Origin of the sequence: Streptomyces sp. NPDC005302, assembly GCF_040607345.1 — a bacterium.
GTDB lineage: Bacteria > Actinomycetota > Actinomycetes > Streptomycetales > Streptomycetaceae > Streptomyces.
Genome location: NZ_JBEXGN010000029.1, coordinates 1 through 82,351, shown reverse-complemented (window position 1 = coordinate 82,351; position 82,351 = coordinate 1). Strand labels below are relative to the sequence as shown.

Below are 82,351 nucleotides of genomic sequence, written 5' to 3'. Positions count from 1 at the left end.
CGTTACGACAAGACCGCCACCATCTACCTCGCCGGACTCCACCTCGCCGCCATCTTCATCTGGTCCGCAAGGTGATCCAAAGGAAACGACCTAGCCGGCACCCGGCCGGCTTCACGTCGGCGCGAGGGTTCCGGCGGAGCGGCCAACACGGAGGCCGCCTTCTCCTGAACCCGGCGCGCCGGACCGGCCGTCCACGGACGGGGCCCGGCCAGGGCGTGCGCCCTCCGACCTGCCACCCGCCGGGCACGCGTCCGCCAACTGCCCGTCTCCCAAAGGCACTTCCCCGGCTCTCGGCGCCGCTGTGGCCATCGCGTCCGTCAGTTCCAGCAGCCAGGGCCGCACGACGCCGAGGACGATCTCCAGGCCCGCGCCGTCCGGTCCGAGCATCGCGTCGGCCGGAACGAGCACCGGATCGGCGCACACGGTCGAGGTCCCGCTGCCGCCGGGGCCCCCGCCGCAGGGGCTCGCCGGGACGAACAGGTCGGGGGCGTGCGCCGGAACGACCCACAGGGTCCCGCCGTCCCAGCCCGCGAGCCGCCGGGAAGACCCCGACGGAGCCTGCGGCCGCGTCGGTCGAGATACCTCCAGGGCCTCGGACAACCAGAGATAGCTGTCCGCCTCCCCCGCGGCGACCACGCCCCGCCGGCGGCCCCGCAGGGTGACGACATCACCGGATCGAACCGCGGCCGGGCCGTCCTCCCCCGGCAGCAGGGGCCACCGACCCACCCCCTCCCCGGCAGGACCACGCTCACCGGGGCCACTGTCCCCGAGGGCGAGCGTGGCGAGATGCCGTCCGGCGGCGATCTCACCCCGCAGCCAGACGCTCCCGTACACGCTCAGGGCGGCGACCGCGGCGAAGTGCGAGGTGAGGACGGCGGCGGTCGCCGGGCAGACCGAGGCCGTCCGTGCCACCACCTCGGCGGCCTCCGCACGTCCCCGACCGCCACCGCCGTCGGGCGCCGCGGCGGTGAGGCCGAGCAGCCCCGCGCGCCCGAGGGCCGTCACGGCTGTACGCGGGAACCGGCCCTGCCCACCGGTCACTTCGGCGGCAGGTGCGACGACGTCGGCGAGGACCGCGGAGAGAGAACTGCGGTACGACACGGGGTGACCCCCTTCTGGAAACCGGACCGGCCTCCCACGGGAACGCCAGGGGCACCCATCCGCAGGAATTGCATACAGTATGCCGCTCATCATCGGAGTGCACCAGAGGACGAGACGCGGGATTCCGGCCGCGGCGGGTCCGGCCTCCCCCGACGCGTACGTCAGGGGAGGCGCGGCGAGGCGGCCCGCCCGCCGCCGGAGAGCCGTCGGGCGACGGCGGTTCAGGACGCCCGCACGGAAGCGCCGGGGGACCTCAGGACGGAACACCGGGGGACGGGACACCGCGGACGCCGGGACCGGCTGTCGGGTGGGAGCCCCGGGCGCCGTCCGCGGGGACGGTGCCACCGGGACGGCGCGTGAAGGGGTCCGGCTCAGACCCCGGGGTCGATCTCCCGCAGCAGCCCTGTGGTGACGTCGAAGACGAAGCCGCGTACGTCATCGGTGTGCGGCAGGAACGGTGAGGTCCGTACACGCTGCATCGACTGCCGTACGTCCTGGTCCGCGTCGCGGAACGCCTCCACCGCCCAGGCCGGCCGCTGCCCGACCTCCATCTCCAGCTCGTGCCGGAACTCCTCGGTCAGGGTCTGGAGACCGCATCCGGTGTGGTGGATCAGTATCACGCTGCGCGTACCGAGGGCGCGTTGGCTGATCGTCAGGGACCGGATGGTGTCGTCGGTGACGACCCCTCCGGCGTTGCGCACGGTGTGACAGTCGCCCAGTTGGAGACCGAGCGCGGCGTGCAGATCGATCCGGGCGTCCATGCAGGCCACGACGGCGACCCGCAGGACGGGCCGGGCATCCATGCCCGGGTCGGCGAACCCGGCGGCATAGGTGCGGTTGGCCGCCACGAGACGGTCGATGACCGAGCCGTCACCGGGGGGACCGTCGATGGACGAGTCGAGTCGGGGTGCTGAAGTCATGCTGGGCTACCTCACTCCGGTCAGGGTTCGAAAGGAGTACCGCGTCGATGAGCATGCCCACGCGACGACGCCACAGGCACGCGTCACCGGGCCGAAGGGACCGGCCGGCGCGTGGACCGGCCGGGGGTCTCCGCCCGGTGGACCTGGGACTCCGGCGCCCTCGGCCCGCACTCACCGGCCGCGCGGCTCGCGAGCAGGCTTCCGGGGCGGAGGGACATCGCGCGAACACACGTACAGGATGGTGCATACGGTATCCAGGAACCAGCATTCTTGAACCGTCGGCCGTTTCTGTCCAGACGGCCGGAGCCGCCCGAACGCTTCCCCTCGGCGTACGCGCGCCGGCGGCACACCGCAGCGACGGACGACGGTCCGCCCCCGCGGGGCGGGCGGTCCCGTCGGCGGCCTGGCGCCCACCTCCAAGCGGCGTCCTGCGCACCTCCCTTCGGCGTCGCGCGCACCGCCCGGCGCCGACACCGTTCACCGGCCGGCGTCGTCCCGTCGCTGCTCCGTCCGGGCGGGCGCGATGATCGTGGCCACCTCTCCCCCGGGAACGCGGGCGTCGGACGCACCCGGACCGAGCACCTGACAGCGCGCCAGGCCATGACGGGCCCACAAGGAGGCCGTCCACGCGCACAGCAGCGCGTCGATGAGGTCCTCGCGGTGCTTGTACGCTCCGGCCGCCTCGGGCGTTGGCTCCTCGACCAGACGGCGCGCGACCGGGTGCGACGCGAGCCGCAGCGGAGGGTCGGCCGTCGCGAGGCCCGTCAGACGGGCGATCAACTCGTCGCAGGCCGCCGCCCGGACCGCGCGCCACCGCGCCGTCGGCACGCTCGCGGGCCGCCGCTTGTACGTGGGCCGCTGCACCGGATAGCCCAGCTCGGGCGCGCCCACCAGCGTCGTGTACGGGTAGCACTCGGACAGCGCGCCCCCGTCGGCCGGCGGTCCGCCCCGGCCGTCGTCGTACCTCCAGCCCGCCGATCGCAGCCGGTCGAGGAGCAGCACACCGGCCAGCCGCGGGGACGCCAGGTTCGTGCTGTTCGCGCTCACCTTCCAGCGTCCGTAGCGTCGGCCGACCTCCCGTTCACAGGGCCGCTGCCCGGAGGGGTTGTCCACCACGAGCGGGGCGTCGACGAAGACGAGGGACGACGAGCCGTCCCCCGCCACCGAGGCGATCCGGTCCGCCGTCTCGTCGACCCCCCGGGTCCAGCCGCAGTCGATGATCTCGCCCCGCGCGTCGATGACGGCGACACCCGTCTCGTTCGGCCGGGCGCGGGCCCCGCCGTGGGCCCAGGCGAGGTCGATGCCGATGAACCGTTCAAGCGCCATGGGTCGGTTGTACCCGCACGGCGGGCCGCGAACAGGGATGCGGGCCCGCCCCGATCACCGGCCGATCACCCCCACGGCATTACTGTCACTTTCTTGCGTAGATCTGATTCGGTTTTGCGGTCACGGTTGTACAGTACCCGTGTGACAACGAGACTCTCCGAGGTGGCCGCGTTCGCCGGCGTCAGTGAAGTGACCGTCCGCCGGGTGGCGAGCGGAAGTCCGGTCGTGGCGCCCGCCACCCGGGACAAGGTGCTCAGGGCCTTCGACGTGCTCGGCCTGGAGCGCCCCGCGGCCGGCCGGAGCGAACGCGCGCCGCTGGTCGGCCTGGTGGTGCCCGAGCTGCAGAACCCCGTCTTCCCGGCGTTCACGGAGGCGCTCGCCGGACGCCTCAACAAACAGGGACTGATAGCCGTCCTTTGCACCCGCACCGCCGACGGGTCCTCCGAAGCCCACTACATCCAGCGCCTGTTGGGGCAGAACATCGGCGGCATCGTCTTCGTCGGGTCCAGTTACGCCGACGCCGGACCCGAGCAGAGCAGGGCGTTGCGGGACCGCAGGATCCCCCTGGTGCTCATCAACGCGGCCGACGAGAACCGCGGTCCGGCACAGGTCTCCGCGGACGACGCGCAGGCAGCCGAACAGGCGTTGACGCACCTCACGGCCCTGGGGCACGAGCGGATCGGTCTGGTCGCGGGACCGATCGGGCACGTCCCCTCGGCCAGGAAACTCGCCGGGTACGCGGCCTTCTGGCGCGCCCGCGGAGTGCCGCCCGAGGAGTGGCACGGCTGGGTGGCGCACACGATGTTCTCGATGGAGGGCGGCGCCACGGCGGTACCCCAACTCACCGCCCAGGGCGTCACCGCGGTGGTGTGCGCGAGCGACGCCCTGGCGCTCGGCGTGATCCGCGGAGCGCGTCGCCAGGGCCTTGCGGTGCCCGACGACTTCTCCGTCGTGGGGTTCGACGACTCGCTGTTCATGGTCGCGACCGACCCACCTCTGACGACCGCCCGGCAGCCGGTGCAGGCGATGGCCGACGCGGCGATCACCGCCCTCGTCACCCAGCTCAACGGGCAGCCGCCACCGGCCGAACCCCTGCTCTTCGGCACGGAGTTGATCGTGCGCGGATCGACCGCCGCCCGCCCCCGCTGACGACATCGCGTCACACGACTTCGTCAGCGCGATCAATTTTTTGCGTACTTTCATTGACGATTTGCGTGACAGCTTTTACGGTCTGCGTCATCGCTGCTGCCCGGGAACCGGCGTCCCCGGGCTCACTTCAGGAAGGCGCTGATCGTATGGCCGACTCTCTTTCCCGCCGTGGCTTCGTCGGTGCGGGTATCGCCTCGACGCTCGCTCTCGGACTCTCCGCCTGCGGCGGCTCCTCGTCGTCCGAGGGGAAGGGCGGCAAGGTGACGATCTCCGTGAACGGCATGCCGCCGAAGACGCAGCCCGTCGACCGCAAGTGGTACGAACAGGACGTCAGGGACTTCGAGAAGAGCCACCCGGACATCAGGATCGACGCCCGCGAGGGCTACATGGACCCCAAGACCTTCTCGGCGAAGCTCGCGGGCGGCCAGCTGGAGGACGTGTACTACGTCTACTTCACCGACCCCTCCGGCCTCATCCAGCGCCGTCAGGGCGCGGACATCACCCCGTACCTCAAGGGAGTTCCCTACGTCGAGGACATCGCCCCCGCGTTCAAGAAGGTCTTCACCGGGCCCGACGGCAAGATCTACGGCCTCCCGAACGGGCAGTACTCCCTCGGACTGATCTACAACCGCGACCTGTTCAAGAAGGCCGGACTCGACCCCGACAAGCCGCCGACCACCTGGGACGAGGTCCGCGAGGCCGCCCGGCGGATCACCGCACTCGGCGACGGCATCGTGGGCTACGCCGACTACAGCAAGAACAACCAGGGCGGCTGGCACCTCACGTCATGGGTGTACTCACTCGGCGGCGACATCGCCACCCGCCAAGGGGGCCGCTGGAAGGCCGCGTTCGACAGTGACGCGGGGCGGCAGGCGCTGACCCATCTGCACGACATGCGCTGGACCGACCGCAGCATGGGCACCCGGCAGCTGCTCCAGATCGAGGACGTCCAGAAGATGATGGGCTCCGGGAAGCTCGGCATCTACATGGCGGGACCCGACAACATCCCGACCATCGTCAAGCAGTTCGAGCGCGAGTACGCCGAGTTCGGCGTCGCCGCCATGCCCGGCACGGCGACCCTGGGCGGCGGCAACGGCTTCATGTTCAACCCGAAGGCCTCGCCCGAGAAGATCAGGGCCGGCGTCCAGTGGATCCAGTGGAAGTACCTCAACCCCGACCGCGCCGAACACGACGACAAGCGCTCCAAGGGCGGTGACGTGCCCATCGGCCTTCCGCTCGACCGGCTCTACACGGCCACGACGCAGGCCAAGGTGGACGCGGTCCACGCACGGTACGCCACCGTCCCGCAGGAGAACTACAAGCCGTTCATGGAGCGCAACAGCGCTCTGGCGCAGAAGGTCGAACCGCCGAACGCCCAGCAGATCTACACCGTCCTCGACAGCGTCATGCAGGCCGTCCTCACCCGGGAGAACGCGGACATCGGCCACCTTCTGGCCGACGCCGCGAAGAAGGTCGACTCGATACTCGCCACGGTCAAATGACATGACCGTGCAGCCCCTCACCCCGACCCCGAACTCCGCACGACAGCAGCCCACTCCGACGGCGCCACCCACCGCCCACAAGACCGCGGGTCCGCCCGCGCCGGGCGGGGCGAGCCCGACCAGGCGGCGCCGACGCGTCCGCGAGAACCTCGTCGCCTACGCGTTCCTGACCGCGGGTGTGCTCTGCTTCGCGCTGTTCTCCTGGTACCCGATCGTCCGCGGCTGGCTGCTCGGCTTCCAGCAGGTCACGTTCGCGCAGCCCGCCGAGTGGGTGGGCTGGGACAACTTCCGGCGGCTCTTCGAGGACCCCCTGTTCGTCACCGCGTGGCGCAACACCGGGTACTTCACCCTGCTCGCGCTGGTCTTCGGCTTCGCGGCCCCCTTCCTCACCGCGGTCGTGCTGAACGAACTCCGCCACGGGCGGGCGTACTTGAGAATGACCGTCTATCTGCCGGTGATGCTCCCGCCGATCGTGACGATGCTGCTGTGGCGCTGGTTCTACGATCCCGGCCCCGGCCTCTTCAACAACGTGCTCGAGTTCGTGCACCTGCCGGCGCAGCAGTGGCTGGAGTCGGAGCACCTCGCCATGGTCTCGCTGGTCCTCGTCTCGACCTGGGCCAACATGGGCACCACCACGCTGATCTACCTGGCGGCACTCGGCGGCATCCCCGGCGAACTGTACGAGGCGGCGGAGATCGACGGCGCGTCGATCCGGCAGCGCCTGTGGCACGTGACCCTGCCGCAGATGCGGTTCATCCTGATGATCACGCTGCTGCTCCAGGTCATCGGGACGATGCAGGTCTTCATCGAGCCGTACGTCCTGACCGGCGGCGGCCCCGACGACGCGACGGTCACCGTGCTGCTCCTGCTGTACCGCTACGCCTTCATCTACAACGACTTCGGCATGGCCAGCGCCATGAGCACCGTGCTCTTCGTGGTGCTCGGCACCTTCGCGGCCGTCTATCTCCGGCTGACCCGGACCAAGGGCTGAGAGGAACCGACATGGCCGGCACCGCCGAACGCACGCTGATCGCGCCCACCGAGATGTCCCGCCGCACCGGCAGGATCCTCTACCGCACCGTCCTCACGCTCACCCTGACCGGTTTCACCCTCGCCTTCGTCTTCCCGCTCTACTGGATGGCGACCGGCGCGCTGAAGTCCTCGGCGGAACTCGCCGACCCGAACCCGACGCTGCTGCCCCACACCTGGCACCCCGAGGCCTACGCCGACGCCTGGACCAACGTGGGCCTCGGCACCTACTTCCTCAACACCCTGCTGCTCGCGCTGGGCGCCTGGCTGTTCCAGCTCGTCATCGACGTGTCCGCCGCCTACGCCCTGTCCAAACTGCGCCCGGCCCTCGGCAACATCGTCCTCGGGATGATGCTGGCGACCCTGATGCTGCCGGTGTCGGCGCTGCTCGTACCGACGTATCTGACCGTGACCGACGTGCCGCTCGTGCACGTCAACCTCATCAACACGCCCTTCGCCCTCTGGCTCCCCGGGGCGGCCAACGCCTTCAACATCTTCATCCTGAAGCGGTTCTTCGACCAGATCCCGGGCGAGCTCCTCGACTCGGCGCGCATCGACGGCGCGGGACCGGTCCGCGTCCTCGTCTCGATCGTGCTGCCGCTGTCCCGTCCGGTACTGGCCGTCGTCTCCATCTTCGCGGTGGTGGGCGTCTGGAAGGACTTCCTCTGGCCGATGCTCGTGCTGCCCGAGCCCTCGAAGCAGCCGATCACCGTCGCCCTGGGCCGCCTCGCGGAGTTCATGCCCGCCAACCAGCTCCTCGCCGGGATGGTCATGGCCTCCGTCCCCCTGCTGGTGCTCTTCCTCGTCTTCCAGCGCCACATCATCACGGGCCTGACCGCGGGCAGCCTCAAGGGCTGACACCCGCACCCCGCGCCCACCGGCACGTCTCTCCCCCCGATCCCCTCGGCCCGCCTCCCGGCCGAGCGCTGCCCGCGACCGGGCAGCCCCGTTCCCGTCCGAACCGAACCCCCACGGGCGAGCCGCCCCGACGGAAGGACAGATCGCCATGTCACGATCACCGGGAATCCGCACCAGAGCACTCGTTCCCCCCTTGCTCCTCGCCCTGCTGGCCGCACTGCTCTGCGCGGTCGCCGCACCCAGGGCCCACGCCGCCTCCAGCACCCTGGAAGCCGAGTCCGCGGTCCTCTCCGGCGGGGCCGTCGCCGAGACCGAACACCCCGGCCACACCGGCACCGGCTACGTCGGGGGCTACACCGACACCCACAAGGGCACCGCGTCCACGTCGTTCAGCGTCTCCTCGGCGGTGGCGGGCAGCGGATCCCTCAAGATCCGGTACGCCAACGGCACCACCGCCGGCATGACGCTCAGCCTGTACGTCAACGGCGGCAAGGTCCGGCAGATCAGCCTCCCCGCGACCGCGAACTGGGACACCTGGTCCACCACCGACGAGGCCCTGACCTACCAGAAGGGCGCCAACACCGTCGCGTTGACGTTCACGTCCTCCGACAGCGGGAACATCAACCTCGACAACGTCACACCCACCACGCCCACCGCCCCCACGGGGAGCGTGACGCACGAGGCGGAGAACGCGTTCGCCTCCGGCGGCCCCGCCAAGGCCTCCTCCGTGACAGGCCACACCGGCAGCGGCTACCTCACCGGGTTCGGCACCACCGGCGCCCGCGCGGCCTTCGCCGTCAACTCCGCCGACGCGAAGACCGCCCCCGTCGACGTGCGCTACCGCACGCCCGACGCCACCGCCGCGACGATCACCCTGATCACCAACGGCCTCACCGTCCGCCGGCTCTCACTGCCCGCCACCTCCGGCGCCTGGCAGAGCCTGACGACCGACGCACCCCTGCGCGCCGGCCTCAACAACCTCACCCTGCGCAAGGAATCGGGCGACAACGGCAACCTCCAGCTGGACGGCCTGAACATCACCGCGGCCACCGCGAACGCCACCCGCGGAGCCACCGTCCCGTACACCACCTACGAGGCGGAAAGCGGCAGCACCAACGGCTCCGTCACGGGACCCGACCGCACCTACCTCACGATCGCGTCGGAGGCCTCGGGCCGCAAGGCGGTCGTGCTCGACCAGACCGGCGAATACGTCCAGTTCACCCTCACGAAGCCGGCCAACGCCCTCACCCTGCGGTACTCGATCCCGGACAACGCCTCGGGCACCGCGTACGAGGCTCCCTTGAGCCTGTACGCCGCCGGCAGCCACCTCCGCGACGTCACCCTGACCACCAAATACAGCTGGGTGTACGGCGGTTACCCCTACTCCAACGACCCCTCGCAGGGCTCCGGGCACCACTTCTTCGACGAGGTCCACGTCCGGCTGGCGAGCACCCTGGCCGCCGGAACCGTGCTCAAGTTCCAGAAGGACGCGACGGACACCGCCTCCTCGTACACCCTCGACCTCGCCGAGACCGAGACCGCGCCCGCCGCGTACGCCATGCCCGCCGGATTCGTCTCCGCCACCACGCTCGGCGTCACCGCCGACGACGGCTCCGACGACACCGCCGCGCTCAACTCCGCCGTCGGCACCGCCAAGAGCCAGGGCAAGGGACTCTGGCTGCCGTCCGGCACCTACGACATCTCCGGGCATGTGAACCTCACCGGCGTCGCCCTGCGCGGCGCGGGCGAGTGGTACACCGTGCTCCGCGGAAAGAACGGCAAGGGCGGCCTGTTCGGCCAGGGCGGCACCAACACCGTCCAGGACCTGAGCATCTCCGGAGACGTCACCTACCGGGACGACGCCGGCTTCGACACGGCCGTCGAGGGCGACTTCGGCAGCGGCTCCACCGTCCAGAACGTCTGGATCGAACACACCAAGGTCGGCCTGTGGATCGACGCCCCGACGACGGGCCTGTACGCGAGCGGCCTGCGCATCCGCGACACGTTCGCCGACGGCGTCAACCTCCACAAGGGCACCGCCGGCACCGAGATCTCCAACTCCAGCATCCGCAACACCGGTGACGACGCGCTCGCGATGTTCTCCGAGGCCCAGGCCGTCACCGACTGCGTCTACCGCTTCAACACCGTCCAGGTCCCCCTGCTCGCCAACGGAGCGGCGATCTACGGCGGCAGCGACAACCGCATCGAGGACAACCTGATCTCCGACACGGTCACCGCCTCCGCGGGCATCGCGATCAGCACCCGCAACTTCAACCCCGCTCCGCTGCCCTTCGGCGGAACCACGACCGTCGCCCACAACACCCTGACCAGGACGGGCGGTTACGAACCGAACTGGCAGAGCAGGTTCGGCGCGCTGTGGATATACGCCGACGCCTCCGACATCACCGCCCCGGTGAACGTCACCGACAACACCATCCTCGACTCCACCTACAGCGCGGTCCTCATCTCGTACCAGAAGACCGTCAGCAACCTCACCGTCTCCGACCTCACCGTCGACAGGACCGGCGCGTACGGCATCGAGATCAACTCCGCGGGCTCCGGCACCTTCTCCGGCGTGACCGTGACCGGCACGGCGTCCGGCGGCCTGAACCTCGCCGGCGGCTTCACCGTCAACCGCGGCTCCGGCAACTCCGGCTGGTAGCCCCCACGTACGCGGGCCCGGTCGCAACGCCCCGCAGGCCGGGCCCGCCCAGCTCCACCCGGCACACGCAGCAAGCAACGAAGAGGAGTCCACGTGACCGAGCGCGCGCCTCGTACCGCCGCCCCCTGGTGGCGACACGCCGCGATCTACCAGATCTACGTCCGCAGCTTCGCCGACGGCAACGGCGACGGCGTCGGCGATCTGGCCGGCGCCCGCGACCGGCTGCCGTACCTGCGTGAACTCGGCGTGGACGCCCTGTGGTTCACCCCCTGGTACGTCTCCCCGATGGCCGACGGCGGCTACGACGTCGCCGACTACCGGGACATCGACCCCGTCTTCGGCACCCTCGCAGAGGCAGAGGCCCTGATCACCGAGGCGCACGCGCAGGGCCTGCGCGTCATCGTCGACCTCGTGCCCAACCACTGCTCGGACCGGCACCCCTGGTTCCAGGAGGCACTCGCCGGAAGCCCGGCGTCACCGGCGCGCGACCGCTTCTGGTTCCTGCCCGGAAGCGGCGAGCGGGGCGAACTCCCGCCGAACGACTGGCAGTCGTACTTCGGCGGCCCCGCCTGGACCCGCGTCGTCGAGGACGACGGCACACCCGGCGACTGGTACCTGCACATGTTCGCGCCGCAGCAGCCCGACCTGAACTGGGAACACCCCGCGGTGCGGGCCGAGTTCGAGGACATCCTGCACTTCTGGCTGCGCCGCGGAGTCGACGGGTTCCGTATCGATGTCGCCCACGGCCTCGCCAAGAAGCCCGGCCTGCCCGACGTCGGCACCGCCCCCGACCCGGCCGATCTCCCGTACCAGGACGTCGACGACGTCCACGATGTCTACCGCTCCTGGCGCAAGATCCTCGACGGCTACGACGGGGAGCGCACCTTCGTCGGCGAGGTGTGGCTGCCCACCGCCGAGCAGTTCGCCCGCTATCTGCGCCCCGACGAGCTGCACTCGGCGTTCAACTTCGACATCCTGTGCTGTCCGTGGGACGCGGAGGCGCTGCGCCGCGTCGTCGACACGACGCTCGCCGCGCACGAACCGGTGGGCGCTCCGCCGACCTGGGTCCTCTCCAACCACGACACCATCCGGCACGTCACCCGCTACGGCCGCGAGGACACGTCCTTCGACATGTCCGACAAGCGGCTGCTGGACCCGAGCGACACGGAGCTGGGCCGCCGCCGGGCCCGCGCCGCGGCCCTGCTCACCCTGGCGCTGCCCGGCGGGGTCTACGTGTACCAGGGCGACGAACTCGGCCTGCCCGAGGTGCGGGACCTGCCCGACGAGCTTCTCCAGGACCCCACGTTCGCCCGCTCCGGCGGCACCGACCGGGGCCGTGACGGCTGCCGCATCCCACTGCCCTGGACCGCCGGCGGACCCGCGCTCGGCTTCTCCCCCGCGGGCTCGACGGGCACCCCGTGGCTCCCCCAGCCCGCGGACTGGGACGGCCTCGCTGTGGCCTCCCAACAGACGGACCCGGACTCGGTCCTGCACCTCTACCGCAGGGCCCTGACCCTGCGCCGGACCCGGCTGACCCACCTCCCCGAGACCCTGACCTGGGCCGAGGAGGGCCCCGGCGTCCTGAGCTTCACCCGCCCGGACGGCTTCCACTGCCTGACCAACCTGTCCCCCACCCCCCACCCCCTCCCCCGGGACACCGACGTGACCCTGTCCAGCGGCCCCCTGGACGAGGACACGGAGGGCCGGCTGACGGTCCCGGGCGACACGTGCGTCTGGTGGTGGGAACGGGGGCCGGGGGCCTGAGACGGGGTATCCGGGGGCGAAGCGCCCCCGGAAAACACAGATGGTGCAGACCGATTCCGGTCTGCACCATCTGTGATGATCTCTGTGTCCGAGGGGGGACTTGAACCCCCACGCCCATAAGAGGGCACTAGCACCTCAAGCTAGCGCGTCTGCCATTCCGCCACCCGGACGAGGTGTCTGCCGCCTGGCCGGGGGTGTTCCCCGCGGCGACATGGACAACAATACCAAGCTTTCGGAGTGCCCTTCACCTGCATATCCGGGCCCTCGGAGCGGGTCCGCGCGGCGGGACGGGGGTGCGCCTACAGTCTCACCATGGGTGACTGGATGACTACCAGGGGCTTGCCGGAGGGGCGGCGGCCGAGAGCGCTGTCGCCGTTGCGGGAGCATCTGAGGGACACGTTCTGGTTCGCGCCCACCGCGGCGATGGTCCTCGTCTTCGTGGTGTGGACGGTGGCCGGCGCGATCGACGCCGCGATCGTGGAGTCCCTCCAGCGGTCGCGGGACTACGACACGCTCGACAACCTGCTGCAGCTGGCCGAGGACACCAAGACCGTGGTGACGTCGGTCAGCTCGGCGATGATGACCTTCATCGGCGTGGTCTTCAGCATCTCGCTGGTCGCCGTGCAGATGGCGAGCGGGCAGTTCAGTCCGCGGGTGGTGCGGATCTTCGTACGGAGCCGGATCACCAAGGCGACCTTCGCGGTGTTCCTCGCGACGTTCCTGCTGTCGCTCCTCGTGCTCACCTCCTACGAGTCGAACGCCGAGGCACGGCTGGTGACCTCGATCCCGCTGGTGCAGTCGGTGCTGACGCTCCTGATGCTGGGGCTGAGCCTGCTGCTCTTCGTCCTGTACGTGAACCAGACGCTGCGGCTCATGCGCATCAGCCATGTCATCGACCACATCACCCGGGACGCGTTCAAGGTCGTCGGGCAGATGCCGGTGGCCCGTTCGACCGGCGAGGAGGACGCGCTCGGGCCGGAGACCGCGCGGGTCGCCCATCAGGGACGGGCCGGAGTGCTGCGGGACGTGAACATCGCCCGGCTGGTGCGGGCGGCCCGGCAGCAGGACGTCGTGCTGCGGCTGATTCCCCGGATCGGGGACTTCGTCGTACCGGGCACGCCGCTGCTCGCCGTGCACGGAGGGGCCGCGCCCTCGCGGCGGTCGCTGAGCTACACGGTGACCGTCGGGGTGGAGCGGACCTTCCACCAGGACCTGGCGTTCGGGCTGCGGCAGCTCGCCGACATCGGGCTGCGGGCGCTGTCGCCGGCGGTGAACGACCCGACCACCGCCGTCCAGGCGATCGACCGCATCGTGCAGTTCCTGTCCGCGGTCGTCCGTCGGCCGCTCGACACGGCGCTGCACCGCGACCGGCGCGGGGCGGTGCGGCTGGTGCAGCCCGTGCCCGGGTGGACGGAGCTGGTCGATCTCGCGTTCGCGGAGATCCGGGCGTGCGCGGTGGGCAGTCCGCAGGTGACGCGGCGTCTCGTCGCCGGCCTCGACGACCTGCTGCTCGTCGCTCCCGAGGAACGCCGGGAGCCCCTGATCCGGCACCGCACCCTGCTGGTGGAGGCCGTGCAGCTCACGGTCGCCGAGCCCTCGGACCGCGCTTTCGCGCTGCGGCCCGACCGGCAGGGCATCGCGTAGCGGGCCTGCCGCGATCGGGGCGGCGCCCGGCACGGGCGCCGCCCCTCGCCTCACGGCATCAGGTGATGGTCCGGGAAGTTGCCCGGGAGCCGTTCGCCGGGCGGCCCCTGGGTGACCGCGCGGACCAGCAGTTCCCCGCCGACGAACGCGCCGCGCCACGACGCGCCGAAGCCGCCGAACAGTTCGTCGCGGTCGCCGCGCGAGCGGGGCCTGCCGTGGCCGACCTTGAAGGCGCGGATCTGCGGGGCGAGTCGGTCGTACGTCGCCTCGTCGTCGGTGGACAGGGTGGCGACCAGCGCCCCGTTCGAGGCGTTCATGGCGGCGAGCAGTTCGGCCTCGGTGTCGACCAGGACGATGGTGTCGACCGGGCCGAAGGGTTCCGCGTGGTGCAGCGGCGAGGACGGGGGCGGGTTGAGGAGGGTGACGGGCTGGACGTACGCCGAGGTGTCCTGGCCGGGCAGGAAGCGTGCGTCGGCCGGCTTGCCGCGGTGCAGCGGTACGGCGCCCCGGTCGATGGCCTCGGCGACCTGGTCGTGGAGTTCCTTGGCCTTGGCCGCGTTGATGACCGGGCCGAAGTCGAGCGAGGGGAAGGGGTCGTCGGGGTGTTCGACGGCGAGGGGGTGGCCGGTCCGCAGGGTGCGGACGGCGGGGAGGTACGCGGTGAGGAAGTCGTCGAAGAGGGAGCGCTGGACGACGAAGCGCGGGTAGGCGGTGCAGCGCTGCTTGCCGTAGTCGAAGAGCTTGGGGACGACGGCGGTCAGCGCGTCCCAGTCGGTGTGGTTCCAGATGCCCCAGGTGTTGAGGCCCTCCTGTTCGAGGACGTGGCGCTTGCCGAGGTCGGCGACGGCGGTGGCGACGGCGGCGCCGGTGTCACGGCCGCCGACGAAGGAGACGCAGCCGATCTCGGGCGCGCGCACGAGCGCCTCGGACAGTTCGCCGCCGCTGCCGCTGACCAGGGTGACGGGGACTCCCTCACGGGCGGCGAGGGCGCAGGCCAGGGTGAGGCAGGCGACGCCGCCGTCGGTGGGGGTCTTGGCGATGACCGCGTTGCCGGCCAGGGCCTGCACCAGCATCGCGTGGACGAGGACGCTCATCGGGTAGTTCCAGCTGGCGATGTTGGAGACGGGTCCGTCGAGCGGGGTCCGGCCGTCGACCATGGGCTCGATGCCGTCGACGTACCAGCGCACCCCGTCGATCGCCCGGTCCACGTCGGCCTGGGCGAGCCGCCAGGGTTTGCCGATCTCCCAGACGAGGAGCAGGGCGAGGAGTTCACGGTGTTCGGTGAGGGCGTCGAGGGTCGCCGCGACGCGGGCGCGGCGTTCCGCGAGGGGCACGTGGCGCCAGGCGCGGTGCTGGTCGAGCGCCGCGCCGACGGCTTGGCGGGCGGTGGCGCCGTCGAGGCGGGGCGGGCCCGCGATGGGGGTGCCGTCGACGGGGCTGGTGGCGGGCAGGCTCCGGCCGTCCGGCTGCCAGGCGGCGTTCCAGAGGTTGAGGACGCGGTCGTCGCGGAAGGCCTCGGGGGCGGCGCTGAGGCAGCGCCGCCAGGCGTCGGTCCAGGCTGTTCCGGACTTGAGGACGAGGGAGTTGCGGGGTTCCGCGGTGGTGGGGTCGAGGGTGGTCATGGGTGTCTCCGCTCTCGGTGCACAGTCAGGGGCGGGGGGCCCGGCCTCTGCCGTGCGGCAGGTCGCCCGGGCCCGCGCGAACAGGCGTCGCGCGGGTAAGGGGAAGGTAGTGAGGCGGCGCGCATTCCGGGAGTCACCTCACGTCGACTATGAGTGAGGTCACGTCGGATTCAGGCGGGCCGCGCCGGGGTGTTCAGCCGGGCGCGGACCAGACGGGCCGTTTCGGTCGGGGTCTCGCCCACGGGTACGCCGGCCGCCTCCAGGGCCTCCTTCTTGGCCCGGGCGGTGCCCGAGGAGCCGGAGACGATGGCGCCGGCGTGGCCCATGGTCCTGCCCTCGGGGGCGGTGAATCCGGCGACGTAGCCGACGACGGGTTTGGTGACGTGGTCGCGGACGAAGGCGGCGGCCCGTTCCTCGGCGTCGCCGCCGATCTCCCCGATGAGGACGACGAGTTCGGTGTCGGGGTCGTCCTGGAAGGCGGCGAGGCAGTCGATGTGGCTGGTGCCGACGACGGGGTCTCCGCCGATGCCCACGCAGCTGGAGAAGCCGATGTCCCGCAGCTCGTGCATGAGCTGGTAGGTGAGGGTGCCGGACTTGGAGACCAGGCCGATGGGTCCGGGTCCGGCGATGTCGGCGGGGATGATGCCGGCGTTGGACTGTCCGGGGGTGATCAGGCCGGGGCAGTTGGGGCCGACGACCCGGGTGCCCCGCTCGGCGGCGTGGGCGCGGAAGGCGACGGTGTCGTGGACGGGGATGCCTTCGGTGATGACGACGACGAGGCCGGTTCCGGCGTCGGCGGCCTCCTCGACGGCGGCCCTGGCGAAGGCGGGCGGCACGAACACGACGCTGACGTCCGCCCCGGTCGCCTCGACGCCCTCGCGCACCGATCCGAAGACGGGGACGGACCGGTGCGCCGTGCCGAGGCCCGCGGGGCTCAGCGGGACGTCGAAGCGGACGGTGCGGCCGGCCTTGCGGGGGTTGACGCCGCCGACGACGTCGGTGCCGGCCGCGAGCATGCGGCGGGTGTGCCGCATGCCCTCGGCCCCGGTCATGCCCTGGACGAGGACCTTGGACTCCTTGCTGAGAAAGATGGCCATGTCCCGCTCCTTCACGTGGTGTTGGCGAGGTGGGCGGCGCGGCGGGCGGCGTCGTCCATGGTGGTGGCCCGGTGCACCAGGGGGTGGGCGCGGTCGTCGAGGACGGCGTGGCCGCGCGCGGCGTTGTTGCCGTCGAGCCGGACGACGAGCGGCTTGGTGGGCGGCACGGCGTCGAGAGCCCGCACGATGCCGTCGGCGACCGCGTCGCAGGCGGTGATACCGCCGAAGACGTTGACGAGGACGGCTTTGACGTCCGGGTCGGAGAGGACGACGGAGAGGCCGTCGGACATGACCAGGGCGGAGGCTCCGCCGCCGATGTCGAGGAAGTTGGCGGGACGAGCGCCGCAGCCCGCGATCACGTCGAGGGTCGACATGACGAGGCCCGCGCCGTTGCCGATGACGCCGACCTCGCCGTCCAGTTTCACGTAGGTGAGTCCTCTTGCGGCGGCGGACGCCTCCAGGGGGTCGTCGTGCGGAGCGTCCTGTTCGCCCCAACGCGTCTGGCGGAAACGGGCGTTGTCGTCGAGGGTGATCTTGGCGTCGAGTGCCGTGAGCCGGCCCTGGACGGTGAGGGCGAGGGGGTTCACCTCGACGAGGATGGCGTCCTCGCGGGTCAGCACCTGCCAGAGCCGTACGAGGACGTCGGCGGCCGGGGCCGGTAGTCCGGCCGCCCTGACGATGCCGGCCGCCTTCGCCGGGGTGACGCCTTCCGCCGGGTCGACGGGGACACGGGTCACCGCCTCCGGCCGGGCCGCCGCCACCTCCTCGATCTCCGTGCCGCCCTCGGCGGAGACGACCGCGAGGAACTGTCCGGAGGTCCGGTCGAGGACGTAGGCGACGTAGAACTCGCTCTCGATGTCGACGGGCTGGGCCAGCATCACGGTGCGGACGGGATGGCCCTTGACGTCCGTGCCGAGGACCTGGCGGGCCATCAGCTCCGCCTCGGCGGGGTCGGCCGCGAACCGTACGCCGCCGGCCTTGCCGCGTCCGCCGGTCCTCACCTGCGCCTTGACGACGGCCGGTCCGCCGAGCCGGCGGGCGATGGCGCGTGCCTCGCGGGGCGAGTCCGTGATCTCGGCGCGTGGCACCAAGATGCCGTGTTCCGAGAGGAGTTCCCGCGCCTGGTGCTCGTACAGGTCCATGTTTCGGCTCCCGTCCTGAAAGTGGTGCGCGACCTCTGGACATCACCCAGCGGATGCGGGATAACAATCTTCATACAGTATTCGTCGACTGTATGCAATGTGCCGGGCGGGGTCCGACCACCGGCGGCACCAGGGCGGCCCAAGGCAACGGACAAGTGAGGTGACCTGTGACGACCAAGGCTCTCGAAGGCATCCGCGTGCTCGACATGACACACGTTCAGTCCGGTCCCTCGGCGACCCAGTTGATGGCCTGGCTCGGCGCCGACGTGGTCAAGCTGGAGGCGCCGGGCGGGGACATCACCCGCACCCAGTTGCGGGACATCCCGGACGCCGACTCCCTCTACTTCACGATGCTCAACAGCAACAAGCGCAGCATCACGCTCAACACCAAGACGGAGCGCGGCAAACAGATCCTGACCGAGCTGATCCGCCGCTCGGACGTCATGGTGGAGAACTTCGGTCCCGGAGCGGTCGACCGCATGGGCTTCACCTGGGACCGGATCCGCGAGATCAACCCGCGGATCGTCTACGCCTCCATCAAGGGCTTCGGGGAGGGCCCGTACACCGCCTTCAAGGCCTACGAGGTGGTCGCGCAGGCCATGGGCGGCTCCATGGCCACCACCGGCTTCGAGGACGGGCCTCCGATGGCGACCGGCGCGCAGATCGGGGACTCCGGCACGGGCATCCACGCCGTCGCCGCCGTTCTCGCCGCGCTGCTCCAGCGCACCCGCACCGGACGGGGGCAGCGGGTCAACGTCGCCATGCAGCACGCCGTCCTCAACCTCTGCCGGGTCAAACTGCGCGACCAGCAACGCCTCGCGCACGGGCCGCTCGCCGAGTATCCGAACGAGGACTTCGGCGACGAGGTGCCCCGGTCCGGAAACGCCTCCGGCGGCGGGCAGCCCGGCTGGGCCGTGCGCTGCGCGCCCGGCGGGCCCAACGACTACGTGTACGTCATCGTCCAGCCGGCCGGCTGGCAGCCGCTGACCCGGCTGATCGCCCGGCCCGAACTCGCCGACGATCCCGAGTGGTCCACCCCGCAGGCCCGGCTGCCGAAGCTGGCCAAGATGTTCCAGCTCATCGAGGAGTGGACCAGCACGCTGTCCAAGTGGCAGGTGCTGGAACGGCTCAACGCGCAGAACATCCCGTGCGGGCCGATCCTGTCCACCCGGGAGATCATCGAGGACTCCTCCCTCGCCGCCAACGACATGGTCGTCGAGGTCGAGCACCCCGAACGCGGGTCCTACGTCACCGTCGGCAACCCGCTGAAGCTGTCCGACTCCCCCGTCGAGATCACCGCCTCCCCGCTCCTCGGCGAGCACAACGAGGAGATCTACATCGGTGAACTCGGCCTGGGCGACGAGGAACTGCGGCTGCTCAAGTCCGCCGGGGTGATCTGAGATGGCCTGTCCGTACCTGCTGTTGGGGGGCGCGTCGATGACATGAGTGTGCGCGGGGACGGCCGACGGTGCGCGTCGGCCGGCCCCGGGACCCGTGAGCGCACGAAAGGCATTTGGCAGGGGGCGCTGACCAGATCTTTCGACGCAAGGGGTGCTGGACCGACATGACAACCACCGACTATTCGACCTCCGTCCCCTATCAAGAGGTGACGGACCCGGGCGGCCGGGTGTACCGCATCGGCGAGTCCGACGTCGCCATCATGGGCCGCACACGCAAGTGGATGGTCCTCCTGCCCTGGGCGGGCATGATGGGCATCAGTTCCGCCGAGTACGCGTTCACCTCGGCGGAGGACACCCTGCACGACGCGCATCTGTGGAGCAGCGGGCACATCTTCTGGCTCATGGGTGTCTGGATCTTCTTCCAGGCGGCCGTGGCCTTCCCCGCCGGGCAGCTGCGCGAGAGCGGCCGGCTGCCGGCCCGTACGGCGATGCTGCTGGGCGCGCTGGGCACCCTGCTCGGCTATGTGTCGCTGGCGTACGCGCCCCATGTGGCGGTCGCCTACCTCGGCTTCGGCATGTGCAGCGGTATCGGAGCCGGTCTCGTCTACGCGACCAGCGTGAACATGGTCGGCAAGTGGTATCCGGAGCGCAAGGGCGGCAAGACGGGCTTCGTCAACGGCGGTTTCGCCTACGGCTCCGTGCCCTTCGTGTTCCTGTTCACCTCGTACATGGACCTGGGCAACTACCGGGGTGTGCTGGTGGGCGTCGGTCTGCTGTGCTGCGCGATCGTCGCGGTGGCCGGCTGGTTCTTCAAGGACCCGCCGAAGGGCTGGTGGCCGGCGCACGTGGACCCGCTGAAGGTGTCGGACGACCCCAAGATCCGCCGGGCGCTGGAGAAGAACCCGCCGGCCGTGAAGCAGTACACCCCGAGGGAGGCGGCGCGTACCCCCGTTCTGTGGATGATGTGGTTCTGTCTGCTGTGCACGGCCGGGATCAACATCTTCGGCATCGCCTTCCAGGTGCCGTTCGGCAAGGACATGGGCTTCGCGGGCGGGATCGTGGCCACGGCGATGTCCCTGAAGGCGATCGTCAACGGCACCGGGCGCGGCGTCATCGGCTGGATCTCCGACCGGATGGGCCGCCGGCACACGCTGATCATCGTGTGTCTGGTGCTGGGCACCGCGCAGTTCGGGGTGCTGGTCTCGGGCCAGATGGGCAGCATGCCGTTCTTCCTGTTCTGCTCGATGGTCTCCGGCTTCGGCGGCGGCGCGATCTTCCCGCTCTTCGCGGCCATGACGGCTGACTACTTCGGCGAGAACAACAACGCCTCCAACTACGGCATGGTCTACAGCTCGAAGCTGATCTCGGGCCTGGTGGGCTCCGGCATGGGCGCCGTCGTCGTGGGCGCGTGGGACTACCACGGCGCCTTCGTCCTGGCCGGGTCCGTCGGACTGGCGTCCGCCGTACTGGCCCTGTTCCTCAAGGCGCCGGGCCGACCGCAGGCCCGGAGCATCGTCCCCAATCCGCACCCGCTCGGCGAGGAGATGGCGTGATGACGGCGGAACCCATGGCGGCGAAGGACCGGCCGGACGACTCCGGCGCCTCCCGGCGTGCCTACCGGGAGGTCACCGACTCCCGGGGCCGCGTCTACCGGATCGGCGAGACCGACCGTGACATCCTCGGCCACTCACGGAAGTTCATGGTGTACCTGCCCTGGGCCGCCATGATGGCGATCAGTGTCTTCGAGTACGCGTACGGCTCGGCGGAGGACACCCTGTCCCACGCGCACGGCTGGACGCAGAGCAACACCTTCTGGATTCTGAGTGTCTGGGTGTTCTTCCAGGCGGGCATCGCGTTCCCGGCGGGCTGGATGCGGGAGAGGGGCATCCTCACGGCCCGCAGGGCGATGTACCTGGGCTCGGTGATGTGCGCGATCGGCTTCCTGGCCCTGTCGCACCTGAGCAACGTGCTGCTGGCGATCCTCGGCTTCGGGGTCATCGGCGGCGTCGGATCGGGGCTCGTGTACGCGACCTGCATCAACATGGTCGGCAAGTGGTTCCCCGAACGCCGGGGCGCGAAGACGGGGTTCGTCAACGGCGGCTTCGCGTACGGCTCCCTGCCGTTCATCTTCATCTTCAACTACGCCTTCGACACGGCGAACTACCACCGGGTCCTCGACCTCATCGGCTGCTACGTGATGATCGTCGTGTTCGCCTCCGCGTTCTTCTTCAAGGACCCGCCGAAGAACTGGTGGCCGGCGGACGTCGACCCGCTGACGCACGGCGGCAGCGCGAAGGGAGCCGCGAGCCTCGCGAAGAACCCTCCCGCGGTGAAGCAGTACACGCCCAAGGAGGCCATCAGGACCGGGATGCTCCCCCTGATGTGGGTCGCGCTGGTGATGACCGCGGGTGTGTCGATCTTCGGTATCTCCTTCCAGGTCGACTTCGCCAAGGAGGTGGGCTTCGGGCCGCTGGTGGCGGCCTCGTCGATGGGCGTGATGGCGGTCATCAACGGCGTCGGCCGGGGCGTGGTGGGCTGGCTGTCGGACGCCTGGGGCCGCAAGCAGTGCCTGGTGTTCGTCATCCTGGTCCTCGGCCTCGCGCAGTTCGGGGTGATCTGGGCCGGTGACATCCACAGCGAGGCGCTGTTCCTGTTCTTCGCCTTCCTGTCCGGGTTCGGCGGCGGCGCCTTCTATCCGATGTTCGCGGCCCTGACCCCGGACTACTTCGGCGAGAACTACAACGCCACCAACTACGGCCTGGTGTACAGCGGCAAGCTGATCAGCGGTCTGTTCGGGGGCGGTCTGGGCTCGATGGTGGTCGCGGCCTGGGGCTACAACGGCGCCTACGCGCTGGCGGGCGGCATCTCCATGGTGGCGGCCGTGATCGCCCTGCTACTGCGGCAGCCGGGGCGCAGCACGGCGGACACCTCGGCACCGCAGCCGCAGCCGGTCGGCTGAGGACGGCCGCCCGCACCGGGGCGGCCCGACAGGTGAGGGGCCCTGCCCGCCGGTCCGGCGGGCAGGGCCCCTCACATGGTGCGGTACAGAGGAAGAGGAAAGAGAAGGAATGGCAACAACTACTGTGCGCCGCCTAGTCGTTGCCCGCGAAGGCGGCGTCGAAGGACGCCGACGGCGGGTCGAAGTCGTAGGCCTTCAGACGCTTCAGCGCCTCGGGCGCGCCCTGGAGCCGGTCCATGCCCGCGTCCTCCCACTCGACCGACACCGGTCCGGTGTAGCCGATGGAGCGCAGCATGCGGAAGACGTCCTCCCAGGGGACGTCGCCGTGGCCCGCGGAGACGAAGTCCCAGCCGCGGCGCGGGTCGCCCCAGGGCAGATGGGAGCCGAGGCGGCCGTTGCGGCCGTCGAGGCGCTTGCGGGCCTCCTTGCAGTCGACGTGGTAGATCCGGTCACGGAAGTCGTACAGGAAGCCGACCGGGTCGAGGTCCTGCCACACGAAGTGGGACGGGTCGAAGTTGAGGCCGAAGGCGGGCCGGTGGTCAACGGCGGCCAGGGCCCGGTGGGTGGTCCAGTAGTCGTACGCGATCTCGCTGGGGTGGACCTCGTGGGCGAACCGGACGCCCTCGGCGTCGAAGACGTCCAGGACCGGGTTCCACCGGGTCGCGAAGTCCTCGTAGCCGCGCTCGATCATCGACTCGGGGACGGGCGGGAACATCGCGACGAGGTGCCAGATCGCCGAGCCGGTGAAGCCGATGACGGTGTCGACGCCGAGCGCGGCGGCCGCCCGGGCGGTGTCGGCGATCTCGGCCGCGGCCCGCTGCCGGACGCCCTCGGCCTCGCCGTCGCCCCAGATCCGGGCGGGCAGGATGGCGCGGTGGCGCTCGTCGATGATGGCGTCGCAGACGGCCTGCCCGACGAGGTGGTTGGAGATGGCCCGGCAGGTCAGCCCGTACTTGTCGAGCAGGGCCCGCCGGGAGTCGACGTACGCCGGGTCGGCGAGTGCCTTGTCGACCTCGAAGTGGTCCCCCCAGCAGGCGAGTTCGAGCCCGTCGTAGCCGAAGTCGCGGGCCAGCCGGCAGACCTCTTCGAGGGGCAGGTCGGCCCACTGGCCGGTGAAGAGCGTGAAGGTGCGTGGCATGACGGGCCTCCTCAGACCGCGATGGGGGTGTAGACGGAGTTCTTCTCGGCGCTCTCCTCGACCGCGGCGAGGACGCGCTGCACCTGGAGGCCGTCGGCGAAGGACGGGGTGGGCGGGCGGCCGGCGGCGATGGCGCGGACGAGGTCGCGGGCCTGGTGCACGAAGGTGTGCTCGTAGCCGAGGCCGTGGCCCGGCGGCCACCAGGCGTCGAGGTAGGGATGGTCGGGCTCGGTGACCAGGATGCGGCGGAAGCCGGCGTGCGTGGCGGGCTCGGTGTGGTCGTGGTACGAGAGTTCGTTGAGACGTTCCAGGTCGAAGGCCAACGAGCCGCGCTCGCCGTTGAGTTCGATGCGCAGGGCGTTCTTGCGTCCGGTCGCGAAGCGGGAGGCCTCGAAGGAGGCGAGGGCGCCGGAGGCGAAGCGGGCGGTGAACAGGGCGGCGTCGTCGACGGTGACGGCTCCCGAACCGGACCGCTGGATGCTGCCCGTGGCTCCCTCGTCCGGGCCGCTCCCGGACACGGAACCCGTACCGGCGCCCGCGCCGCCCGCCCCGCTGTCCGCTCCCGGCACGGCGGAGAGGCCACTGGAGGCACCCGCGGGCCACGGCCGACTGCGCACGAACGTCTCGGTGAGCGCGGACACCCCGCCCAGCGGTTCCCCCGCCAGGAACTGCGCGAGGTCGACGATGTGCGCGCCGAGATCCCCGAGCGCCCCCGAGCCGGCCACCTCCCTGCGGAGCCGCCAGGTGAGCGGGAAGTCCGGGTCGACCAGCCAGTCCTGGAGGTAGGTGACCCGTACGTGCCGCAGAGCGCCGAGGCGGCCCTCGGCGACCATGGAGCGGGCGAGCACCGTGGCGGGCAGTCTGCGGTAGTTGAAGCCGACCATGGACAGCCGGCCGTGTCCGAGGGCCGTCGCGGCCGCCGCGGCCATCGTCTCCGCCTCGGCGACCGTGTTCGCGAGGGGCTTCTCGCACAGCACGTGCTTGCCCGCGGCCAGCGCGGCGACCGCGATCTCGGCGTGGCTGTCGCCGGGGGTGCAGATGTCGACGAGGTCGACGTCGTCCCGGGCGATCAGCGCACGCCAGTCCGTCTCGGCCGCCGCCCAGCCGTGCCGGTCGGCCATCGCCCGCACCGCCGCTCCGTCCCGGCCGCAGACGGCGGCGAGGACGGGGCGCAGCGGCAGGTCGAAGACGCGGCCCGCGGTGCGCCAGCCCTGCGAGTGGGCGGCGCCCATGAACGCGTAGCCGACCATGCCGACACGCAGTGGGGGCTTCGCGGCCTCGTCACCCCGGTGCGGCTGTCCCATACGGATGTCCTCCTCGTCGTCGTGGCGCGGTGGGAAAAGGGGCCCGGACCCCCGTACCGGGCCCCTGGAACGGGGGCGGCTCACTTGAAGCCGGTGGACATGTACTGCTTGACGTTGTCCTTGTCGACGACGGCCGAGTAGAGGGTGAGCGAGGCGGGGATCTCGAACTCGGCCAGTCCCCCGATGCCCTTGCCCTGGCCGAGGGTGCGGGCGAGGTCGATCGCGGACGCGGCCATGGTCGGCGGGTACAGGACCGTCGCCTTCAGGACGCTGTCGTCGGCCTCGATGGCCTGGAAGGCGGAGAGCGCGCCCGCCCCGCCGACCATCAGGAAGCCGTCCCGTCCCGCCTGCTCGATGGCCCGCAGCGCGCCCACGCCCTGGTCGTCGTCGTGGTTCCACAGCGCGTCGAACTTCGGCTGCGCCTGGAGGAGTTGGGCCATCTTGGCCTGGCCGGTCTCGACGGTGAACTCGGCCGCCTGGCGGGCGACCTTCTTGACGTTCGGATAGTTCTTCAGCGCCGCGTCGAAGCCCTGGGTGCGCTGCTTGGTGAGCTCCAGGTTGTCGATCCCGGCCAGCTCGATGACCCGGGCGTCGCTCTTGCCCTTGAGCTTCTCCCCGATGTAGTGGCCGGCGCTGAGCCCCATGCCGTAGTTGTCGCCGCCGATCCAGCAGCGGTACGCCTGCGGCGAGTTGAAGATCCGGTCGAGGTTGATGACGGGGATGCCGGCGCGCATCGCCTTGAGGCCGACCTGGGTGAGCGCCTTGCCGTCGGCGGGCAGCACGACCAGCACGTCGACCTTCTTGTTGATCAGCGTCTCGATCTGGCCGATCTGCGCCGCGGTGTCGTTGGAGCCCTCGGTGATCTCCAGGCTGACGTCCGCGTACTTCTTGGCGCGGCTCTTGGCGTTGTCGTTGATGGCGTTGAGCCAGCCGTGGTCGGCCTGGGGTCCGGCGAAGCCGATGGTGACGTGCTTGCCGGGCTTGTCGTCGGCGGCCGGCCGGTCGTTCGCGGCCGGCTTCTCGTCCTTGGTGTCGTTGCTGGTGCAGCCGGTGAGGAGGACGCCGGCCGAGACGGCGGCGGTGCCGAAGAGCAGTCCTCTGCGGCTGGTCAGGCTCATGGGTTCTGGCATGGCGGTGGACCCTTCCCGTGTCAGGTCGTGCTTGCTGTGCGCCGCTGGACCAGGACCGCGGCGACGATGATCGCGCCCTTGGCGATCTGCTGGACGTCGCTCTGGAGGTTGTTCAGCGCGAAGATGTTGGTGATCGTCGTGAAGATGAGGACGCCCAGCACGGAGCCGGTGATGGTGCCGCGGCCGCCGCTGAGCAGGGTGCCGCCGATGATCGCGGCCGCGATGGCGTCGAGTTCGTACAGGTTGCCGTTGGTGTTCTGGCCGGAGCCGGACAGGATGATCAGCAGGAACGCGGCGATGCCGCAGCACAGTCCGGACAGCAGGTAGAGGTAGAGCCGCTGGCGTCGTACGTCGATGCCGGCGAGGCGGGCCGCCTCCGCGTTGCCTCCGACGGCGACGGTGCGGCGGCCGAAGGTGGTGCGGTTCAGGATCAGCCAGCCGATGACGGTGACGACGGCGAAGACGAGGACCAGCGGCGGGACGCCCAGTACGTACGCGTCGCGCTCACCGAGCCCGAGGACGCCGTCCACCGACACGATCTGGGTTCTGCCGTCGGTGATCTGCAGGGCGAGACCGCGGGCCGAGGCGAGCATGGCGAGCGTGGCGATGAAGGGCACCACCCCGCCGTAGGCGACGAGCAGTCCGTTGACGAGGCCGCAGCCCACGCCGACGAGCACCGCCGTGAGGAGGATGCCCGCGAAGCCGTACTCCTGGGTGGCGACCGTGGTCGCCCACACCGAGGACAGCGCGACGATCGCGCCGACCGACAGGTCGATGCCGCCGGAGGTGATGACGAAGGTCATGCCGACGGTGACGACACCGATCACCGAGGCCTGGGTGAGGACGAGTTGGAGGTTGCGGGTGTCGAGGAATTCTTCGGGCCGGGTCACCCCTCCGATGACCACGAGGACGGCGAGGACACCGAGAAGCGACAGGGTGCGGACGTCGGCGCGGGCCACGGCCGTTCGCCACGCGGGGAGTTCACCCGTCGACGGCACCTTGCCGGTGCCTTCCCGGGGCGGGGACACGTGCTGCGTCATGACGCCGGGCTCCCTTCACTGGCCACAGGGCTTCCTTCCATGACGAGGTCGAGTACGCGGTGTTCGTCCAGCTCCGCCGCCGGTGCCTCGTGGACGACGCGGCCCTCGCGGAGCACGAGGACCCGGTCGGCGAGCCCGAGCACCTCGGGCACCTCGCTGGAGACCAGCAGGACGGCGAGCCCCTCGTCGGCGAGCCGCCGGACGACGGCGTACAGCTCGGCGCGGGCGCCGACGTCGACCCCGCGGGTGGGTTCGTCGAGGAGCAGGACCCGGCAGCCGCGCAGCAGCCAGCGGGCGAGCACGGCCTTCTGCTGGTTCCCGCCGGACAGGGTGCGGACCGGCGCGGACGGGTTGTCGGGGCGCAGCGAGAGTTCCCGGGTCGCGGCCCGCGCCGCGACGCGCTCGGCGCGCCGGTCGATCCAACCGCCGTGCGCGTAGCGGGACATGGACGACACGGACACGTTGCGGGTGACGGACTCCAGCATCAGCAGGGCCTGGGCCTTGCGCTCCTCGGGGGCGAGGCCGAGCCCGGCGCGCACGGCGGCGCGCACGCTGCCGGTGCGCAGCGGTCTGCCGCCGACGGCGACCCGGCCGGTCGTGGGCCTGCGCGCCCCGTAGATCGTCTCCAGGATCTCGGAGCGTCCGGAGCCGACGAGCCCCGCGAGGCCGACGATCTCGCCGGGGCGCACGTCGAGGTCGAGCGGCGCGAACTCGCCCTCCCGGGACAGGCCCCGGACGGTGAGGACGGGGTCCGCCGCCGGCCGTCCGGTGGGCCGGACGGGGAAGGCGTACTCGACGTTCCGGCCGGTCATCAGGGCCACGACCTCGCGGGTCGGGGTGGATCTGGCGGGCAGTCCGCCCGCGACCGCGCGCCCGTCCTTCAGCACGGTGACCCGGTCGCCGATGCGGCGGATCTCCTCCAGCCGGTGCGAGATGTACACGACGGCGACGCCGCCCGCGGTCAGCCCGCCGACGATGCGGAAGAGGTTGTCGACCTCGTCGGGGTCGAGGGCGGCGGACGGCTCGTCCATGACGATCAGCCGTACGTCGTGGGAGAGCGCCCGGGCCATGGAGACGATCTGCTGCTGGGCCGCCGACAGGTCGCCGACGAGCCGCCCCGGACCGATCTCCGGATGTCCGAGCCGCTTGAGCAGCGCGCCGGTCGACGTCCTGGCGGCCTTCCCGCGCACGATGAATCCGGCGGTGGTGAGTTCGTGTCCGAGATGGACGTTCTCGGCCACCGACAGGCCCTCCACCAGGTCGAGTTCCTGGTAGATGGTGGCGATGCCGAGGCGCATCGCGGCGATCGGGGACCGGAGGGTGACGGGTTCGCCCCGCCAGGTGATGGTGCCGTCGTCGGGCTGGTGGGCGCCGGCCAGGACCTTGATGAGCGTGGACTTTCCGGCGCCGTTCTGGCCGAGCAGACAGTGGACCTCGCCTGCCTGCACGTCGAGGTCGACGCCGTCGAGGGCCCTGACGCCGGGGAACGACTTGGTGATGCCGGACATGGTGAGCAGCGGTGGTTCGGGTGCCATGACGGTTCCCCTTGGCAGGCGTGCGGGCCGGTTGCCGGGTGGTGCGCGTGCAGGGCGAGCTGTTTTCGGACACGGCGGAGCCGGGCGTCGTGCCGGTGCTCCGCGGTGGGGTGCGGGTTACGCGGGTGAGAACAGGTGGTCGCTGATCAGCCGAGCCCCGCCGATGACTCCGGCGGTCGGGCCCAGCTCCCCGAGGACGATGGGCAGGTTGCCGGTCGCGAGCGGAAGCGACTGGCGGTAGACCTGGGTGCGGATCGCGGCGAGCAGGGTGTGGCCGAGACCCGTCACCCCGCCGCCGATCACCACCAGGCCCGGATTGAAGAAGCTGACGAGTGCGGCGATGACCTGGCCGGTGCGGTTGCCGCCCTCCCGGATCAGGTCGAGCGCCGTGGCGTCGCCCGCCGCGGCGGCCGCGGCGACGTCGACGGCGGTGAGGCCGCCGTTCGCCTCCAGCCGCGCGGCGAGTTCGGCCGACCGTCCCTGGTGGGCGGCCTCCACGGCGTCGCGCGCGAGCGCGGCTCCGCTGAAGTGGGCCTCCAGGCAGCCCCGGTTGCCGCAGGCGCACGGACGTCCGCCGGGCACGGACTGGATGTGCCCGATGTCCCCCGCGCTGCCCGTGGCCCCGCGGTGCACCTCTCCGCCGACGACGATGCCGCAGCCGATGCCGGTGCCGATCTTGACGCAGAGGAAGTCGCCCACGGAGCGGGCGACGCCCGCGTGCTGCTCCCCCATCGCCATCAGGTTCACGTCGTTGTCGACCATGACCGGGCAGCCCAGTTCCTGGCTGAGTGCCTCGCGGACCGGGAAGCCGTCCCAGCCGGGCATGATCGGCGGGGCGACCGGTACGCCTTCGGGGAAGCGGACCGGTCCCGGGACGCCGATGCCTGCGCCGTCGAAGCCCTCCGCGAACCCCGAGTCCTTCAACTTCGCTGCCATGCCCAGGACTTGTTCGAAGACCGCGACCGGTCCCTCGCGGACGTCCATGGGCTGGTTGATGTGTCCCAGGATCTCCAGTTCGGCGTTGGTGACGGCCACGTCGACCGAGGTGGCCCCGATGTCGACCCCCAGGAAGCGCAGCGCCGGCGCGAGCCGGATGTTGTGGGAGCGGCGGCCGCCGCGTGAGGCGGCGAGGCCGTCCGCCACGACGAGCCCGGTCTCCAGGAGCCGGTCCACCTCGACGGCCAGCTTCGACCGGGACAGGTCGATCCGGTCGCCGAGCTGGGCACGGGAGTTGGGGCCGTCGTCACGCAACAGCCGCAGCAGCCTGGCCTGATGGGCGTTCGCGGGTCGTGCCGTCATGCGTCTCACGAGCCCCTCCCCGCCCCACCGGCCTGCGTCCGTACGTTTCCGGCCACACGCACCGGTCGCGCTTTCGAGGGGAACGTAGCAGCGGCTGCCGGAGGTGGGAAGAAGTAGCGCAGCAATCGGCACCCACTTTCTCCACTCCGTGGACAAAGACGGGCGCGCGGGCATCCTTCGGACCGCCGCCGGCGACGCCACGGACGGTGGGCGGGGCGGTCGACTTCGGTGTTCAGCGAGTTACTTGGCGCGGTCGTGGTACATCTTCCGGGTGTGCTCCGTGTGGGCCCTCATGACCGCGGTGGCGCGCTGGCCGTCGCGTCCCGCGATCGCGGCGATCAGCTCGCGGTGCTCGATCCAGGACTGCTTGCCGCGCTGCCGGGCGACCGGTGTGTAGTACCAGCGGACCCGGCGGTCGACCTGCGCGGCGAGCTCCGCGAGCACCGTGTTCCCGGCGAGTTCCATGACCTTGGCGTGCAGCCGGGCGTTCAGCGCGACCGCGGCGTCCACGTCGTCGGCGGCCACCGCCCGCTCGCCCTGTGCGCACAGGTCCTCCAGTGCGCTGATCGCGTCGCTGCCCGCGTTGGCGGCCGCGAGCCGGGCCGCCTCGGCCTCCAGGAGCGTGCGCACCGTGAGGAGCTGGTCGGCCTCCTCCTCGGTCGGCTCGTGCACGAACGCGCCCTGGGCGGGCCGCAGATCGACCCAGCCCTCCGTGCTCAGCCGCTGCAGCGCCTCCCGTACCGGCTGCCGGGACACCCCGAGATGGCCGGCGAGTTCGCTCTCGACGAGGTGCTGGCCCGGCTGGAGGGCGCGGGTCGTGATGAGTTCGAGCAGCGCCTCGTACACGCGGTCGCGCAGCGGGCCCGGCCGTTCGAGCTTGGGTACCGCTCCCTGAGGCAGTCCTGCCGACAACATCACGGTCCCTCCTGGGCAGCGCCGTCGCCGCGATAGGGAAAGTCAATTATGAATTGTCTTTCGCCTACAGTCTACGGCGCACAAAGCCACGTGGGCACGGGAGTTGGGCCTGTCACACGGGGGTGGGCCGGATCCCGGCCGAGCCCGCCGGCAGCTCGGGCGGGCGGCGGGAGCCGGATCAGGGGCAGCGGACGACCTGTCCCGCGTACGAGAGGTTGCCGCCGAAACCGAACAGCAGGACCGGGTCGCCCGAGGAGATCTCGCCGCGCTCGACGAGCTTGGAGAAGGCGAGGGGGATGCTCGCGGCCGAGGTGTTCCCGGACTCGACGACGTCCCGCGCGACGACGGCGTTGACCGCGCCGATCTTCTGGGCGAGCGGCTCGATGATGCGCAGGTTCGCCTGGTGCAGGACGACGCCGGCGAGGTCCTCGGGGGTGAGGCCGGCCCGCTCGCAGGCCTTGCGGGCGATCGGCGGGAGCTGGGTGGTCGCCCAGCGGTAGACGCTCTGGCCCTCCTGCGCGAAGCGCGCGGGGGTGCCCTCGATGCGGACCGCGTGCCCCATCTCGGGCACCGAGCCCCACAGCACCGGGCCGATGCCGGGCTCCGCACCCGGCGCGCAGGCCTCGACGACGGCGGCGCCCGCGCCGTCCCCGACCAGGACGCAGGTCGTGCGGTCGGTCCAGTCCGCCACCTCGGACATCTTGTCGGCCCCGATGACCAGCGCCCGGGTCGCGGCACCGGCGCGCACGGCGTGGTCGGCCGTGGCGAGGGCGTGCGTGAAACCGGCGCAGACGACGTTGACGTCCATGGCGGCCGGGGAGGGGATGCCGAGGCGGGCGGCGACCCGGGCGGCCATGTTCGGGGAGCGGTCGACGGCGGTGGACGTGGCGACGAGCACCAGGTCGATGTCGCCCGGCGTCAGTCCCGCGGCGGCGAGCGCCTTGGCGGCAGCGTGCGCGGCCAGCTCGTCGACCGGCTCGTCGGGCCCGGCGATGTGCCGCGTCCGGATGCCGACCCGGCTCCTGATCCACTCGTCGCTGGTGTCGACCATGCCCGCCAGGTCCTCGTTGGTGAGTACCTTGGCGGGCTGGTAATGGCCGACGGCGGCGATCCGTGAGCCGTTCATGAGTGGTCCCCCTCGTTGCCTTGGGTAGCGGGATCCACCAGTCTGATCAGTGACTCACGGGTACGACGGCAGGTGATGCCACAGGATCTGGGCGCCAGGCTTGTCGGCTTCTGTCAGACTCTCGGCCAGCCCGAACACTCACCCACTGAACAGTTGTGTCGCTTTCTGTACCAGCTCATAGACGCCATAGCACAGGGGTGCGCCCACCCAGAGCCAGGCGAAGACGATGAGCGGTCGCCGGTCAGGCGGACTCGGGCTGCTGTCGTGCGACATCGGCTGCCTCCCTCGGTGCGGGGACGTGGTGGCGGGGGTGGACGGGCCGCACGAACTCGTTGGCGACGAAGCCTACGACGAGCAGCCCGATCATGATCAGGAACGACATGCCGTAGAGGGCCGAGCCGTGTTTGCCGGCCGCCTCCTGGTGGTCCGCGATCCGGTTGACGATCAGCGGTCCGAGCACGCCCGCCGTGGACCAGGCGGTGAGCAGCCGTCCGTGGATCGCACCGACCTGGTAGGTGCCGAAGAGGTCCTTCAGGTACGCCGGAACGGTGGCGAAGCCCCCGCCGTAGAAGGAGAGGATCACCAGGGCGCCGACGATGAACAGCGGCTTGGAGGAGTCCCCGAACCAGGCGATGAGCGCGTACATGAGCGCGCCGACGCCGAGGTAGAGGCGGTAGATGTTCTTGCGGCCGATCAGGTCGGAGGTCGAGGACCAGCCGATCCGGCCCGCCATGTTGGCGGCGGACAGCAGGGCGACGAAGCCAGCCGCGGCGGAGACGGACACGGGGGTGGAGCTGTCGGCGAAGAAGTCCGTGATCATCGGGGCGGCCTTCTCCAGGATGCCGATGCCCGCGGTCACGTTCATGCAGAGCACGATCCACAGGCACCAGAACTGCGGGGTGCGCACCGCGCTGCGCGCCGAGACCTGGACGCCGTCGAGCGCGCTCGGCCCGGAGGCGACCGGCCGCTCACCGCGCGGAACGCGCACCAGCAGGACACCGAGCGTCATGAAGAGGGCGTACGTCAGTCCGTGCACGAGGAACGCGAGGGCGATGCCGGAGGAGTCGGACCCGAAGGACTTCAGCATCTGGGCGGACCAGGGCGAGGCGATCAGCGCGCCGCCGCCGAAGCCCATGATCGCGATGCCGGTGGCCATGCCCGGCCGGTCCGGGAACCACTTGATCAGGGTGGACACCGGCGAAATGTAGCCGATGCCGAGGCCGATCCCGCCGACGAATCCGTAGCCGAACACGATCAGCCAGTACTGCTCGGTGGCGGCGCCGAGCGCGGAGATCAGGAAGCCGGAGGAGAAGCAGACGAGGGCGACGGTCATCGCCCAGCGCGGGCCGTTGCGCTCGACGAGCGTGCCGCCGAACGCGGCGGACAGGCCGAGCATCACGATGCCGAGCTGGAAGGGCAGCGCGCTCTCGGTCCCGCTGAGACCGAGCGCGGACTCCAGCGGCGGCTTGAAGACGCTCCAGGCGTACGCCTGGCCGATGGAGAGGTGGACCGACAGGGCGGCCGGCGGGACGAGCCAGCGGCTCCAGCCGGGGGGTGCGACAGGGGGGCTCATGATCCGGAACGATAGGAAGCGGTTGCCCGGCTGGGAAGCCGCGTGACGCAAACCGGCGGGACGCGTGCGACGAGCGGTCCTCCTGACGCGACGAACGGTCGTGGACGCCGGCCGAGCGGGCCCGCGGACGCCGGCGGGGTCGCGCGCGTGGCTGATTCACGTACTGCGCACGGTGGTTGTCGAATCCCTTGCCGCGACTCATTCCATCCTGTAGACAATATTTCGTCGACAGAGTTCGGCAGTTCCTCGGTACCCTCGACCGAACGGAGCGCCACACAGTGAGAGTCGCAGTTCTCGGCGCCGGTGCGATCGGCGCCTACGTCGGCGCCGCGCTGCACCGGGCGGGCGCCGACGTGCATCTCGTGGCCCGTGGACCGCATCTCGCGGCCATGCGGCAGCACGGCGTCCAAGTCCTCAGCCCGCGCGGCGACTTCACCGCCCGGGCCCATGCCACCGACGACCCGGCCGAGATCGGTCCGGTCGACTACGTCTTCCTCGGCCTCAAGGCCAACTCGTACGCGGCGTGCGGGCCGCTCATCGAGCCGCTGCTGCACGACACCACGGCGGTGATCGCCGCCCAGAACGGGATCCCCTGGTGGTACTTCCACCGGCACGGCGGACCCTACGACGGTCACCGCGTGGAGAGCGTGGACCCCGGCGGCGCGGTCAGTGCGGTGCTCGCGCCGGAGCGGGCCATCGGCTGCGTCGTGTACGCCGCCACGGAACTGGAGGGGCCCGGCGTCGTCCGCCATCTCGAAGGCACCCGGTTCTCCATCGGGGAACCGGACCGGTCCGTCTCGGCACGCTGCCGGGCGTTCGGCGACGCGATGCGGGACGGCGGGCTGAAGTGCCCGGTCGAGCCGGACCTGCGCAACGATATCTGGCTCAAGCTGCTCGGCAACATCTCCTTCAACCCGATCAGCGCACTCGCCCGCGCCACGATGCGGCAGATGTGCCTGCACGGCGGGACGCGCAAGGTCATCGAGATCATGATGACCGAGACGCTGAGCGTCGCCGAGGCACTCGGCTGCGAGGTGGGGGTGTCCATCGAGCGTCGCCTCGCGGGCGCCGAGCGGGTCGGGGACCACCGCACCTCCACGCTCCAGGACCTGGAGCGCGGTAAGCCCCTTGAACTCGACGTGCTGCTCGCGGCCGTCGTGGAACTCGCCGAGATCACCGGGGTGCCGGTGCCGACCCTGCGCACCGTCCACGCCATCTCGGACCTGCTCGCGCTGCGGACGGCGGCATGAGCGCGGAGCGGGCCGCGGGGCCGGGCGGCATGCGGTCCGCTCCGTCCGTGCAGGACAATGAGGACCTGACGGTCACCCGGTCGCGCGACGGGCCGGTGACCCGCACGGCAACCGCCGCACAAGGGCCTCTTCGGCCGGCCGCACGACAGAACCGGGACTGATCAGGACATGGGACGAGTCACGGAACGACGCAAGGTGATCCGCATCCGGGACGGGGCCGTGAACACCCGCCCCGACACGCTCGTCGCCGAGGAGCCACTGGAGATCCGTCTCAACGGCAAGCCCCTCGCCATCACGATGCGCACCCCGGGCGACGACTTCGCGCTCGCGGCGGGCTTCCTGGTCAGCGAGGGGGTGCTCGGCGCGGCCGAAGAACTGCAGAACATCGTGTACTGCGCGGGCGCCACCGTGGACGGCTCCAACAGCTACAACGTCGTCGACGTACGGACCGCGCCGGGCGTCGTCATCCCCGACATCACGCTCGAACGCAACGTGTACACGACGTCCTCCTGCGGCCTGTGCGGCAAGGCGAGCCTCGACGCGGTCCGCACCACGGCCCGCTGGCCCGTCGACGACACGGCGGGCGACACCACTCCCCCGGTGCGGCTGGAGCCCGAGCTGCTCGCGCGCCTCCCCGACCGGCTGCGCGCGGCGCAGCAGGTCTTCGACCGGACCGGGGGTCTGCACGCGGCGGCGCTGTTCACCGAGGAGGGCGAGCTGGTCGACGTCCGCGAGGACGTGGGCCGGCACAACGCGGTCGACAAACTGGTCGGCCGTGCCCTGCAGAACGGCACGCTCCCGCTGTCCCGGACGGTCCTGCTGGTCTCCGGCCGGGCCTCCTTCGAGCTGGCGCAGAAAGCGGTGATGGCCGGTATCCCGGTGCTGGCGGCGGTCTCCGCCCCGTCGTCGCTCGCGGTCGACCTGGCCGCGGAGACCGGCCTGACCCTGGTCGGCTTCCTGCGCGGCTCCAACATGAACGTGTACGCGGGCGAGCACCGGATCGCTCTGCGGGCCGCGGCCGCCCAGGGCTGACCAGGCTCCCCGCTACACGGCGGCGGGGCCCCGAACGGCGGGGTGCGCCCCCTGCGCCGGAGGGGCCCCGCCTCAGCCGCGTACCCCCGCGACCTCGGCGAACGCGGCGACCAGGGGTGCGCGGCGGCCCGCCTCCCAGGCGAGGAACACCTGGTCGGGCGGGGCGTCCGTGACGGGCACGTAGGCGATGTCCGGACGGGAGTACGTCGCGGCCACGGACTCCGGTACGAGCGTGATGCCGGCGCCGCCCGCCACGCGCTCGAACTTCTCCTCGACGGTCCGGATCGGTGTGTCGTCCGGACCGGGGTCGGAGTAGCGCAGCCGCCTCTCGCCGTCCAGGTCGCAGAGGACGAGCTCCTGTTTCCCGGCGAGCCGATGAGCGGCCGGCAGCATGGCGACCATGGCCTCGCCGAACAGGGGCAGCAGGGTGAGTCCCCGCTCGTCGACGGGCCCGCGGACGAAGGCGACGTCGACGGTCCCGTCGAGGATCAGCCGCTCCTGGTCGTCCCACTCCACGCGGCGGGCGGCCACGTCGACGTCGGGATGGCCGGCGGAGAAGGCGCGCAGGGCGTGGGTGACGACGACCCCGGCCCGGAAGCCCACGACGAGCCGGCGCGGGCCGCGGGCCGCACGGTGTGCCCGCCGCCGGGCGGCTTCGGCGGCGGCGAGCAACGGGCCGGAGTCGTCGAGGAGTTGGCGTCCGGCGGCCGTCAACCGGACACCGTGGCTGTCGCGGTCGAAGAGCACCGCGTCCAAGTCCTTCTCCAGGGACCTGATCTGACGGCTCAGCACCGGCTGGGCGATGTGCAGCCGCTCCGCGGCGCGGCCGAAGTGCAGCAGTTCGGCCACGGTCACGAAGTAGCGGACCTTGCGCAGGTCGAGGTCCACGGCCGCTCCTTCCGTCCGTCCGGTGGCGATGCCTTCAGGGTATCGCCGGCGCCGGAAGAGGTCTTGGACGGCGGGGCGGTACCGCGCGCAGGCTTGCGGACACCGGGGCGGCCCCGGGGAACACGTGGAAGGGAACGGACATGGGTCTGCGAGGACAGCGGGTCGTCGTGATCGGCGGTACGGCGGGGATCGGGTTCGCGGTCGCGGAGGCGGCGGCGCGGGAGGGGGCCGAGGTGGTGGTCGCCTCGCGCCGCCGGGAGAGCGTGGACGCCGCGCTGAAGAGGCTGCCCGCGGGCGCCGAGGGGGAGGTGCTGGACGCCACCGACGAGGAGGCGGTGCGGGAGTTCTTCGGCCGGGTCGGCGCGTTCGACCATCTCGTCTACACCGCCGGTGAGTCCCTGCTGCTGGAGAGCCTCGCCGAGTCGGACCTGACGCGGGCCCGGGGTTTCCTGGACACCCGGCTGTGGGGTGCGTACACGGCCGTGAAGCACGGCGCGCCGGCGATCCGGGAGGGCGGTTCCGTGGTCCTGACGACCGGTACGGCCGGGCGCCGGCCCATGCCGGGGACGACGGTCGCGGCGAGCCTGTGCGGGGCGATGGAGTCACTCACCCGGGCTCTGGCCCTGGAACTCGCGCCGCTCCGGGTGAACGCCGTCTCGCCGGGGGTGGTGCGCACCGAGCTGTGGCGGGACCTGCCCGCGCAGGACCGCGACGGACTGTTCGCGTCCGCCGCCGGCTCGCTCCCCGTCGGCCGGGCGGGCGAACCGGAGGACATCGCCGAGGCCTACCTCTACCTGATGCGCGGCGGCTACACCACCGGCTCGGTGGTCGTGGTGGACGGGGGCGGGGTTCTGGTCTGAGGACCGGGCCGCCCGGGCGTGTGACACCGGGCCGAAAGCGGGACGCCGGCCCGCGACCCGATCCGGCCGTCGGCGTCGAAGATGCGGCCGGCCACGCACGCTTCGGCGTCCTGTTCGCGCCGCTGGACGCCGGGGTGCCGAGGCCCAGATCGCACACGCCGAGACCGGGGCGTCCCGAACGGCCCCCACATCACCCTGCGCCGACTCGCAGGGCGGTCCGGCGCGCACGCCGGGCCGCGCCGACCGGTGGGACGCCGCGTCGAGGGGGGCCTCCCGCCGGTACGCGCACCGCGACGCGCACGCCGGGCCAGGGTGACCGGTGGGACGCACCGCGTCGAGGGGGCCTCCCACCGCTACGCACACCGCGACGCGGTGCGTCTCACCCGCTCCGCCCCGGCGTCCGGGCATCACCACCGGGGCCGTACCCCCGGCACGCCACCGGCGCCCCGGGCTCACCTCGGCGGGCGCACCGGCTCCCGCCGCCCCCGCGACGCGAGGAGGAAGCACGCCCGCTCCGGCGGCACCCCGGCGACCGGTGCGACACCGCGTCGAGGGGGCCTCCCGCCGGTACGCGTACCGCGACGCACACGCCGGGCCGGGGTGACCGATGGGACGCACCGCATCGACGGGCCCTCCCACCCGTACACACACACCGCGACCTCGGAGCATCTCACCGCACCGGCCCCGGTCCGCGCGTCACCACCGGGGCCGTGCCCCGGCACGCCACCGGCTCCCGGCTCACCTCGGCGGGCGCACCGGCTCTGCCGCCCCCGCGGCACGAGGAGCAGGCACGCCGGCACCCCGGCGACCGGTGGGACACCGCGTCGAGGGGGGCCTCCCACCGGTACGCGCACCGCGACGCGCACGCCGCGCAGGGGTGACCGATGGGACGCACCGCATCGACGGGGCCTCCCACCCATACGCACGCCACGACGTCGGAGAGGCTCACCGGCACACCACCGGCGTCCGCGCGTCACCACCGGGGCCATGCCCCGGCACGCCACCGGCGCCCCGGGCTCACCTCGGCGGGCGCACCGGCTCCCGCCGCCCCCGCGACACGAGGAGGAGGCGCGCCGACTCCCCCCGGCACCCGCCTCACTTCGCCGCGTGGTGCGGCGCACCGGCCTCCCCGGTACGCCGCTCACCGGGCCGCGAAGCGCACCTCCGCCGCGGTCACGACGGTGCCGAGGCGGGGGAAGTCCAGCCGGACGGAGGCGTCGTGCTCGGGCGCGGTGAACGCGGCCATCGCGTCCTCGACGAAGACGAGGTCGTAGCCGAGGTCGCCGGCGGCGCGCGCGGTCGACTCGACCCCCAGGTTCGTGGCGATCCCGCCGAACACCACGGTGGAGACGCCGTGTTCGCGCAGCTTGTCGTCGAGACCGGTGCCCTGGAACCCGCCGATGGTCCGCTTCACGATCTCCAGGTCGCCGGCCTCGGCGAGCCCGGCGACGAGGCCGCTGCCCGGGGGCTGTTCGGGCACTCCGGACCGCTCGACCCGGACGAGCACGACAAGCGCGCCCGCCTTGCGGAAGGTGGCCGCCAACTCCTCGGCGGTGGCGAGGACTTCGGTGCCCTTGTGAGGCGCCAGGGGCAGCGCCACGATGCGCTCCATCAGATCGACGAGCACCAGGGCGGTGCACGCCGGATCGAGGGCGAGGCGGGGTTCGGCTTCGGGTGCGGTCATGACGGAACGTTAGCCCGCATCAGCCGTCCGTACCGGAAATCCGGATCAACAAGCCCGTGAACTGCTCCCGCCGGGCCGTCGGGCGTGGCACGGCAGGCCGGCGCGGCCCGCGTTCCGGCGGTCCGCGCCCTCCCGCCGTACGGCAACGAGCCGACACGCGCGGCCGTGCCGCGTCCGGCCCTCCCGGGACGGGCCGGGGCAAGGTGATCTTGTGCCCGGACGCTCCGTCCGCTCGTCGTGGGGCAGGCGAAAATCTGGCGTGAACACGACCGGTGCATGCTCCTTGTGAGGTGCGTGAGTGCCCAAGTAGCGTCTGCGGCGCGAACGTTGGACGTGGGATGTCCAGAGAATCCGGATTGCCCAGCCGTACGAAGGGCAGGTCGCACCATGCCGTCACGCCTCCGCAGCCGTCTGAGATCCGTCCTCGCCACGCGACCGGGCCCGGGCTGCGCCTCCCGCCCGCGCCACCGCTCCCGTCCGGTCGCCGCCCTCACCGCCCTCCTCGGCGCCGCCGCCCTGCTCACGCTGCCCGGCACGGCACACGCGTCACCTGCCGAGACCGCCCCGGCGGCCCCGGCCCGCACCGCCACTGCCGCCACTGCCGCCACTACCGCCACCGCGCCCGGCCCGTTCGAACAGCAGGTGCTGTTCAAGGTCTCCCAGGACCCGGGCTACGCCTGCTTCCGCATCCCGTCCGTCGTACGGACCACCGACGGGACGCTGCTGGCGTTCGCCGAGGGACGCGTCCTGAACTGCGGTGACGCGGCGGACATCGACATCGTCGTCAAGCGGTCCGGCGACGGCGGGCGCACCTGGAGCCCGCTGCGGGTCGTCAACGACGGGGGCGGCGACACCCACGGCAACCCCACCCCGGTCGTCGACCGCGAGACCGGCCGGATCCTGCTCGCCGAGACGTACAACACGGGCCGGACCGACAGCGCGAGCTGCTCCGTACCGTGCGACCGCACCCCGCACCTCCAGTACAGCGACGACGACGGTCTCACCTGGTCGCAGCCGCGCGACCTGAGCGACGAGATCCTGCCCGCGAACTGGAACTCGTGGTACGCCACCGGCCCGGTGCACGGCATCCAGCTCACCCGCGGACGGCACGCGGGACGCCTGGTCTTCGCCGTCAACACCGAGACGTGGAGCGGCGGTCGGGTCACCGCCAACAACGCCGCGCTCGTCACCAGCGACGACGGCGGCGACCACTGGGACATCGGCGCGCGGGACTCCTGGCCGATCGCCGACGACGGGACCTTCCGGCAGAAGCCCTCCGAGATGACGCTCACCGAGCGGACCGACGGATCGGTCCTGGTCAGCGGCCGCGAGCAGGACGGCACCGACCTGGGGCACCGCACCCAGGCGGTGAGCCGGGACGGCGGCGACAGCTTCGTGTCGCCCTTCGCCGCCCTCCCCGACCTGTACGCGCCCCAGGTGCAGGGCTCGGTCCTGCGCGTCGGCGACCGGATCCTGCTGGCCTGCCCGGGCGACCCGGACCGCCGCCGGACCATGATGATCCGCTCCTCCTACGACGGCGGACGCACCTGGGACAGCGTCGACCGCGGCAGCGTCGTGACCACAGACTGGTCGGGCTACTCCGACCTCGTTCGCGTCGACGGCGACGCCGTGGGCCTGTTGTACGAAGGCGGCGCGGTCGACGCCCGCGACGAGATCCGCTTCGCCCGCTTCACCGAGGACTGGCTCCGCCCCCGCCGGGGCCCCGACCCGACGACCGCCGACCTCGTGCCGTTCGCCCGGCCGGCCGCGGTCCTCGGCGGCGCCCGCGAGACGGCCGGCGTGCGCGGCGGCGCGCTGGAGTTCGACGGCACCGACGACGCCGTACGGCTGCCCTACAGCAGCCGGCTGCCGCTGGGTGCCAAGGACTTCACCGCCTCCCTGTGGTTCCGCTACACGGCCACCAGCGGTGAACAACCGCTGCTGTGGATGGGCGGGATCGGTACGACCCAGCCGCAGGTGTGGGTGCGCGGGGAGCCCGCGTCCGGCCGGATCACCGGTCTCATCACCACCAGGAGCGGCGCGGCGGCCCCGGCCACGGCGTCCGTGCGGACCGCCGGCGCGTACAACGACGGCCAGTGGCACCATCTGGCGCTGCGCCGGGGCGGCGGACAGCTCACCCTGTCCGTCGACGGGACGACCGTCGGCGCCGCGGACGTGCCCGGATCGGTCAGCCGGAACGCGCCGTTCGGGGTGCACGTCGGCCAACGGATGGACAGCCGGGCCTACTTCACGGGTGCCATCGACGACGTGCGGGTCAACGACCGGGCGTTGAGCGACGCCGAACTGGCGGCCGGGCCCCCGGAGCACATGACCCGCGACACCGTCCTGTGGCTCCCCATGGACCGGGTGGGCGGGGGCCACTAACGTCCCGTCCGTGCCCGACGACGCGCGAACGCGACGGCGGACCGGGGCCGGACTCGGCGTCCTGCTGGCCCTGGTCTCGGCCGCCGTGCTGCTCACCGCCCTCCCGGACCACGACCGGGAGGGCGGCGGCACGTGCGCCGCGCGCACCCTGCGGTCCTGGTCCCCGGACGCTCGGCACACGGACGCGTTCGCCCGGTACGGGGACGACGCCGGCCGCGCCGACGACTGGACCGGCGGCGACGGCACCCACTCGGTGCGGCTGCCGGACGGCCGGGTGCTGTGGCTGTTCTCGGACACCTATCTCGGGCAGGTGTACGCACCGCCGAACCCGGTCGGCGAGTCCTATGCCTGGCGCGACGCGGGCACCCCCCTGGTGCGCAACGCGGCGGTCGTGATGTCACGCGACGGCAGACCGCTGAGCACCCTGCCCGCGCCGCTCTTCCCGGACCCGGCCCCGCAGCAGTGGCGCTGGCCGGTGGCCGCCCGCGTCGAATCCCGCTCCCCCGGCTCGGGCGAGCAGGTCCTGCGCGTCCTGCTGTGGACGCGCGCCACGGGCCCCGCGCCCTGGATCTACGGGGTGCCGACGGCCACCGAGGTCGCCACCCTGTCCCTGCCCGGGCTGCGCCTCGAAGGGGTCACCACGGTCCTGGACCAGCGTCAGGTGGCGGACGCCTCCCGGCGCGTCCTCTTCGGCACCGCGGCCGTCGACGCGGGCGGCTGGACCTACGTCTTCGGCGGCGACGACGGCCGCGCCGTCGGCCGTTCCGCCTCGCGGGCCTATGTGGCGCGGGTGCCGCGCGGCCGGCTCGGCGAGCCGGGCGCCTGGGAGTACTGGGACGGCACGGCCTGGACGGTGCGCGGGCTTCCCGCGCCGGTGCTCGGGGACGGCCAAAACACCGGCGTGGGCAGCGCGTTCACCGTCGTGCGGGACGGCGGCACGTACGTCCTGTTCACCATGGCGACGGGCGCGGCGGGCCTGACCACGGTCACCTCCTACTGGGCGTGCGCCCCCACCGGGCCCTGGCACGGGCCCGCCCGGGGCTTCAGCCCTCCGCTGCCGCCGGGCGAGGTGGCCGCCTACAACCCGCAGGCGCATCCCGAACTGGACGACGGCGGCCGGATCGTCCTGAGCTACGACGTCAACTGGCTGGACGTCACGGGCGGTGCGGCACAGACACACCTCAGCCGGAACGTGTCCCTGTACCGACCGCGCTTCGTGACGCTGCGCCTGGGGGCACCCTCCTAGCGCTCCCGGCCGATCCGGTGGCGCCGCCCGCGCCGCGTGTTCCGCCGGTGCCTCTCGTCCCGTCCGGCCGGTCCGGGCCGGTTCCGTCGGCCGGCCCCGCCACCTCGGGGTCGCGGGCGCGGCGCTTGGCGATCACCGCGCACACCATCAGCTGCATCTGGTGGAAGAGCATCAACGGGAGGACGGCGAGTGAGGCGTGCGCGCCGAACAGGACGCTGGCCATGGGGAGTCCGGAGGCGAGCGACTTCTTCGACCCGGCGAACTGGATGGCGACGCGGTCCGCCCGTCCGAAGTGCAGCGCCTTCCCGCCGTACCAGGTGAGGGCCAGCATCACGGCGAGCAGCACCGCCTCGACGACCAGCAGTCCCGCCAGCCGGACCGCGCTGACCTGGTGCCAGATGCCCTGCACCATGCCCTCGCTGAACGCGGTGTAGACGACGAGCAGGATCGAACCGCGGTCGACGTAACCGAGGACCTTCTTGTGCCGGGTGATGAACGCGCCGATCCAGCGCCGCAGCACCTGCCCGGCGACGAACGGCACCAGCAGCTGCAGCACGATCTTGACGAGCGAGTCGGCGGAGAACCCGCCTCCGCTGCTGCCGAGCAGGGCGGCGGCGAGCAGCGGGGTGATCACGATGCCGGCCAGCGAGGAGAAGGAGCCCGCGCAGATCGCGGCGGGTACGTTGCCGCGCGCGATCGAGGTGAAGGCGATCGACGACTGGATGGTCGAGGGGACCAGGGTGAGGAACAGCAGACCGGTGTACAGGTCGTGCGTCAGGAACACCGGGACCAGGCCGCGGGCGGCGAGGCCGAGCAGCGGGAACACCACGAAGGTGCACACGAGCACCGTGGTGTGCAGCCGCCAGTGCTTGACGCCCTCCACCGCCTCACGGGTCGACAGGCGGGCGCCGTAGAGGAAGAAGAGGAACGCGATCGCCGCCGTGGACGCCCCGGAGGCGACGTCCGCTCCCGTACCGCTCGCGGGGAACAGGGCGGCGAGCCCCACGGTCCCGAGCAACAGCAGGATGTACGGATCGATCGGCATCCAACTCGGCCACTGCAGGCGTTTCACGGTGCTCCACTGCTCGTTCGGTGCGTCGGTCGGGGCCGTCGGAGGTGCCGTTCGGACCGGCCCGGGTCGTGCCCTCTCCATCGTCCTCTCCCCTTCCGCGATCGGGAATCCTTCACACCGTTCTGACTGTCATCACGTTCCGCGATAACGTGATCGACATGTACGACCCTTCGCAGCTGCGTACGTTCCTGGCGGTGGCGCAGACCCTCAGCTTCACCCAGGCCGCCCGGCGGCTCGGGGTGCGTCAGTCGACGGTCAGCCAGCACGTGCGCCGGCTGGAGGACGCGGCCGGGCGGCAGTTCTTCTCCCGGGACACGCACTCGGTGGAGCTCACCGAGGACGGCGAGGCGATGCTCGGGTTCGCGCGCCGGATCCTGGAGGTGCAGGAGCAGGCCACGGCGTTCTTCACGGGGACGCGGCTGCGCGGCCGGCTGCGCTTCGGTGCCTCCGAGGACTTCGTGCTGACCCGGCTGCCGGAGATCCTGGAGGGGTTCCGCTCCGACCATCCCGAGGTGGACCTGGAGCTGACGGTCGAGCTGTCCGGCACCCTCCACGAGCGGCTGGCGGCGGGCGATCTGGACCTGGTGCTGGCGAAGCGGCGGCCCGAGGACGCGGGCGGTCAACTCGTCTGGCACGACCACCTGGTGTGGATCGGCGCCCCGCGGCTGCGCCTGGACCCGGAGCGCCCGGTGCCGCTGATCGTCTATCCGCCGCCGGGCATCACCCGCGCCCTCGCGCTGGAGGCACTGGAACGCCAGGGCCGGTCCTGGCGCATCGCCTGCACCAGCGGCAGCCTGAACGGGCTGATCGCCGCGGCCCGCGCGGGGCTCGGCGTGATGGCCCACTCCCGGGGGCTCGTGCCTCCGGGGCTGGCCCGGGTCCCGGAGCGGGCGGGCCTGCCCACGCTGGGCGAGGTGGACTTCGTGCTGGTGCACGGGCGCCGGAGGCCGTCGGCGCAGGGGGCGGCGGACGCGCTCGCGGCGGCGGTCCTGGCGGGCGGCGACCGGCTGCACCGGGGGCGGCGGGGCTGAGGGAGGTCAGCGGGGCCGGGTGTACGTGAGCTGCTTGACCCGGCGCAGGAACGGTGTCGTCTCGACGTGCTGGACGCCGTCGAGCCGGCCGAGCGGGCCGCTCAGATAGGCGTAGAGGCCGGCCGTGTCGGGGACGACGGCGGTCACCACGATGTTGGAGGGGCCCGCCGTGGCGGAGGCGAAGGCGACCTCGTCGTGGGCGGCCAGGGCCTGTCCGACGGAGTGGAGGGCGGCGGGGGCCGCGGTGATCCACAGACAGGCGGCGAGAGGGTAGCCGAGGATCTCCGAGTGGTACTCGACGTCGATGTACACGGCGCCGGAGGCGAGCAGCGCGGACAGCCGGCGTTTGACGGCCGACTCGGAGCGTCCGGTGGCGCGTTGCAGCTCCGGGTAGGTGGCGCGGCCGTCGCGTTCGAGCGCGGCGACCAGCGGTTCGTCCTCGGGGTCGATCCGAGCGGGACCGTCGGTCGCCGGCCGCTCGGGGCGCAGTGCGGCGATCTGGTCGCCGGTCAGCGCGGTGAACTTGCCGGTCCAGCCGTCGGGTCCGCCGAAGAAGCGGTGGATCAGCTGGTGGGCCCGGATCTCCAGGATGCTCGGGGTGCGCGGGAGTTTGCCGAGCAGCAGGTCGTCGCGGTCGCCGGCGCTGCGCGGCCGGGTCATGCAGAGCACCTCGGTGCCGCCGGAGGCCAGGCCGATCCAGGCGGTGTCGGGGCGCTTGGCGAGGGCGTCGGCGATGGCCTCGACGCCGTCGGGCGTGCAGCGCAGCCGCAGCATCCAGTGGTCCTGGCCGAGCCGCTGGGCGTCCCGGACCGCGACGACCCGCAGGCCGCCCTCGGCGCACAGCCGGCGGTAGCGCCGGGCGATCGTCTGGTCGGAGGCGTCCAGCACCTCCCCGATCCGGCTGAAGGAGGCCCGTCCGTTCACCTCCAGGGCCGCGAGCAGTCGCAGATCGAGACCGTCGAGGCTGTGGGATTCCATCTCCATGCGACCCGTCCCTGTCGGATTCCGTCGGCCTTGGACCGGCGACCACCGCGATCGGCCGGCGCCACCCCATCGTACGGAGAAGCACGAGCCGACCGGCACGAAGGTGCCGGCGGGGTCGGCCGTATCGGCGTCGGCGCCCCGCGTCCTGACTCGGGGACGCACGGGGACGGACGCGGATCCGGCGGTACAGGGAGATGAGGACATGCGTAGTGGGGGCCGCTGACGGCGGTGTGCCTGGGCACGTTCATGTTGTTGCTGGACGTGACGATCGCGATCGTCGCGCTGCCGGACATGGCGCGGGGGCTGCACGCCTCGCTGGGCGATCTGCAGTGGGTGATCGACGGATACGCGCTGGCGCTCGCCGCGCTGCTGCTGGGGGTGGGGTCGGCCGCCGACATCCTGGGCCGGCGCCGGGTGCATGTGGCGGGCGTCGTGCTGTTCGCGGCGGCGTCGCTGTGGTGCGGGCTGGCGACCGGGCCGCAGATGCTGGTGACCGCCCGGGTGGTGCAGGGGGTGGGCGCGGCGGCGACGCTCGCGACGACGCTGCCGGTGCTCGGCTCGGTCTACCGGGGGCGGGACCGGTCCACCGCGCTCGGGGTGTGGGGCGCGGTCAGCGGCAGTGCCGCGGCGGTCGGCCCGGTGCTGGGCGGGTTGCTGACCGAGGGGCCCGGCTGGCGGTGGATCTTCTTCGTGAACCTGCCGGTGAGCGTGGCCGCGGTGTGGCTGACGCTGAAGGTGGTGCCGGAGTCCAAGGGCCCGCGCGGCCTGCGGATCGACTGGGCGGGCACGGCGGCGTTCGCCTGTTTCGCGGGAGCGACGACCTTCGCGGTGGTGCGTGCGGGGTCCGACGGCTGGGCGTCGGCCGTGACCACGGGCTCCTTCGTCGTCGCCGCCGTGTCACTCCTCGCCTTCGTCCTCGTCGAGCGGCGGGTGGCACAGCCGCTGCTCGATCTGGCGCTGCTGCGCAAGCCCGCGTTCGCCGGCGTGCTGCTGGGCGCGCTCGCCTTCAACGGGGCGGCGTTCGGCGTCATCCCGTACCTCTCGATCTGGATGCAGACGGTGCTCGGGCTGAGTCCGGTGCACGGAGGGCTCACCCTGCTGCCGATGACCGGCGCCTCGGTGGTCGTCGCGATCCTCGCCGGCAAGCTGCTGCACGGGGCCCCGGCGTGGCTCACGATCGGCGGCGGGCTGCTGCTGATCGGCTCGGGCGTCCTGTGCCAGGCGGTTCTCGACGCGGGCACGGGCTGGACGGTGCTGGTGCCGGGTCTGGGGCTCGTCGGGATCGGCGTCGGCCTCGTCGCCCCGGCGCTCGCGGGCGCCGCGCTCGCCTCCGTCCCGCAGGAGCGGGCGGGGATGGCGAGCGGCGCGGTGAACACGGTCCGGCAGCTCGGGTACGCGCTCGGGGTGGCCGCCTTCGGGACCGTGCTGATCTCCCGGATGCGGGACACGCTGTCGCACGACGCGGCGCACACGCTGGCGGGCGGCGGCGCCGGGGCGCTGCGGGGCAGGGTCCCCGAGCACACGCTGCGGGACGCGTTCGCCTCGGGGCTGGACACGGCGTCGGTGGCGGCCGGGGTGACGGCCCTGGTCGCGGGCGCGCTCGTCCTGATCCTGGTCCGGGCACCGCGCGCGGCGGCGAGCCCGGCGGGCGCCCCCGCGGAGAAGCTGCCGGCACCCCAGGGCTGAGACCCGCCCGCCCGAGCCGGTCCCGGACCGCGGGGACCGGCTCGGCACGCACTGCCCCGGCACCTCGCGCCCCGTGCCGGGCCGCCCGCGCCCCGCACGGGGCCTCCACGGGCCCCGGAGGCCGCCGCAGCCGGGCGGTGGTTCAGGAGGCCCGCGGAGAGGGTTCACACCGCCGCGGGACGGGGAGGATCCCCTCCGGCGCGGGTGGCTCCGCGGACTGGTCCGGGGTCGTACAGATTCCGTGGAGATTGCGGACCCGAAACCTACGGAACCGTAGGCAATTCTGTCCGGCCCTTCCCCTTGTGCGGGCATTTCCTCGGCTGACCAGTGCGGACGCCGTGCCCGTCGGCTGTTCGAGCCCCCTCCCGTCCGGTCCCGGGGTGGGGTAGCTTTCACGGCGCTGTGCGGAGCGCCACGAGGAGCGGTATTGCGCGAGTTCACCAACCCCCCGTTGGCGTCGGCGCCGCCGGTGGGCGGCCTGGCCGACGTCGTCTTCGAGTATGCCCAGGAGGATCCGCTGCGCATCGCGCTCGGCCGTAAGGACGAGCGGGGAGAGTGGCGCGACGTCACCGCGGCCGAGTTCCGCGACGAGGTCCTGGCCCTCGCCAAGGGCCTGCTCGCCCAGGGCGTCCGCTTCGGCGACCGCGTCGCCATCATGTGCCGCACCCGCTACGAGTGGACCCTCTTCGACTTCGCCCTGTGGACGGTCGGCGCCCAGGTGGTGCCCGTCTATCCCACGTCCTCCGCCGAGCAGGTCTTCTGGATGCTGCACGACGCGCAGGTGTCGGCGGTCATGGTGGAGCACGAGGACCACGCGATGACCATCGCCACGGTCGTCGACCGGCTGCCGTCGCTGCGGCAGCTGTGGCAGCTCGACGCCGGCGCGGTGCACGAGCTGTACGAGGCCGGGGCGCACATCGACGACGACGTGGTGCACCGGCACCGCCGCGCCGTCACCCCCGAGTCGACCGCGACGATCATCTACACCTCGGGCACCACCGGGCGGCCCAAGGGCTGTGTCCTGTCGCACGAGAACTTCATGTTCGAGGCGGACACCGTCATCGAGCGCTGGGAACCGGTCTTCCACTCCAAGCGCGGCGACGAGGCGACCACCCTGCTGTTCCTGCCGCTCGCGCACGTCTTCGGGCGGATGGTGCAGGTGGCCGCGGTACGCGGGAGGGTCAAGTTCGGGCACCAGCCGCAGCTGAACGCGGCCGCGCTGCTGCCGGACCTGGCCGCCTTCCGGCCGACCTTCTTCCTGGCCGTGCCCTACATCTTCGAGAAGGTGTTCAACGCCGCCCGTCGCAAGGCCGAGAAGGAAGGCAGATCGGGCCCCTTCGAGAAGGCCGTCGACATCGCCGTGCGCTACGCGGACGCCATCGAGGCGAAGGCCTGGGGCATCGGCCCCGGCCCCTCGGCGAGCCTGCGCATGCAGCACCAGGTCTTCGACAAGCTCGTCTACTCCAAGGTGCGGGCCGCGATGGGCGGCCGGGTCAAGCACGCCATGTCGGGCGGTTCGGCGATGGACCGGCGGCTCGGACTCTTCTTCGCGGGCGCGGGCGTCGTCATCTACGAGGGCTACGGGCTCACCGAGTCCACGGCCGCCGCGACCGCCAACCCGCCCGAGCGCACCCGCTTCGGCACCGTCGGGCAGGCGATCCCGGGGACCACCGTTCACATCGCGGACGACAGCGAGATCTGGCTGCACGGCGGCAACGTGTTCCAGGGCTACCTGAACAACGACAAGGCCACGGACGCCACCCTGCACGACGGCTGGCTCGCCACCGGTGACCTCGGTTCCCTGGACGAGGACGGCTACCTCACGATCACCGGGCGCAAGAAGGAGATCCTGGTGACCTCCGGCGGCAAGAGCGTCGCGCCGGGCGTGCTGGAGGAGCGGGTGCGTGACCATCCGCTCGTCGCGCAGTGCATCGTGGTCGGCAACGACCGCCCGTACATCGCCGCGCTCGTCACCCTCGACTCCGAGGCGGTCGAGCACTGGCTCCAGATGCGGGGCAAGCCGCAGCTGGCCGCCGGCGACCTGGTGCGCGACGCCGATCTGGAGACCGAGGTGCGGCGCGCCGTGGTCGCCGCGAACACGCTGGTCTCGCAGGCCGAGTCGATCCGTACGTTCCGGATACTGGCCCACCAGTTCACCGAGGAGCACGGACTGCTGACCCCCTCGCTGAAGCTGAAGCGCAAGGCGATCGAGAAGGCGTACTCGACGGAGGTCGAGGCGCTGTACCGGGCGTAGCGGCCGGTCGGTACGGGCGCGGTGCCCGGCGGGGTGGGCCGGGGCGGTGGCGTGGGCAGGCGCGGTGCGGTGGGCCGGCGCGGTGGGCCTTTCGGCCAATCTGCATTTCACAGGACCGCGGGCCCGGTCAGGAATGCATCACGGGCCGTGATCGTTGACGATGGGCGTACCACCCGACGACTGAAGGATCGAGAGCTCGTGAGCAAGGTCCCCCCGATCATCCTGAACAACGGCGTCGAGATGCCGCAGCTGGGCTTCGGTGTCTGGCAGGTGCCGGACGACGAGGCGGAGCGGGCGGTCGCCACCGCGCTGGAGTCCGGGTACCGCAGCATCGACACCGCGGCGATCTACGGCAACGAAGAGGGCACCGGCAAGGCCATCGCCGCGTCGGGCGTCCCCCGCGAGGAGCTCTTCGTCACCACCAAGCTCTGGAACAGCGACCAGGGGTACGACTCCACGCTGCGTGCCTTCGACGCCTCGCTGGAGAAGCTCGGCCTGGACCACGTGGACCTGTACCTGATCCACTGGCCGATGCCGTCCCGCGGCACGAACATCGACTCGTTCAAGGCCTTCGAGAAGATCTACGCCGACGGACGCGCCAAGGCCATCGGCACGTCCAACTTCCTGCCGGACCACCTGGCGAAGCTGATCGACGAGACGTCCGTCATCCCGGCCGTCAACCAGATCGAGCTGCACCCGCACCTCCAGCAGCAGGCCGCCCGCGAGTTCCACGCGGAGCAGGGCATCGCGACCGAGGCCTGGTCGCCGCTGGGCCAGGGCAAGGGGCTCCTGGAGGTCCCGGCGATCGTGGCCATCGCCCAGAAGCACGGCCGCACGCCCGCACAGGTCGTGCTGCGCTGGCACATCCAGCTCGGCAACGTCGTGATCCCGAAGTCCGTGACCCCGTCACGGATCAAGGAGAACATCGAGGTCTTCGACTTCTCCCTGGACACCGAGGACATCGCGGCCATCTCCGCCCTGAACGAGGACCGCCGGCTCGGCCCGGACCCGGCCACGTTCGAGATCGGCTGACCGGCCCGCACCCACCGCCACCGCCGGCCCGGACGCTTCGACGCGTCCGGGCCGGCGGTGTTTTCCCACCCTGGACCGGACCAACTCGGCGGAAGCTCTTGACGCGGTCATGTAAGGAGGGCCACCTTGTACGGCAACCCAGTAAGGAAAGTTTCCTAACAGAAGGGTTTCCCCCACAGTGCGCACTCGAACACTGACCCTGTCCGCGGCCGCCTGCGCCGCGCTCCTCGCCGGCGCCGCCCTCCCGGCCCAGGCTTCAGGAACCGTCAACCCCCGCTCGGCACAGGAGGGTTCGGTCAGCGCGGCCTCCCTGCTCGCCAAGGTGACGTCCTGTTCACAGATCTCCAGCGGCAAGTACCGCACCGACGAGGAGACGTCGGCCACGATTCCCGTCTGCGGCAAGAACGGCGCCGTGTTCTGGAAGGCCGACATGGACATCGACTGCGACGGCCAGGTCACCAGCAAGTGCAGCGGCGACACCGACCCCTGGTTCCAGGACGACACGGCGTTCCACCAGTCCAACGGCCAGCCCCTGCGCGCCGACTCGCTCCCCTACGTCGTCGTGCCGTCCACCAGCAGCATCTGGAAGTACACGAGTTCGGGCATCAAGGGCGGCGGCGTGGTCGCCGTCGTCTACAACAACAAGGTCGAGTACGCGGTGGTCGGCGACACCGGTCCGACCAGCATCATCGGCGAGGCCTCGTACGCCACGGCGAGCGCGCTCGGCATCGACCCCGACCCGGAGACGGGCGGCACCGACTCCGGCGTGACGTACATCCTGTTCAAGAACTCGCAGGTGTCGCCCATCGAGAGCCACACCGCGGCCGTGACGCTCGGCAACTCGCTGGCCCAGCAGTTCCTGGCCAACAACTGACCCGACGCCACACCACCGTCGGCCTCTTCCCGCGGCATGCCCGCGGGAAGAGGCCGGCCGTCGGTCCGCGGAGCCGGTGAGGCCGTTCGCGCGGCACGGCCTCACCGGTCGCCGGGCTCAGGCGGGCTGGCCGATCGGACGGACCACCACCGTGTTCACGTCGACGCCCGCCGGCTGTCCGACGGCCCACACGATCGATTCGGCGAGCTGGTCCGCCGTCAGGAGATGTCCCGGCGGCAGGCTCCCGTAGCTGTCCCAGAACGGGGTCTCGACCCGGCCGGGGGAGATCAGGGTCACGCCCACCCCGAACTCCGTGACCTGCCGCCGGGTGTTCTCGGCGAGCCCCGTCACCGCCCACTTGGTGGCGCCGTAGATGTTGCCGGGCGTGTTCACGTGCCCCGCCACGCTGCCGATCAGCACGATGCGGCCTCGGCTCTCCTTCAGCGCGTCGATGGATGCCCTGATGAGCAGCGCGGGCCCGAGCACGTTGGTCAGCACCATCTCGGACCAGCCGGCCGGGTCGCCCTCCGCGACCGTGTCGTGCGTCGCGAAGCCCGCGTTGGCGACGACGGTGTCGAGCCGCCCGAACTCCTTGAGCGTCGCCTCGACCGCCGCCCGCACCTGGTCGTACTCGGCCGCGTGCCCGACGATCGTCAACAGCCCTTCGGGCTTGCCGAGTTCCTCCGCGAATCCGCGCAGCCGCTCCGCCCCGCGCCCCGTGACGGCCACCCGGTGCCCGGCGCCGAGCAGCCGCCGCGCGACCGCCGCCCCGATACCGCTGCCCCCTCCGGTGATGAGGGCTACGGGGGCATCGGTGCCGGCGTCGGCGTGACCGCCGGAGCCACTGTCGATGCCGGTGTCTGTCTCGGTGCTGGTCATGGTCTACCCCCATGGAGTCCGGCCGGCCGCCTCACCGACGGCCTGTCCACCGACCCGATCCGGAACACGGACGGATGCACGGCGGACCAGGGGAGTCCATCACTTGGAGCGTTCTCGATGTCAAGTGCCCACGACGGTACGGGACTTGTTCGATAGGTCCGTCGTCTCGCAAGTCCGTGCCCTCGGGGATGCCCCATTTCACGGAACGTCGCCCGCCAGGGGTGCCCGCCGGCCGCTACTCCGGCTTCACGCCCACATGCATCGTCATCGCCGTCAGGACGAACGTGTCGGTGCGGTGGTGGACGCTCGCCTTGTCGTCCGGGTCGAGGAGGCGGTCCAGGGTGGCGATGTCCTCGGCGGTGAGGCCCTCGGCGAGGCCGTCGCGCCGGCGGGTGAGGGAGGCGACGGCGAAGGCGCGGGCCTCGTCCGGGAGGGGGGCCGGGAGGTCGACGAGGAAGGTGCGGGTCGCCGTGTGGCGCAGGCCGACCGCGGTGAGCAGGGCCGGCCAGTCCTCCGTCTCGGACACCGCGCCGGGCAGTTCCTCCCGCATCCGCGTGAACCACTCGTCGTGCACGGCGTCGACGCGGGCCTGCAGTCCGGGCCGGCCGATGCCGATGTCACGCGGCAGGAACCGTGTGGGCAGGCCGCCTTCGAGGAGCGCGAGCGTCCCGCCCGGAGCCAGACCGCGGACGAATCCCGCGAGGGCGGCGCGCTGGTCGCCGACGTGATGCAGCGACCTGCTGGCCCACACCAGGTCGGCGGGGTACTCCACGTCCGCGATGCCGTCCTGGAGTTCGGCCTCCACGGTGCTGAAGCGGTCGGCGACGCCGAGGCGTGCGGCGCGGGCCCTGGCCTCCGCGAGCAGCGGTTCCGCGCCGTCCACGGCGACGACCCGCGCGCCGGGGAAGGTCTCGGCGAGCAGACAGGAGATGACGCCGGGGCCGCTGCCCGCGTCCACCACCAGTCCGGGCTCGGGCCGCTGCTCGCGCAGCCACCGTGCGGCCTCGGTGTAGGCCGGGGAGAACAGCTCCGCCTCCTGCACGAGCAGGGGAAGCATCTCGGCGAAGTCCACGTGGGTATGGCCCCGGCCGTGCGCGTGGTGGTGTGCCGGGGCGCCGGCCGTGCCCTGGTGGTGCGCCGGGTCGTGGCCGTGGTCGTGGTCCTGTGCCATGGCGGAAGCCTCTCTCTCGGAATGCCGACAGCGTGCCCGTCACTCCCGGAAACGGCCAGTCGCCTTGCTCGAACGGCAAAAAACGCCAGGAGAGAGAGGGGCCTCCGGCGGGGCCCGTGCCACAAGCCGAAGGGGGCTACGCGCGGTAGGTTCCCGCGATCCGTCGGGGGCCGGGGCGCGCGCCCGACCCGCAACGGGGGGGGCGGGGCGATCGTCGAGTGGGGCACGGGGAGCTGTCCGCCTGGCCCGGGGCTCCGGGGAAGGCGGCGGCCCCCTCCGGCGAAGGGGCCGCGCAGCCTCACACCGTCGCGGGCGACGTCCGGCCGGCCACCGCGGGCCGCGCTGCGGCCCCGGTGCCCGGGCCGGCCGGCAAGGGCCGCGGCCCGTCGGTCACTTGCTGACGGCGAACCGCATGAGGGCGTTCTCGTCGCCCTGCTTGATCTTCCCCGTCAGGTTGATCACCTGGAGCTTCCAGGCACTGCCGTCGCGCTGGGCCTTGGCCACGGCGCAGCCGTTGTCCTGCGACAGCAGGCTCGGCCAGATGTCGGCGACCTGCGTGCTGCTGCCCCCGGTGGCGTCGTACACCTTGAAGCTGATGTTGCGCGCCTTCTGGAAGGAGCTGCCCTTCTTGTAGGCGGCGGCGATGAACACGATGGACGTGATGTTCGGCGGGACACGCGCGAACTCGACGGTCACGGTCTCGTCGTCGCCGTCGCCGCGCCCGGTCTGGTTGTCGCCGCTGTGCAGCAGGGAGCCGTTGCCCATCGGGTCGAGGGAGTCGAGACCCGCGAGGCGCACCGGTTCGCCGCCCTGCATGGCGATGGCGATCAGGTCGAGGTCGGTTCCACTCTTGCGGCGGAGCGCGCCCAGCACCCCGCCGCTGCTTCCGGAGGTGGGGTCCCAGGACACCCCTATGGACAGGTGGGTGACACCGTCCAGATCCGCCGGGCCGTCTTCCTTGGTGAGCGTCATCATGCGTGGATCATCCTCTGCGAGATGGGACTGCGTCAGGCAAATTGTGCCTGGGGGCTTTCGGCCCGTGAGCCGGGGTCGTCGATCCGGGGCGTACCACGCCCTATCCCTCGTCCTCCCCCTCTCCCCCGTCGTCGTCGTGCTCGTCCTCTTCGTCGTCCTCACCCTCGAAGAAGTCGCCGATCTCGTCGACGACCTCCGCGGCGACCATCCCGCCGACGACGCCCACGGCCACACCCGCGGCTCCGGCGGCGATCGCCGTGCCCATGCCCGGTCCCGACCGGTGACCGCCGTGCGGCTCCGCGTGGCTGTCGTGCCCACCGGCGTACGGGTCCGGATCCGCGTACGGACCGTAGGAGCCGTAGGACCCGGATCCGTGGGCCTGGCGGTGCTCCACCAGGTGCCGGATCCAGCCGTCCACCTCGGCGTTCCAGTCGCGGCCGGCGATGTCGTCGTGGCCGACGGTGAAGTGGGTGAGGGTGTCGTGTCCCGAGCCGAGGAGGCCGCCGCGCCTGTCCGCCTCCAGGACGACCTCCGCCGCGGACCCGGTGGCGAGGAAGGTCAGCTCGATCTCGTGGACCGCGTGCGCGTACCGCGGTGGCGGGGTCAGCTCGATCTCCTGGTAGAAGGGCAGCCGTTGGCCCGTGCCGCCGATCCGCCCCCGTTCGAGGTCGGCGGACCGGAAGACGAAGCCCAGCTGTCCGAGGGCTTCGAGGATCGCCTCCTGGACGGGCGTCGGGCGCACCGCCAGCGGGTCCAGATCGCCCTTGTCCATCGCGCCGGCGAGCACCAGCTCGGTGCGCACGCCCAGGACGATGCCGAGCGGCTGACCGTGCAGCTCGCTGACCGGTGTCTCCCACGGGAGCGTCACCCGGAACGGCACGGACCGCTCCTCCTGCTCGTCGAGCCGGAAACCGCCGCCGACGGTGAACCGCTCGAACGTCACGAGGCCCTCGCTCTCCCCGTCCTCGTGCTCGGCCTCCACCCGGGCGACCAGTTCGAGGACGACGTGCTCGATCTCCGCGGCCGCGCCACCGCCTCTCAGGCGCACCTCGCCGGACAGCGACCCACCGGGCGGCAGCGCTCCGCCGTCCAGGACCGTGTCCACCGAGGGGCCGCCCACGCCGATCGCCCCGAGCAGCCGTTTGAACACCATGCCGGTGCCGCTCCTTCACTCATCGCACTGGTCGTCCCTGGCGGCAGACGCAACGCCGGCCGCCCTGTCAGAACTTTCCGGAGTGGCAAAGAAGTTCCCAAGTCGCCTGATCGGAGGTGGCGGACGGGACGTCGTCACGTACGCGGTGCGTATCTCCGGGCCAGTTCGGCGACCGTCGCGGCGAGGCGGGCGCGGAGTTCGGGGGGTTCCAGGACCTCGATCGCCGTGCCGAGGCGCAGGAAGTCGTCGTGGGCCCGGTCGACCGACTCGATGGGGACGGTGGCCCGCGTCCAGCCGTCGGCGTCCGGGCGGCCGTTGTCCTCGGCCGCCCGGCCGGTGAGGCCGCCGGGGTCCGCGCCGGGCGCGATCCGCACGACCGCCTCCGCCCGGTACAGGCGGTCGTGGAAGTCCCGCTGGTACCGAGCCCAGTACGCCGTGAGATCGAAGCCGTCGGGACGAGTGAACTCCTCCTCGGACGAGACGAGTTCGAGGATCTGGTCGACCCGGAAGGTGCGCGGACCCGGACCGGCGACGACGTACCAGCGGCCCGCCTTGAGGACGAGACCGTACGGCTCCAGACGGCGTTCCACGTCGGTGGGCTCGCGCCAGCGGCGGTAACGGACGTGCAGGACGCGGGTGTTCCAGACGGCGTCCGCGACGGCGGCGAGGTACGGGGTCGCGTCGGCGTCCGCGTACCAGCCCGGCGCGTCCAGGTGGAAGCGTCCGGAGACCCGGTCGGCGTGCTCCCGCAGCTCCCGAGGGAGGGCGGCCCGCACCTTGAGCTGGGCGGCCGCGAGGACGGCGCCGAGGCCGAGTTCGGCGGCCGGTCCGGGCACCCCGGCGAGGAAGAGTGCCTCGGCCTCCTCGGTGGTGAGACCGGTGAGGCGGGTGCGGTAGCCGTCGAGGAGCCGGTAGCCGCCCGCGTGGCCCGCGTCCCCGTAGAGCGGTACGCCCGCCGAACTCAGTGCCTCGACGTCGCGGTACACCGTCCGGACCGACACCTCCAGCTCCTCGGCGAGCTGGGCCGCGGTCAGCCGCCCGCGGGTCTGGAGCAGCAGGAGGATCGAGACGAGACGGCTGGACTTCACTGACACAGGATGTCAGTGAAGCGGGCCTAGCGTCCTGCCATGACTTCGACGACCTCCATGGATTCCACCGATTCAGCCGGCTCCGCCCGATCCGCCGGTTCCCCTTCCGCGCCTCCCGCCTCCGGGTCCCCCGGCGGCTTCCGGGAGAAGCTCCTGACCGTGCCGCCGCCCATCGAGGTGGCGGGGCGGTGGATCAAGCGCTACCACGTCACCGCCGACCCGGCCGGCATCGAGCCCGAGGTCGAGCGCGCGGCGTACGCGGCGCTGCCGGGGCTGCTGCCCGAGCCCGACGGCACTCCCCCGGCCACGTTCGTCGTCCTGCACCGGGGCGCGGACGACGGCGCCTATCTGAACGCCTACAGCTGGGTGTGGGACAACGTGCTGCACTTCCGGGGCGCCGCCGCGGGCCAGCCGGTGCTGGGCTGCCCCGACCGGGACCCGACCCGTTTCATCCGTCCCGACCTCCCGTGGATCGGCTGCGTCTGGGAACTGCCGCCGATCCTGCACGAGCGGGACGCCTGGGTTCGACACCTGCTCGCCCCCGAAGTGCCCGACCTGGAAGGCTACTTGGCCGACTCGCTGCACGAGGGAACCACAGGGGGCCGCTCATGAGCACCGCCCGCGACACCGCTGCCGCCCCCCGCGACTTCGACTTCCTGCACGGCGACTGGGACGTCCTGAACACCCGGCGTACGGACTTCCTCGATCCGGACAGCGACTGGGTCCGGTTCCCGGCGACCAGCCGCTGCTGGAACCTGTTCGGCGGGGCGGCGAACCTCGACGAGCTGGACGTGCCGGTCCAGGGCTGGAAGGGACTCACCCTGCGGCTCTTCGACGTGCAGAGCGGGCTGTGGTCGCTGAACTGGTCGTCCAGCCGCAGCGGCAGGCTCTTTCCGCCGGTGCTGGGGAGGTTCGGACCGGACGGACGGGGGGTGTTCCTCGGGGACGACACCCACGACGGCAAGGAGGTGCGGGTGCGCTACGTGTGGTCGGGGATCTCGGCGACCACTGCCCGCTGGGAGCAGGCGTTCTCGCTGGACGGCGAGAGGACCTGGCTGTCCAACTGGGCGATGGACTTCACCCGGCGGACGGCCGACTGAGCCACGTCACCCCGTCGTTCAGGGCGGGTTCAGGGCCGGCGAAAGGCCCGCAGGGTGAACTCGGGTTCCGGGCGGGGGCCGTCCGGGTCGGGCAGCGCCTCGACGCGGTCGGCGAGCCGGTGGCCGCCGAGGGCGTACAGCGCGCCGGAGCGGACCTGCCGCGCGACGTGGCGCGGGGTCCGGCCCTGACCGTGGCCCCGGAACAGGGCTGTCCCGTCCGGTGTCAGGCCGTGCTCGGCGGCGTAGGCGCCGACACGCGCCGATCCGTCGGCCGCGTACCCGGCGCGGTAGGGCGCGCACAGCGCGTCGATGTCGCTGCCCACGTCGTGGGCGGCGGCCTTGTCGACGGTGGTGACGAGCACGCCGCCGGGGCGCAGCAGCCGGGCGGCCTCGGCGACCACGGGCCGCGCGTCGTCCAGCAGATGCAGCAGCCAGACGACCGTGACCGCGTCGAACGACCCGCCCGGGAAAGGGAGTCGACGGGAGTCGGCGCGGACGACGGCGCCGGGGAGACGTGTCGCGGCCCGGCGGGCCATGCCGTGTGCCGCGTCCGCGCCGAGGGCCCGGAGCCCGGGCCGCCCGGCGGCGAGCCGCCGGGTCACGATGCCGGTTCCGCAGGCCAGGTCGAGGAGCGTCCGGGCGCCGTCGGGGACCAGGGTGAGGACGGCGTCGGCCGCCGCGGCGGCCCGGGGCTCACCGCCCCGCGTGGCGTCGTACCGGTCGGCTTCGCTGTCGTAGTCCAGCACGTGGGTCAGTGTGCCCCGTGGCCCGGCGCGAGGTCCTCCACCCTGCGGGCGAGATCGAAGTCGAGGGCGGTGACGGCGCCGCCGACGCTGTGCGTGTTCACGGTGAGGGAGATGGTGTTGTAGCCGAGCGTGAGGTCGGAGTGGTGGTCGAGCTCCTCCTGCACCTGGGCGATGTGCACGACCATCGCGGTCGCCGCGAAGTGCGAGGCGAGCCGGTAGGAACGCGCGAGCCGGTCGCCGTCGAGGGACCAGCCGGGCAGCTCCGCCAGCCGCTCCTCGATGTCCTGCTGCGCCAGCGGTTCGACGGCCATGAGCGGGTTCCCTTCGTACGGCGGAGCGGGGGACGTTCCCTCAGCGTGCCACAGCCCCGCGGACACGGCCGGGCACCACCGGGCACCCGCGCGGGCCCGCCGGGCCGCCCCGCCTCAGCGGCGGACGCACTCCGCGGCGAGGTCGTCCGCCAGGAGGGTGATGGTGGCGCGGCCCTCGACCTGCTCCACCCACTCGTGCGGCAGCCCGTGGTCGCCGTGCAGGGCGCCCAGGAGGTTGCCGCACAGCGAGCCGGTGGAGTCGCTGTCGCCGGAGTGGTTCACGGACAGCAGCAGCGCGTCGGTGACCCTGTGCTCCGCGAGGGCGCAGTACACGGCGATGGCGAGGGCCTCCTCGGCGATCCAGCCCGCGCCGAGGGACTCGACCTTCTCGGCGCTCGGGGCGCCCTCGGAGGCGAGGTCCAGGGCGCGGTTCAGCGCCGCCGTGGTCTCCTCGTGGGCCGGGTGACGGGCGAGCAGCCGGAGCGCGCGCAGCACCGCGCCCTCCAGGGAGTCCCCGGCGACGAGGTGGCTGACGATCGCGGCGAGCGCGCCGGACGCGTAGGAGGCGGTCGGGTGGCCGTGGGTCATCTGCGAACAGCGGGCGGCCATGGCGAACGCCGACCCGGCCGAGGTCCGGGTGAGCCCGAAGGGCGCGGAGCGCATCACCGAGCCGCATCCCTTGGAGTCCGGGTTGACGGGTCCGGGCGGGCCCAGCTCGCTCGCCGGGTCGGGGCAGTACTCGCGCTCCTGGAGCCCGGAGAGGCAGGCGTTGCCGGGTGCCCGGCGGGCGTACAGCCAGGGCTGCGCGGCGAGTCCGCCGCGCGCGTCCGGGGCGGGTCCGGGCGCGGTCTGGGTGTCGAGCCAGCGTCCGTACGCCATGCGCACGAGCCGGGACCAGCCGCCGCCGATGCCCTTGTGCCGCTCGCGCGCGTGCGCCTGCTGGAGTCCCTCCACGGTGAACAGGGTCATCTGGGTGTCGTCGCTGACCAGGCCGACGGCGCCGGTGCCGTCGGCGACCGGGCCCCGCACCCCGCGCGGGCCGTGCGCCGCCCGGATGCCGGCCAGCGCGTCGAACTCGACCGGGTAGCCGAGGGCGTCACCGACCGCGCCGCCCAGCAGACAGCCGCGGACGCGCGCCCGGTATCGGGCCTCCGCCTCCCAGGACAGGTTCCCCAGCTCGTTCACGTGCCACCCCTCGACTACGGTCCTCGTATGAGCATTGTCCCGCCCGCTGCCGCCGGCCCTTCAAGTGCCCCCGCGGGAAGCGGCGTCGGCCCGCTGCTGCGCGGCTGGCGGGAGCAGCGGCGGGTGAGCCAGTTGGAGCTCGCCCTGCGGGCGGGTTCCTCGGCGCGTCACATCAGCTTCGTGGAGACGGGCCGTTCGCGGCCCAGCGAGGAGATGGTGCTGCGGCTCGCCGAGCACCTCGATGTGCCGGTGCGGGAGCGCAACGCGCTGCTCCTCGCGGCCGGTTACGCCCCGCACTATCCGGAGACACCGCTCGGCGACCCGTCGATGGACGCCCTGCGCGAGGGGGTGGAGCGGCTGATCCAGGGCTACGAGCCGTATCCGGCGCTGGTCGTGGACGCCACGTACGACGTCCTCGCCGCCAACCGGGGCATCGCCATGCTGCTGGAAGGTGTCCCCGACCGTCTTCTGGTCCCGCCGCTGAACGCGATGCGGCTGACCCTGCACCCCCAGGGCCTCGCCCCGCGCATCCGCAACCTGCGCGCCTGGCGGGACCATCTGCTCGCCCAGATGGACCGGCAGATCGCGCTGCGCCGCTCGGAACCGCTGCGCGCGCTCTACGAGGAGGTGGCCGCGTATCCGGTCCCGGACACGGACCCGGAGCCGGCCGGCGGCGAGGAACTCCCCGGTACCGCCCCCTCCTTCGCGCTGCCGATGCGGATCGAGCACGAGGGGCGGCTGCTGTCGTTCATCTCCTCCATCTCGACGTTCAACACCCCGATGGACGTGACGGTCGCCGAACTCGCCATCGAGACGTTCCTCCCGGCGGACCCGGCGACGGTCAAGTACCTTCACGCGCTGTCGCCCTGACGGCGGCTCACCCACCGGGACTCGCGGCTTCCCGTGCCGCGCACGGGACGGCGGACCGCGCCCGACCCCGTTGAGGCCGAACCGTGATGGTTCTTCACGGGCATGGCACACTGCACGCATACTTCGGCGCGTGGGGAGGCGTGGCGTGAGTGAGCGGCGACCCGCGCCCACCGTGGGACAGGTGGTGCTGGGACGGCGGCTGCAGGAACTGCGCGAGGCGGCCGGCCTGAGACGTGAGGAGGCGGCCCGGGTTCTGCGGGTCGCCCCGGCGACCGTACGGCGGATGGAGATGGCCGAGGTCGCCCTCAAGATCCCGTACGTACAGGTCCTGTTGACGACGTACGGCGTGAACGACGACGAGACCGCCGCGTTCGTCACGCTGGCCGAGGAGGCGAACCGGCCCGGCTGGTGGCAGCGGTACCACGACGTGCTGCCCGACTGGTTCAGCATGCACGTCAGCCTGGAGGGCGCCGCCCAGCTGATCCGCTCCTATGAACCGCACTTCGTGCCCGGACTGCTCCAGACCGAGGACTACGCGCGGGCGGTGCTGGAGGCCGGAACGGTCGGGCAGACCGGACCCGAGGCCATCGAGCGGCACGTGGCGCTGCGCATGAAACGGCAGGCGCTGCTGACCCGCGCGAACCCGCCGCACCTGTGGATCATCATGGACGAGACGGCGCTGCTGCGTCCGGTGAGCATCCGGGGCGAGGTCATGCGCGACCAGATGGCACGGCTCCTCGAATGGGTCGACCTCGACCATGTGACGCTCCAGGTCGCGGAGTTCGCGAACGGCCCGCACCCGGGGACGTACACCTCCTTCACGCTCTTCCGGTTCGCCGAGCCCGAACTCCCGGACGTCGTCTACAGCGAGTACGTGACGGGCGCCCTCTACCTCGACGCGCGGGAGGAAGTGGCCCTGCACCTGGAGGTGCTGGACCATATGACGGCGCACGCCGCCTCCGCGCAGCGCACCAAGGAGATCCTGGAGGAGTGCCGCCGGAGCTTCTGAGCACGCTCCCGGTGCGGCCGCCGTGCGGAACGGCAGGCGACTACGCGGCGCCGTCCCTCGTCCCCCGGTCCCGGTCCTGTGCCCGGCCCGCTTCCCGGTCGTCCTCCACGATCTCGGCGTCCACCACGCCCTCGTCCTCGCCCGCGGCCTGTTCGGTGGCCGGTTCGTCCTGCGGGGGCGTGCGCTGCTCGGTGCTCGCGTACATGGCCTGGCCCATCTGCTGGCTGACGGTGGCCAGTCGCTCGATCGCGGTGCGCAGCGCGGCGGTGTCGGTGGAGGAGTCGTCCAGGAGCTGCTTCAGTTCGGCGGCGGCGGACGCGACCTCCGTCTTCGTCTCCGCGGGGATGCGTTCGTCGTTCTCCCCGACGAACCGCTCCGTCCGGTAGACGAGTTGTTCGCCGTGGTTGCGGGTCTCCGCGGCCTCCCGGCGGCCCCGGTCCTCCTCCGCGTACTGCTCGGCCTCGCGCATCATGCGGTCGATGTCGGACTTGGGCAGCGCCGAGCCGCCGGTCACGGTCATCTTCTGCTCGCGCCCGGTGGCCAGGTCCTTCGCGGACACGTGCATGATCCCGTTGGCGTCGATGTCGAAGGCGACCTCGATCTGCGGGACCCCGCGCGGCGCGGGCGGCAGCCCGGTGAGGTCGAAGACACCGAGCTTCTTGTTGTACGCGGCGATCTCGCGCTCGCCCTGGTAGACCTGGATGCCCACCGAGGGCTGGCTGTCGGCGGCCGTCGTGAAGATCTCCGAACGCCGCGTCGGAATGGTGGTGTTGCGCTCGATGAGGGTGGTCATGATGCCGCCCTTGGTCTCGATGCCGAGGGACAGCGGGGTGACGTCGAGGAGCAGGACGTCCTTCACGTCGCCGCGGATCACCCCGGCCTGGAGCCCCGCGCCGACGGCCACGACCTCGTCCGGGTTGACGCCCTTGTGCGGTTCCTTGCCGGTGAGTTCCTTCACCAGCTCGGTGACGGCGGGCATCCGGGTGGAGCCGCCGACCAGGATGACGTGGTCGACCGCGGCCAGTTTCACGCCCGCGTCCTTGACGGCCTGGTGGAAGGGCGTCCGGCAGCGGGCCAGCAGATCCGCCGTCAGCTCCTGGAACTGGGCGCGCGTCAGCTTCTCGTCGAGGTGCAGCGGGCCGTCGGAGGTGGCGGTGATGTAGGGCAGGTTGACGGTGGTCTCCGTGGACGAGGACAGCTCGATCTTGGCCTTCTCGGCGCCCTCGCGCAGCCGTTGCAGCGCCATCTTGTCGTGGCCGAGATCGATGCCGTGCGCGGACTTGAACCGCTGGGCGAGGTGCTCGACGACCCGCTGGTCCCAGTCGTCGCCGCCGAGCCGGGTGTCCCCGTTGGTCGCCTTCACCTCGATGACACCGTCACCGATCTCCAGCAGCGACACGTCGAACGTGCCGCCGCCCAGGTCGAAGACGAGGACGGTCTGCTCCTCGCCGCGGTCGAGGCCGTACGCCAGGGCCGCGGCCGTCGGTTCGTTGACGATCCGCAGCACCGTGAGACCGGCGATCTCGCCCGCCTCCTTGGTGGCCTGGCGCTGCGCGTCGTCGAAGTAGGCGGGCACGGTGATCACGGCGTCCGTGACGTCCTCGCCCAGATAGGCCTCGGCGTCCCGCTTCAGTTTCTGCAGCACCCGCGCGGACAGTTCCTGCGCGCGGTACCGGGTGCCGTCGATGCCGCCCGACTCGGGAAACCGCCAGTTCACGTCGCCCATGTACCGCTTCACCGAGCGTGCGGTGCGCTCCACGTTCGTCACGGCCTGCCGTTTGGCGACCTCCCCGACCAGTACCTCACCGTTCTTCGCGAAGGCCACCACCGACGGTGTGGTGCGCGCGCCCTCGGCGTTCGTGACGACGGAGGCCTCACCGCCCTCCAGGACGGCCACCACCGAGTTCGTCGTACCGAGATCGATCCCGACCGCACGTGTCATGTCCGTCCCCTCCCGCAAGGGCGCTCTTCCGCCCTCCAGCACAGGCCGCGCGTACCCGCTTGTCAATGGCGCGTGGCAACCGGACGGGGGCGGACATGCCGGTGCCGCGCCCCCTCAGGGAGGCGCGGCACCGGAGCGGGGACGTCAGGCGAGCTTCGCCGACAGGGTGATCGGCGTGCCGGTCAGGGCCTGGCTGACGGGGCAGTTCTTCTTGGCGTCCTCGGCCGCGGCCACGAAGCCGTCGTTGTCGAGGCCCGGCACCGTGCCCTCCACGGTGAGGTGGATGCCGGTGATGCCCTCGCCGGGCTGGAAGGTGACGTCGGCGTTGGTGAGGAGCTTGGTGGGCGGGGTGCCGGCGCCCGCGAGGGCGTGCGACAGCGCCATCGAGAAGCAGCTGGAGTGGGCGGCCGCGATCAGTTCCTCGGGGCTGGTCTTGCCGTTGGCGTCCTGTGCCCGCGACGCCCACGTCACCGGCTGCTGGCCGATGCCGGAGGAGTCGAAGGTGACGACGCCGTTGCCCTCGAGCAGGTTGCCTTCCCACTCGGTGTGTGCGGTGCGCGTGGTAGCCACGGTGATTCCTTTCGCGTGTGGTCCCGTTGCCGGGGTCCGTGCTCCCATCCGATCACACCCGGGACCGGTGCACCCCACGGATGGGGGTGCGACCTGCCGGGCGGTGTCCGGGATTTCCCCGGCGGGGGTGCGAACAGGGGGCGGGCGGGGGCGCGGTCCGGGTCCTGTTCCCCGTGCGGGTGCCGTGCCGCGTCCGGGAGTTCAGCGGACCCGGAACACGGGCCCGCGCGCGGTGAACGGCAGCCGGCCGCCCTGCGGGATCAGATAGGCGTGTTCGCGCCGCACCCGCAGCACGTCGCAGCAGCCGTCCGTGATCACCAGGACGGGCGCGCCGGGCGGGAAGTCGTCGGCGCGGTGCAACAGATCGATGCCCGGCTGCAGCACGGTGCCCCCGCGACCGCGGACCCGCACGCTCGCGGCGATCTCGGTGACCGGCAGATAGCCCACGTCGTGCGGCGCCGCGTCGCAGAACACCACCCGTGCCGCCGGTACGTCCCGGGAGGCGGCGTACGAGGCGATGGCGCCCAGCGCCTTGCCGAGCAGGGTGCGGTCCATGGAGGCGGAGGTGTCGAGGACGACACCGAAGGTGCAGCGGGCCACCTCCTCGGGCGGGAACCGGCGCCCGGCGCGCGGGATGTCGGGGGTGGCCGCCTGCCGGCGCGAGGGCCGCGCGTACGACCGCAGGGGTTCGGGCCGGGGCACGAACTCGTCGAACCAGCGGGCCAGTCGGGCGTCCCACGCCAGCGGCGGCTGGCTGAGGGCGCGGATCTCCTCGACCAGTCCGCCGGGCAGGAAGCCGCGTTCCTGCTGCTGGTGCAGGTCGAGTCCCCCGGCGAGACCGCGGCGGTAGAACGCGTCGAGGTCGACGTGGTCGCGGGGTTCGCCGAGCGGGCCGCCGAGGATGTCGCCCGCGCCCCTGCCGCGCAGCGTGGACAGCCGGCGCATCCGGCGGAGGTCCCCGGCGATCCGGTCGTAGACCTCCTCGGCCGACAGATCCTTCAGCTCCGGGTCGTACAGCAGCCCGTCGGGCATGGCACCGACGCGCATCTCGCACAGCCAGCCGTTGATCACGTAGTCGGCGGCGACGTTGAAGAGGTACGGATCGCGGGGTCCGCAGCGGTCGCCGTGCCGCAGGGCGGCGTGCAGCATCTCGTGGGCGAGGACGAACCGCCATTCCTCGTCGTCGAGTTCGCGCAGCGGGTTGACGTAGATCTCGGCGGCCTCGGTGTCGACCGCGGCGACGGAGATGCCGTGGGCGCGGGCCAGTTCGGCGTCGGCGACGAGGGTGATGCCGGCCGCCACCCCGCCGAGCAGCGGGTACGAGGAGATGAACCAGCTCAGTGCCCGCTCCCACGGCTGGAGCCGGGTGGGCCCGCCGCGCATGGAGGCACGCCGACCGCCCGCCATGTCCATGGCGGTGGCCATCGTGCGGGTGAGGGCGTGCGCGAACGCCACCTGCCAGTCGGGCGGGGTGCCGCCGGTCCAGGTGTCCCAGGGCACCAGCAGCTGGTCCGGACCGCCGCCCGCCGTACCGCAGTTCTGGTAGTGCGGCGGGATACCGTCGCGGCGCCAGCGGGCGGCGAGCCGCTCCTCGTCGCCGTCGGGATAGCCGGCCGGGAGGTCCTCGGGGGTGGCGCCGACCGGGAAGCCGAGCAGGAAGCGGTTCACGACCGTGCAGCGGGCGGCCAGGTCGAAGCGGTCCGGCTGCACGCGCGGGCCGACCGCCGCCGGTACGTGGCCGAAGCCGAGGTGGATGACGGCGTGCGCGACGGCCCAGGCCCAGGCGGCCGGTTCGGCCCGCCGGGCGGGGTCGACGTGCAGGACGCCGTCGGAGTCGACGGCGACCAGTCCCTCGCGCGGCGCGCCGGCGCAGTCCTTCTGCCGGCAGGTGCTGAACCCGATCGCGGCGAGCGCCCGGTTGGCCCGCACCAGCCGCATCCCTTCGGCGAACGCCTCGGCCGCCGGATCGGGGCGGGTCTCCGCGCCGGCCTTGCGGGTCCGGCTCATCGCGCGGCCCCGGCGCGCGCGGGTGCGGGCGTCCCGGCACGCGGGCTCACTGGCGTGCCTCCACCAGGCGCGGCATGTCGCGGGCCGCCTCCACCAGGAACCAGGCGGGGAGGACGGGGTTGCCGTCGGCGTCGGCGGCGATGACGCTCTGGGCGACCTCGACGGAGATCTCGGCGAGCTGCACGAGCAGGGACTTGGCGCGGTACGCGGTCTGCCGGGTGTTCGCCGAGAGGTGCTCCTTGCCGGCGGGCAGTTCCTTGACGAGCCGTCCGCGGAACGACTCGGCGAGGTAGTAGAGGAGGTCGCGGTCCTCCGGGCGGGAGGGCCAGCGGGCGTCGCCCTTGATGACGGCCTCGATGCCGAACCGGCTCCGTACGATCTTGACGTAGCCGCAGAAGGCCACCGCGTGCGCGGGCGTCAGCGTGCCGTGCGCGATCACCTTCAGGGTCTCCTCGTCGATCCCGGGCCCGAAGGAGCCGAGCGCGTCGGAGAGCATGTGCCAGGAGCGCGGCGTGGAGAACGGCTCCTCGGTCTTCGGCGGTTTCGACCACAGGTGGTCGGGACGGTCGGTGAGGTGGTCGAGGACCCAGGGGTGGATGTCGTTCACGGCGGCCCAGGCCAGCCAGTCCCGGGGGGAGGCCTCCAGGTGGACGTGCGTGAGCCGGTTCACCAGCGCCGAGGCGATCGGCCGGGCCAGCGCGTTGTCCGTCGCGCGGTTGCCGGCGCCGATCACGATGGAACCCCGCGGCAGTTCGTAGTCGCCGATGCGCCGGTCCAGGATCAGCGAGTAGAAGGCCTTCTGGACGTCGGGGCTCGCCGCGTTCAGCTCGTCCAGGAACAGGCAGTACGGCTCGTCACGGGCGATCGCCTCGGGCGGGCAGAAGACGGAGCGTCCGTCACGGATCTGCGGCACGCCGATCAGGTCCTCCGGCGCCAGCTGCGTACCGAGCAGGCTCACGCACTCCAGTCCGAGCGAGTCGGCGAACTCCCTGACCAGGGAGGACTTTCCGATGCCGGGGGCACCCCACAGGAACACGGGCCGCACGGTGGCGAGACCGAGCAGCAGCTCCGGGATACGGGCGGGCGTGACGGTGACGGCTGCCTGCACAGGCGAGCTCCTCGGGGGTGTCCGGCGCGGGCGCGCTGGGACGCGGCGCCCGGTGCGGACAGTGTGGGCGCGCGGGCCCCCGCACCGCCTCCGATTTACGGGGCGCGGGGCGGGCGCCGCACGGCCGGGTTCAGGCCGCCCGCTCGTCCGAGCCCATGTCCAGGGGCACTTGGGGGCCGTCGCACTCGCGCAGCCAGCGGCGCAGCACCTGGTGGATCTGTTCCGCCCCGACCGGGCCGGCGCCCTCGCCGGCCGGTGCGGACAGGGTCACCGGGGAGAGCAGGAAGGGTCTGCCCTGCGCGCCGCCGAGGCCGCCGTGCGAGCCGATCTGCTCCTCGAAGGCGAGGACTTCGCCCTCGGCGGGGTCGTACCAGGAGTTGACCATGATGTCGGCGGTGTGCGGGAAGGAGTGGGTGCGCCGTACGGCGTCGGCCGCGCCGGGGCCGAAGTCGGCGAGTGGGCCCGGGTGTTCGTCGTCGAGCCGGTCGAGCGGCACCTCGACGCCGTGCGCGCCGAGCACCACTCCGCCGTGCTCCTCGCTGCGCACCAGGAGGAATCCGATGCCGGGGTGGTTGGCGAGGGTGGTCAGCAGCGCGGGGTGCCGGCGGTCGATCTCCTCGCGGGTCATCCGGTGCGGCACGTCCGGGAAGGAGACCAGGCCGAGGTTGCCCGAGGCGAGCACGACGGGTTCCGAGTGGCGGCCCGACGGCCGCAGCCGCTCCTGGCGCTCGGCCCGCTCCGCGCGCTCCTCCAGGGGACGGCGCAGGGCGGCGCGCACGGCGGTCCGCGCCTCCGCGCCGCTGTGGGTGCGCCGTGCCCCGCGGGGGACGGGCAGGCCGCAGCCGGCCCGGACGAGGTTGCCGAGGGTGAGGCCGTAGCGGGTCAGGAACGTCTCGCCGGGGCTCTGGCCGTGGTCGGAGAGCACGACGATCCGGTACGGCCGCGGGGCGTGCTCGGCGACCTTCGCGATCAGCGCGAGCGACCGGTCGAGGCGTTCCAGGATCCTCTCGGCGTCCCGGCTGCGCGGCCCGGAGTGGTGGGCCACCTCGTCGTACGCCACCAGGTCCGCGTAGACGGCGCTGCGCCCGGCGAGCATGTCGCCGATCACCGCGGCGACGACGACGTCCCGCTCGACGACGGTCGCGAAGGCACGGACCATCGGGTACAGCCCGCCGCGTTTGACCCGCGGCCGGCGCTGCCCGATCCGGGCCGCGAGGGACTGGCCGATCTCCCGGAAGACCTCGGCGCCGAAGGACAGGGCGGTGCGGACGGCGTTGGCGGGGTCGGAGAAGTACGCGAAGTAGCCCGCGCGCGAGCGGTTGTCGCGGCCTCTGCGGGCGGCGACGGACAGCACGAGGGCGAGTTCGTCGGCGCCGCCGCTGAAGAGGTTGCCGCGGCTCGCGCCGTCGAGGGTGAGCAGGCCTCCGTCACCGGTGCGCTCGACGGCCCGGCGCTGGAGTTCGGCGGCGCTGTTCGGCCGGTTGCAGACCATCACCTCCTGGCTCTCCTTCTCGTACCAACGGAAGGCCGGGACGTCGTGGTTGCTGCCGTGCAGGATGCCCAGCTGGCTGGCACCGGTCTGGCTGGACCAGTCGGTGCGCCAGGGAACGATCCGGTGGGTGGGGCGCGCTCCGCCGAGCCACCGGGCCGCGGTCGGCATCAGCCCCTTGGCCATCGCGTCCCGCAGCACGTCGTACCCGACCCCGTCGAGCTGGAGGAAGAGCGCTCCGGGTGTGGAGGGGCCGGCTCGCCCGGCCACGCGTCTGCGGCGCCGGTCGGCGAGCCGGTAGAGCCGGCGCCGGTAGGCGTCGTCGTCCCGGACGGCGAGGGCACCGCCGGTGGCCGAGGCGACGGCGGACATCACGGCGGCAACGACCACGGCGGTCTCGGGGGCCGCCTCACCCCGCCCCGAGGGGTTGATCCACAGGGCGAGCAGCAGCAGCGAGCCGTTCAGGAAGAAGACGAGCACGGCGAGCACCAGGGCGGGGACGAGCAGCAGCGCCCGCACCAGCAGCGGCCACACCAGCGAGGACAGCAGTCCGAAGACGCCGGCACCGGCCGCCGCGGTGACCGCGATCCGGGTCGCGCTGTCCCCGCTGTCCGACTGCAGCTGGAAATCGGGCAGCACACCGGCGAGGACGAGCATCGTGACCGTGGACACGGCCCACACGGCGACGCTCCGCCCCACCCCGCTGGCGACGCGCCGCCACCGTCCTGCGTCCACGTCCTGCCACCTCACGTCCGGGCCCGCCCGGTCCGCGCGGCCTGCTCCCCACCCTGTCACAACGCACGGAAGTGCCCGGAAGTCCCCCGGACCGCCCTCCCGCCGCCCACCGGACCTGCCCGGGAGCCGGGTCAGCGGCCGTCGTAGCCGGCCGTCGGCATCGAGAGACGGCGGTGCACCTGCGCCTTCATCCGGGCGTCGTAGAACGGTTCCGCGCTGCCCACCGTCTCGACCCGCACCCCGCGGCGCGCGCACTCGGCGGTGAACTCGTCGACGGAGGCGAGGGCGCGCTCCAGCACCCGGCGGCTGGGGGCGACGAACAGGTCGACGAGTCCGGCCTCGACGTCGGCCCACAGGGTGCGGTGGTCCGGGCGCAGGGCGCGGACGAGGAGTTCCCGGGTGACGACGTAGCCGTGCTCGGCGGCCCAGCGGGCGCACATCGCGTGCTGGCTGCGGGAGTCGACGAGGAAGGGGTCCGCGTCGAGTTCCTCCAGCGGCGTCAGGCTGGCGATCGCCGTGACGCGCAGCGCCGGGGGCCGGGGCGCGGGGCCGCCCGGTCCGTACGGGCGCTCCGGGGTGTGCGTGCCGGAGGCACCGCCCGCGTCTGCCATGCGTGTCCCCCCTCACCTCCGGGTTTCGCCGCCGACCCTACTCCTGCCCGTAGGCTCGGGGGGAGTCGCGCGAAGGAGGCAAAGAGGTGCCGGTGGAGATCACCTGGTGGGGGCATGCCACGTGCACGCTGGAGGACTCCGGCACCCGCGTGCTGACCGATCCGCTCTTCGCGCGCCGGCTCGCGCACCTGCGGCGCCGGCGTGGGGCGCCGCCCCCTCCCCCGGCGGCGGTCGCCGATGTCGCCCTGGTCTCCCATCTGCACGCCGACCATCTGCACCTGCCCTCGCTCGCCCGGCTCGCTCCGGGCACCCGGCTGCTGGTCCCCCGGGGCGCCCCGCGCGCGGTGCCAGGACTGCGCCGGCTGGACCATCTGCGGCTCACCGAGGTCACGCCCGGCGACCGGACCCAGGTCGGTGACCTCCTCGTACGGACCGTGTCGGCGCGGCACGACGGGCGACGGCTGCCGGTCGGGCCGCATCGCTCCCCCGCCGTGGGGTATGTGATCGAGGGCGACGCGCGGACGTACTTCGCCGGGGACACCGGGCTGTTCCCGGAGATGGCCGAGGAGGTGGGGGAGGTCGACGTGGCACTGCTGCCGGTGGGCGGCTGGGGGCCTTATCTCGGTGAGGGGCACCTGGACGCGGGGCGGGCCGCCGAGGCACTCGCCGAACTGCGGCCGCGCAGCGCCGTCCCCGTGCACTACGGCACGTTCTGGCCCATCGGCATGGACGCGGTGCGCCCCCATGAATTCCACGCGCCGGGTGAGGAGTTCGTGCGCCTGGCCGCCGAGCGTGCGCCGGACGTGTCGGTGCACCGCCTGGACCACGGCGAGTGTGTGCGTCCGGAGGTCACTCGGTGACTCCCTGGTCCGCCGCGGTCCCCTCTCTCCTGCTGTCCGCCGCGGCCACGCGGGGATCGCAGGAGTCGGCGCAGCAGGCGATCGGGTATCCGACCCTGTTCCTGCTGGTGCTGATCGGCGCGCTGGTGCCGGTCGTGCCGACGGGCGCGCTGGTGAGTTCGGCGGCCGTGGTGGCGTTCCATCAGACGGCGCCGTTCGCGCTGCTGACGGTGTTCCTGGTGTCCTCGCTCGCCGCGTTCCTCGGGGACATGGCGCTGTACTGGCTCGGCCGGCGCGGTATGGGTTCGAAGAACGGCTCGCGCTGGCTGGAGGCGATCCGGCAGCGGGCGCCCGAGGACCGGCTGACGCAGGCGCAGGAGAAGCTGCACGACCACGGCATAGCCGTGCTCGTGCTGTCCCGGCTCGTCCCGGCCGGCCGTATCCCGGTGATGCTGGCCTGCCTGATGGCGAAGATGCCGCTGCGGACCTTCGCCCGCGGCGACGTACCGGCCTGCCTCGCCTGGGCGGCCACCTACCAGGTCATCGGCATCCTCGGTGGTTCGCTCTTCAGCGAACCGTGGGAGGGCGTGGTGGCCGCGGTGGCGCTGACCCTGGCGATCAGCGCGGTGCCGGGCCTGTGGCGCAGGATCCGCAGGCCGGCCGCCTCGTAGGAGTCGCCTCGTGGAAGCGGTCGTGTGGAAGCCGTCGCGCGGAGGACCTCTCGTAAAGGCCGTTCGCGTAAAGGCCGTTCGCGTAGAGGCCCGCTCGGTCCGGTCCCCGGGGCACCGGGCTCAGCCGAGGACCCGGGACGCTCCCACCGGCAGGTCCCAGAGGTCCTCGCGCGACAGGCCCGCCCGTTCCCAGGCGGCCCGGACGCGGCGCAGCGGCTCCAGCACCGGCTCCGCGGAGAGGACGAACGTCCCCCAGTGCATCGGCGCCATCCGCCGGGCCCGCAGGTCGACGGCGGCCCGCACCGCCTCCTCCGGGTCGCAGTGCACGTCGCTCAGCCACCAGCGCGGGTCGTAGGCCCCGACGGGCAGCAGCGCCAGGTCGATCCCGGGGTAGTGCTGTCCGATGCGGGCGAACCAGTGGCCGTAGCCGGTGTCGCCCGCGAAGTACACCCGCAGGCCCTCGGGGGAGGTGAGGACCCAGCCTCCCCACAGGGTGCGGCAGGTGTCGGTGAGGCCGCGCTTGGACCAGTGGTGCGCGGGGACGAAGTCGAAGCGGACGCCCTCCAGTTCGACCGCCTCCCACCAGTCCAGTTCGGTGACGTGGGTGAACCGGCGGCGCCTGAACCAGGGTCCGAGGCCCGCGGGCACGAACACCGGTGTGTCGCGCGGGAGTCGGCGCAGGGTCGGGGCGTCCAGGTGGTCGTAGTGGTTGTGGCTGATGACGACCGCGTCGACGCGGGGCAGCGCGCTCCAGGCCACACCGGCCGGGGTGATCCGGGCCGGGGTGCCGATGATCCTGCGGGACCAGACCGGGTCGGTGAGGACGGTGAGCCCGCCGATCCGGATCACCCAACTCGCGTGTCCCACCCAGGAGACGGCGACCGTGCGGGTGTCCACACGGGGCAGGGGTTCCGGTTCGAAGGGCAGCAGGGGGATGTCGGCGAGCCCGTCGGCGCCGGGTCGCAGCGCGCCCTCCCGGGCGAACCGGGCGAAGGCCCGCAGCCCCGGCAGCGGCGCGGTCAGCCGGTCCACGAAGGAGCGCGGCCACACCCGGCGTTCCCCGAGCGGGCGGGGCGCGGCGAGGGGCGGGGGGACGACGGTGGGGTGCTCCGCCGCCGGAGGTGCCGGGGGCGCGAGACCCTCGGGGTCCTGCGCCGTCGTGCTCGCGGTCGACTCGGACTGCTGCGTCATCGAGAGGCTCCCATCACCGAGCGTCGTCGCGGAGGTCGTCGAAGGCCGACCCCAACCGGGTCAACGCGCGTTGCACATGCGGCAGTTCCAGGGGCGTCGACGCCGTGAGGGACCGCGTCCGTTCCTCGTCCGTGCCGCCGAGCAGGGGTCCGGTGCCCAGCCGGACGCGCAGCGCGCCGAGGTCGTCGCCGAAGCGGTGTCCGCCCGGCGCGGGCATGCCGAGCCGGGCGGAGAGGTGGTCCTCCAGGTCCTGCGCGTCGCCGACACCGCGCGCGCCGAGCGCGGAGCGCAGCGGCCCGAGGTCGACGTACAGATGTCTGCCGGCCTGCGGGGGGCGCGCCACGGCACCGGCCGCGGTGACCGCGCGGTGGGCGGCGCCGGCCACGTCCGCGTGCAGGCGGGCGGCGGCGGCGAGCCGTTCGCTGACCGCGGCGGGCTCGTCGAGCGCGTAGGCGGCCGCGGCGGCGACGGGTTCCGCGACGCGTGCGCCGACCGCGGTGAGCACGTCGAGGACGCGGGATCTCAGGAGGGCGCCCGCCTCACCGGAGGGGAATCGGGCGACGGCGGCCGGCCAGCCCTGGGGCAGGAAGGCGCCGGCGAGGTCCGTGATCACGGTGACGTCGTCGGGGGCCATCTCGGCGGGGCTGAGGAGCACCGTGTCGTGCGGCCGGTGCAGGGTGTCGCGCCAGGTCTCGTCGCTCACGACGTGCAGACCCTCGCCGACGGCGGCCTCGACGGCCTCGTGCACCAGCTCGGGCGGCGCGACGGTGGCGGTGGGGTCGTCGGCGACGGAGAGCACGAGCAGCCGCGGGTCGCCGCCCTCCTCGCGGACTCTGCGGAGGGTCTCCAGGAGGGCGTACGGATCGGGGACGCCACCGCATTCGGCGGGCGTCGCCACCCGGAACACGGACCGGCCGAGGAGACGGGCCTGGGGCGCCCACCATGCGGCGCAGGGCCGGGGCGCGAGGACGTCGCCGCCGAGCGCGCCGGTCAGGGCGAGCAACAGGGCGGCGGCTCCGGGGGCGACGGCCACGCGGTCGGCGGCCGTGGGGAGTCCGCGGCGGGTCCAGTAGCCGCAGGCGGCGTCGAGGAACGCGGGGCCGCCGCCGAACAGTTCGGTGTCGGCGCGGCCCGCGGCGGCGGCCAGTTCCGCACGGAGTTCCGGCAGCACGGGCAGGCCCTGGTCGGGCAGGGGCGGACCGTAGCGGACCGGTCCGCGGCCTTCCGGATCCGTCCGCCGCATGTGTGCCTCCGCGCCGTGGGTGGTGCCCTGCGTTCCCTGCCCTGACCTGCCTCGACCTGTCCAGTCCAGTCCTGTCTGTCCAGTCCTGTCTGTCCAGCCAGTCCCGTCTGTCCTGTCCTGTCCTGTTGCCTTGCCGGCCGTACGTTCCGGGGCCCGCGTCCCCCGCTACGGCTCGGTTCCTACGGCCGGGCTCAGGCGGCCCGGCGTACCGGGCCGCCGGCCTGTCGGTACCCGGCGGCACGCCGTCCCACGCGTGCCCTCGGGGTCACACCTGTCGCATCGTCACCCGCGCCACCGAGTGCCTCCGCCGTGCCGTCCGCCGGCTAGGCGCGGCGGTTGCGCAGACGGTGGACGGCCGCGCACCCGGCACCGGCGATCAGCAGGCCGCCGGCGACCAGCGCGGGCACCGAGTCGGTGAAGGCGCCGCCGCGGCCGGCCTGCACGCCCTGCTGAACGGTGGGAGGACGCTCTCCGGTTCCCGCGCCCGTTCCGGTGCTCGGCTCGTGCGCCGGGGCGCCCTTGGCGACCGAGTACGAGGCGCTCCACTGCTTCCCGTGGCCGCCCTGCGGCGCGGGGCAGACACCGTCCACGCCCCACTCGCCGCGGGCCGCGCCGCCGGCTTCGGGGGCCACCGGGGCGGCGGGTGCCGTGTCGGGGCCCACGGGCTCGGGCACGGTGTCGGGCGCCGCCGGTTCGGGGACGGTGTCCGGGCCCACGGCGTCCGGACCCACGTCGTCGGGGGTCACGGGGTCGGGGTACCCGGAGCCGGGCTGTTCGGGGTCGGTGGCGACGGGGGGCGGTTCCACCGCGTCGGGCGCGACCGTGTCCGAGCCGCCGGAGTCCGGGGCGGCGGGCGGCACGTCCCCGTTCTCGGCGTCGGTCGTGCCGGCCACGGAGGAGAGCGTCCGGTCGAGGACACCGGTCTCCTCGTAGCCCTCCCCCGAACCGGCGACCGACGGGGCCGGGCCGCCGGCGCCGTCGGGGGCGCCGGTCGGGATGTGGGCCGTTCCGCGATAGGCGGCGGCGCCCGCGGCGTGGGCGCCGTCGCCCTCGACGCGGTGCAGCTGCACCTTGCCCTCCTGGAACCCCTGGGAGCTGGCGTCGATGGCCTCGGGCGGGGCACCGCCGACTCCGTCGCAGGTGACGCTGATGGTGACGGTGCCGCCGGGTTCGACGGAGCCCGGGCTGACCTCCGCGGCCGGATCCGCGGACGCGGCCGACGCGGCGACGCTCAACGCGGCGCCGGCGAGGGCGGTGGCGTACAGGACACGGGCGGTACGGCGCATGAGCGGGGCTCCTTCGGCGGGGCTGCGGTCCGAGAGCCACGGCCGTCGTGTCCCTCGGGCCCATCAGAGCCCGCCCCGCCCCGGCGCGCTATCGGCCGGGCACCATTCGCGGGAAAACAGGGGCCCGAGCGGGTGATGCCGCCCGGCCACGGGCCTCCGCCGACCACGTCCGCCGACCACGAAGGAGCCCGCCGGGTGCCCCCTCGGCGAGGGGGCACCCGGCGGGCTCGGTGTCCTCGGGCGCGGCGGTTCCTTCGGCCGCGCCGCTTCGTCCGTCGCGCGGGTCCCCTCGGCCGCGCGGTCTTCGCGCCGCCTCCGCTCCCCGGGCCCCGCGGCTGCGTCGACCGCGTGCCGTGGGCGAGCCGGGAAGGAGGTGCTAGGCGGCGTCGCGCATGACCTGGTCACGCAGGCGGGAGCAGCAGCGGGTGATGAGACGGGAGACGTGCATCTGGGAGATGCCCAGCTCGTCGGCGATGCGGCTCTGCGTCATGTCGTCGAAGAAGCGCATGTAGAGGATGGCGCGTTCCCGCTCGGGGAGTGCCTGCAGCCGCGGCTTGACGGCCTCACGGTCGATGACCGTGTCGAGCGCCGGGTCGGCGGAACCGAGGGCGTCGCTGAGCGAGTAGCCGTCGTCGCTGCCGGGGAGTTCGGCGTCGAGTGAGAGCGCGGTGAAGCTCTCCAGCGCCTCCAGGCCGGTCAGCACGTCCTCCTCGCTCAGCCGGGCGCGTTCCGCGATCTCGGCGACCGTGGGCCGGCGCCCCGAGATGGTCTGCGACAGGTCCTGGCCGGCGAACCGGACCCGGTTGCGCAGGTCCTGGACACGACGCGGCACATGCAGGGTCCACATGTGGTCGCGGAAGTGACGCTTGATCTCGCCGGTGATCGTCGGCACGGCGTAGCTCTCGAAGGCGTTGCCGAGTTCGGGGTCGTAGCGGTCGACGGCCTTGACGAGGCCGAGCGCCGCCACCTGCCGCAGATCGTCGGAGTTCTCGCCCCGGTTGCGGAAGCGGCCCGCGAGCCGGTCGGCCATCGGCAGCCAGGACTCGACGATCTCCTCGCGGAGGGCGTCGCGCTGCGGTCCCTGAGGGAGCGTGGCGAGCCTGCGGAACGCCTCCGAGGTGTCGGGGGCGTCGTCGTGCGGATGGTGCGTCGCGCTCGCTTGAGTTCGCATGATGCGTCGCAACTCCCTTGATGGTGCCTGGTATAGGACAGTCATCGTGGGAGCGCATCCGTGATCCGGACGGATACACCCGTGGCGCGGATCGCCGCTCCCACGGACGTGCCTCCTGTCCGAAGCACTGCTGCTGCGTCTGCCCCGGGCCATGCGGGGCAAACACCCCCGGATTCGTCCCCGATCGCGGACGCCCCGTCACGTGGACGCCTTCCCGGACAACCCGTTTCTCGACGTGTCGCGTGGGGGACGTCGGGTACGCGCTCCCCACCTCGAACCTCTGGAGGGGATTTCATGCAGCGAGGCAGTGACCGGATGAGCGCTCACCGGGACGACGAGATGAAGCACGAACTGCGCGACTTCCTCAGGTCAGGGCACCCCACCCGGACCGAGGAGTGGCAGGACCCGGAGCCGGCCGCCGACGACGACCCGGCGATCGCGGGAGGACCGGTGGTGCCGCACACGGCACCGGAATCGCTGGAGACGGTGCGCCACGAACTGGCGCGGTTCCTCGGCCGTACCTCGTTCCCCGCGGGTCCGCGTGCGCTGATCGACGTCCTGCGCGAGAAGAACGCGCCCGACGCTCTGGCCGACTCGCTGGAACGTCTGCCGGACAAGGAGCACTACGCGAACGCGCACGAGCTGGCGCGGGCGGTCGTGGGCGCGGGCAGCAGCTAGCGGCGCGCCGCGACGTGGGCGTGCGGGACCGCCTCGGGCGGCCCGCACGCCCACGCGCAACGGTTCAGGCGCCACCGACGGAGCGACCGGGCCGACCGGTCAGGCCGGTGGCACCGCGGCGGGGCCCCGTTCGCGGGCGCCCTCGCGGGTGCGGCCCGCCGAGACGGGGCGGCGCGGATGGCGGCGCAGGTACTCGCCCTCCAGCTGGGCCATGCGCTCGTTGTGGGTGTGCAGCGCGTCGTTCGAACCGTGCAGCAGCGTGTCGTGGCGGGTGCGGTGGATGGCCTCCAGCTCTTTCATCAGCTGCTGGTCGTCCAGCCGGCCCGGGTCGACTCCGGTCATGGTGCTACCCCGCTCGTCGTGGCCGTCGGCGCGGTCCGGGCGCCCGCCCGGCGGACGTCGCCCGGAGGCGGCCGGAAGGGAGCCATGGATACGTGACCTCCACCCACCACTCTACGAACATCGGGTGGTCCGGGCCTCTCCGGGAACTCCGGGCACGCGGAAACGCGGGGCCCCGGCCGCCCGGAGCCCGGGAATGAGCCGCCTAGCGGTCCCGCTCCACCCGGCGCTCGTCCCACACCGGCTCCTGCGTCTCCCGGACCCGTCCGTCGGAGCCGAAGACCAGGTAGCGGTCGAAGGAGCGGGCGAACCAGCGGTCGTGGGTGACGGACAGGACCGTCCCGTCGTACGCCTCAAGCCCTTCCTGGAGCGCCTCGGCCGACTCCAGGTCGAGGTTGTCGGTGGGCTCGTCCAGGAGCAGGGCCGTGGAGCCCTCCAGTTCCAGGAGCAGGATCTGGAAACGCGCCTGCTGGCCGCCCGACAGCTTCTCGAAGCGCTGCTCGGCCTGGGCCGTCAGCTCGTAGCGGCGCAGCCGTGACATGGCGGCGCCGCGGTCCTGGGAGTGCTCGGACCACAGGATGTCGAGCAGCGTGCGGCCCTCCAGCTCGGGATGGGCGTGCGTCTGCGCGAAGTGGCCCGCCACCACGCGCGCGCCGAGCTTCCACTCGCCGGTGTGCGCGACGTCGCCGCCCGCGAGGAGCCGCAGGAAGTGCGACTTCCCCGAGCCGTTGGAGCCGAGGACGGCGACCCGCTCGCCGTAGAAGACCTCCAGGTCGAAGGGCTTCATCAGGCCGGTGAGCTCAAGTCCCTTGCAGGTGACGGCCCGTACACCGGTGCGCCCTCCGTGCAGCCGCATGGTGATGTCCTGCTCGCGCGGCGGCTCGGGGGGCGGTCCCGCCTCCTCGAACTTGCGCAGCCGGGTCTGGGCCGCCGCGTAACGGGAGGCCAGCTCATGGCTGATGGAGGCGGCCTGACGGAGGCTCAGCACGAGCTTCTTGAGCTGGGCGTGCTTCTCGTCCCAGCGCCTGCGCAGTTCCTCGAAGCGCGCGAACCGCTCCCGCCTGGCCTCGTGGTACGTCGCGAAACCGCCACCGTGCACCCAGGCGTCGGCGCCGGTGGGGCTGGGCTCGACGCTGATGATCTTCTGGGCGGAGCGGGCGAGGAGTTCACGGTCGTGGGAGACGAACAGGACGGTCTTACGGGTGTCCTTGAGCCGCTCCTCCAGCCAGCGCTTGCCGGGCACGTCGAGGTAGTTGTCCGGTTCGTCGAGCAGCAGCACCGCGTCGGTGCCGCGCAGCAGCGCCTCCAGCACCAGGCGCTTCTGCTCGCCGCCGGACAGGGTCCGCACCTGCCGCCACTGCGCCTTCTCGTAGGGAACGCCGAGCGCGGCCGTGGTGCACATGTCCCAGAGGGTCTCGGCCTCGTAGCCACGCGCCTCGGCCCAGTCGGAGAGCGCCTGCGCGTACCGCAGCTGGGACGCCTCGTCGTCGACGGTCATCATCGCGTGCTCGGCGGTGTCGACGGCCCGGGCCGCCTCCCGGATCCGGGGCGGCGCCACGGAAACGAGCAGCTCCCGTACGGTCGTCTCGTCGCGCACGGATCCCACGAACTGGCGCATCACGCCGAGCCCGCCGCTCACGTTCACGGTGCCGCCGTGCGGCTTGAGCTCGCCCGAGATCAGCCGCAGCAGGGTCGTCTTGCCCGCGCCGTTGGGCCCCACGAGGGCCACGACGGCCCCTTCTCCCACCCGGAACGACACATCGCCGAGCAGCGCCCTCCCGTCGGGAAGGTAGTACTCAAGATGTGCGGCTTCGAGGTGTCCCATGGGCAGGCATTCTCCGGGGCGCGGGGGGTACGGGGCAAACGCGTTTGCTCCGGGGCGCCCGTCACGGCGGCGAGCAAAACGCCTGATCCGGGGTAGACGGAGCCGCATGACCCCCACCCCAGACGTCGACCTGACCGCCCTCGTTCCGGGCCGCCACGGCCTGCGGGACCGTCTCCTGTCCGTGGACCTCCGGGTCTTCGAGTCGGTCGCGGCGCGCCACTGGCCGGGCGGCGATCCCGTGCTGCCACGGCTGAGCCGCAGCGCCAACCACGGTCTGCTGTGGTTCGCGACGGCCGCCGCCGTGGCGGCGAGCCGCACGCCGCGGGCCCGCCGGGCCGCCACCCGGGGCCTCGCCTCGCTCGCTCTGGCCTCGGCGACGATCAACACCGTCGGCAAGCGGTCGGTGCGCCGCAGCCGTCCCGCGCTGGACCCGGTCCCGGCGATCCGGCAGCTGAAGCGCCAGCCGATCACCACGTCGTTCCCCTCGGGGCACGCCGCCTCCGCCGCCGCGTTCGCGACGGGTGTGGCGCTGGAGTCCCGCGGCTGGGGAGCGGCCGTGGCGCCGCTCGCCGCGGCGGTGGCCCTCTCCCGCGTGTACACCGGGGTCCACTTCCCGAGCGACGTCATCGCGGGTGCGGCGCTGGGCGCGGGCGCCGCGTACGCCGTCCGTGCTCTGGTGCCCACCCGGGACCAGCTGACCGCGCCGGCGCGGCCGCGGGTCCAGGCGCCCGCGCTGCCCGACGGCGCGGGCCTGGTCATGGTGGCCAACAAGGGCGCGGGAAGCGCGGAACGGGTCCACGCGCTGGCCGACGCGCTGCCGGCCGCGGAGCTCGTCGAGTGCGAACCCGCTGACATACGGCAGGAGTTGGAGAAGGCGGCCGCCCGCGCCACGGTGCTGGGCGTGTGCGGCGGCGACGGCACGGTGAACACCGCGGCCGAGATCGCCCTGCGCCACGACGTCCCGCTCGCCGTCCTCCCGGGCGGCACCCTCAACCACTTCGCCCACGACCTCGGGGTGGAGGGCGACCACGATCTCGTCCGCGCGCTCCAGCAGGGCGAGGCGGTCAAGGTGGACGTCGGCCGGTTCGCGTCCGGCGCCCAGGAGGGCATCTTCCTCAACACGTGCAGCCTGGGCATCTACCCGGAGCTGGTGCGGGAGCGGGAGAACGGGTCGAAGATGATCGGCAGCTGGCCCGCCGGGGTGATCGGCGCGCTGCGCGTCCTGCGCGCCGACCACCATCCCCTGCGGGCCGAACTGGGCGGCCGTACGCACCCGTTGTGGCTGCTGTTCGCGGGCAACGGCACGTACCACCGGGTGGGCCTCGCACCCGCCCGCCGCTTCGATCTCGCGGACGGGCGTCTCGACGTCCGCGTCGTGCACGGCGGACGCCATCCCGCGGTGCGGCTGCTCGCGGCCGCCTTCGCCGGCCCGCTCACCCGCTCCCCCGCGCACGCCGCCGTGCGGGTGGGCCATCTGCGCATCGACGGCGTCGACCCCGGCACCCTCCTCGCCTATGACGGCGAGGTCACCGAGGTGAGCGACCGGGTGACGCTCCGCAAGAGCCGCGAGGCCCTGACCGTCTACCGCCCGCAGCCGGCCCATTGAACCGGGCCGTCGTTCAGGCGGCCCCAACTCCCCCTCTTCCACGCCGTCCACACCGTCTGCGATGTCCACATGGCAAGATGCGGGTCTCATCATTCGACATGACCGCGTACGGTGATGCCATCGCCCCGCGGAGTGCGTACCCGCCCCGCCGAGGCCCCGTACACGTCGAAGGGGACCGGTCATGTCGAAGTCGCAGGAGACGGCCGTCTACACGCACGGCCATCACGAGTCGGTGCTGCGCTCGCACACCTGGCGCACCGCCGCCAACTCGGCGGCGTACCTGCTCGACTCGCTGAAGCCCCACATGAAGATCCTCGACATCGGCTGCGGGCCGGGCACCATCACCGCCGACCTGGCGGAACGCGTTCCGGACGGGCATGTCACGGGCGTCGACCACGCGGCGGGCATCCTGGACCGGGCACGACAGGAGGCCGCCGGACGCGGCCTGCGCAACGTCGACTTCGCGGTGGCCGACGTGCACGCGCTGGACTTCCCGGACGACACGTTCTGCGTGGTGCACGCCCACCAGGTGCTCCAGCACGTCGGCGATCCGGTCCAGGCCCTGCGCGAGATGCACCGGGTCACCCGCCCGGGCGGCTACATCGCGGTCCGCGACGCGGACTACGCGGCCATGACCTGGTATCCGTCGATGCCGGGCATGGACGAGTGGCTGGACCTGTACCGGCGGGTGGCCCGCGCGAACGGGGGCGAGCCGGATGCCGGCCGCCGTCTCAAAACATGGGCGCTGGCCGCCGGCATCCGGGACATCACCTCCACGTCGAGCACCTGGACCTACGCCACCGAGGACGAACGGGCCTGGTGGAGCGGCCTGTGGGCCGACCGCACGGTGGCCTCGGCCTACGCGGAGCGCGCCACGGAGGGCGGTCACGCGACGGCGGAGGAACTGCGCGCGGTCTCCGCCGCCTGGCGGCGGTGGGGGCGGGCGCCGCGGCACGCAGGGCACTCCTGTCCGGCCTGCGCTTCACCAGTCTGCGGCTGCGCCTGGTCGTGGTGTTCGGGCTCGTGGCGCTCACCGCCGC

Annotated in this window: 68 protein-coding genes and 1 tRNA gene; 29 read left to right on the top strand and 40 right to left on the bottom strand. The window is 72.5% G+C overall.

All coding sequences use genetic code 11. From position 1 onward, the window contains the following. Positions 1-111: 111 nt before the first annotated feature. The 3 genes from ABZT74_RS31295 to ABZT74_RS31285 form a co-directional block, all read right to left on the bottom strand. The gene (locus ABZT74_RS31295; protein WP_356440458.1) at positions 112-1,101 is read right to left on the bottom strand and encodes an acyl-CoA dehydrogenase family protein; all 990 of its coding nucleotides are present in this window, start codon (positions 1,099-1,101) and stop codon (positions 112-114) included. Between the two features lie 371 nt (positions 1,102-1,472). Continuing rightward, on the bottom strand, positions 1,473-2,021 hold the full coding sequence (locus ABZT74_RS31290) for a carbonic anhydrase (protein ID WP_355873997.1): 549 nt from the start codon (positions 2,019-2,021) through the stop codon (positions 1,473-1,475). Between the two features lie 477 nt (positions 2,022-2,498). Further along, on the bottom strand, positions 2,499-3,347 hold the full coding sequence (locus ABZT74_RS31285; protein ID WP_356440455.1) for a DUF429 domain-containing protein: 849 nt from the start codon (positions 3,345-3,347) through the stop codon (positions 2,499-2,501). A gap of 141 nt (positions 3,348-3,488) precedes the next feature. Here ABZT74_RS31285 and ABZT74_RS31280 point away from each other — a divergent pair, with 141 nt between their 5' ends. From ABZT74_RS31280 to ABZT74_RS31255, 6 genes are all read left to right on the top strand, one after another. Continuing rightward, on the top strand, positions 3,489-4,496 hold the full coding sequence (locus ABZT74_RS31280; protein ID WP_355874001.1) for a LacI family DNA-binding transcriptional regulator: 1,008 nt from the start codon (positions 3,489-3,491) through the stop codon (positions 4,494-4,496). A 146-nt stretch (positions 4,497-4,642) separates the two neighbouring features. Next, on the top strand, positions 4,643-5,998 hold the full coding sequence (locus ABZT74_RS31275; protein ID WP_356173849.1) for an extracellular solute-binding protein: 1,356 nt from the start codon (positions 4,643-4,645) through the stop codon (positions 5,996-5,998). A 1-nt stretch (position 5,999) separates the two neighbouring features. Next, positions 6,000-6,989: a sugar ABC transporter permease gene (locus ABZT74_RS31270; RefSeq protein ID WP_356440452.1), complete on the top strand. Its 990-nt coding sequence runs from the start codon at positions 6,000-6,002 to the stop codon at positions 6,987-6,989. 11 nt (positions 6,990-7,000) lie between these two features. Continuing rightward, on the top strand, positions 7,001-7,885 hold the full coding sequence (locus ABZT74_RS31265; protein WP_356173844.1) for a carbohydrate ABC transporter permease: 885 nt from the start codon (positions 7,001-7,003) through the stop codon (positions 7,883-7,885). 148 nt (positions 7,886-8,033) lie between these two features. Then, positions 8,034-10,547 (top strand): CBM35 domain-containing protein, encoded by a 2,514-nt coding sequence (locus ABZT74_RS31260; RefSeq protein WP_356440448.1) that lies wholly within the window; start codon positions 8,034-8,036, stop codon positions 10,545-10,547. A 93-nt stretch (positions 10,548-10,640) separates the two neighbouring features. Beyond that, positions 10,641-12,311, top strand: coding sequence for a glycoside hydrolase family 13 protein (locus ABZT74_RS31255; protein ID WP_356440445.1), 1,671 nt, complete (start codon positions 10,641-10,643; stop codon positions 12,309-12,311). Between the two features lie 85 nt (positions 12,312-12,396). Here the strand turns inward: ABZT74_RS31255 and ABZT74_RS31250 are convergent. After that, a tRNA-Leu gene (locus ABZT74_RS31250) sits at positions 12,397-12,481 on the bottom strand. Positions 12,482-12,635: 154 nt separating this feature from the next. Between ABZT74_RS31250 and ABZT74_RS31245 the strand changes: the two genes are divergently transcribed. Further along, positions 12,636-13,955 carry a DUF2254 domain-containing protein gene (locus ABZT74_RS31245; protein WP_356440442.1) on the top strand — a complete coding sequence of 440 codons (1,320 nt, stop codon included), beginning with the start codon at positions 12,636-12,638 and terminating at the stop codon, positions 13,953-13,955. Positions 13,956-14,005: 50 nt separating this feature from the next. On the opposite strand, the gene ABZT74_RS31240 is transcribed toward ABZT74_RS31245, so the two are convergent. From ABZT74_RS31240 to sucC, 3 genes are all read right to left on the bottom strand, one after another. Continuing rightward, positions 14,006-15,577, bottom strand: a complete 1,572-nt coding sequence (locus ABZT74_RS31240; RefSeq protein WP_356440439.1) for an aldehyde dehydrogenase family protein — start codon at positions 15,575-15,577, stop codon at positions 14,006-14,008. A 170-nt stretch (positions 15,578-15,747) separates the two neighbouring features. After that, positions 15,748-16,674, bottom strand: a complete 927-nt coding sequence (gene sucD, locus ABZT74_RS31235) for a succinate--CoA ligase subunit alpha (RefSeq protein ID WP_356440437.1) — start codon at positions 16,672-16,674, stop codon at positions 15,748-15,750. 11 nt (positions 16,675-16,685) lie between these two features. Then, the gene (gene sucC, locus ABZT74_RS31230; RefSeq protein ID WP_356440434.1) at positions 16,686-17,816 is read right to left on the bottom strand and encodes an ADP-forming succinate--CoA ligase subunit beta; all 1,131 of its coding nucleotides are present in this window, start codon (positions 17,814-17,816) and stop codon (positions 16,686-16,688) included. Positions 17,817-17,983: 167 nt separating this feature from the next. On the opposite strand from sucC, the gene frc reads away from it, so the two are divergent. From frc to ABZT74_RS31215, 3 genes are all read left to right on the top strand, one after another. Continuing rightward, positions 17,984-19,216: a formyl-CoA transferase gene (gene frc, locus ABZT74_RS31225; RefSeq protein ID WP_356440431.1), complete on the top strand. Its 1,233-nt coding sequence runs from the start codon at positions 17,984-17,986 to the stop codon at positions 19,214-19,216. 164 nt (positions 19,217-19,380) lie between these two features. Beyond that, on the top strand, positions 19,381-20,769 hold the full coding sequence (locus tag ABZT74_RS31220) for an OFA family MFS transporter (protein ID WP_356173827.1): 1,389 nt from the start codon (positions 19,381-19,383) through the stop codon (positions 20,767-20,769). Continuing rightward, the gene (locus ABZT74_RS31215) at positions 20,769-22,175 is read left to right on the top strand and encodes an OFA family MFS transporter (protein ID WP_356173825.1); all 1,407 of its coding nucleotides are present in this window, start codon (positions 20,769-20,771) and stop codon (positions 22,173-22,175) included. The genes ABZT74_RS31220 and ABZT74_RS31215 overlap by 1 nt, the downstream gene beginning before the upstream one ends. 133 nt (positions 22,176-22,308) lie before the next feature. On the opposite strand, the gene ABZT74_RS31210 is transcribed toward ABZT74_RS31215, so the two are convergent. The 9 genes from ABZT74_RS31210 to ABZT74_RS31170 form a co-directional block, all read right to left on the bottom strand. Continuing rightward, positions 22,309-23,313 carry a sugar phosphate isomerase/epimerase family protein gene (locus ABZT74_RS31210; RefSeq protein ID WP_355874037.1) on the bottom strand — a complete coding sequence of 335 codons (1,005 nt, stop codon included), beginning with the start codon at positions 23,311-23,313 and terminating at the stop codon, positions 22,309-22,311. An 11-nt stretch (positions 23,314-23,324) separates the two neighbouring features. Next, on the bottom strand, positions 23,325-24,617 hold the full coding sequence (locus ABZT74_RS31205; RefSeq protein ID WP_356440428.1) for a Gfo/Idh/MocA family oxidoreductase: 1,293 nt from the start codon (positions 24,615-24,617) through the stop codon (positions 23,325-23,327). An 80-nt stretch (positions 24,618-24,697) separates the two neighbouring features. Further along, positions 24,698-25,747, bottom strand: a complete 1,050-nt coding sequence (locus ABZT74_RS31200) for a substrate-binding domain-containing protein (RefSeq protein WP_355874042.1) — start codon at positions 25,745-25,747, stop codon at positions 24,698-24,700. A 20-nt stretch (positions 25,748-25,767) separates the two neighbouring features. Beyond that, positions 25,768-26,787 carry an ABC transporter permease gene (locus ABZT74_RS31195; RefSeq protein WP_355874045.1) on the bottom strand — a complete coding sequence of 340 codons (1,020 nt, stop codon included), beginning with the start codon at positions 26,785-26,787 and terminating at the stop codon, positions 25,768-25,770. Then, positions 26,784-28,322, bottom strand: a complete 1,539-nt coding sequence (locus ABZT74_RS31190; protein WP_356440425.1) for a sugar ABC transporter ATP-binding protein — start codon at positions 28,320-28,322, stop codon at positions 26,784-26,786. Before ABZT74_RS31190 ends, ABZT74_RS31195 begins: the two co-directional genes overlap by 4 nt. 117 nt (positions 28,323-28,439) lie before the next feature. Beyond that, positions 28,440-29,621, bottom strand: a complete 1,182-nt coding sequence (locus tag ABZT74_RS31185) for an ROK family transcriptional regulator (RefSeq protein WP_355874052.1) — start codon at positions 29,619-29,621, stop codon at positions 28,440-28,442. Positions 29,622-29,861: 240 nt separating this feature from the next. Further along, entirely contained in the window at positions 29,862-30,536 is a 675-nt protein-coding gene (locus tag ABZT74_RS31180; RefSeq protein ID WP_356173813.1) for a GntR family transcriptional regulator, read from the bottom strand. A 178-nt stretch (positions 30,537-30,714) separates the two neighbouring features. Next, a complete protein-coding gene (locus tag ABZT74_RS31175) occupies positions 30,715-31,662 on the bottom strand; it encodes a beta-ketoacyl-ACP synthase III (RefSeq protein ID WP_355874058.1) in 948 nt (315 codons plus the stop codon). 241 nt (positions 31,663-31,903) lie between these two features. Then, positions 31,904-33,235 (bottom strand): OFA family MFS transporter, encoded by a 1,332-nt coding sequence (locus ABZT74_RS31170; protein ID WP_356440421.1) that lies wholly within the window; start codon positions 33,233-33,235, stop codon positions 31,904-31,906. 278 nt (positions 33,236-33,513) lie between these two features. Between ABZT74_RS31170 and ABZT74_RS31165 the strand changes: the two genes are divergently transcribed. Continuing rightward, positions 33,514-34,485 carry a 2-dehydropantoate 2-reductase gene (locus ABZT74_RS31165; protein ID WP_355874064.1) on the top strand — a complete coding sequence of 324 codons (972 nt, stop codon included), beginning with the start codon at positions 33,514-33,516 and terminating at the stop codon, positions 34,483-34,485. 168 nt (positions 34,486-34,653) lie between these two features. Next, positions 34,654-35,517 carry a formate dehydrogenase accessory sulfurtransferase FdhD gene (gene fdhD / locus ABZT74_RS31160; RefSeq protein ID WP_356440418.1) on the top strand — a complete coding sequence of 288 codons (864 nt, stop codon included), beginning with the start codon at positions 34,654-34,656 and terminating at the stop codon, positions 35,515-35,517. A gap of 72 nt (positions 35,518-35,589) precedes the next feature. On the opposite strand, the gene ABZT74_RS31155 is transcribed toward fdhD, so the two are convergent. After that, on the bottom strand, positions 35,590-36,405 hold the full coding sequence (locus ABZT74_RS31155) for a LysR substrate-binding domain-containing protein (protein WP_356440415.1): 816 nt from the start codon (positions 36,403-36,405) through the stop codon (positions 35,590-35,592). Between the two features lie 140 nt (positions 36,406-36,545). Here ABZT74_RS31155 and ABZT74_RS31150 point away from each other — a divergent pair, with 140 nt between their 5' ends. Further along, complete coding sequence (locus tag ABZT74_RS31150; protein WP_356440412.1) at positions 36,546-37,265, top strand: SDR family oxidoreductase; 720 nt, start codon at positions 36,546-36,548, stop codon at positions 37,263-37,265. A gap of 1,141 nt (positions 37,266-38,406) precedes the next feature. Here ABZT74_RS31150 and ABZT74_RS31145 read toward each other — a convergent pair. Next, complete coding sequence (locus tag ABZT74_RS31145; protein ID WP_355874076.1) at positions 38,407-38,949, bottom strand: isochorismatase family protein; 543 nt, start codon at positions 38,947-38,949, stop codon at positions 38,407-38,409. Positions 38,950-39,336: 387 nt separating this feature from the next. Between ABZT74_RS31145 and ABZT74_RS31140 the strand changes: the two genes are divergently transcribed. Further along, positions 39,337-41,334, top strand: a complete 1,998-nt coding sequence (locus tag ABZT74_RS31140; protein WP_356440409.1) for a sialidase family protein — start codon at positions 39,337-39,339, stop codon at positions 41,332-41,334. A 10-nt stretch (positions 41,335-41,344) separates the two neighbouring features. Further along, positions 41,345-42,580: a hypothetical protein gene (locus tag ABZT74_RS31135; RefSeq protein ID WP_356440406.1), complete on the top strand. Its 1,236-nt coding sequence runs from the start codon at positions 41,345-41,347 to the stop codon at positions 42,578-42,580. On the opposite strand, the gene ABZT74_RS31130 is transcribed toward ABZT74_RS31135, so the two are convergent. Continuing rightward, on the bottom strand, positions 42,516-43,652 hold the full coding sequence (locus ABZT74_RS31130) for a bile acid:sodium symporter family protein (RefSeq protein WP_355874083.1): 1,137 nt from the start codon (positions 43,650-43,652) through the stop codon (positions 42,516-42,518). The genes ABZT74_RS31135 and ABZT74_RS31130 overlap by 65 nt on opposite strands. Before the next feature lie 158 nt (positions 43,653-43,810). Between ABZT74_RS31130 and ABZT74_RS31125 the strand changes: the two genes are divergently transcribed. Continuing rightward, on the top strand, positions 43,811-44,683 hold the full coding sequence (locus ABZT74_RS31125; RefSeq protein ID WP_356173789.1) for a LysR substrate-binding domain-containing protein: 873 nt from the start codon (positions 43,811-43,813) through the stop codon (positions 44,681-44,683). 6 nt (positions 44,684-44,689) lie between these two features. On the opposite strand, the gene ABZT74_RS31120 is transcribed toward ABZT74_RS31125, so the two are convergent. Further along, positions 44,690-45,667: an Lrp/AsnC family transcriptional regulator gene (locus tag ABZT74_RS31120; RefSeq protein ID WP_356440403.1), complete on the bottom strand. Its 978-nt coding sequence runs from the start codon at positions 45,665-45,667 to the stop codon at positions 44,690-44,692. 246 nt (positions 45,668-45,913) lie between these two features. Between ABZT74_RS31120 and ABZT74_RS31115 the strand changes: the two genes are divergently transcribed. From ABZT74_RS31115 to ABZT74_RS31100, 4 genes are all read left to right on the top strand, one after another. Further along, positions 45,914-47,353 (top strand): MFS transporter, encoded by a 1,440-nt coding sequence (locus ABZT74_RS31115; RefSeq protein WP_356440400.1) that lies wholly within the window; start codon positions 45,914-45,916, stop codon positions 47,351-47,353. A gap of 427 nt (positions 47,354-47,780) precedes the next feature. After that, on the top strand, positions 47,781-49,607 hold the full coding sequence (locus ABZT74_RS31110) for an AMP-binding protein (protein ID WP_355874093.1): 1,827 nt from the start codon (positions 47,781-47,783) through the stop codon (positions 49,605-49,607). A gap of 240 nt (positions 49,608-49,847) precedes the next feature. Beyond that, positions 49,848-50,639, top strand: coding sequence for an aldo/keto reductase (locus tag ABZT74_RS31105; RefSeq protein ID WP_355874290.1), 792 nt, complete (start codon positions 49,848-49,850; stop codon positions 50,637-50,639). Positions 50,640-50,817: 178 nt separating this feature from the next. After that, the gene (locus ABZT74_RS31100; protein ID WP_355874096.1) at positions 50,818-51,513 is read left to right on the top strand and encodes a glycoside hydrolase family 75 protein; all 696 of its coding nucleotides are present in this window, start codon (positions 50,818-50,820) and stop codon (positions 51,511-51,513) included. Between the two features lie 117 nt (positions 51,514-51,630). On the opposite strand, the gene ABZT74_RS31095 is transcribed toward ABZT74_RS31100, so the two are convergent. From ABZT74_RS31095 to ABZT74_RS31075, 5 genes are all read right to left on the bottom strand, one after another. Continuing rightward, the gene (locus ABZT74_RS31095) at positions 51,631-52,392 is read right to left on the bottom strand and encodes an SDR family oxidoreductase (protein WP_356173780.1); all 762 of its coding nucleotides are present in this window, start codon (positions 52,390-52,392) and stop codon (positions 51,631-51,633) included. Positions 52,393-52,627: 235 nt separating this feature from the next. Further along, positions 52,628-53,563, bottom strand: a complete 936-nt coding sequence (locus tag ABZT74_RS31090) for a class I SAM-dependent methyltransferase (RefSeq protein ID WP_355874099.1) — start codon at positions 53,561-53,563, stop codon at positions 52,628-52,630. Positions 53,564-53,953: 390 nt separating this feature from the next. Then, positions 53,954-54,538: a TerD family protein gene (locus ABZT74_RS31085; protein WP_356173777.1), complete on the bottom strand. Its 585-nt coding sequence runs from the start codon at positions 54,536-54,538 to the stop codon at positions 53,954-53,956. Between the two features lie 100 nt (positions 54,539-54,638). Beyond that, positions 54,639-55,691 (bottom strand): sporulation protein, encoded by a 1,053-nt coding sequence (locus ABZT74_RS31080; protein WP_356440395.1) that lies wholly within the window; start codon positions 55,689-55,691, stop codon positions 54,639-54,641. A 134-nt stretch (positions 55,692-55,825) separates the two neighbouring features. Beyond that, positions 55,826-56,779, bottom strand: coding sequence for a YafY family protein (locus ABZT74_RS31075; protein WP_356173772.1), 954 nt, complete (start codon positions 56,777-56,779; stop codon positions 55,826-55,828). Positions 56,780-56,818: 39 nt separating this feature from the next. On the opposite strand from ABZT74_RS31075, the gene ABZT74_RS31070 reads away from it, so the two are divergent. Both ABZT74_RS31070 and ABZT74_RS31065 read left to right on the top strand, forming a co-directional pair. Continuing rightward, positions 56,819-57,391, top strand: a complete 573-nt coding sequence (locus tag ABZT74_RS31070) for a hypothetical protein (protein WP_356440392.1) — start codon at positions 56,819-56,821, stop codon at positions 57,389-57,391. Further along, a complete protein-coding gene (locus tag ABZT74_RS31065) occupies positions 57,388-57,879 on the top strand; it encodes a hypothetical protein (RefSeq protein ID WP_356440389.1) in 492 nt (163 codons plus the stop codon). The genes ABZT74_RS31070 and ABZT74_RS31065 overlap by 4 nt, the downstream gene beginning before the upstream one ends. A 29-nt stretch (positions 57,880-57,908) precedes the next feature. Here the strand turns inward: ABZT74_RS31065 and ABZT74_RS31060 are convergent, their stop codons facing one another. From ABZT74_RS31060 to ABZT74_RS31050, 3 genes are all read right to left on the bottom strand, one after another. Then, positions 57,909-58,625 carry a class I SAM-dependent methyltransferase gene (locus tag ABZT74_RS31060; RefSeq protein WP_356440386.1) on the bottom strand — a complete coding sequence of 239 codons (717 nt, stop codon included), beginning with the start codon at positions 58,623-58,625 and terminating at the stop codon, positions 57,909-57,911. Positions 58,626-58,630: 5 nt separating this feature from the next. Continuing rightward, complete coding sequence (locus ABZT74_RS31055; RefSeq protein WP_355874119.1) at positions 58,631-58,936, bottom strand: 4a-hydroxytetrahydrobiopterin dehydratase; 306 nt, start codon at positions 58,934-58,936, stop codon at positions 58,631-58,633. Positions 58,937-59,050: 114 nt separating this feature from the next. Then, positions 59,051-60,121, bottom strand: a complete 1,071-nt coding sequence (locus tag ABZT74_RS31050; RefSeq protein ID WP_356173765.1) for an ADP-ribosylglycohydrolase family protein — start codon at positions 60,119-60,121, stop codon at positions 59,051-59,053. Between the two features lie 27 nt (positions 60,122-60,148). Here ABZT74_RS31050 and ABZT74_RS31045 point away from each other — a divergent pair, with 27 nt between their 5' ends. Then, the gene (locus ABZT74_RS31045) at positions 60,149-60,991 is read left to right on the top strand and encodes a helix-turn-helix transcriptional regulator (protein WP_356440382.1); all 843 of its coding nucleotides are present in this window, start codon (positions 60,149-60,151) and stop codon (positions 60,989-60,991) included. Positions 60,992-61,136: 145 nt separating this feature from the next. Next, positions 61,137-62,000, top strand: a complete 864-nt coding sequence (locus ABZT74_RS31040; RefSeq protein ID WP_356440379.1) for a helix-turn-helix transcriptional regulator — start codon at positions 61,137-61,139, stop codon at positions 61,998-62,000. 40 nt (positions 62,001-62,040) lie between these two features. On the opposite strand, the gene dnaK is transcribed toward ABZT74_RS31040, so the two are convergent. The 6 genes from dnaK to ABZT74_RS31010 form a co-directional block, all read right to left on the bottom strand. Next, on the bottom strand, positions 62,041-63,942 hold the full coding sequence (gene dnaK, locus ABZT74_RS31035; RefSeq protein ID WP_356440376.1) for a molecular chaperone DnaK: 1,902 nt from the start codon (positions 63,940-63,942) through the stop codon (positions 62,041-62,043). 144 nt (positions 63,943-64,086) lie between these two features. Continuing rightward, entirely contained in the window at positions 64,087-64,512 is a 426-nt protein-coding gene (locus ABZT74_RS31030) for an OsmC family protein (protein ID WP_355874132.1), read from the bottom strand. Between the two features lie 201 nt (positions 64,513-64,713). Next, positions 64,714-66,519 carry a hypothetical protein gene (locus ABZT74_RS31025; RefSeq protein WP_356440373.1) on the bottom strand — a complete coding sequence of 602 codons (1,806 nt, stop codon included), beginning with the start codon at positions 66,517-66,519 and terminating at the stop codon, positions 64,714-64,716. Between the two features lie 46 nt (positions 66,520-66,565). Next, positions 66,566-67,627, bottom strand: coding sequence for a MoxR family ATPase (locus tag ABZT74_RS31020; protein ID WP_356440370.1), 1,062 nt, complete (start codon positions 67,625-67,627; stop codon positions 66,566-66,568). A 130-nt stretch (positions 67,628-67,757) separates the two neighbouring features. Then, positions 67,758-69,851, bottom strand: coding sequence for an alkaline phosphatase family protein (locus tag ABZT74_RS31015; RefSeq protein ID WP_356440368.1), 2,094 nt, complete (start codon positions 69,849-69,851; stop codon positions 67,758-67,760). 131 nt (positions 69,852-69,982) lie between these two features. Continuing rightward, positions 69,983-70,462, bottom strand: a complete 480-nt coding sequence (locus ABZT74_RS31010) for a hypothetical protein (RefSeq protein WP_355874143.1) — start codon at positions 70,460-70,462, stop codon at positions 69,983-69,985. A gap of 86 nt (positions 70,463-70,548) precedes the next feature. Between ABZT74_RS31010 and ABZT74_RS31005 the strand changes: the two genes are divergently transcribed. After that, entirely contained in the window at positions 70,549-71,322 is a 774-nt protein-coding gene (locus ABZT74_RS31005) for an MBL fold metallo-hydrolase (RefSeq protein WP_356440366.1), read from the top strand. Positions 71,323-71,354: 32 nt separating this feature from the next. Continuing rightward, complete coding sequence (locus ABZT74_RS31000; RefSeq protein ID WP_355874296.1) at positions 71,355-71,972, top strand: VTT domain-containing protein; 618 nt, start codon at positions 71,355-71,357, stop codon at positions 71,970-71,972. 120 nt (positions 71,973-72,092) lie between these two features. Here ABZT74_RS31000 and ABZT74_RS30995 read toward each other — a convergent pair whose 3' ends face one another. From ABZT74_RS30995 to ABZT74_RS30980, 4 genes are all read right to left on the bottom strand, one after another. Further along, a complete protein-coding gene (locus ABZT74_RS30995; protein WP_356440364.1) occupies positions 72,093-73,163 on the bottom strand; it encodes an MBL fold metallo-hydrolase in 1,071 nt (356 codons plus the stop codon). Positions 73,164-73,176: 13 nt separating this feature from the next. Further along, a complete protein-coding gene (locus ABZT74_RS30990) occupies positions 73,177-74,406 on the bottom strand; it encodes an aminotransferase class I/II-fold pyridoxal phosphate-dependent enzyme (RefSeq protein ID WP_356440362.1) in 1,230 nt (409 codons plus the stop codon). A gap of 323 nt (positions 74,407-74,729) precedes the next feature. Then, positions 74,730-75,692, bottom strand: a complete 963-nt coding sequence (locus ABZT74_RS30985) for a hypothetical protein (RefSeq protein WP_356440360.1) — start codon at positions 75,690-75,692, stop codon at positions 74,730-74,732. 376 nt (positions 75,693-76,068) lie between these two features. Further along, a complete protein-coding gene (locus ABZT74_RS30980; protein WP_356173744.1) occupies positions 76,069-76,863 on the bottom strand; it encodes an RNA polymerase sigma factor SigF in 795 nt (264 codons plus the stop codon). 294 nt (positions 76,864-77,157) lie between these two features. Between ABZT74_RS30980 and ABZT74_RS30975 the strand changes: the two genes are divergently transcribed. Next, entirely contained in the window at positions 77,158-77,541 is a 384-nt protein-coding gene (locus tag ABZT74_RS30975) for a DUF2795 domain-containing protein (RefSeq protein WP_356440358.1), read from the top strand. A gap of 99 nt (positions 77,542-77,640) precedes the next feature. Here ABZT74_RS30975 and ABZT74_RS30970 read toward each other — a convergent pair whose 3' ends face one another. Both ABZT74_RS30970 and ABZT74_RS30965 read right to left on the bottom strand, forming a co-directional pair. Then, the gene (locus tag ABZT74_RS30970) at positions 77,641-77,883 is read right to left on the bottom strand and encodes a DUF6158 family protein (protein WP_355874162.1); all 243 of its coding nucleotides are present in this window, start codon (positions 77,881-77,883) and stop codon (positions 77,641-77,643) included. A 202-nt stretch (positions 77,884-78,085) separates the two neighbouring features. Further along, on the bottom strand, positions 78,086-79,705 hold the full coding sequence (locus ABZT74_RS30965) for an ATP-binding cassette domain-containing protein (protein ID WP_356173738.1): 1,620 nt from the start codon (positions 79,703-79,705) through the stop codon (positions 78,086-78,088). 106 nt (positions 79,706-79,811) lie between these two features. Between ABZT74_RS30965 and ABZT74_RS30960 the strand changes: the two genes are divergently transcribed. Both ABZT74_RS30960 and ABZT74_RS30955 read left to right on the top strand, forming a co-directional pair. Then, the gene (locus tag ABZT74_RS30960; protein ID WP_356173736.1) at positions 79,812-81,311 is read left to right on the top strand and encodes a phosphatase PAP2 family protein; all 1,500 of its coding nucleotides are present in this window, start codon (positions 79,812-79,814) and stop codon (positions 81,309-81,311) included. Positions 81,312-81,492: 181 nt separating this feature from the next. After that, the coding region (locus tag ABZT74_RS30955) for a class I SAM-dependent methyltransferase (RefSeq protein ID WP_356440356.1) at positions 81,493-82,351 on the top strand (859 nt) is incomplete at its 3' end.

What these genes read in the sequence shown, in the direction of transcription:
- ABZT74_RS31290 (WP_355873997.1), bottom strand. Translation starts at nt 2,021, where the DNA reads ATGACTTCAGCACCCCGACTCGACTCGTCCATCGACGGTCCCCCCGGT.
- ABZT74_RS31285 (WP_356440455.1), bottom strand. Translation starts at nt 3,347, where the DNA reads ATGGCGCTTGAACGGTTCATCGGCATCGACCTCGCCTGGGCCCACGGC.
- ABZT74_RS31275 (WP_356173849.1), top strand. Translation starts at nt 4,643, where the DNA reads ATGGCCGACTCTCTTTCCCGCCGTGGCTTCGTCGGTGCGGGTATCGCC.
- ABZT74_RS31270 (WP_356440452.1), top strand. Translation starts at nt 6,000, where the DNA reads ATGACCGTGCAGCCCCTCACCCCGACCCCGAACTCCGCACGACAGCAG.
- ABZT74_RS31265 (WP_356173844.1), top strand. Translation starts at nt 7,001, where the DNA reads ATGGCCGGCACCGCCGAACGCACGCTGATCGCGCCCACCGAGATGTCC.
- ABZT74_RS31260 (WP_356440448.1), top strand. Translation starts at nt 8,034, where the DNA reads ATGTCACGATCACCGGGAATCCGCACCAGAGCACTCGTTCCCCCCTTG.
- ABZT74_RS31245 (WP_356440442.1), top strand. Translation starts at nt 12,636, where the DNA reads ATGACTACCAGGGGCTTGCCGGAGGGGCGGCGGCCGAGAGCGCTGTCG.
- ABZT74_RS31240 (WP_356440439.1), bottom strand. Translation starts at nt 15,577, where the DNA reads ATGACCACCCTCGACCCCACCACCGCGGAACCCCGCAACTCCCTCGTC.
- sucD (WP_356440437.1), bottom strand. Translation starts at nt 16,674, where the DNA reads ATGGCCATCTTTCTCAGCAAGGAGTCCAAGGTCCTCGTCCAGGGCATG.
- sucC (WP_356440434.1), bottom strand. Translation starts at nt 17,816, where the DNA reads ATGGACCTGTACGAGCACCAGGCGCGGGAACTCCTCTCGGAACACGGC.
- ABZT74_RS31220 (WP_356173827.1), top strand. Translation starts at nt 19,381, where the DNA reads ATGACAACCACCGACTATTCGACCTCCGTCCCCTATCAAGAGGTGACG.
- ABZT74_RS31215 (WP_356173825.1), top strand. Translation starts at nt 20,769, where the DNA reads ATGACGGCGGAACCCATGGCGGCGAAGGACCGGCCGGACGACTCCGGC.
- ABZT74_RS31210 (WP_355874037.1), bottom strand. Translation starts at nt 23,313, where the DNA reads ATGCCACGCACCTTCACGCTCTTCACCGGCCAGTGGGCCGACCTGCCC.
- ABZT74_RS31205 (WP_356440428.1), bottom strand. Translation starts at nt 24,617, where the DNA reads ATGGGACAGCCGCACCGGGGTGACGAGGCCGCGAAGCCCCCACTGCGT.
- ABZT74_RS31200 (WP_355874042.1), bottom strand. Translation starts at nt 25,747, where the DNA reads ATGCCAGAACCCATGAGCCTGACCAGCCGCAGAGGACTGCTCTTCGGC.
- ABZT74_RS31195 (WP_355874045.1), bottom strand. Translation starts at nt 26,787, where the DNA reads ATGACGCAGCACGTGTCCCCGCCCCGGGAAGGCACCGGCAAGGTGCCG.
- ABZT74_RS31190 (WP_356440425.1), bottom strand. Translation starts at nt 28,322, where the DNA reads ATGGCACCCGAACCACCGCTGCTCACCATGTCCGGCATCACCAAGTCG.
- ABZT74_RS31185 (WP_355874052.1), bottom strand. Translation starts at nt 29,621, where the DNA reads ATGACGGCACGACCCGCGAACGCCCATCAGGCCAGGCTGCTGCGGCTG.
- ABZT74_RS31180 (WP_356173813.1), bottom strand. Translation starts at nt 30,536, where the DNA reads ATGTTGTCGGCAGGACTGCCTCAGGGAGCGGTACCCAAGCTCGAACGG.
- ABZT74_RS31175 (WP_355874058.1), bottom strand. Translation starts at nt 31,662, where the DNA reads ATGAACGGCTCACGGATCGCCGCCGTCGGCCATTACCAGCCCGCCAAG.
- ABZT74_RS31170 (WP_356440421.1), bottom strand. Translation starts at nt 33,235, where the DNA reads ATGAGCCCCCCTGTCGCACCCCCCGGCTGGAGCCGCTGGCTCGTCCCG.
- fdhD (WP_356440418.1), top strand. Translation starts at nt 34,654, where the DNA reads ATGGGACGAGTCACGGAACGACGCAAGGTGATCCGCATCCGGGACGGG.
- ABZT74_RS31150 (WP_356440412.1), top strand. Translation starts at nt 36,546, where the DNA reads ATGGGTCTGCGAGGACAGCGGGTCGTCGTGATCGGCGGTACGGCGGGG.
- ABZT74_RS31145 (WP_355874076.1), bottom strand. Translation starts at nt 38,949, where the DNA reads ATGACCGCACCCGAAGCCGAACCCCGCCTCGCCCTCGATCCGGCGTGC.
- ABZT74_RS31140 (WP_356440409.1), top strand. Translation starts at nt 39,337, where the DNA reads ATGCCGTCACGCCTCCGCAGCCGTCTGAGATCCGTCCTCGCCACGCGA.
- ABZT74_RS31125 (WP_356173789.1), top strand. Translation starts at nt 43,811, where the DNA reads ATGTACGACCCTTCGCAGCTGCGTACGTTCCTGGCGGTGGCGCAGACC.
- ABZT74_RS31120 (WP_356440403.1), bottom strand. Translation starts at nt 45,667, where the DNA reads ATGGAGATGGAATCCCACAGCCTCGACGGTCTCGATCTGCGACTGCTC.
- ABZT74_RS31115 (WP_356440400.1), top strand. Translation starts at nt 45,914, where the DNA reads ATGTTGTTGCTGGACGTGACGATCGCGATCGTCGCGCTGCCGGACATG.
- ABZT74_RS31105 (WP_355874290.1), top strand. Translation starts at nt 49,848, where the DNA reads ATGCCGCAGCTGGGCTTCGGTGTCTGGCAGGTGCCGGACGACGAGGCG.
- ABZT74_RS31095 (WP_356173780.1), bottom strand. Translation starts at nt 52,392, where the DNA reads ATGACCAGCACCGAGACAGACACCGGCATCGACAGTGGCTCCGGCGGT.
- ABZT74_RS31090 (WP_355874099.1), bottom strand. Translation starts at nt 53,563, where the DNA reads ATGGCACAGGACCACGACCACGGCCACGACCCGGCGCACCACCAGGGC.
- ABZT74_RS31085 (WP_356173777.1), bottom strand. Translation starts at nt 54,538, where the DNA reads ATGATGACGCTCACCAAGGAAGACGGCCCGGCGGATCTGGACGGTGTC.
- ABZT74_RS31080 (WP_356440395.1), bottom strand. Translation starts at nt 55,691, where the DNA reads ATGGTGTTCAAACGGCTGCTCGGGGCGATCGGCGTGGGCGGCCCCTCG.
- ABZT74_RS31070 (WP_356440392.1), top strand. Translation starts at nt 56,819, where the DNA reads ATGACTTCGACGACCTCCATGGATTCCACCGATTCAGCCGGCTCCGCC.
- ABZT74_RS31065 (WP_356440389.1), top strand. Translation starts at nt 57,388, where the DNA reads ATGAGCACCGCCCGCGACACCGCTGCCGCCCCCCGCGACTTCGACTTC.
- ABZT74_RS31055 (WP_355874119.1), bottom strand. Translation starts at nt 58,936, where the DNA reads ATGGCCGTCGAACCGCTGGCGCAGCAGGACATCGAGGAGCGGCTGGCG.
- ABZT74_RS31045 (WP_356440382.1), top strand. Translation starts at nt 60,149, where the DNA reads ATGAGCATTGTCCCGCCCGCTGCCGCCGGCCCTTCAAGTGCCCCCGCG.
- dnaK (WP_356440376.1), bottom strand. Translation starts at nt 63,942, where the DNA reads ATGACACGTGCGGTCGGGATCGATCTCGGTACGACGAACTCGGTGGTG.
- ABZT74_RS31025 (WP_356440373.1), bottom strand. Translation starts at nt 66,519, where the DNA reads ATGAGCCGGACCCGCAAGGCCGGCGCGGAGACCCGCCCCGATCCGGCG.
- ABZT74_RS31010 (WP_355874143.1), bottom strand. Translation starts at nt 70,462, where the DNA reads ATGGCAGACGCGGGCGGTGCCTCCGGCACGCACACCCCGGAGCGCCCG.
- ABZT74_RS30995 (WP_356440364.1), bottom strand. Translation starts at nt 73,163, where the DNA reads ATGACGCAGCAGTCCGAGTCGACCGCGAGCACGACGGCGCAGGACCCC.
- ABZT74_RS30990 (WP_356440362.1), bottom strand. Translation starts at nt 74,406, where the DNA reads ATGCGGCGGACGGATCCGGAAGGCCGCGGACCGGTCCGCTACGGTCCG.
- ABZT74_RS30985 (WP_356440360.1), bottom strand. Translation starts at nt 75,692, where the DNA reads ATGCGCCGTACCGCCCGTGTCCTGTACGCCACCGCCCTCGCCGGCGCC.
- ABZT74_RS30980 (WP_356173744.1), bottom strand. Translation starts at nt 76,863, where the DNA reads ATGCGAACTCAAGCGAGCGCGACGCACCATCCGCACGACGACGCCCCC.
- ABZT74_RS30975 (WP_356440358.1), top strand. Translation starts at nt 77,158, where the DNA reads ATGCAGCGAGGCAGTGACCGGATGAGCGCTCACCGGGACGACGAGATG.
- ABZT74_RS30970 (WP_355874162.1), bottom strand. Translation starts at nt 77,883, where the DNA reads ATGACCGGAGTCGACCCGGGCCGGCTGGACGACCAGCAGCTGATGAAA.
- ABZT74_RS30965 (WP_356173738.1), bottom strand. Translation starts at nt 79,705, where the DNA reads ATGGGACACCTCGAAGCCGCACATCTTGAGTACTACCTTCCCGACGGG.
- ABZT74_RS30960 (WP_356173736.1), top strand. Translation starts at nt 79,812, where the DNA reads ATGACCCCCACCCCAGACGTCGACCTGACCGCCCTCGTTCCGGGCCGC.